The organism is Amycolatopsis sp. NBC_01488, from assembly GCF_036227105.1.
GTDB lineage: Bacteria > Actinomycetota > Actinomycetes > Mycobacteriales > Pseudonocardiaceae > Amycolatopsis.
Map to the genome: position 1 here is coordinate 572,466 of NZ_CP109434.1, position 114,201 is coordinate 686,666.

Annotated in this window: 103 protein-coding genes and 3 pseudogenes (2 of these 106 running past the window's edge); 46 read left to right on the top strand and 60 right to left on the bottom strand. The window is 70.8% G+C overall.

Annotated elements, in window-relative coordinates; all coding sequences use genetic code 11:
• On the top strand, positions 1-887 hold the 3' portion of the coding sequence (locus OG738_RS02760; RefSeq protein ID WP_329050940.1) for a neutral zinc metallopeptidase. It extends 538 nt beyond the left edge of the window; 887 of the gene's 1,425 nt are visible here — the last part of the coding sequence; its start codon lies off the left edge, out of view; the stop codon is at positions 885-887.
• 67 nt (positions 888-954) lie between these two features.
• On the opposite strand, the gene OG738_RS02765 is transcribed toward OG738_RS02760, so the two are convergent.
• The gene (locus OG738_RS02765; protein WP_329050941.1) at positions 955-1,935 is read right to left on the bottom strand and encodes a tetratricopeptide repeat protein; all 981 of its coding nucleotides are present in this window, start codon (positions 1,933-1,935) and stop codon (positions 955-957) included.
• Positions 1,936-2,027: 92 nt separating this feature from the next.
• Here OG738_RS02765 and OG738_RS02770 point away from each other — a divergent pair, with 92 nt between their 5' ends.
• Positions 2,028-2,435 carry a hypothetical protein gene (locus OG738_RS02770; protein WP_329056527.1) on the top strand — a complete coding sequence of 136 codons (408 nt, stop codon included), beginning with the start codon at positions 2,028-2,030 and terminating at the stop codon, positions 2,433-2,435.
• 53 nt (positions 2,436-2,488) lie between these two features.
• Here OG738_RS02770 and OG738_RS02775 read toward each other — a convergent pair whose 3' ends face one another.
• Positions 2,489-2,791: a thiamine-binding protein gene (locus tag OG738_RS02775; RefSeq protein WP_329050942.1), complete on the bottom strand. Its 303-nt coding sequence runs from the start codon at positions 2,789-2,791 to the stop codon at positions 2,489-2,491.
• A 77-nt stretch (positions 2,792-2,868) separates the two neighbouring features.
• On the opposite strand from OG738_RS02775, the gene OG738_RS02780 reads away from it, so the two are divergent.
• Positions 2,869-3,369, top strand: a complete 501-nt coding sequence (locus OG738_RS02780; protein WP_329050943.1) for a MarR family winged helix-turn-helix transcriptional regulator — start codon at positions 2,869-2,871, stop codon at positions 3,367-3,369.
• 46 nt (positions 3,370-3,415) lie between these two features.
• Here OG738_RS02780 and OG738_RS02785 read toward each other — a convergent pair whose 3' ends face one another.
• From OG738_RS02785 to OG738_RS02795, 3 genes are all read right to left on the bottom strand, one after another.
• Positions 3,416-3,781: a DUF3817 domain-containing protein gene (locus OG738_RS02785; protein WP_329050945.1), complete on the bottom strand. Its 366-nt coding sequence runs from the start codon at positions 3,779-3,781 to the stop codon at positions 3,416-3,418.
• Positions 3,782-4,009: 228 nt separating this feature from the next.
• On the bottom strand, positions 4,010-6,397 hold the full coding sequence (locus tag OG738_RS02790; RefSeq protein WP_329050946.1) for a GH92 family glycosyl hydrolase: 2,388 nt from the start codon (positions 6,395-6,397) through the stop codon (positions 4,010-4,012).
• Positions 6,398-6,480: 83 nt separating this feature from the next.
• Positions 6,481-9,711 (bottom strand): GH92 family glycosyl hydrolase, encoded by a 3,231-nt coding sequence (locus OG738_RS02795; protein ID WP_442875858.1) that lies wholly within the window; start codon positions 9,709-9,711, stop codon positions 6,481-6,483.
• A gap of 309 nt (positions 9,712-10,020) precedes the next feature.
• On the opposite strand from OG738_RS02795, the gene OG738_RS02800 reads away from it, so the two are divergent.
• The 12 genes from OG738_RS02800 (at position 10,021) to OG738_RS02855 (ending at position 21,986) form a co-directional block, all read left to right on the top strand.
• The gene (locus OG738_RS02800) at positions 10,021-11,004 is read left to right on the top strand and encodes a LacI family DNA-binding transcriptional regulator (RefSeq protein ID WP_329050948.1); all 984 of its coding nucleotides are present in this window, start codon (positions 10,021-10,023) and stop codon (positions 11,002-11,004) included.
• Entirely contained in the window at positions 11,001-12,038 is a 1,038-nt protein-coding gene (locus tag OG738_RS02805; RefSeq protein WP_329050949.1) for a class I mannose-6-phosphate isomerase, read from the top strand. Before OG738_RS02800 ends, OG738_RS02805 begins: the two co-directional genes overlap by 4 nt.
• Entirely contained in the window at positions 12,035-12,799 is a 765-nt protein-coding gene (locus tag OG738_RS02810; RefSeq protein WP_329050951.1) for an ATP-binding cassette domain-containing protein, read from the top strand. The genes OG738_RS02805 and OG738_RS02810 overlap by 4 nt, the downstream gene beginning before the upstream one ends.
• Positions 12,796-13,848, top strand: coding sequence for an ABC transporter permease (locus OG738_RS02815; protein WP_329050953.1), 1,053 nt, complete (start codon positions 12,796-12,798; stop codon positions 13,846-13,848). The genes OG738_RS02810 and OG738_RS02815 overlap by 4 nt, the downstream gene beginning before the upstream one ends.
• A 32-nt stretch (positions 13,849-13,880) precedes the next feature.
• The gene (locus tag OG738_RS02820; protein ID WP_329050955.1) at positions 13,881-14,876 is read left to right on the top strand and encodes an ABC transporter substrate-binding protein; all 996 of its coding nucleotides are present in this window, start codon (positions 13,881-13,883) and stop codon (positions 14,874-14,876) included.
• A 199-nt stretch (positions 14,877-15,075) separates the two neighbouring features.
• Positions 15,076-15,783, top strand: a complete 708-nt coding sequence (locus OG738_RS02825) for a hypothetical protein (RefSeq protein WP_329050957.1) — start codon at positions 15,076-15,078, stop codon at positions 15,781-15,783.
• Between the two features lie 45 nt (positions 15,784-15,828).
• Positions 15,829-16,881 (top strand): sensor histidine kinase, encoded by a 1,053-nt coding sequence (locus OG738_RS02830; protein WP_329050958.1) that lies wholly within the window; start codon positions 15,829-15,831, stop codon positions 16,879-16,881.
• The gene (locus OG738_RS02835) at positions 16,878-17,633 is read left to right on the top strand and encodes a LytR/AlgR family response regulator transcription factor (protein WP_329050959.1); all 756 of its coding nucleotides are present in this window, start codon (positions 16,878-16,880) and stop codon (positions 17,631-17,633) included. The genes OG738_RS02830 and OG738_RS02835 overlap by 4 nt, the downstream gene beginning before the upstream one ends.
• Positions 17,634-17,889: 256 nt before the next feature.
• Complete coding sequence (locus tag OG738_RS02840) at positions 17,890-18,240, top strand: hypothetical protein (protein WP_329050960.1); 351 nt, start codon at positions 17,890-17,892, stop codon at positions 18,238-18,240.
• Positions 18,240-19,964 (top strand): sodium/solute symporter, encoded by a 1,725-nt coding sequence (locus tag OG738_RS02845; RefSeq protein ID WP_329050961.1) that lies wholly within the window; start codon positions 18,240-18,242, stop codon positions 19,962-19,964. Before OG738_RS02840 ends, OG738_RS02845 begins: the two co-directional genes overlap by 1 nt.
• Before the next feature lie 70 nt (positions 19,965-20,034).
• Positions 20,035-20,382, top strand: a complete 348-nt coding sequence (locus OG738_RS02850) for a DUF485 domain-containing protein (RefSeq protein ID WP_329050963.1) — start codon at positions 20,035-20,037, stop codon at positions 20,380-20,382.
• Positions 20,379-21,986 carry a solute symporter family protein gene (locus tag OG738_RS02855; protein WP_329050965.1) on the top strand — a complete coding sequence of 536 codons (1,608 nt, stop codon included), beginning with the start codon at positions 20,379-20,381 and terminating at the stop codon, positions 21,984-21,986. Before OG738_RS02850 ends, OG738_RS02855 begins: the two co-directional genes overlap by 4 nt.
• A gap of 63 nt (positions 21,987-22,049) precedes the next feature.
• Here OG738_RS02855 and OG738_RS02860 read toward each other — a convergent pair whose 3' ends face one another.
• Positions 22,050-22,787 (bottom strand): isocitrate lyase/PEP mutase family protein, encoded by a 738-nt coding sequence (locus tag OG738_RS02860; protein ID WP_329050967.1) that lies wholly within the window; start codon positions 22,785-22,787, stop codon positions 22,050-22,052.
• Complete coding sequence (locus OG738_RS02865) at positions 22,784-23,245, bottom strand: carboxymuconolactone decarboxylase family protein (protein WP_196425493.1); 462 nt, start codon at positions 23,243-23,245, stop codon at positions 22,784-22,786. The genes OG738_RS02860 and OG738_RS02865 overlap by 4 nt, the downstream gene beginning before the upstream one ends.
• A gap of 46 nt (positions 23,246-23,291) precedes the next feature.
• Between OG738_RS02865 and pdxR the strand changes: the two genes are divergently transcribed.
• Positions 23,292-24,662 carry a MocR-like pyridoxine biosynthesis transcription factor PdxR gene (gene pdxR, locus OG738_RS02870; protein ID WP_329050973.1) on the top strand — a complete coding sequence of 457 codons (1,371 nt, stop codon included), beginning with the start codon at positions 23,292-23,294 and terminating at the stop codon, positions 24,660-24,662.
• A 281-nt stretch (positions 24,663-24,943) separates the two neighbouring features.
• Here pdxR and OG738_RS02875 read toward each other — a convergent pair whose 3' ends face one another.
• The 3 genes from OG738_RS02875 to OG738_RS02885 all read right to left on the bottom strand — a co-directional run bounded on the left by OG738_RS02875 (position 24,944) and on the right by OG738_RS02885 (position 28,095).
• Positions 24,944-25,669, bottom strand: a complete 726-nt coding sequence (locus OG738_RS02875) for a peptidylprolyl isomerase (protein ID WP_329050974.1) — start codon at positions 25,667-25,669, stop codon at positions 24,944-24,946.
• 272 nt (positions 25,670-25,941) lie between these two features.
• Entirely contained in the window at positions 25,942-26,907 is a 966-nt protein-coding gene (gene meaB, locus OG738_RS02880) for a methylmalonyl Co-A mutase-associated GTPase MeaB (protein ID WP_329050975.1), read from the bottom strand.
• Complete coding sequence (locus OG738_RS02885; RefSeq protein ID WP_329050978.1) at positions 26,908-28,095, bottom strand: acetyl-CoA C-acetyltransferase; 1,188 nt, start codon at positions 28,093-28,095, stop codon at positions 26,908-26,910.
• Positions 28,096-28,232: 137 nt separating this feature from the next.
• On the opposite strand from OG738_RS02885, the gene mce reads away from it, so the two are divergent.
• Positions 28,233-28,688 carry a methylmalonyl-CoA epimerase gene (gene mce, locus OG738_RS02890; RefSeq protein ID WP_329050979.1) on the top strand — a complete coding sequence of 152 codons (456 nt, stop codon included), beginning with the start codon at positions 28,233-28,235 and terminating at the stop codon, positions 28,686-28,688.
• Positions 28,689-29,016: 328 nt separating this feature from the next.
• On the opposite strand, the gene OG738_RS02895 is transcribed toward mce, so the two are convergent.
• Positions 29,017-29,589 carry a TetR/AcrR family transcriptional regulator gene (locus OG738_RS02895; protein ID WP_329050980.1) on the bottom strand — a complete coding sequence of 191 codons (573 nt, stop codon included), beginning with the start codon at positions 29,587-29,589 and terminating at the stop codon, positions 29,017-29,019.
• A gap of 19 nt (positions 29,590-29,608) precedes the next feature.
• Positions 29,609-29,977 carry an SPW repeat domain-containing protein gene (locus OG738_RS02900; protein WP_329050981.1) on the bottom strand — a complete coding sequence of 123 codons (369 nt, stop codon included), beginning with the start codon at positions 29,975-29,977 and terminating at the stop codon, positions 29,609-29,611.
• A 205-nt stretch (positions 29,978-30,182) separates the two neighbouring features.
• Here OG738_RS02900 and ccrA point away from each other — a divergent pair, with 205 nt between their 5' ends.
• From ccrA to OG738_RS02920, 4 genes are all read left to right on the top strand, one after another.
• Positions 30,183-31,523 carry a crotonyl-CoA carboxylase/reductase gene (gene ccrA / locus OG738_RS02905; protein ID WP_329050982.1) on the top strand — a complete coding sequence of 447 codons (1,341 nt, stop codon included), beginning with the start codon at positions 30,183-30,185 and terminating at the stop codon, positions 31,521-31,523.
• Positions 31,524-31,713: 190 nt separating this feature from the next.
• On the top strand, positions 31,714-32,895 hold the full coding sequence (locus OG738_RS02910; protein WP_329056530.1) for a chromosome segregation protein: 1,182 nt from the start codon (positions 31,714-31,716) through the stop codon (positions 32,893-32,895).
• Between the two features lie 93 nt (positions 32,896-32,988).
• Complete coding sequence (locus OG738_RS02915) at positions 32,989-33,441, top strand: universal stress protein (protein ID WP_329050983.1); 453 nt, start codon at positions 32,989-32,991, stop codon at positions 33,439-33,441.
• A gap of 4 nt (positions 33,442-33,445) precedes the next feature.
• Positions 33,446-34,543, top strand: a complete 1,098-nt coding sequence (locus tag OG738_RS02920; RefSeq protein ID WP_329050985.1) for an adenylate/guanylate cyclase domain-containing protein — start codon at positions 33,446-33,448, stop codon at positions 34,541-34,543.
• A gap of 176 nt (positions 34,544-34,719) precedes the next feature.
• On the opposite strand, the gene paaE is transcribed toward OG738_RS02920, so the two are convergent.
• Genes paaE through paaZ form a run of 6 tightly spaced genes read right to left on the bottom strand, consistent with a single transcriptional unit; the run spans position 34,720 to position 40,428 of the window.
• A complete protein-coding gene (paaE, locus tag OG738_RS02925; RefSeq protein ID WP_329050987.1) occupies positions 34,720-35,769 on the bottom strand; it encodes a 1,2-phenylacetyl-CoA epoxidase subunit PaaE in 1,050 nt (349 codons plus the stop codon).
• Position 35,770: 1 nt separating this feature from the next.
• The gene (paaD, locus tag OG738_RS02930; protein ID WP_329050988.1) at positions 35,771-36,259 is read right to left on the bottom strand and encodes a 1,2-phenylacetyl-CoA epoxidase subunit PaaD; all 489 of its coding nucleotides are present in this window, start codon (positions 36,257-36,259) and stop codon (positions 35,771-35,773) included.
• A complete protein-coding gene (paaC, locus tag OG738_RS02935; protein ID WP_329050989.1) occupies positions 36,253-37,110 on the bottom strand; it encodes a 1,2-phenylacetyl-CoA epoxidase subunit PaaC in 858 nt (285 codons plus the stop codon). The genes paaD and paaC overlap by 7 nt, the downstream gene beginning before the upstream one ends.
• Entirely contained in the window at positions 37,107-37,421 is a 315-nt protein-coding gene (paaB, locus tag OG738_RS02940) for a 1,2-phenylacetyl-CoA epoxidase subunit PaaB (RefSeq protein WP_286003483.1), read from the bottom strand. Before paaB ends, paaC begins: the two co-directional genes overlap by 4 nt.
• 38 nt (positions 37,422-37,459) lie before the next feature.
• Positions 37,460-38,401: a 1,2-phenylacetyl-CoA epoxidase subunit PaaA gene (gene paaA / locus OG738_RS02945; protein ID WP_329050990.1), complete on the bottom strand. Its 942-nt coding sequence runs from the start codon at positions 38,399-38,401 to the stop codon at positions 37,460-37,462.
• Positions 38,398-40,428, bottom strand: a complete 2,031-nt coding sequence (gene paaZ, locus OG738_RS02950; protein ID WP_329050991.1) for a phenylacetic acid degradation bifunctional protein PaaZ — start codon at positions 40,426-40,428, stop codon at positions 38,398-38,400. The genes paaA and paaZ overlap by 4 nt, the downstream gene beginning before the upstream one ends.
• A gap of 167 nt (positions 40,429-40,595) precedes the next feature.
• Here paaZ and paaI point away from each other — a divergent pair, with 167 nt between their 5' ends.
• The 3 genes from paaI to OG738_RS02965 are packed head-to-tail and all read left to right on the top strand — an operon-like array spanning position 40,596 to position 42,876.
• The gene (paaI, locus tag OG738_RS02955; RefSeq protein ID WP_329050992.1) at positions 40,596-41,012 is read left to right on the top strand and encodes a hydroxyphenylacetyl-CoA thioesterase PaaI; all 417 of its coding nucleotides are present in this window, start codon (positions 40,596-40,598) and stop codon (positions 41,010-41,012) included.
• The gene (paaK, locus tag OG738_RS02960; protein ID WP_329050995.1) at positions 41,009-42,286 is read left to right on the top strand and encodes a phenylacetate--CoA ligase PaaK; all 1,278 of its coding nucleotides are present in this window, start codon (positions 41,009-41,011) and stop codon (positions 42,284-42,286) included. The genes paaI and paaK overlap by 4 nt, the downstream gene beginning before the upstream one ends.
• Positions 42,283-42,876, top strand: a complete 594-nt coding sequence (locus OG738_RS02965; protein ID WP_329050996.1) for a TetR/AcrR family transcriptional regulator — start codon at positions 42,283-42,285, stop codon at positions 42,874-42,876. The genes paaK and OG738_RS02965 overlap by 4 nt, the downstream gene beginning before the upstream one ends.
• A gap of 42 nt (positions 42,877-42,918) precedes the next feature.
• On the opposite strand, the gene OG738_RS02970 is transcribed toward OG738_RS02965, so the two are convergent.
• Positions 42,919-43,230, bottom strand: coding sequence for a hypothetical protein (locus OG738_RS02970; protein ID WP_329050997.1), 312 nt, complete (start codon positions 43,228-43,230; stop codon positions 42,919-42,921).
• Between the two features lie 171 nt (positions 43,231-43,401).
• Between OG738_RS02970 and OG738_RS02975 the strand changes: the two genes are divergently transcribed.
• Positions 43,402-44,073 (top strand): TetR/AcrR family transcriptional regulator, encoded by a 672-nt coding sequence (locus OG738_RS02975; protein WP_329050998.1) that lies wholly within the window; start codon positions 43,402-43,404, stop codon positions 44,071-44,073.
• Here the strand turns inward: OG738_RS02975 and OG738_RS02980 are convergent.
• Positions 43,979-45,049, bottom strand: coding sequence for an AraC family transcriptional regulator (locus OG738_RS02980; protein WP_329051000.1), 1,071 nt, complete (start codon positions 45,047-45,049; stop codon positions 43,979-43,981). The two genes, OG738_RS02975 and OG738_RS02980, sit on opposite strands and share 95 nt — an antisense overlap.
• A 79-nt stretch (positions 45,050-45,128) precedes the next feature.
• Between OG738_RS02980 and OG738_RS02985 the strand changes: the two genes are divergently transcribed.
• Complete coding sequence (locus tag OG738_RS02985; protein WP_442875859.1) at positions 45,129-46,223, top strand: winged helix DNA-binding domain-containing protein; 1,095 nt, start codon at positions 45,129-45,131, stop codon at positions 46,221-46,223.
• 76 nt (positions 46,224-46,299) lie between these two features.
• Positions 46,300-47,763, top strand: a complete 1,464-nt coding sequence (locus OG738_RS02990; RefSeq protein ID WP_329051002.1) for a flavin-containing monooxygenase — start codon at positions 46,300-46,302, stop codon at positions 47,761-47,763.
• 158 nt (positions 47,764-47,921) lie between these two features.
• On the opposite strand, the gene OG738_RS02995 is transcribed toward OG738_RS02990, so the two are convergent.
• Complete coding sequence (locus OG738_RS02995; RefSeq protein ID WP_329051003.1) at positions 47,922-49,397, bottom strand: chitinase; 1,476 nt, start codon at positions 49,395-49,397, stop codon at positions 47,922-47,924.
• A gap of 146 nt (positions 49,398-49,543) precedes the next feature.
• Here OG738_RS02995 and OG738_RS03000 point away from each other — a divergent pair, with 146 nt between their 5' ends.
• Positions 49,544-51,952, top strand: coding sequence for a Tex family protein (locus tag OG738_RS03000; protein WP_329051004.1), 2,409 nt, complete (start codon positions 49,544-49,546; stop codon positions 51,950-51,952).
• A 130-nt stretch (positions 51,953-52,082) separates the two neighbouring features.
• On the opposite strand, the gene OG738_RS03005 is transcribed toward OG738_RS03000, so the two are convergent.
• Genes OG738_RS03005 through OG738_RS03020 form a run of 4 tightly spaced genes read right to left on the bottom strand, consistent with a single transcriptional unit; the run spans position 52,083 to position 55,663 of the window.
• Complete coding sequence (locus OG738_RS03005) at positions 52,083-52,490, bottom strand: hypothetical protein (protein WP_329051006.1); 408 nt, start codon at positions 52,488-52,490, stop codon at positions 52,083-52,085.
• Positions 52,491-52,499: 9 nt separating this feature from the next.
• Positions 52,500-53,114 carry a VOC family protein gene (locus OG738_RS03010; RefSeq protein WP_329051008.1) on the bottom strand — a complete coding sequence of 205 codons (615 nt, stop codon included), beginning with the start codon at positions 53,112-53,114 and terminating at the stop codon, positions 52,500-52,502.
• Positions 53,115-53,143: 29 nt separating this feature from the next.
• Positions 53,144-53,914: a 2-keto-4-pentenoate hydratase gene (locus OG738_RS03015; protein WP_329051011.1), complete on the bottom strand. Its 771-nt coding sequence runs from the start codon at positions 53,912-53,914 to the stop codon at positions 53,144-53,146.
• A gap of 42 nt (positions 53,915-53,956) precedes the next feature.
• Positions 53,957-55,663, bottom strand: coding sequence for an acyl-CoA dehydrogenase (locus OG738_RS03020; RefSeq protein WP_329051014.1), 1,707 nt, complete (start codon positions 55,661-55,663; stop codon positions 53,957-53,959).
• 235 nt (positions 55,664-55,898) lie between these two features.
• Between OG738_RS03020 and OG738_RS03025 the strand changes: the two genes are divergently transcribed.
• Both OG738_RS03025 and OG738_RS03030 read left to right on the top strand, forming a co-directional pair.
• The gene (locus OG738_RS03025) at positions 55,899-57,470 is read left to right on the top strand and encodes a DEAD/DEAH box helicase (protein WP_329051015.1); all 1,572 of its coding nucleotides are present in this window, start codon (positions 55,899-55,901) and stop codon (positions 57,468-57,470) included.
• A 215-nt stretch (positions 57,471-57,685) separates the two neighbouring features.
• Positions 57,686-58,054, top strand: a complete 369-nt coding sequence (locus OG738_RS03030; RefSeq protein WP_329051017.1) for a hypothetical protein — start codon at positions 57,686-57,688, stop codon at positions 58,052-58,054.
• A gap of 2 nt (positions 58,055-58,056) precedes the next feature.
• On the opposite strand, the gene OG738_RS03035 is transcribed toward OG738_RS03030, so the two are convergent.
• From OG738_RS03035 to OG738_RS03055, 5 genes are all read right to left on the bottom strand, one after another.
• The gene (locus OG738_RS03035; protein ID WP_329051019.1) at positions 58,057-58,875 is read right to left on the bottom strand and encodes an SMP-30/gluconolactonase/LRE family protein; all 819 of its coding nucleotides are present in this window, start codon (positions 58,873-58,875) and stop codon (positions 58,057-58,059) included.
• The gene (locus OG738_RS03040; RefSeq protein WP_329051021.1) at positions 58,872-59,237 is read right to left on the bottom strand and encodes a DUF1761 domain-containing protein; all 366 of its coding nucleotides are present in this window, start codon (positions 59,235-59,237) and stop codon (positions 58,872-58,874) included. The genes OG738_RS03035 and OG738_RS03040 overlap by 4 nt, the downstream gene beginning before the upstream one ends.
• 72 nt (positions 59,238-59,309) lie before the next feature.
• Positions 59,310-60,194, bottom strand: a complete 885-nt coding sequence (locus OG738_RS03045; protein WP_329051023.1) for an ABC transporter permease — start codon at positions 60,192-60,194, stop codon at positions 59,310-59,312.
• Complete coding sequence (locus tag OG738_RS03050; RefSeq protein ID WP_329051024.1) at positions 60,181-60,972, bottom strand: ABC transporter ATP-binding protein; 792 nt, start codon at positions 60,970-60,972, stop codon at positions 60,181-60,183. The genes OG738_RS03045 and OG738_RS03050 overlap by 14 nt, the downstream gene beginning before the upstream one ends.
• A 19-nt stretch (positions 60,973-60,991) precedes the next feature.
• Positions 60,992-62,050 (bottom strand): ABC transporter substrate-binding protein, encoded by a 1,059-nt coding sequence (locus OG738_RS03055; protein ID WP_329051026.1) that lies wholly within the window; start codon positions 62,048-62,050, stop codon positions 60,992-60,994.
• Positions 62,051-62,350: 300 nt separating this feature from the next.
• Between OG738_RS03055 and OG738_RS03060 the strand changes: the two genes are divergently transcribed.
• On the top strand, positions 62,351-62,737 hold the full coding sequence (locus tag OG738_RS03060; protein WP_329051027.1) for a hypothetical protein: 387 nt from the start codon (positions 62,351-62,353) through the stop codon (positions 62,735-62,737).
• A gap of 55 nt (positions 62,738-62,792) precedes the next feature.
• Here the strand turns inward: OG738_RS03060 and OG738_RS03065 are convergent, their stop codons facing one another.
• The 3 genes from OG738_RS03065 to OG738_RS03075 are packed head-to-tail and all read right to left on the bottom strand — an operon-like array spanning position 62,793 to position 65,898.
• Positions 62,793-63,803 carry an S-adenosylmethionine:tRNA ribosyltransferase-isomerase gene (locus tag OG738_RS03065; RefSeq protein ID WP_329051029.1) on the bottom strand — a complete coding sequence of 337 codons (1,011 nt, stop codon included), beginning with the start codon at positions 63,801-63,803 and terminating at the stop codon, positions 62,793-62,795.
• The gene (locus OG738_RS03070) at positions 63,800-64,492 is read right to left on the bottom strand and encodes an SDR family NAD(P)-dependent oxidoreductase (protein WP_329051031.1); all 693 of its coding nucleotides are present in this window, start codon (positions 64,490-64,492) and stop codon (positions 63,800-63,802) included. The genes OG738_RS03065 and OG738_RS03070 overlap by 4 nt, the downstream gene beginning before the upstream one ends.
• A 44-nt stretch (positions 64,493-64,536) precedes the next feature.
• Positions 64,537-65,898, bottom strand: coding sequence for a purine-cytosine permease family protein (locus OG738_RS03075; RefSeq protein WP_329051032.1), 1,362 nt, complete (start codon positions 65,896-65,898; stop codon positions 64,537-64,539).
• Between the two features lie 147 nt (positions 65,899-66,045).
• On the opposite strand from OG738_RS03075, the gene OG738_RS03080 reads away from it, so the two are divergent.
• Positions 66,046-67,575, top strand: coding sequence for a sensor histidine kinase (locus OG738_RS03080; RefSeq protein WP_329051033.1), 1,530 nt, complete (start codon positions 66,046-66,048; stop codon positions 67,573-67,575).
• Positions 67,576-67,638: 63 nt separating this feature from the next.
• On the opposite strand, the gene OG738_RS03085 is transcribed toward OG738_RS03080, so the two are convergent.
• Together OG738_RS03085 and OG738_RS03090 are read right to left on the bottom strand one after the other, a co-directional pair.
• On the bottom strand, positions 67,639-69,570 hold the full coding sequence (locus tag OG738_RS03085) for a S53 family peptidase (RefSeq protein WP_329051035.1): 1,932 nt from the start codon (positions 69,568-69,570) through the stop codon (positions 67,639-67,641).
• Between the two features lie 347 nt (positions 69,571-69,917).
• Positions 69,918-71,060, bottom strand: a complete 1,143-nt coding sequence (locus tag OG738_RS03090; protein ID WP_329051036.1) for an ROK family transcriptional regulator — start codon at positions 71,058-71,060, stop codon at positions 69,918-69,920.
• Positions 71,061-71,118: 58 nt separating this feature from the next.
• Here OG738_RS03090 and OG738_RS03095 point away from each other — a divergent pair, with 58 nt between their 5' ends.
• Positions 71,119-72,357, top strand: a complete 1,239-nt coding sequence (locus OG738_RS03095) for an amylo-alpha-1,6-glucosidase (protein WP_329051037.1) — start codon at positions 71,119-71,121, stop codon at positions 72,355-72,357.
• Here OG738_RS03095 and OG738_RS03100 read toward each other — a convergent pair.
• Positions 72,336-74,117, bottom strand: coding sequence for an alpha-L-fucosidase (locus OG738_RS03100; RefSeq protein ID WP_329051038.1), 1,782 nt, complete (start codon positions 74,115-74,117; stop codon positions 72,336-72,338). The genes OG738_RS03095 and OG738_RS03100 overlap by 22 nt on opposite strands.
• A 393-nt stretch (positions 74,118-74,510) precedes the next feature.
• On the opposite strand from OG738_RS03100, the gene OG738_RS03105 reads away from it, so the two are divergent.
• Entirely contained in the window at positions 74,511-75,698 is a 1,188-nt protein-coding gene (locus OG738_RS03105; protein ID WP_329051039.1) for a glycoside hydrolase family 88/105 protein, read from the top strand.
• A 173-nt stretch (positions 75,699-75,871) separates the two neighbouring features.
• Here OG738_RS03105 and OG738_RS03110 read toward each other — a convergent pair whose 3' ends face one another.
• From OG738_RS03110 to OG738_RS03125, 4 genes are all read right to left on the bottom strand, one after another.
• Positions 75,872-77,341, bottom strand: coding sequence for a glycoside hydrolase family 28 protein (locus OG738_RS03110; protein ID WP_329051041.1), 1,470 nt, complete (start codon positions 77,339-77,341; stop codon positions 75,872-75,874).
• Between the two features lie 323 nt (positions 77,342-77,664).
• Positions 77,665-78,291, bottom strand: a complete 627-nt coding sequence (locus tag OG738_RS03115) for a TetR family transcriptional regulator (protein WP_329051042.1) — start codon at positions 78,289-78,291, stop codon at positions 77,665-77,667.
• Between the two features lie 24 nt (positions 78,292-78,315).
• A complete protein-coding gene (locus tag OG738_RS03120; protein ID WP_329051044.1) occupies positions 78,316-79,887 on the bottom strand; it encodes an alkaline phosphatase D family protein in 1,572 nt (523 codons plus the stop codon).
• Positions 79,888-79,920: 33 nt separating this feature from the next.
• Positions 79,921-80,577 (bottom strand): SH3 domain-containing protein, encoded by a 657-nt coding sequence (locus OG738_RS03125; protein WP_329051045.1) that lies wholly within the window; start codon positions 80,575-80,577, stop codon positions 79,921-79,923.
• Positions 80,578-80,688: 111 nt separating this feature from the next.
• On the opposite strand from OG738_RS03125, the gene OG738_RS03130 reads away from it, so the two are divergent.
• The 3 genes from OG738_RS03130 to OG738_RS03140 all read left to right on the top strand — a co-directional run bounded on the left by OG738_RS03130 (position 80,689) and on the right by OG738_RS03140 (position 86,385).
• Positions 80,689-83,622 (top strand): AfsR/SARP family transcriptional regulator, encoded by a 2,934-nt coding sequence (locus OG738_RS03130; RefSeq protein ID WP_329051046.1) that lies wholly within the window; start codon positions 80,689-80,691, stop codon positions 83,620-83,622.
• A gap of 87 nt (positions 83,623-83,709) precedes the next feature.
• Entirely contained in the window at positions 83,710-84,927 is a 1,218-nt protein-coding gene (locus OG738_RS03135) for a hypothetical protein (protein WP_329051047.1), read from the top strand.
• Positions 84,928-85,149: 222 nt separating this feature from the next.
• Entirely contained in the window at positions 85,150-86,385 is a 1,236-nt protein-coding gene (locus tag OG738_RS03140; protein WP_329051049.1) for a glucuronyl hydrolase, read from the top strand.
• Positions 86,386-86,421: 36 nt separating this feature from the next.
• On the opposite strand, the gene OG738_RS03145 is transcribed toward OG738_RS03140, so the two are convergent.
• The 3 genes from OG738_RS03145 to OG738_RS03155 form a co-directional block, all read right to left on the bottom strand.
• Positions 86,422-86,877 carry a DUF4396 domain-containing protein gene (locus OG738_RS03145; RefSeq protein WP_329051051.1) on the bottom strand — a complete coding sequence of 152 codons (456 nt, stop codon included), beginning with the start codon at positions 86,875-86,877 and terminating at the stop codon, positions 86,422-86,424.
• Positions 86,878-86,968: 91 nt separating this feature from the next.
• Positions 86,969-87,490: a DUF305 domain-containing protein gene (locus tag OG738_RS03150; RefSeq protein ID WP_329051052.1), complete on the bottom strand. Its 522-nt coding sequence runs from the start codon at positions 87,488-87,490 to the stop codon at positions 86,969-86,971.
• Between the two features lie 65 nt (positions 87,491-87,555).
• Positions 87,556-88,188: a hypothetical protein gene (locus OG738_RS03155; RefSeq protein WP_329051054.1), complete on the bottom strand. Its 633-nt coding sequence runs from the start codon at positions 88,186-88,188 to the stop codon at positions 87,556-87,558.
• A gap of 180 nt (positions 88,189-88,368) precedes the next feature.
• Between OG738_RS03155 and OG738_RS03160 the strand changes: the two genes are divergently transcribed.
• Positions 88,369-89,385: an autoinducer 2 ABC transporter substrate-binding protein gene (locus tag OG738_RS03160; RefSeq protein WP_329051055.1), complete on the top strand. Its 1,017-nt coding sequence runs from the start codon at positions 88,369-88,371 to the stop codon at positions 89,383-89,385.
• On the opposite strand, the gene OG738_RS03165 is transcribed toward OG738_RS03160, so the two are convergent.
• From OG738_RS03165 to OG738_RS03175, 3 genes are all read right to left on the bottom strand, one after another.
• Positions 89,382-90,950, bottom strand: coding sequence for an esterase-like activity of phytase family protein (locus OG738_RS03165; RefSeq protein ID WP_329051057.1), 1,569 nt, complete (start codon positions 90,948-90,950; stop codon positions 89,382-89,384). The genes OG738_RS03160 and OG738_RS03165 overlap by 4 nt on opposite strands.
• A gap of 125 nt (positions 90,951-91,075) precedes the next feature.
• Positions 91,076-92,341, bottom strand: coding sequence for a DUF6923 family protein (locus OG738_RS03170; RefSeq protein WP_329051058.1), 1,266 nt, complete (start codon positions 92,339-92,341; stop codon positions 91,076-91,078).
• Positions 92,338-93,102, bottom strand: coding sequence for a bestrophin-like domain (locus OG738_RS03175; protein WP_329051060.1), 765 nt, complete (start codon positions 93,100-93,102; stop codon positions 92,338-92,340). The genes OG738_RS03170 and OG738_RS03175 overlap by 4 nt, the downstream gene beginning before the upstream one ends.
• A 410-nt stretch (positions 93,103-93,512) precedes the next feature.
• On the opposite strand from OG738_RS03175, the gene OG738_RS03180 reads away from it, so the two are divergent.
• On the top strand, positions 93,513-94,916 hold the full coding sequence (locus tag OG738_RS03180) for a family 2B encapsulin nanocompartment shell protein (RefSeq protein WP_329051062.1): 1,404 nt from the start codon (positions 93,513-93,515) through the stop codon (positions 94,914-94,916).
• A 46-nt stretch (positions 94,917-94,962) separates the two neighbouring features.
• Positions 94,963-95,979, top strand: coding sequence for a family 2 encapsulin nanocompartment cargo protein polyprenyl transferase (locus OG738_RS03185; RefSeq protein WP_329051064.1), 1,017 nt, complete (start codon positions 94,963-94,965; stop codon positions 95,977-95,979).
• 107 nt (positions 95,980-96,086) lie between these two features.
• Here the strand turns inward: OG738_RS03185 and OG738_RS03190 are convergent, their stop codons facing one another.
• Entirely contained in the window at positions 96,087-97,211 is a 1,125-nt protein-coding gene (locus tag OG738_RS03190) for a CapA family protein (RefSeq protein ID WP_329051065.1), read from the bottom strand.
• 370 nt (positions 97,212-97,581) lie between these two features.
• On the opposite strand from OG738_RS03190, the gene OG738_RS03195 reads away from it, so the two are divergent.
• The 6 genes and pseudogenes from OG738_RS03195 to OG738_RS03215 all read left to right on the top strand — a co-directional run bounded on the left by OG738_RS03195 (position 97,582) and on the right by OG738_RS03215 (position 103,056).
• The gene (locus tag OG738_RS03195) at positions 97,582-98,556 is read left to right on the top strand and encodes a substrate-binding domain-containing protein (protein WP_329051067.1); all 975 of its coding nucleotides are present in this window, start codon (positions 97,582-97,584) and stop codon (positions 98,554-98,556) included.
• Positions 98,557-98,674: 118 nt separating this feature from the next.
• Positions 98,675-99,145, top strand: a pseudogene (locus OG738_RS44585) (ATP-binding cassette domain-containing protein); the annotation flags it as partial.
• A gap of 318 nt (positions 99,146-99,463) precedes the next feature.
• Positions 99,464-100,165 (top strand): annotated as a pseudogene (locus OG738_RS44590) (ATP-binding cassette domain-containing protein); the annotation flags it as partial.
• Positions 100,162-101,196, top strand: a complete 1,035-nt coding sequence (locus tag OG738_RS03205; protein ID WP_329051071.1) for an ABC transporter permease — start codon at positions 100,162-100,164, stop codon at positions 101,194-101,196. The pseudogene OG738_RS44590 and the gene OG738_RS03205, both read left to right, overlap by 4 nt.
• 15 nt (positions 101,197-101,211) lie before the next feature.
• Positions 101,212-101,898: a FadR/GntR family transcriptional regulator gene (locus tag OG738_RS03210; protein WP_329051073.1), complete on the top strand. Its 687-nt coding sequence runs from the start codon at positions 101,212-101,214 to the stop codon at positions 101,896-101,898.
• A gap of 72 nt (positions 101,899-101,970) precedes the next feature.
• On the top strand, positions 101,971-103,056 hold the full coding sequence (locus OG738_RS03215; RefSeq protein ID WP_329051075.1) for a glycoside hydrolase family 88 protein: 1,086 nt from the start codon (positions 101,971-101,973) through the stop codon (positions 103,054-103,056).
• 11 nt (positions 103,057-103,067) lie between these two features.
• Here the strand turns inward: OG738_RS03215 and OG738_RS03220 are convergent, their stop codons facing one another.
• From OG738_RS03220 to OG738_RS03280, 13 genes and pseudogenes are all read right to left on the bottom strand, one after another.
• On the bottom strand, positions 103,068-104,378 hold the full coding sequence (locus OG738_RS03220; protein ID WP_329051077.1) for a DNA polymerase IV: 1,311 nt from the start codon (positions 104,376-104,378) through the stop codon (positions 103,068-103,070).
• 1 nt (position 104,379) lies between these two features.
• Positions 104,380-104,691, bottom strand: a complete 312-nt coding sequence (locus OG738_RS03225) for a transcriptional regulator (protein ID WP_329051078.1) — start codon at positions 104,689-104,691, stop codon at positions 104,380-104,382.
• A complete protein-coding gene (locus OG738_RS03230) occupies positions 104,688-105,311 on the bottom strand; it encodes a hypothetical protein (protein ID WP_329051080.1) in 624 nt (207 codons plus the stop codon). The genes OG738_RS03225 and OG738_RS03230 overlap by 4 nt, the downstream gene beginning before the upstream one ends.
• 54 nt (positions 105,312-105,365) lie before the next feature.
• Positions 105,366-106,097 carry an ABC transporter permease gene (locus OG738_RS03235; RefSeq protein WP_329051081.1) on the bottom strand — a complete coding sequence of 244 codons (732 nt, stop codon included), beginning with the start codon at positions 106,095-106,097 and terminating at the stop codon, positions 105,366-105,368.
• A pseudogene (locus OG738_RS03240) lies at positions 106,094-106,991 on the bottom strand (ABC transporter ATP-binding protein). The gene OG738_RS03235 and the pseudogene OG738_RS03240 overlap by 4 nt, the downstream one beginning before the upstream one ends.
• Positions 106,992-107,143: 152 nt before the next feature.
• Positions 107,144-108,682, bottom strand: coding sequence for an alpha/beta hydrolase (locus tag OG738_RS03245; RefSeq protein ID WP_329056536.1), 1,539 nt, complete (start codon positions 108,680-108,682; stop codon positions 107,144-107,146).
• Positions 108,683-108,855: 173 nt separating this feature from the next.
• Entirely contained in the window at positions 108,856-109,044 is a 189-nt protein-coding gene (locus OG738_RS03250; RefSeq protein ID WP_329051083.1) for a hypothetical protein, read from the bottom strand.
• Positions 108,993-109,856 (bottom strand): caspase family protein, encoded by an 864-nt coding sequence (locus tag OG738_RS03255; protein WP_329051084.1) that lies wholly within the window; start codon positions 109,854-109,856, stop codon positions 108,993-108,995. The genes OG738_RS03250 and OG738_RS03255 overlap by 52 nt, the downstream gene beginning before the upstream one ends.
• Positions 109,857-109,937: 81 nt before the next feature.
• Entirely contained in the window at positions 109,938-110,318 is a 381-nt protein-coding gene (locus tag OG738_RS03260; RefSeq protein ID WP_329051086.1) for an effector-associated constant component EACC1, read from the bottom strand.
• Between the two features lie 54 nt (positions 110,319-110,372).
• The gene (locus OG738_RS03265; RefSeq protein WP_329051088.1) at positions 110,373-112,091 is read right to left on the bottom strand and encodes an aminotransferase class V-fold PLP-dependent enzyme; all 1,719 of its coding nucleotides are present in this window, start codon (positions 112,089-112,091) and stop codon (positions 110,373-110,375) included.
• Positions 112,088-112,855 (bottom strand): amino acid ABC transporter ATP-binding protein, encoded by a 768-nt coding sequence (locus OG738_RS03270; protein WP_329051090.1) that lies wholly within the window; start codon positions 112,853-112,855, stop codon positions 112,088-112,090. Before OG738_RS03270 ends, OG738_RS03265 begins: the two co-directional genes overlap by 4 nt.
• The gene (locus tag OG738_RS03275; RefSeq protein ID WP_329051092.1) at positions 112,848-113,726 is read right to left on the bottom strand and encodes an amino acid ABC transporter permease; all 879 of its coding nucleotides are present in this window, start codon (positions 113,724-113,726) and stop codon (positions 112,848-112,850) included. The genes OG738_RS03270 and OG738_RS03275 overlap by 8 nt, the downstream gene beginning before the upstream one ends.
• Positions 113,713-114,201, bottom strand: the 3' portion of a protein-coding gene (locus OG738_RS03280) for an ABC transporter substrate-binding protein (protein ID WP_329051093.1). 459 nt of this gene lie beyond the right edge of the window; only the last 489 of its 948 coding nucleotides appear in the window; its start codon lies off the right edge, out of view — the gene reads right to left on this strand; it ends in the stop codon at positions 113,713-113,715. Before OG738_RS03280 ends, OG738_RS03275 begins: the two co-directional genes overlap by 14 nt.

Below are 114,201 nucleotides of genomic sequence, written 5' to 3' on the forward strand. Positions count from 1 at the left end.
AGGGCACCCCGACCGTCGTGAAGGAGCAGCAGGCCGACTGCTTCGCCGGCGGCTACTTCCGCTGGGTCGCCGAGGACAAGAGCAAGTACTACCGCGTGTCGACGTCCGAAGGCCTGAACCAGGTCATGGCGGCCATGTTCCTGATCCGCGACCAGGCGGGCACCAGCGGCACCGACCGCGGTGCGCACGGCACGGCGTTCGACCGCACCTTCGCGTTCCAGACCGGGTTCGAGAAGGGCCCGAAGGAATGCGCGGCGATGAACACCGAGAACGTCAAGGCCCGGCTCACCGAGCGCCCGTTCGACCCGGGTGACAAGGGCAAGGGCGACGCGAAGTTCACTGGCCAGGCCGTCGAGCTGCTGAAGAAGAGTCTCGACGAGGCCTTCAAGGGCGCCGGGGTCGCCGCGCCGGAGATCGCCGACGGCGGCAGCTGCCACACCACACCGCCCGCGTCGTACTGCCCGGCCGACAACACGGTGAGCATCGACCTGGCGAAGCTGTCGCAGCTGGCCCAGCCGATCGACCGCGACGCCGAGATGAAGGGCGACGACCCGGGCGGCATGGGCGACTTCGCGGCCTTCGCCGAGGTCGCTTCGCGGTACGCGATGGGCATCCAGAAGGGCGTCGGCGCCTCGATCGACAACGCGAACGCGGGCCTGCGCACGGCGTGCCTGGTGGGCGCGTGGGCGGCGTTCACGAACCGCCCGGGCACCCTGCGGCTTTCGGCGGGCGACCTCGACGAGGCGATCGCGGACCTGCTGCAGCCGGAGAGCCTGGTCTCGGCGGACGTCAACGGGAAGCGCCCGGACAGCGGTTTCGACCGCGTCGAGTCCCTGCGGCGCGGGTACCTCGAGGGCTCCGCGGTCTGCTCGAAGCAGTACGCCTAGCCGAATGTCATGAAGGGCACCTTCACGGCTCCAAGAGCCAGGAGGGTGCCCTTCATGACATCTCGGGTCAGAAGAGGGCGGAAGCCAGGTCGCGACGGGCCTTCATGACGCGGTCGTCGGCCGGGTCGAAGAGGTCGAACAGGGCCACCAGGTGCTCGCGGACCTTGTTGCGGTCGTCGCCCGCGGTGCGGCGGACCGTGTCGATCAGGCGCTTGAAGCCCGCCTCCACGTTGTTCTCCGCGATCTCCAGGTCGGCCGCGTCCAGCTGAGCCGCCAGGTCGGACGGGTCCGCGTCCGCCTTCGCGCGGGCCTCCGGGTCGGCGCGCTCCGCGCGGGCGGTGAACTTGACCTGGGCCAGGGCGTTCTTCGCCAGCTCGTTGGCCGGTTCGACGTCGAGGACGCGCTCGTACGCGGCCTGCGCGGCGGCGAAGTCGCCCCGCTCGAAGGCCTCCTCCGCCTCGGTGAAGCGCGGGTCCTCGGGCTCCTCGACGGGACCGCCGCCGTTGGCCTCGGCCTCGGCGATCGCCGGGAGCTTGTCGCGCAGGGCGTCGAGCAGTGCGTTGATCCACTTGCGGATCTCGGGCTCGGGCAGCGCGCCGGAGAAGGCGTCGACCGGCTGGCCGCCGGCGATGGCCACGATCGTCGGGATGGACTGCGCGCCGAACAGCTGCGCGATGCGCGGGTTCGCGTCGACGTCGACCTTCGCGACGACCCACGCGCCGCCGGACTCGCCGGCCAGCCGCTCCAGCACCGGCGACAGCTGCTTGCACGGGCCGCACCACTCGGCCCACAGGTCGACGATCACCAGCTGGCGCAGGGACCGCTCCACGACCTCGGCCTGGAAGGTGGCCTCGGTGACGTCGATCACGGCTTCGGACGAACCGGGGGCCGACGGCGGCGGGGCGTCGCCACCGGCCGGGCCGGCGGACGGGGCCGGCTGCCTCTGCGCCGATTCGGCGCGGGCCTTGAGCGCGGACAGGTCGACCGCGCCGGAGAGGGCGGCGGACAGGGCCGCTGACTTCGCTGCAGATCCGCGTGGTTGGGTCACGCTTCCATCCTGGCACGCGCGCCGGAGCGTTTCACCGGGTGCCCGGTCCGTCCGCTTGGCAGGACGGCGCCGCTTGGGGCAGGCTCGGCCGGGTGCACATCCGGCGTGACGTGAAGGTGGGCCTGTCGATCGTGGCCGCCGTCGCCTGGATCGGCGCCGTGGCGCTGCTCATCGGGCACGAGCCGGACCCGGGCGCCGCCTCGCCCGGCGAACTGCGCGACCGGCTCGCGGCGGCGCTGTCCGCGCACGACTCGGACGCCTTCGCCGGCCTCATCGACTACCCGGGCTCCGGCGGCGGCGACTTCGCGAAGGACTACGCCGCGGTGCTGGCCGACCACGGCGTCCACGACGTGCACGTCGAGCTGGGCCCGGACGCGGCGGCCCCGGCCCGCGCGACGGTGACGGGCGCGCTCGGCGACGGCAGGCCGTTCAGCTACGCGCTGAACGTGACGTCCGAAGACGGCCGCTGGACGGTCGCCTTCACCCCACCTCTCCCCTGACCCGGTCGTGAGTGAGAAACAGGGTTAGAACGCTGTTTCTCACTCACGACCGGTCAGGCGTCGCGGAGGTGGGCTTCGATCCGGTCCACCTTGGCCTCGAGCTGGCCTTCGAAGCCGGGGCGGATGTCGGCCTTCAGGACCAGGCCGACGCGCGCCGAGCCCTCCCCCGCGGCCTCGACCGCCCGCTTCACGACGTCCATCACTTCGTCCCACTCGCCCTCGATGTTCGTGAACATCGCGTTGGTCGAGTTGGGCAGCCCGGAGTCGCGGACCACCTTCACCGCGCGGGCGACGGCCTCGCTCACCCCGCCGTCGGGCTCCCCGCCGGACGGGCTCACGCTGAACGCGACGATCATGTCGGAAGTCCCTTCTTCGGTGTTCTTTCCGCCGGTCGTGCGACACCCGCCGGTACCCGCTGGTAACTTCGCGTGTCATGAACCGTCCGCTGCCGTTCGACCCGATCGCCCGTGCGGCACAGCTCTGGGAGGACCGGATCGGGCCCTCCGGCACCATGGCCGCGGTGACCGGCGTGATGCGGGTCCAGCAGATCATCCAGTCCGCGGTGGACGGCGCGCTCAAGCCGCACGGCCTGACCTTCGCCCGGTACGAAGCGCTGGTGCTGCTCACCTTCGCCCGCAGCGCCAGCCTGCCGATGCGGGTGATGGGCGAGCGGCTCCAGCTGCACCCCACCAGTGTCACCAACATAGTCGACCGGCTGGAGCGCGACGGGCTCGTCAAGCGCGTCCCGCACCCGACCGACCGGCGCACGACGCTCGTCGAGATCACCGACGAGGGCCGCAAGCGCCGGGAGAGCGCGACGGCGGCCGTGACGGAGATCGACTTCGGGCTCTCCGGGCTCACCGACCGGCAGACCGAGCAGCTGACCGACCTGCTGACGAAGGTGCGCCGCGCGGCAGGCGACTTCACCGAATGACGAAAAGGGCCCGCACCGGAGTGCGGGCCCTTCTCACGTGCTGGGATCAGGCGGCGACGGGTTCCTTCACCTGGAACAGGCCGACCCCGCCGTGGGACAGCCGCTGCGGGCCGTCGAGCTTGCCGTTGCGCAGCGCCCACTTCTCGAACAGCCACGTGAACAGCGGCGGGACGCTGGCGAGCAGGGCCAGGACCAGCGTCTTCGGACGCCAGCCGAGCGGCTTCGCGACGGACAGGGAGACGACCACGTAGAGGACGAAGATCACGCCGTGCACCATGCCGATGACGGGCACGCCGCCCTCACCGGAGGAGTGCACGACGTACTTGAGGAACATCCCGACAAGCAGCGCCGCCCAGGACAGGGCTTCGGCGACTGCGGCCACGCGGAAAACTAGAGCGGCCTTGCTGGACACTTCTTCCTCCTGTGGGGTCTCACCACGTTGGTCGTGACATCGACTGCGCTCATGAAAAAGCCGTCCGACGCACCGTCCAAGGCGGACTGCCTGTGGACGTCAACGGCGCTGTCGGACGTGCTGATACCAGTGTGAGGCGTGACGGCCCTCACCGGAACACCGGGTCCCGTGACGATGCTCACGGCCGTGGTCCACTGTGGTCTGAACCACGGCCGTGAGCGCCGGTGTCTACTCCGCGCAGGGCGAAGCCGGCGCGGAGGACGGTGACGTCCCCCACGTGGCCGTCGCCGCGTCGGCGGTCAGGCGGAAGTCGAGCGTCGTGCCACGCTTCAGCTGGTCCACGTTGACGTACACGCGATCACTCGGCTTGGAGCCGACCTCGATGCCCGACACGTACTGCAGCTTCGAGCCGTCCGCGCCCGGCGCCTTGATCGTGATGTCGCGCCCGTTCTCCAGGTGCAGCACGGACTTCGCGAACCGCGGCGCGTTCAGCACGAAGTTCCCAGTCCCTGGGACGGCGGGATAGAGACCAAGAGCGCTGAAGACGTACCAAGCGGACATCGTGCCGAGGTCGTCGTTGCCGGTGACGCCGTTGGGCGCGTTGGTGAACAGCGTGTGCGCCGCCCGCACGACCGTCGACGTCTTCGCCGGCTGTCCGGTGAGCGCGTACATCCACGGCGAGTGCAGGTCCGGCTCGTTGTTCGGGTTGTAGCGGAACTGGTCGTAGTAGTCGTACGGGCCGACGACCCAGTTCTCGCGGACCGCCGTCGCCGGGTCCTTCACCAACTCGTCATAGGCGAAGAAGTCGTCGAGGCGCTTCCCGGTGGCCGCCGGGCCGCCCATCCGCTGCACCAGGCCGGGGACGTCCTGCTGGACCAGCCACTGGTACTGCCAGGCCGTGCCCTCGTGGAAGCCGTCCTGGCTCTGCGGGCTGTACGGCTTGTCGGCGGGGGTGAACCAGGCGCCGCCGAGGACCTTCGGCCGGAAGAATCCGTCGAAGCCGCGGTCCGTCTGCGTGGAATCCCACAGCGTCCGGTAGGTCCGGCCCTTCTCCTTCAGCGCGGCGGCGTCGTCCTTCTTGCCGAGCGCGGCCGCCATGACCGACAGCGAACAGTCACCGAGCGCGTACTCCAGGGTGGCCGAAGCGCCGTGGTTCGGGTCGGTGTCCTGGCCCTTCTTCGGGAAGTCCGGGTCGTACTGGACGAACCCGTCCCGCTGGTAGCTCGCGTTGCCGGAGCGGCCCTGGAACGGCGACGACGCGGGCGGGATCTCCCGCGAGTTCTGCAGCAGCGCCCGGTAGGCGTGCGCCTCTTCGCCCGACAGCGCGCCGAACCGCCAGAGGTCGACCAGGAACGGCGTGACCGGGTCGCCGGTCATCGTGTTCGTCTCCTGGCTCGCGTACGCCCACCGCGGCAGCCAGCCGCCCTGGTCGTGGATGGCGAGGATGCTCTTGGCGATGTCCTTCGCCCGGCTGGGCCGCAGCAGCGCCAGGAGCTGGTTCTGCGACCGGTAGGTGTCCCACAGCGAGAAGAAGTCGTAGTAGGTCCAGCCGATCGCGCGGTGGATCTTCTTGTCGAAGCCGTAGTAGCGGCCGTCGGCGTCGTTGGCCGTCAGCGGCTGCAGCAGCGCGTGGTAGAGCGAGGTGTAGAACACCGTGCGGTCGTCGGTCGAGCCGCCCTTGATGTCCACAGTGGACAGCTCGCGGCGCCAGGTGCGCTGCACCGCGTCCTTGGCCGCGTCGAACGACCGGATCTTCTCCGACGCCAGGTTGCCGCGCGCGCCGGCCGCGTCCACCTGGGAGATCGCGGTGGTCGCGGTGACCTGCCCGCCGCCGGCGAAGGTCAGCCACGCGCCGCGGAGGCCGGCCGCGCCGCTCGACTCGCGGGATCCGGGGGTGCCGCCGGTCGGCGACCACGTCCCGAACGCCTTGAACGGCTTGTCGAACTTCGTCGTGAAGTACGTCGTGTAGGCCTTGCCGCCGCAGAACGCCTGCGACTCCACGGTTCCCTCGACGGTCCGGTCGTCGACGACGCGGATGCTGCTGCCCGTCACCGGTTCCTTGTCGTTGGCCTGCCCGACGTTGACGAAGACGTTGGCGTCCCCGGGCTTCGCGAACGTGTAGCGCTCGGCACCGGCACGGGTCGCTGCGGTCGTCTCGACGTCGACACCGCCGTAGCCGGTCAGGTGGACCTGGTAGTAGCCGGGCTTGCCGACCTCGCCGTCGTGGGTGAACGGCGCCGCGTACTGCTTCTGGTCAAAAGTGGCCGCCTTGGTCGTGTCGAACGCCTTGCCGGGGCCGATCTCGCCGGTGGTCGGCAGCGTCGAGACCAGGCCGCCCTGCTCCCAGCAGCCCGCGCCGGACAGGAAGAAGTGCCCGAAGCCGCGGATGGCCGTGTCGGTGTAGCGGTAGCCGGCGTAGTGCGAGGTGATCGGGCTGACCTGCGTCATCCCGAACGGCGCCGAGGCGCCCGGGAAGGTGTTGCCCTCGTCCTGCGTGCCGATGAACGTGGTGACGGCGTCGAGGGCGTCCCCGCCGGACGCTTCCGCGACCACGGGACTCACCCCCGTCGCCACCACGGCGAGCGTCAAGGCGCCCGCCAGGACCTTGCTCTTCACTGAGCTTCCTCCGTGGGTCAAAAGCCATGAGGGGCACCTTTCTGGACGTTATGTCCAGGAAGGTGCCCCTCATGGCAGAACGACTACGAACCGATGCCGATCGCGAACACGTGGAGCGCGCCGCCGCTGACGTTCGACGGCAGCGTCACGCTGGCCACCGTCTTGCCTGCGTCGAGCGTGATCGGGTTGGTCCCGAACACCATCGTGCGGATCTGCTGCGGGTCGCCGCCCGCAGCGTTGCGGTACGGCGTCGACAGGACGATCCGGTTGCCGAACGCCGGCTGCGCGCCGCCGCCACCGAGGGTCCAGTCGGAGAACCCGATGGTGGCCGTGGACTTGCTGCCGTCGGTGTAGGTGACGGTCAGCGTGCCGGACGCGTTGCCGTTGGACGCCGAGCCGAGCAGCGCGAGCCGTCCCGAGCCCGTGACGTTCACCGTCTGGCCCGACGCGATCACGTTGTCCGGGTCGCCCGCCGGGAACGCCGGCCAGGTGAACTTCAGCCCGTCACTGGTGACCGTGCTACCCGGGGTGGCGCCGGCCGCGGCCAGCGCGTCGGCCGAGTAGCTCCAGCCGCCGCCGTCGAAGTTCGCCGCGCCGGAGTTCGCGTCCGGGGAGATGCCGGCGTTGTTCACCGTGGCCAGCCAGCTGTTCGGCTGGGCCACGAGCACCGTCAGCACCGCCTGCGTGCTCGCCACGCCCGGCGACGAGAACGTCACCGGGATGCGGCGGGCGCCGTCGGCCAGCCCGGCCGGGACGCTCACCGTCAGGTCGGCCTTCGCCTTGCCACCGGCCGGAACCGCGATGCTGCCCGACGCCGGGCTCAGCGTGATCCCGTCGACGCTGCCGGCGCTGTAGGTCCAGGTCCGGGCGGTGCCGGAGAGGTCCTGGACGCCGACCGACGCCTGCGACGTCGACCCCGCGGGCGTCACCGCGCGCGCCGGATCCACAAAGGACAGACTGGGCTTCTCCTGCTCGCGGAACGACGGCGGCGCGTCGGCCGCGGCGCTGCCCCACGCGGTCGCCGTGGCGGACCGCGTGTAGTCGAGCGTGCCGCCGCTGGAGATCAGCGCCTCCGGCAGCCACGCCTTCGAAGCCGCGCCGCCGTTGACCTTCAGGCTGCCCACGTAGTCGCCGGTGCCCGGCGCGTTGATCGTGATCTTCTTGCCAGCGCCGGTGGTGAGCACGGCGTGCTCGAAGCGCGGGGTGACGAGCAGCGTCTCGGCGCGGCCCGGGATCTCCGGGTAGACGCCGAGCGCCGACCAGACGTACCAGGCCGACATCTGGCCGAGGTCGTCGTTGCCGATCAGGCCCTCGGGACGCGGGTTGTACAGCTCGTCCATCGAGCGGTGCACGATCGCCTGGGTCTTGGCCGGGGCGCCCGCGTAGGAGTAGACGTAGGGCGCGTTGGAGTTCGGCTCGTTGCCCATGAACGCGTACGGGAGCTGCGTGCCCGCGTTCAGCTGGGTGAAGAAGGTGTCCAGCCGGGACTGCGTCGCGGTGTTCCCGCCGAACGCCGTCACGACGCCGCCGAGGTCGTAGGGCACCATCCACTCGTACTGCGCGCCGTTGCCCTCGACCCAGCCCTGCGAGCTGGCGGGGTCGTAGGTGCCGGAGAACGAGCCGTCCGCGTTGCGCGGCTGCAGATGCCCGGTACCCGGGTTGTAGAGGTTCTGCCAGTTCTGCGCGCGCTTCATGAACGTCGTGTACGTCGCGCTGTCGCCGAGCCGCTTCGCGAACTCGGCGATGGAGAAGTCGGCGCTGGTGTACTCGAGCGTGTCCGCGCCGGCGCCCGGCACGTAGCCCAGCTTCTGGTAGTCCTCGAGGCCCGGCCGCTCGGTGTAGCCCTGCGTCGGCTGGGTCGCGCCCTTGATCATGAGCAGCAACGCCTTCTGGGCGTCGAAGTCACGAGCCCCGAACGCGTACGCGCTGGACACGATGATGTGGTACGGGTCGCCGTTCATGACGCCGGTGTAGTCGTTGGCCACCGTCCAGCGGTCCCACGACCCACCCTGCTCGGCGTAGGCCATCATCGACCGGACGATGTCCGAGGTCTCCTTCGGGTCGATCGTCGCCAGGAGCGGGGCCTCCGACCGGTAGATGTCCCAGCCGGAGAAGTTGGTGTACATCGCGTGGCCCTTGTCGGCCGTGTGGACCCGGCCGTCGAAGCCGATGTACTGCCCGTTGGCGTCGGAGAACACGTTCGGCTGGATCAGCGAGTGGTACAGCGACGTGTAGAACGTCGTCAGGTCGGCGTCGGAGCCACCGGTGACGGCGATCTTGCCGAGCTGGTCGTTCCACGACTTGCGCGCGGCCGCGGCCACCTTGTCGAACGACTTGCCGGTGTTCTCGGCCTTCAGGTTGGCCTTCGCGCCGTCGACGGACACGAAGGACAGTCCGACCTGGACGTTCACCTGCGCGCCGTTGAGGTTGGCGAAGGTGACGTACCCGCCGCTGCCCGGGCCGGACACGGTGGTGTCCTGCTGCTTGGCCTTGGCCGGGCGCGCGATCGACGCGTTGACGCCGTTGGGTTGCGCGACCTTCGACTTCGCCCCACCGGTCTCGGCGGCCTTGTTCGGCGTCACGGCCCCGTTCTTCCAGGTGCCGATGGACGCGAACGGCGTGTCGAACTTCGCCGAGAAGTAGACGCGGTAGCTGTTCTGGGCGCCGCAGAAGCGGCCGCTCGTGGCCCAGCCGCTGATGGTGTCCTTGCCGATGGTGATCGACGCGTCGTCCGTGCCGTTGACCGAGCCCGAGGTGTTGACCAGCAGCGTCGAGGACGCGCCGGCCGGGTAGGTCAGCCGCGCCGAGCCGGTGCGCTGGGTCGCGCTCAGCTCGACCTTCGCCCCGCTGTCGAGGGTGACGTCGTAGGCGCCTGCGGTCGCGTGTTCGTTCGCGTGCGAGAACTTCGACGTGTAGTGCCCCGGGTCGGTCGCCGGAGACGACGAGACCTCACCGACATAAGGGATGAACGGGATGTCCTCGTAGGTCGAGCAGCCCGCGCCGGAAAGGTGCGTCAGGCTGAACCCGGTCAGGGCGTTGTCGTCGTAGAAGTACCCGCCGGGCTGGGACTTCACGGTGTCGGGACTCCACTGGACCATGCCGAACGGCACGACCGCACCCGGGAACGTGTTGCCGGCACCGCCCCCGGTGCCGTGGTCGGCGCCGCCGGGACGGGTGCCGACGAAGGGGTTGACCCACTTCGCGAAATCCGTGGCCGGGGCCGCCGCGGCGGGGACAGCGGGAGCCACCGCTGCGGTCACCGCCAATGTCAGGAAAGCTAAACCGGCTCTGAAGCGCACACGCGCCATTGCCATCGCCTCTCCACCTCATCAGCGCGACCCGGAAACGGTGCAATGACAACCTTGTCGCGCGGTCGGTCGAACCGGGCCACCTTGGGCAGCGGCTCACCAGGCAGTCAAGAGTCCCGTCAAGACCTGTCCACTTCCGGACAGCATGATCAGCCGTCTGTCCTACGACGTCGGTAGCCGAATCGGCACAATCCGCGCCCAGACCGTTGACAACCGACGTGAGATTGGCGTTCAATCCCGGTCACTATGACAACGTTGTCTCCTCCGGGCCGGGACTCCGGCGGCGCACCGCGCACCGCGAGCAGGCGGGCCACGATGAGCGACGTGGCCCGGCTCGCCGGCGTGAGCATCAAGACCGTCTCGCGCGTGGTCAACGACGAACCCGCGGTGCACCCGGACACCGCCGAGCGGGTCATGGCGGCCATCGAGCAGCTCGGGTTCCGGCGCAACCTGGGCGCCCGCAACCTGCGCCGCGGGTCGACGACCGGCACCATCGGGCTGATCGTCGAGGACGTCGGCAACCCCTTCTACTCCGAGCTGAACCGCGCGGTCGAGCGCATCGCGACGTCGTTCGGGCGCCAGGTGCTGACCGGCTCGTCCGAGGAGAACTCCGACCGCGAGCGCGAGCTCGTGCTGGAGTTCTGCGCGCGGCGAGTGGACGGCATCCTCGTCGTCCCGGCCGGCCTGCAGCACGGCTACCTGGTGCCGGAGATGCGCGCGGGCACGCCGGTGGTGTTCATCGACCGGCCGGCCGGCGACATCGTGGCCGACACCGTGCTGGTCGACAACCTCGGCGGCACCATCGAGGCGGTCACGCACCTGGCGAAGCACGGCCACCGCCGGATCGCGTTCCTCGGCGACAGCCCGGACATCTTCACCGCGGCCGAGCGCCTGCGCGGGTTCCGCGAGGGCTGCGTCCGCAACGGCATCTCCTACGACGAGTCCCTGGTCGCCATGCGGACGCCGACGCAGGAGGGCATCGGCGACGCGGTGAAGCGGCTGCTGCACGGCCCGGACGCGGCCACCGCCGTGATCGCGGGCAACAACCGGGTCGCCGTGCACCTGCTGCGCGCGCTGGCCCACGCCGAGTACCGCCCGGCGATGGTCGGCTTCGACGACTTCGAGCTGGCGGACCTGCTCGACCCGCCGGTCACCGTCGTCGCGCACGACGTGAGCGCGCTCGGCCACGCCGCGGCCGAGCTGCTCTTCGCGCGCGTCCAAGGAGATCAGTCCCCGCCCAGAAAGGTCGTCCTGCCCGTGCAACTCGTCGCCCGCGGTTCCGGTGAGGTCGCCCCGTGACCCTCGAACCCATCCGGCTCCCGGCCAACCAGCCGCCGCAGTTCTACCGCGGGGGCGACGCCATCGCGGCGCTGCGCGGAGCCTCGCCGGACAAGAAGTTCGGCCCGGAGGACTGGGTCGCCTCGGCGACCACCATGTTCGGCCAGGACACCAACGGCCTGACCCGCCTGCCCGACGGCGGCTGGCTGCGCGACGCCGTCGTCGCGAACCCGAACGGCTGGCTCGGCGCCAAGCACGTCGAGGCGCTCGGCACGTCGACCGGGCTGCTGGTCAAGCTGCTCGACGCGGGCCAGCGGCTGCCCGTGCACTTCCACCCGGACGACTCGTTCGCCAAGCAGCACTTCGACTCGCACTTCGGCAAGACCGAGGCGTGGATCGTGGTCGGCACCTACGGCGACGACCCGCGCGTCTACCCGGGCTTCAAGGAGACGCTGTCGAAGGCGACGGTGTCCGAGTGGACGCGGGAGCAGGACGTGCCGTCGATGCTGGGCGCGCTGAACAGCGTCCCGGTGACCGCGGGCGACACCGTGTACATCCCGGCCGGGCTGCCGCACGCGATCGGCGAGGGCGTGTTCGTCGTCGAACTGCAGCAGCCGACGGACTTCTCGCTGACCATCGAGTGGCGCGACTTCCTCGCGTCGCCGGAGAAGGGCCACCTCGGCCTCGGCTTCGACACCGCGATCGAAGCGCTGGACACCTCCGGGTGGGACACCGAGCGGCTGGACACCATCATCAAGCGCACCGCGGGCGAGCGTGCGTCCACTGTGGACCTGCTGGCCGGCGGATCGGAGCGGTTCTTCCGAGCCGAGCAGCTGCGCACGGACAACCTGACAACGTTGTCACTCGACCCGTCGTTCGCGGTGCTCGTCGTCCTCGACGGCGAAGGCTGCCTGCGCACCGAGCACGGCGGCGAGCACGCGCTGGCGAAGGGCGACACCTACGTCGTGCCGTTCGACGCCGGCCAGACCGAGCTGTCCGGCACGGCGACGGTGATCCGCTGCCGTCCGCCGGCGCCGGAGGAGAGGCACGGATGAGCGAAATCCTGCTGGAAGCGATCGACCTGACGAAGCACTACGGGTCGGTCGAAGCCCTGCGCGGTGCGGCTTTCCAGGCCCGCGCGGGCGAGGTGACGGCGCTGATCGGCGACAACGGCGCCGGCAAGTCCACGCTGGTCAAGTGCCTCTCCGGCGCGGAGCAGCCGACGTCGGGGAAGATCCTCCTCGACGGCGACGAGGTGCACTTCGACTCCCCCACCACGGCCCGGCGCCTGGGCATCGAGACCGTGTACCAGGACCTGGCCGTCGCCCCCGAACTGGATCCGGCCGCGAACCTGTTCCTGGGCCGGGAAATCCACCGCAAGGGCATCCTCGGCAAGCTCGGCATGCTCGACAAGGCCGAGATGCGGCGCCGGGCCGTCGAAGAGTTCCAGCGCCTCGGCGTGACGCTGCAGAGCACCGACGTCCCGATCGGCTCCCTGTCCGGCGGGCAGCGCCAGAGCGTCGCCGTCGCGCGTTCGGTCGTCTGGGCGTCGAAAGTCGTGTTCATGGACGAGCCGACCGCGGCGCTCGGGGTCGTGCAGCGCGAGCGCGTGCTCGACGTCATCAAGAAGGTGCGCGACAAGGGCATCGCCGTCGTGCTGATCAGCCACAACATGCCCGAGGTGCTGTCGGTCGCCGACCGCGTCGAGGTGCTGCGGCTCGGCAAGCGCGTCGCCCGGTTCACCGGCCCGGACACGAAGCTCGAAGACCTCGTCGCCGCGATGACCGGCGCCCTCGTGCAGGAGGAGGCGGCATGAGCGTCTCGACGCCCGAGCAGAAGGACATCCAGGAAGCGCCGGACGCTGCGTTCGGCAAGCGGCCGCTGGGCAAGCGCCTGGTCGAGGCCAACACGTTCTGGATCGGGCTGGTCCTGGTCGCCCTGGTCATCCTGTTCAGCGTGATCGCGCCGGACAGCTTCCCGACGCTGTTCACCTTCCAGACCCTGTTCATCGAGTCCTCGGTCCTGCTGATCCTTTCGGTCGGCATGACGTTCGTGATCATCACCGCGGGCATCGACCTCTCGGTCGGCTCGGTGCTGATCCTCGCGGGCATGGCCGGCGGCAAGACGATGGAGGCGATGTCCGGCGGCGACGCGTCGAAGGCCGGCTGGGGCGTGATCGTCGTCGGGCTCGTGGTCGCGGTGGTCACCGGCACGATCTGGGGCCTGATCAACGGCGCCCTCGTCGCGCTGGCGAAGCTTCCGCCGCTGATCGTCACGCTCGGCACGATGGGGGCCGCGCTGGCCACCGCCTACCTGTTCAACGGCGGTTCGGACCTGCGCACCGTGCCGGCCGTGCTCACCCAGACGCTGGGCTACGGCACTTCGTTCGGCGTGGTGCCGAACCTGGTGATCGTGGCGATCGTGATCACCGTCATCGGCGCCTGGTTGCTGCGGACGACGAAGTTCGGCCGGTACACCTTCGCCGTCGGCTCGAACGCCGAAGGCGCGCGCCGGGTGGGTATCGGCGTCACCGCCCACCTGCTGAAGGTGTACACGCTCACCGGCTTCCTGGCCGGGCTCGCCGGCTTCCTTTCGCTGGCCTACTACAACTCGACGACCATCTCCGGGCACACCACCGACAACCTCAACGCCATCACCGCGGTCGTGATGGGCGGCACCAGCCTCTTCGGTGGTGTCGGCACGATCCTGGGCACGGTGATCGGGGTGTTCATCCCCGCCGTGCTGCGCAAGGGCTTCACCATCATCCACGTCCAGGACTTCTGGCAGCTGTTCATCGTCAGCTGGGTCCTGATCGCCGCGGTCTGGTTCGACCAGCGCCGCCGCCGTCGCCGCAACTCCCGCTGAGTTCCCCCCGAGTACAAAGAGGTGCTTGTGTCATGAACCTTTCCCAGACTCTCCTGGCCGTCGGCGCACTGGCGTCGGCCGCCGCCCTGCTCACCGCGTGCAGCTCCGGCACGGTCGGGCAGACCGGGTCCGGTACCTCCGCCCAGCCGGTGGGCGGCAAGAAGCTGGCGCTGATCCCGGGTGTGCAGGCCGAGCCGTTCTACATCTCGCTGCAGTGCGGCGCGCAAGCCGAGGCGAAGAAGCTCGGCTACGAGCTGACCACGCAGGCGCCGCAGAAGTTCGACGCTCCCCTGCAGACCCAGCTGGTCAACGCCCTCGGCTCCAACCCGCCGGCGGCGCTGCTCATCGCGCCGACCGACGACACGGCGATGCTCGCGCCGATCCAGCAGGTGAAGTCGCGCGGCTCGAAGATCGTCGAAGTCGACACCGCGCTCAAGGACACGAGCGTGGCGGTGTCGTCGGTCTCGTCGGACAACGCCGCGGGCGGGAAGCTCGCCGCCCAGACGATGGCGAAGCTCGCGAACGGCAAGTCCGGCTCGGTGCTGGTGCTCGACACGATCGCCGGCACGTCCACGACGGCCGCGCGCGCCAAGGGCTTCGAGGACGAGCTGAAGAACACGCCGAACCTGAAGTCGGCCGGCATCCAGTTCACGCAGAACGAGCCGGAGCAGGCCGCGGCCAAGGTGACGGCGGCGCTGTCCTCGACCCCGGACCTCATCGGCGTCTTCGCGACCAACCTCAACACCGGTGAAGGCGCGGCGACCGGCCTGCGCAACAGCGGCAAGGTCGGCACGGTCAACCTGATCGGCTTCGACGCCAGCCCGGCCGAGGTCGAAGGCCTCAAGAACGGTCAGTACCAGGCCCTGATCGCGCAGGACCCGGCGTCGATCGGCACCCAGGGCGTCGACCAGGCCGTGGCCGCGATCGAAGGCAAGCCGGTGACGCGGAACCTGACCGCGCAGCTGCACTCCATCACCAAGGCGGACATGGACGCCAACTCGCAGTATTTCTACAAGCAGTCCTGCTGACCCGTCCGTCAGAGCCCTGCGGGGAGTGCGCGCACTCCCCGCAGAGTTCTGACCAGCTGTTTCACCTCCGGTGAACGGACGCTGCCGGTCACCGCGGTGGGAGAACCGCTCACCGCACGAGCCGTTCCCCCGGCCGGGTGGTCGGCGTCACACTCATCTGCACATGCATTTACACATGCATGATCGCAGGGAGGGTGCGATGAACTACGAACGATCGGCCGTGCACCGGACGATCTTCGCCGTGGACGTCGAGGGCTACGGCGATCAGCGCAGGACCACACCGAACCGCTTGGCGTTGCGCGACGGGCTGTACCGCTCGCTCTGCCGGGCGTTCGACGACGCGGGCGTTCCCTGGACGGCCTGCCGGAGGGAGGACTGTGGCGACGGCGTCTTCGTCCTCGCCCCGCCGGAGATCCCGAAGGGGCCCTTCGTCGAGTTCCTGCCCAACGCGCTCGCCGTGGCGCTGCACCGGCACAACCTGACCCACCACGCCGGGGCCCGCATCCGGCTCCGGATGGCGCTGCACGCGGGTGAAGTCGCCTACGACGACCACGGCGTCACCGCGCCGGCGATCAACCACGCGTTCCGGCTCCTGGACGCGGCGCCGCTGAAGGAGGCGCTCAAGGCGTCGCCCGGCGTGCTCGGGCTGATCACGTCGGCGTGGTTCTTCGACGAGGTCGTCCGGCACAGCGAGGGCCTCGACCCCACGACGTTCCGGCCGGTCCCGGTGGCGGTCAAGGAGACCCGCACGACCGGCTGGATCTCGCTGCCGGACCGGCCGTACCCCGCCGACGCGAGCCTGCTGGTCCCGGACCGCGTCCCGGTCACGGCGATCGACGACTACCGCGCCTGGCGCCGGTTCCGCCGCCACGCCCAGGTGCTGGCCGACCGGGAGGACCCCGCGTAGCCGTAGGATCTGGTGCCCTGGACACCGTCGCCGAGGGGAGGCCCGATGACCGTGCACCTGCGCCCGGCGTCCCGCGCCGACCCGCTGCCGGTGCTCGCCGCCGCCCGCCGGATCACCGACGACCTGCGCGACGGCCTGTCGGGCACCCGCGCCCGCCGCGCCGCGCACGGCCTGCGGCGGCTCTTCGGCTTCCCGGGCCTCGGCCTCACCGACCTGTCCGGTTCGCTGCTGTGGTCGGGGCGGCCGGGGCCGGACGCGGTCGTCGCCACGGTGCTCGACGGCGTCCTCCACACCGAGGAACCCGGCTCCGCGCCGGACGTCCTGGCGCTGCCGCTGCACGTCCGCGACGAGCTGGCCGGGGCGCTGCTGGTCGTCGGCGACGTCCGGGACGCGATCGCGGCCCAGGCCGCGGACCTCGTCGTGCAGGCACTGGAACGCTGGCGCCTCGAGGCGTCGGCGGAACAGGCGGCGCAGGCCGAGCTGCGGGCGCTGCGGGCGGAGATGTCGCCGCACTTCGTCTACAACGCGCTGACCGTCATCGCGTCGCTGGTGCGCTCGGATCCCGATCGCGCCCGCGACCTGATGCTCGACTTCGCCGACTACACGCGCTACAGCCTCGCGCGGCACGGCGAGTACACGGTGGTCGCCGAGGAGTTCCGCGCGATCGAGACGTACCTGGCGCTGCAGCGCGCGGTGCTCGGCGAACGGCTGCGCGTCCAGGTGCGGGTCGCGCCGGAGATCCTCGCCGTCGCCGTGCCGTACCTGGTGCTGGAACCGTTGGTGGAGAACGCGATCCGGCACGGCATCGAGCCGCGGTCGGGCACCGGGCTGGTCCAGGTGCACGGCCAGGCGGAAGGGAACGACTGCGTGATCTTCGTCGAGGACGACGGGGTCGGCATGGACCCGAAGCGCGCGGCGGACCTCCTGGCCGGACGCACCGGCGAGGACGACCCGGCCGGGCTCGGACTGGCCAATGTGGACAGACGGCTCCGGGACGTCTACGGCGCCTGGTACGGGCTGACCGTCGAGACCGAGGTCGGCGCCGGGACCCGCGTGGTCGTGCGGGTGCCGCGGTTCCAGCCGGGGGTGCTGCCGTGACCGGGCTGCGCGTCCTGGCCGTCGACGACCTCGCGCCCGCGTTGGACGAGCTGTGCCGCATGCTGCGCGAAGCGCCCGAAGTCGGCGAAGTCGTCGGCGCGGCTGATGCGCTGAAGGCGTTGAGGCTGCTTCAGGCCGACCGCTTCGACGCGGTGTTCTTGGATATTTCGATGCCCGGCCTCGACGGTCTCGAACTGGCGTCGCTGCTGGCGAAGCTGAGCGAGCCGCCGGTGATCGTGTTCGTCACGGCACACGACGGCCACGCGGTGACGGCGTACGGCATCGGCGCGGTGGACTACCTGCTCAAGCCGGTGCGTGCCGAACGGCTTTCGGCCGCCTTGGCGAAGGTGACCCGGATGGCGACGCCCTCGTCACGCTCGACGCCGGACGCGATGGCCGCCCTCCCGGTCGAGTCGGGCGGCCGCACCAGGTACGTCCGCCGCGACGACGTGTTGTTCGTCGAAGCCCACGGCGACTACGTCCGCCTGCACACGCGCGGCGGCGTACACCTGGTGCGGATGCCGATCTCGCGGCTCGAGGAGTACTGGGAGGGCACCGGGTTCAGCCGGGTGCACCGCGGGTTCCTGCTGGCGGTGGGAGCGGTACTGGAGCTGCGCAGCGACAGCGCGGGCGGCCTCCTGGCCCACACCGAGGCGGGCGACGTCCCGGTCAGCCGTCGCCACGCACGCGACCTCCGCGACCGGCTGCTGGAAGCCGCCCAGCGCGGTCAGCTCGGGCCAGGCGCGCGATGAACCGCGTCGAGCCGCCTGCCCCCGTCGGCAAGGCCTCGCGACGGGACGTCCGGCCCGGCACGTCGATCACCTGCACCCAACCTGGCCAAGCCACCCACCTCCGGCCAGGCCCGCCGGTTCGCCGCACCCAACCAGCCCAGGCTGGCCGCCCCGGCGCGTCGATCACTCGCACTCAACCTCGCCAAGCCACCCCGCCCCGGCCGCCGATCACGCGCACCGCGCCTCGCCAAGCCACCCACCCCGGGCCGGACCGGCGATGAGCAAGATCCGCCGCGTCGCCGTGACCAGCCCGCAAACCCGGCTCGCCCACGCCCGGCGGCGGTCCCGCCACCGCTGGCGCCAGCCGCGCCTTCCCGCGGGCGACACCCAGCGCGCCACCGCCCTCTACCGCGCGCAGCGCCGTCACGGCATTCCCGCCCTCGTCCTGATGTTCGCGCTCCTCCTCGGCCTGCCCGGCGTCTTCGCGCTCTTCCCCGGCCTGGACAGCGTGCGGCTGCTGGGCATCCCGGTGTCCTGGCTGATGATCGCGGTCCTCCCCTACCCGGCGATGGCGCTGCTCGCCCGCTGGCAGCTGCGCCGCGCCGAACGCCTCGAGGACGACGACTGATGGGCGTCGCGCTCGCCGTCGCGCCGGTCGTGCTCGTGACGCTGCTGATCGGCGTCCGCGGGGTCGCCGCGATGCGGACGACGTCGGACTTCCTGGTGGCGTCCCGGCGGATCTCGCCGCTGGTGAACTCGGCCGCCGTCTCGGGCGAATACCTGTCGGCGGCGTCGTTCCTCGGCGTGGCCGGGCTCGTCGTCAAGGACGGCATCGGGGCGCTCTGGTACCCGGTCGGCTTCACCGCCGGCTACATCGCGATGCTCGTGCTCGTCGCCGCCCCGATGCGGCGCTCGGGCGCGCTGACCGTCCCCGACTTCGCCGAAGCCCGGCTCAACTCCCCCGCGCTGCGCCGCCTGGCCGCGGTGGTCGTCCTGGTGATCGGCACGATCTACGTCGTCCCGCAGTTCCGCACCGCCGGTCTCGTGCTCACCGCGGTGGGCCACACGCCGTACTGGGTCGGCGTGGTGCTGGCCGGCGCCGCGGTCAGCGTCACCCTCGCACTCGGCGGGATGCGCGCCGCGACGTACGTGCAGGCGTTCCAGTTCGTGCTGAAGCTGCTCTTGTTCCTGGTCCCCGCGATCTGGCTCGTCCTGCAAGCGGGCGCGGTCAACCGGACCGACGCGCTCAACCCGGTCGAGTTCACCCACTTCGACCGCGAGACGCCGGTGCGGTTCGAAGTCGAGGTCACGATGGAGATCCGCGAGCCGACGCCGGTGCGCGTCAACGGCGTCGCGGAAACCCTGCCACCGGGCGAGTTCACCGCGCGCAGCCAGGACGACGTCGTGTTCGGTGCGGGCACGGCGGTCCCGGCGGTCCGCGGCGGCGCCCCGCTCGGCGGCGCCGACTGGCAGCGGCCGCTGCTCGACCTCGGCGACCAGGGCTACCCGCTGCTCGGCACCTGGTCCGTGCTCATCGCGACCATGCTCGGCACGATGGGCCTGCCGCACGTGCTCATGCGCTTCCACACCAGCCCCGACGGCCGCGCCGCGCGCCGCACCGCCGCGATCACCGTCACGCTGCTCGGCGTCTTCTACCTCTTCCCCGGGGTCTACGGCGTCCTCGGCCGCGTCCTCGTGCCGGGGCTCTACCTTTCCGGTGCGACGGACACGGTCGTCGTCGCGCTGCCGTACCAAGTGGACAGTGGCTGGGCCGGCGGCCTGTTCACGGCGTTGCTGACCGCGGGCGCGTTCGCCGCGTTCCTGGCGACGTCGCTCGGCCTGCTGCTGGTGATGTCCGGCGCGATCGCGCACGACCTCGTGCCCGGCGGACTGCGGCGGCTGCGGTTCGCCGTGTTCGGCGTCGCCGGGATCATGGTGCTGCTCGCGCTGCGTTCGGCCGAACTGGACGCCGGGGTGCTCGTCACGTGGGGTTTCACCGTGGCCGCGTCGACGTTCTGCCCACTGCTCGTGCTCGGCATCTGGTGGCCGCGGCTGACCGCGGCCGGCGGGATCGCCGGGGTGCTGACCGGGCTCGTCGCGTCGTCCGGCTCGATCCTGTTCGCCCTCGCCGGGCCGCCGCTGCACGGCTGGGTGGCGATCTTGGTGGAGCAACCGGCACCCTGGTCGGTACCGCTGGCGTTCGGCGCAATGGCGCTGGTCTCGCTGCGGGGCAGGCCGCCCGCCTGGTCGGCGTCGGCGATGCTGCGCCTGCACCTCGACGAGCCCCGTTCGACCGGACCCCGCGACCGTTCGTCAACCGTTCGTCGTCTGGCCCGGCTGTTGAGCCGCTGAATCTTCACGCGGGACTCACACCTCCCTACGGTGGCGCAGGTCACTTTCCGCAACGTCGCAGGGAGCAGCGATGAGCACGACGGAGACCGGCGGCCCCCCGGACACGTCCGAGACCATCTGGGATCGCGCGCACGAAAGCACCGAGTTCCGTGAGCTGCGCAGCCGCCTGCGCCGGTTCGTCTTCCCGATGACGGCGGTGTTCCTCCTCTGGTACCTGCTCTACGTGCTCCTCGCGGACTACGCGCACGGCTTCATGAGCACGAAGGTGTTCGGCAACATCAACGTCGGCCTGATCTTCGGCCTGCTGCAGTTCGTCTCGACGTTCGTGATCACCGGCCTCTACGTCCGGTACGCCAACCGGAAGCTCGACCCGGTCGCGGAGAAGATCCGTGACGACATCGAGAAGGAGCAGGCATGAAGACTCTCGCTGCGGGGGTGGAGGGCAGCAACCCGCTCCTCAACATCCTGATCTTCGCCGCCTTCGTGGTCATCACGCTGGTGATCGTGTTCCGGGCCAGTCGCAACACGAAGACGGCGTCCGACTACTACGCCGCCGGCCGCGCGTTCACCGGTCCCCAGAACGGCATCGCGATCTCGGGCGACTACCTGTCGGCGGCGTCGTTCCTCGGCATCGCCGGCGCGATCGCCATCAACGGCTACGACGGCTTCCTGTATTCGATCGGCTTCCTGGTGGCGTGGCTCGTCGCGCTGCTGCTGGTCGCGGAACTGCTCCGCAACACGGGCAAGTTCACGATGGGCGACGTTCTCGCGTTCCGCATGAAGCAGCGCCCGGTGCGGGCCGCGGCCGCGACGTCGACGCTGATCGTGTCCTTCTTCTACCTGCTGGCGCAGATGGCCGGCGCCGGCGGTCTCGTGGCGCTGCTGCTCGGCATCGAAGGCAGTGGCGCGCAGGCACTGGTGATCGCCGTGGTCGGCGTGATCATGATCGCCTACGTCCTGATCGGCGGCATGAAGGGCACCACCTGGGTGCAGATCATCAAGGCCGCGCTCCTGATCATCGGCGCGCTCGTGATCACGCTGTGGGTGCTCGGGAAGTACAACTTCAACTTCTCCAGCCTGCTGCAGGCCGCGGTCGACAAGGCGGGCAAGACGGGTGAGGCGCTGCTCGGGCCGGGCAAGCAGTACGGCGCCACCGGGACGTCCAAGCTGGACTTCTTCTCCCTCGGCATCGCGCTGGTGCTGGGCACCGCGGGCCTGCCGCACGTCCTGATGCGCTTCTACACGGTGCCGACGGCTCGCGACGCTCGTCGCTCGGTGGTCTGGGCGATCGTGCTGATCGGCGTGTTCTACCTGTTCACGCTGGTCCTGGGTTACGGCGCGGGCGCGCTGGTCGGGCCGGAGGCGATCAAGAAGGCACCGGGCGGGGTCAACTCGGCCGCGCCGCTGCTCGCGCTCGAACTGGGCGGCCCGGTGCTGCTGGGCCTGATCTCCGCGGTCGCGTTCGCGACGATCCTCGCGGTGGTCGCCGGCTTGACCATCACGGCGTCGGCGTCCTTCGCCCACGACGTCTACGCCAACGTCGTGAAGAAGGGCAAGGCGTCCCCGGACTCCGAGGTCAAGGTCGCCCGGCTGACCGCGGTGGTGATCGGCGCCCTCGCGATCGGCGGCGGCATCCTGGCCAACGGGCAGAACGTCGCGTTCCTGGTGGCGCTGGCCTTCGCGGTGGCGGCGTCGGCGAACCTGCCGACGATCCTGTATTCGCTGTTCTGGAAGCGGTTCAACACCCAGGGCGCGCTGTGGTCGATCTACGGCGGCCTGGCGATCACGATCGTGCTGATCGTGTTCTCGCCCGCGGTGTCCGGCAAGAGCACGTCGATGATCAAGACCGCCGATTTCGCGTGGTTCCCGCTGAGCAACCCGGGCCTCGTCTCGATCCCGGCGGCGTTCATCCTGGGCTGGCTGGGCACCATCCTGTCCAAGGAGCACAACGAGAAGAAGTACGCCGAGATGGAGGTCCGCTCCCTGACCGGCGCGGGCGCCGAAAAAGCCGTCGTCCACTGAGGACGCCGACACCGAAGGCCGCCGCGAGGGTGTTCCCGATCCCCTCGCGGCGGCCTTCGGCCATCAGTAAGGCAGTTTCCCCTCGGCGACGCCCGCGACAACCGCTTCGAACTGCTTCCGGACGTACTGCCACAGCCCGCCGCCGAGCGAGATCCTCGCCACCCCCAGTTCGGCGAGGCCGCCCAGGCCCGGGCTGCCCGGCCACGCGGGCGCGTTGACGGCGCCGCCGACCTCCTGCACGAACGCCGCGAGCACCTCGGGCGTGCGCAGGTGGATCGGGTAGACGCAGTCGGCGCCCGCCTCGAGGTACGCCCTCGCCCGGACGATGCCGTCGGCGAGGTGGTCCTTCGGGTCGACGCCGCGGAAGGAGTCGACCCGCGCGTTGATCACCAGGCCGTCGCCCGCCGCCTGGCGCAGGGCGGCGATCCGCTCCGCCTGCTCGGCCACCGGCCGCACGTCGCCGGTGGCGTGGTCGGTGTCCTCGAAGTTGCAGCCGACGGCACCCGCGTCGAGCAGCCGGCCCGCCAGCTCGGCGCCGGACAGGCCGTAGCCCGACTCGGCGTCGACGGTCACCGGGACACCGACGGCCTTGGCGATCCGCGCGGCGGCGGCGAACATCTCGTCGGCCGGGGCCCGCTCGCCGTCGGGGAAGCCGAGCGCGGACGCCACGGCGACCGAGCTGGTCGCCACGACCGGGAACCCCGCGGCCTCGACGAGCTTCGCGGTGTCGGCGTCCCACACGTTCGGCAGCACCAGCGGCTTGCCGGGGACGTGCAGCGCCTTGAGCGCGGCGGCGCTCACGCGTCGCGCTTCGGGAGCGGACTGTGGCTGGTCACGGCCATGCGGTTCCAGCTGTTGATCGCGATGACCTCCCAGGCGATCGCGCGGTACTGGTCCTCGGTCAGCACCTTCGTCGCCTGCTCGTAGACGTCGTCGGGCACGCTCTGCGTCGCCGACAGCTTGGTCATCGCCTCGGTGAGGACGAGCGCGGCCTCTTCCTCTTCGGTGAACAGGTCGGTCTCGCGCCAGCCGTCGAGCACGAACAGCCGGCGGGCCGACTCGCCCAGCTCGAGGGCGTCGCGGCTGTGCATGTCGAGGCAGTACGCGCAGCCGTTGAGCTGGGAGGCCCGCATCTTCACCAGCTCGAGCAGCTTCGGGTCGACGCCCGCGTTCGCGGCGGCCTTGTTCACCTCGGCCTGCAGGTTGGCCATCGCCTGGTAGATCTCGGGCGCGCGCCCGAGTCCGATTCGCTTCGTCATGACATCCACGCTAGTCCGAACTGGTCCACGGGTATGGTCCAGTCGTATGACGGATTCGTGGTCCAGTTCCGGGCTCGACGTCCACCTCGGCTGGCAGCCTTCGACCGGCCGGAGCGGTCTCGCGGCGGCGATCCGCGCGGCCATCCGCGAGGGCCGGTGGCAGGCGGGCGCGGCGGTGCCCTCGACCCGGTCCCTGGCGCACGACCTGGGCGTCGCGCGCGGCACGGTCACGCGGGTGTACGCCGACCTGGCCGCCGAGGGGTACCTGCGCACGGCCCAGGGCGCGCCGACCCGCGTGGCGACCGCGGGATCCCTGCCGCAGTCCGCGCCGCGACAGGCGCCCCGCGAGCCGGCGCCGCGCTGGGACCTGCGGCCGGGACGCCCGGACCTGACGGCGTTCCCGCGCCAGGCGTGGATCACCGCGACCCGGCGTGCCCTGCTGCGGACCCCGGCGGCGGCGTTCGGCTACGAGTCCGAGTTGGGCGCGCCCGAGCTGCGGGACACCCTCGCCGGCTACCTCGCCCGCGCCCGCGGGGTGGTCGCCGACCCGGCGCGGATCGTGGTGTGCCAGGGGTATTCGCACGCCATCGCGGTGCTGTCCCGGGCCCTCGCCGGGCTGGGCGTCGGCGAAATGGCGTTCGAAAACCCGTCGCAGGCGATGTACCGCTCGATCGCGGCGGCCCAGGGCCAGCGGGTCACCGGCGTCCCGGTCGACGAGCACGGCCTCGACGTGTCCGCTTTGGACAGTCCGGCGGTGGTCGTGACGGCGGCACACCAGTTCCCCACGGGCGTCACGCTGGCCCCGCACCGCCGCGCGGCACTGACCCGCTCGGGCGCGATCATCCTGGAAGACGACTACGACGGCGAGTTCCGCTTCGACCGCCAGCAGGTCGGGGCACTGCAGGCGCTGGCTCCGGAGCGGGTGGTGTACGCGGGCACGGCGAGCAAGGCCCTGGCGCCGTCCCTGCGGCTGGCGTGGCTGGTGCTGCCGCGGACGCTGGTGGAGCCGGTCCGCGCGGCGATGGCCGACAGCGGCACCCGCCCGGCGGTGCCGGACCAGCTGGCCCTGGCCGAGCTGATCGACTCGGGTGCGTACGACCAGCACGTCCGCCGCAGCCGGGCGGAGTACCGCTCCCGCCGCGCCCGGCTCTTGGCGGCCCTGCCGGACTCGGTGCGCCCGCAGGGCATCGCGGCGGGCCTGCACCTGCTGCTGCGCCTGCCCCCGGACGGCCCCTCGGAGGCAACGGCCCTGGCGGCCTGCCGCCGCCGCGCGATCGGCATCGAGGGCCTGGCGGGCTACTGGATGGACGCCAACCGCCCCGGCGGCCTGATAGTCGGCTACGCGGCAACCCCGAAACACGCGTTCGCCGGCGCAGTCCAAACCCTGACCGAGGCCCTCTGGGAAATAACCGCCTGACCTCCCCACTCCCGCCCCCAATCACGCGAGATCCGGCTCAGCTCACGCGACTCCCGCCCCCAACCACGCGAGATCCGGCTCAGCTAACGCGACTCCCGCCCCCAACCACGCGAGTCGTCCACCCAGGCACGCGAGTCGACCCTTCAATCACGCGAGTCGACCTTCCCATCACACGTGATGCCCCTCCAATCACGCGAGATGCCCTCTCAATCACACGTGATGCCTTCCCAATCACGCGAGATGCCGCGGGCCGCCCCACCCGGAACGGCCCGCGGTCGCCGTCAGAACCAGCAGTCGGGCCGAACGCGGAGCAGTTCCGTCCGCAGCACCGGCGTCCCGTCGACCGGGGCCGGGTCGTCCGCCGTCGGCTGGATCCCGCCGGCTGCCACCTTGTCGAGCGTCTTCAGCCCCTCGGCTCCGACCGTGCCGAACACCGTGTAGTTCGGCCGCAGCGCGGAATCGCCGTACACGACGAAGAACTGCGAACCATTCGTGTTCGGTCCCGCGTTGGCCATCGCCAGCAGCCCGCGCGCGTAGACCTTGCGCGCCCCGGTCGGGTCGGTCGGCGACGGCGGCAGGTTCACCGGCAGCTCGTCCTTGTACTGGTAGCCCGGCCCGCCCTCGCCGGTCGCCGTCGGGTCACCGCACTGCAGGACCTTCAACGTCGGGTACGCGGTGAGCCGGTGGCACACGGTGTGGTCGTAGAACCGGTGCCGCGCGAGGTGCAGGAAGCTCTGCACGGTGCACGGTGCCTCCGCGCGGTCGAGCCGCAGCGGCAGCGCGCCCTGGCTGGTCGGGATCGCGACGTCGACCTTGCCGTGGCTCGGCGTGTGCCGCGGGTCGGGCGGCAGCGGCACCGGCCGCGCCGGCGGTTCGTCCGGTGTCTCGGTGTACTGGCACGGCCCGTGCGTCGCCTTCGGCGGTGGCGCGTCGGCCGCGGTGGCGACGCCGTTGCCCGCCACGAACAACGCGCCCGCCGCAAGCGCGGTGACCAGTGTCTTCCTCATGCTGCACGCCCTCCCAGTGATCGCCCGGTTCCGGAGCGCTCCGCAGTCTAGGGCGCGGCCCCGACAACAAGAACCGGCGAAAGTCGCCCGTGTCACGCGGACGGGTGAACCTCGACGCCGGAACCCCGAAATTGTCGGACCCCCTCCGCACGATGGTCAGCACGCGGCAAACCCGCCGCACCCGAAGGGAGAGCATCATGGAAATCCGGCGAAGACCCGTTGCCGTGGCAAGGTTTCTGCTCACGCGGCTCGCGGCAGTGGCCCGGACCGCCCTACTCCCGCAGGTCCGCGATCAGCTCGTCGGCGGCGGCGAACGGATCGATCTCCCGCGCGACGACACGCTCGGCCACTCCGGCCAGCCGTCCCCCGCCGCGGAGATCGGCCAGCTCGGCCCGCAGCCTCCGCACGGCGATGGCCTCGACCTCGTCGCGTGCCCGCGCCACCCGGCGCCGGGCCAGCTCGTCGTGCTCCACCAGCCAGTCGTGGTGCGCCGCCAGCGCCCGCACGACCTCGCCGACGCCCTCGCCCTTCGCCGCGACCGTCCGCACGATCGGCTGGCGCCAGCTCGCGCCCCGGATCTCGCGGCGCGCCAGCGAAATCATCTGCTTGAGGTCGTGCACCGTCGCGTCCGCGCCCTCGCGGTCGGCCTTGTTCACGACGAAGACGTCGGCGATCTCCAGCACCCCGGCCTTCGCGGCCTGGATCCCGTCGCCCATCCCCGGCGCGAGCAGCACCACGGTGGTGTCGGCCAGCTTCACGACGTCCACTTCGGACTGTCCGACGCCGACGGTTTCGATCAGCACCACGTCGAAGCCGGCGGCGTCGAGCACGCGCACCGCCTGCGGGGTCGCCCACGACAGCCCGCCGAGGTGGCCACGGGTGGCCATCGAGCGGATGAACACGCCCGGGTCGGTGGCGTGCTCGGTCATCCGGATCCGGTCGCCGAGCAGCGCCCCGCCCGAAAACGGCGAAGACGGGTCGATCGCGAGCACCCCGACCCGCTTGCCCTCCGCGCGCAACGCGGTGAGCAGCGCCGAGGTCGAGGTCGACTTACCGACGCCGGGCGGACCGGTGAGCCCGACGACCCGCGCCCGCCCGGTGTGCGGGGTCAGCGCCCGCGCGATCTCGGCGACGCGGGGGTGGGCGTCCTCGACGAGCGAGAGCAGCCGCGCGACGGCACGGGGCTGCCCGTCCCGCGCGCGGCCGACCAGGTCGTCGAGGTCGAGTGTTCCGGCCACCTACGCGGACGGCACCCGCAGCAGGAGGGCATCGCCCTGACCGCCGCCACCGCACAGCGCGGCCGCGCCGAGGCCGCCACCGCGGCGGCGCAGCTCATGGATCAGGTGCACGGCCAGGCGAGCCCCGGAGGCGCCGATCGGGTGGCCGAGCGCGATGGCCCCGCCGTTGACGTTGACCTTCTCCGGGTCGAGGCCGAGCTTCTCGGTGGAGACGAGCCCGACCGCGGCGAAGGCCTCGTTGATCTCGACGAGGTCGAGCGCGTCGGCGCCCAGGTTCGCCTTGGCCAGCGCGGCGAGGATGGCGTTCGACGGCTGCTCGTGCAGGCTCGCGTCCGGCCCGGAGACGACGCCGTGTGCGCCGATCTCGGCAAGGGGCGTGAGGCCGAGTTCCTCGGCCTTCGCCTTGCTGGCCACGACGACTGCGGCGGCACCGTCGGAGATCTGCGAGGCCGAGCCCGCGGTGATCGTGCCGTCGGAGGCGAAGGCGGGGCGCAGCTTGGCGAGGCCTTCGGCGGTGGTGTCGGCGCGGACGCCCTCGTCGGTGTCGAAGACGACCGGGTCGCCCTTGCGCTGCGGGATGGCGACCGGCGCGATTTCGTCGGCGAAGTAGCCGTTCTTGATCGCCTCGGCGGCGCGCTGGTGGGAGCTGGCGGAGAACGCGTCCTGCTGCTCGCGGGTGAGGCCGTAGCGGGAGTTGTACTTCTCCGTCGAGGCACCCATGGCGACCTGGTCGAAGGCGCAGAAGAGCCCGTCGTAGGCCATGTGATCGACGAGCGTCGTGTCGCCGTACTTGAAGCCGGAGCGCGACTTGGGCAGCAGGTGCGGCGCCTGGGTCATCGACTCCTGGCCGCCCGCGACGACGAGGTCGAACTCGCCGGCCCGGATGAGCTGGTCGGCGAGCGCGATGGCGTCGAGGCCGGAGAGGCAGACCTTGTTGATCGTCAGGGCGGGCACGCTCATCGGGATGCCCGCGGCGACCGCGGCCTGGCGGGCCGGGATCTGGCCGGCGCCCGCGGTGAGCACCTGGCCCATGATCGTGTACTGCACCGCGTCCGGGGCGACCCCGGCGCGTTCGAGGGCCGCCTTGATCGCGACCCCGCCGAGCTGCGCCCCCGTGAAGTCCTTGAGGGATCCGAGCAAGCGCCCGATCGGCGTACGGGCGGCACCCAGGATCACGGAACCGGACACGGCGTCCTCCAAGCTTCGGCGCATGGGCAGTTTTTCCGACCATACCCGGAGGGCGGGCTTCTTGATGGAGCCAGTGTGAGGCGGGGCACGCGACGATTCGGGGTCGACGCCAGTCGGGAGCGCCCTATCCTGCCCCCATGAATGACGCCCTGCGGCCGTTCGTGACGGCCATCGACCACGTCGGCATCGCGGTCCCGGACCTGGACGCGGCCATCGAGTTCCACCGCGCGCACTTCGGCCTGGAAGTGGCGCACGAGGAGGTGAACGAGGAGCAGGGAGTGCGCGAGGCGATGCTGCGCGCGCCCGGCACGGCGGGCACGGAGACGCAGATCCAGCTGCTGGCCCCGCTGCGCGACGACTCGGCGATCGGCAAGTTCCTGGCCAAGAGCGGCCCGGGGCTGCAGCAGCTGGCGTACCGCGTGTCCGATGTGGACGCAGCGGCGGCGGCCCTGCGCGAACAGGGTCTGCGCCTGCTGTACGAGGCGGCGAAGCGCGGAACGTCGAACAGCCGGGTGAACTTCGTCCACCCGAAGGACGCGGGCGGCGTCCTGGTGGAGCTGGTCGAGCCGGCCAAGGACGGCGCGGCGCACTGACCGCCGAACCCGTTCCGGCGCACCAACTCCGGCGCGAGGAACTGCACGCCCGTGACAAACGGCGGGGCGGGGCGGGGCGGGGCGGGGCGGGGCGGGGCGGGGCGGGGCGGGGCGGGGCGGGGCGGGGCGGGGCGGGGCGGGGCGGGGAAGTATGTCCCGAACCGCCGACAGCCGCCACGACACCGGGCTCGCCACCACAGCGAGCGCGCCACCACAGCGAGCTCGACGATGCCGAGGCTCGTCGGCGCACGTTCCCTGCAATACGCCGGCGAAGTCAGGCCGCGCCAGCCGCGGCCGATCGGCAGCACCAGGCCGACCCCCTACGCCCCTAAGCGGGCGCGGCCTTGGCGGCGAGCGATTCGGCGATGAACGTCAGCTCGCCGTCGAACTCAGCGGGGAGGTCGTCGTCCGAGTGGCGGGCTGTCGCGTGGCGGTGGCTGACCGCGCGGGCCAGCAGGCCGGACGCGCGGTCGACGTCGGCCGCCGGCAGGCCGCCGCCCGTGGCTGCCTGGATCACCGCGCGGACCTGGCGCACGAGCACCTGGAAGCGCTCGTGGAGGGCGTCGCGGACGACGTGGTGGGTGTCGGCTTCGCGCCACAACAGGTGCGAGAGCCCCAGCGACCGGCTGAAGCGGTGGTCGAGTTCGCGGACCAGGCGCCGCAGGCTGCCCGCCAGGTCGCCGGGGACGACGACCACGGCCGGCTCGATGCGCTCGTCGGGCAGCCGCTCGACGAGCGCGGTGAGCAGGTCCGCCTTGTGCCGGAAGTAGTAGTGCACCAGCCCCTTCGGCACCCCGGCGCGCTCGGCGATGCGAGACGTCGGGGTGGCGTCGAAGCCGGACTCGGCGAAGAGCGCCTCGGCGGCGCAGAGGATGCGCTCCTTCGCCGAATCCTCGGTCATGCGGGTGCCTCCTGGTCCGTCAGTGCTGTCCTGCCGTGCGGTGCGCGGCGGTCGCGACCGGCATCGCTGCCGCGCCGGCGACGACCACGAGCACCCCGGCGATCCAGGACGTCCAGGAAGCGCCGTTGAACTCGGTGTACCCCATCACCCACGGCGCGATGAACAGCAGCACGCCGAGCGCGATCTGGATGCCTTCGCCGTAGACCATGCCCGGCATGGCCAGCGAGACCAGGCCGTCGAGTGCGATCAGGGCGCCCAGGACGACCATCGTCCACATCGCGGTCGAGTCCGTGCTCAGCCAAAGGGGTGAAAGAGCGGCGACGACCCCGATGACGACCTCGGCCCAATCGTGTGGGCGGGCCCATGCGCGCGTAGAGACTTCACTCATTCGTGCTCACCTCCGTCGATGAAACTACTGGTCGGGTGGGTGTTCCCACCGCCGATGATCCGCTTGACTGGCCAGCCGGTCAAGACTGATCGGTCACAGTTCGACGTGTAATCGTGCTGTCCGTCTCGTACAGTTGTGGGCGCGTGTTACCGGCGAGTAATTTCGGCCGCCAACGCCGTTGACCCCCATCTCCGCGGAGGAACCGATGACGCAGCTCGGCGAGATCCAGCAGGCCATCCTGAACGGCGAGTCCGCCGCGGTCGGGTCCTTGCCCGTGCCCGAGAGCTACCGCGGGGTGACCGTGCACGCCGACGAGGTCGACATGTTCGAGGGCCTCGAGAGCCGGGACAAGGACCCGCGCAAGTCGCTGCACGTCGACGACGTGCCCGTCCCGGAGCTCGGCCCGGGCGAGGCCCTGGTCGCCGTGATGGCCAGCGCCATCAACTACAACACCGTGTGGACGTCGATCTTCGAGCCGATCCCCACCTTCAAGTTCCTCAAGAAGTACGGGAAGCTCTCCCCGCTGGCCAAGCGGCACGACCTGCCCTACCACGTCGTCGGCTCGGACCTGTCCGGCGTGGTGCTGCGCACCGGCGTCGGCGTGCACAACTGGAAGCCGGGCGACGAGGTCGTCGCGCACTGCCTCAACGTCGAGCTCGAGGGCCCGGACGGGCACAACGACACGATGCTCGACACCGAGCAGCGGATCTGGGGCTTCGAGACGAACTTCGGCGGGCTCGCCGAGGTCGCGCTGGTCAAGGCCAACCAGCTGATGCCGAAGCCGGACCACCTGACCTGGGAGGAAGCCGCCTCCCCCGGCCTGGTCAACTCCACCGCCTACCGCCAGCTCGTCTCGCGCAACGGCGCGGACATGAAGCAGGGCGACGTCGTCCTGATCTGGGGCGCTTCGGGCGGCCTCGGCTCCTACGCGACGCAGTACGCGCTGAACGGCGGCGCGATCCCGGTCTGCGTCGTCTCCAGCCCGGAGAAGGCAGCGATCTGCCGCAAGCTCGGCGCCGAGCTGATCATCGATCGCAGTGCCGAGGACTACAAGTTCTGGAAGTCGGAGACCGAGCAGGACCCGAAGGAGTGGCAGCGCTTCGGCGCGAAGATCCGCGAGCTGACCGGCGGCGACGACCCGGACATCGTCTTCGAGCACCCGGGCCGGGAGACCTTCGGCGCGTCCGTCTACGCCGCGCGCAAGGGCGGCACGATCGTCACGTGCGCCTCGACCTCGGGGTACCTGCACCAGTACGACAACCGCTACCTGTGGATGAACCTGAAGCGGATCATCGGCTCCCACTTCGCGAACTACCGCGAGTCCTGGGAGGCGAACCGGCTGATCTCGAAGGGCCTGATCCACCCGACGCTGTCGAAGACCTACTCGCTCGAAGACACCGGGCAGGCCGCGCTCGACGTGCACCGCAACGCCCACCAGGGCAAAGTCGGCGTGCTCGCGCTCGCTCCGCAGGAGGGCCTCGGCGTCCGGGACGAGGAGAAGCGCGCGAAGCACATCGAGGGGATCAACGCGTTCCGCGGCGCCTGATCACAGTGCCTGACGACGACGCCGGGGGCGGCCGCTCCCGGCGTCGGATTCTGCCGGAACAGGGCCGGATCCGGCCAGTTCCCTTCGCCGCATCACGCGGCACGTTCGGCGCACCGCACGGGTGCTCACCCTTCCGTGACCCGCCTGCGACTACGGTAGGCGCATGAGCCTTGGCGATGAACGGGAGCTTGTGCCGCTGGGAGCCGGCTTCGACGTGGCGAAGCGGGGATACAGCCGAGCGCAGGTCGACGAGCACCTCGAACGGCTGGACGCCGACCTGAAGATGCTCACGGCCGATCGGGACGCCGCCATCGCGCAGGCCGGCGACCTGGCGCGGCAGCTGGAGATCGCGCGCGGCGAGATCGCGGACCTGCGCGGGCAGGTCGACCGGCTCGCCCAGCCGCCGACGAGCGTCGAAGGCCTCTCGGAGCGTCTTCAGCGGATGCTGCGCCTCGCACAGGACGAATCCGCCGACACGCGCGCTCGCGCCGAAGCCGAGGCCGGGCACATCCGGGCGAAGGCCGAGACGGACGCGAGTGCCATGCGCGCCCGCTACGAGCAGCTGCTCACCGAGCTCGACCTGCGCCGCAAGGAGATGGAGGCGGAGCACCGCAAGGTGCTCGAGGACGCCCGCGCGCAGGCCAAGGAGATCACCGACAAGGCCGAAGCCGAGCGCACGAAGCTCGACACCGAGTCGTCGGACCGCCGCACGAAGGTCGAAGAAGACTTCGAGATCGCGATGGCCGCGCGCCGCACCGAGGCGATGCGCGTGCTGGCCGAGCAGGAGGCGGCGAGCAAGGCCGAGGCCGCCCGCCGCGTCCAGGAGGCGACGCAGGACGCCGCCGACATCCGCGCGAAGGTCCTCGAAGAGGAGAAGGCCGCGAAGGCGGACATCGAACGCCGTCAGCGCGAGTCGATCGCGGAAGCGAACAAGCGCCGTCAGGACTCGATCACCGAGGCGAACGCCCGGCTCGCGGAGGCCGCCGACGAAGCGCGGCGCCGCGTGACGACGGCGACCGAGGAGTCGAACCGGCGGATCACCCAGGCCAACGAGCGCGTCGACAGTCTGCGCAAGGTGCGCGGCGGGCTGGCCGAGCAGGTCCGCGCGGCGCGGGCGGTGCTGGCCGAAGCGCACACCGTCCTCGGCGACGAGATCAAGGTGCCCGCGGACGTCACGGCCGACCTCAAGGCCGAGGACCTGAAGGCGGACGACAGCACCGGGAAGACGAAGCCGGTGAGCGACGTCGAGGAGACCATCCGGATCAAGGCGTCCGACGTCCCGAAGCCGCAGCCGGCCCGCAAGCAAGCGCCCAAGCCGACTCCGAAGCCGGCTCCCCGGCCAAGCGGAGCGCAGAAAGCGACTGGCGAGTAACCTTCCACCCGACACGAGCGCGGACGAGCCTGCACGGCCGGTACGGACCGGCTATCGTCCCTGCTCACGCGGGATCACCTGGAGGTTTTGCGCATGGGTGCGGCATATCGGACCGTGGTGGTGGGCACGGACGGCTCGGAGTCCTCGTTCGCGGCGGTGGACCGCGCGGCGGCGGTGGCCGGCGACGCGGGCGCCACGCTCGTCATCGCGTGTGCCTACTACCCGGCCAGCAAGACCGACGTCGACAAGGCCCAGGACGTCCTCGGCGACGAGGCGTACCAGGTCGTCGGCTCGGCCCCGGCCGAGGACACCCTGCAGTCGGCGCGGGACCGGGCGACCAAGGCGGGCGCGGCGAAGATCGACACGATCGCCGTCAAGGGCGACCCGGTCGACTCGCTGCGCAAGGTCGTCCATGAGCGCGAGGCCGACCTGCTGGTGGTCGGCAACCGGGGGCTGAACACGATCGCCGGCCGGATCCTGGGCTCGGTGCCGTCGGAGGTGGCGCGCAAGTCCGGCGTGGACGTGCTGATCGTCCACACGACCTGAGCTCGTGACCGATTCGAGCGAAGAGCTCCAGCAGCGGCTCGAACGCGTCCTGCTCGGCGGCAGGCGGAAGTACACCCGGCTGGAAGTGGCCGAGAAAGCCGGCGTGCCCGACGATCGGTCACGCCGGCTTTGGCGCGCCCTGGGATTCGCAACCGTCCGCGACGACGAGGTCGTCTTCACCGACGCGGACGTCGAGGCGATGCGGACGGCGGACCAGCTGGTCCAGTCGGGGCTGATCGACCCGAGCATCGAGGTGTCGGTGACGCGCGCGCTCGGCCAGCACCTGTCGCGGCTGGCCGAGTGGCAGGTCGACATGCTGTGGGAGCTGATCAGGGAGCAGCCGGAGCTGGGCCGCAGCGAGCGCCAGGTGGCCCGGTTGGTCGACCGGCTGCTGCCGGAGCTGGAGCAGGTGCAGAACTTCGTCTGGCGCCGGCACCTGGCGGCGTACGCGGGCCGGGCGTTCGCGGCCGCGGGCGACAACGTCGAAGCGCGCACTGAGGTGGTCGGGTTCGTCGACATGGTCGGCTACACGCGCCTGACGCGCCAGATCGACGAAGAGGAGCTCAGCCGGGTGCTCGACGCGTTCGAGATGCTCGCGACCGAGGTGATCGCGGAGCACCACGGCCGCGTGGTCAAGATGATCGGCGACGAGGTCCTGTTCGTGGCGGACGCGGCGGTCGACGCGGCGGAGATCGCGTTGACGCTGACCGAGCGAACGTCCGCGGACGAGAGCTTGCCGGCGGTCCGCGCGGGAATGGCTTCGGGCCGCATCCTGTCGCGGTTCGGCGACGTGTACGGATCGGTGGTCAACCTGGCGGCCCGCCTGACATCGGTCGCTCGCCCGGGCACGATCCTGGTGGACCGCGAGCTGGCTTCGGAACTCGCGGAGGAGAAGGCGTACGAGCTGAAGATGCGCAGGCCGGTGACGGTCCGCGGGTACAACCGCCTCCGTCCAGCGGCGCTGCGGCGAGCCACCGAGGCGCCGACGGGGATGTTCGCGAGTTCGCAGCAGCTGGCGGCGGAGATGCTGGGGTTGACCGACCCGGCCACTGAGCCGGAGTCCGAGACACGCCCCCGCCGCCGACGGCGGCGCACCCGCTGACCCCGCACCCGCTGACCCCGCACCCGCTGACCGCGCGGCCGGCCGCCCGGCAGACAGCCCCCGCCACTCCCAGGGGGGCGTCCCCAGGCCAATTCTATCGGCGCCGGCCGACGGAAGCCGCCGGAAAGCTGTTTGGCGGCCTGGTTGTCCACAAACGGTCGCTCCTGTGGACAACCTCAGGCGTCGAAGTCGACCGTCAGCTCCTCTGAGACCGGGTAGGACTGGCACGTCAGGACGAAGCCCGCCTCCACCTCGGCCTCTTCCAGCGCGAAGTTGCGGCGCAGGTCCACCTTGCCGTCCGTCACGCGGGCGCGGCACGTGCCGCACACGCCGCCCTTGCAGGCGAACGGGAGGTCCGGGCGGAAGCGCTGGGCGCCGTCCAGGACCGACGATGTGCGCGGCAACGTCATTGTCGACGAGCGGCCGTCCAGAACCACGCGGACTTCCGAGGACTCCCCCGCCACCGAGGGGTCCTCGTGCGTCACCGGCTCAGGTGGGGTGTCGACGTAGAACAGCTCCTGGTGGATTCGCGCGCGGGGCACGTCCAGGGACGTCAGCAGCTCCTGCGCGCCCGTCACCATCTCGAACGGACCGCACAGCCACCAATGGTCCACAGAGGACACCGGAATCAGGGAAGAAAACAACGAACGCAGCTTCGGCACGTCCAAGCGCCCCGTGAACAGCTCCGCCTCGCGCGGCTCGCGCGACAGCACGTGGATCAGCTCCAGGCGGGAGGGCGCGCGGTCCTTCAGGTCGGCCAGCTCGTCCGCGAACATCACCGTGTCCGTGCGGCGGTTGCCGTACAGCACCGTCACCGTCGCGTCCGGGGTGGCCAGCAGCGACGACACGATCGACAGCACCGGGGTGATGCCCGAGCCCGCCGCGATCAGGACGTGGTGGCCGCCTTCCGACAGGTCGGGGGTGAAGGAACCCGTGGGCGTGGCCACCTCGATCGTGTCGCCCGGGCGGACCTCGTTCACCAGCCAGGACGAGAACAGGCCGTCCGGCACCAGGCGGACGCCCACCCGGGGCGCCGCGCCCGCCGCCGCGCAGATCGAATACGACCGGCGCTCGTCGCGGCCGTCGACCGAACGCCGCAAAGTCAGCGACTGACCCGGTTTGAAGGCGTATTCGGCAGCCAGGGAAGCAGGCACGTCGAACGTCACGGCGACCGCGTCGTCGCACAACCGCGTGACGCCCGCGACCTTCAAGGGATGGAACGCCACCTCAGATCTCCTTGACCTGCTCGAACGGCTCGGCGCACGCGCGGCAGCGCCGCAGCGCCTTGCACGCCGTCGCGCCGAAACGGGACTGCTCCTCGGTATCCGCGGACCCGCAGTGCGGACAGCGAACGCGCGACACCGGAGCCGACAGCGTCAGCGGGATCGGGCCCGACCGCCGCGGGGCCGCGCCCGGGGGCGCGATACCGGCCGCGGAGAGCTTTTCCCGGCCCGCAGCCGAAATCCAGTCCGACGACCATGCCGGGGACAGCTGCGTCCGGATCTCGACGTCCGCGAAGCCCGCCGAAACCAGCGCGTGCTCCAGGTCGTCGCGCATCGTGTCCATCGCCGGGCAGCCCGTGTACGTCGGGGTGATCGCCACGACGACGCGGCCGTCCGACTCGGACACCGAACGCAGCACGCCCAGGTCCGCCAGGGTCAGCATCGGCAGCTCGGGGTCGGTGACCGTGGCCGCGACGGCCGCCGCCGTCACCATTTCGCGTCCGGCATCGCCCGGGCGACGCTCTGCAGCTCCGCCAGCAGGAAGCCCATCTGCTCGGTGTGGACGCCGTCGCGGCCCGTCCGGCCCGAGACGCCGGCCAGCTCGCCCGAAGACGGCCGCACCAACGTCGCCGCGGAAAGGGCCTCGTCCAGGACGAGATCGAACTCGGGCCGCAGCGTCGCCGCGTCGACGAACTCGACCTCGTGCGTGTGGAACAGCTCGCCGACGTACGGCCAGACCGCGTCGAGCCCTTCCTGCATCCGTTCGTGCGACAACGGCGTCCCGTCGCCGAGGCGGACCAGCCACTGCGCCGCGTAGTCGCGGTGGTAGGTCACCTCCTTGACGCCCTTGACCGCGATCGCCGCCAGCACCGGATCCACCGACGACACCAGCCGCTGCAGCAGCGCGAGGCGCCACGTCGAGAACACGAACAGCCGCGCGATCAGGTGCCCGAAGTGGCCGCCGCCCAGCTCCGCGAGCCGGACGTTGCGGAACTCGTTTTCCATGCGCGAGAACGCGAACGAATCCTCCGTGCGCGAAGAGCCGTCGGCCTTGCCCGCCCGCGCGAGCAGCAGCCGCGCCTGGCCGAGCAGGTCGAGGCCGATGTTCGCGATCGCGACCTCGTCCTCCAGCTCGGGCGCGTTGGTGCACCACTCCTGCAGCCGATGGGAGAAGATCAGCGCGTCGTCGCCCAGCATCAGGCAGTACGCGGCCAGCCGGTCACCGTCCACACCGGACGGCACCGAAGTGTCCACTCCGGACAGCGGATCCTCGAAGCCGGTGCCGAACGCCCAGCGGGCGTCGTTCTCCTCGGTCAGCGACTCGTACACGTTGTCGAAACTCATATGTGCGGCACCTCCTCGGGGATGTCGTAGAACGTCGGGTGGCGGTAGACCTTGTCGCCGCTCGGCGCGAAGAACGGGTCCTTCTCGTCCGGCGACGACGCCGTGATGTCCGACGCCCGCACGACCCAGATCGACACGCCCTCGTTGCGGCGGGTGTAGAGGTCCCGCGCGTGGTGCAGGGCCATCTGGTCGTCAGCCGCGTGCAGCGACCCGACGTGCACGTGGTTCAGCCCGCGCTTGCCGCGGACGAACACCTCGTACAGCGGCCAGTCGTGCTTGACTGGGCCGGGCGCGGCCGGGACGCCCTCCAGCGGGACGGCTCCGTGGCCGCCTTCGGCAGTAAGGTCGCTCACTTGCGCTCCTTCTTCGCGGCGTGCGCCACGGCGGCTTCCCGCACCCAGGCACCGTCTTCGTGCGCGCGGCGCCGGTGGGCGATGCGCGACGCGTTGCACGGGCCGTTGCCCTTCAACACGTTCTTGAACTCGTCCCAGTCGACCGCGCCGAAGTCGTAGTGCTCCCGCTCGGCATTCCACTTGAGCGAAGGGTCGGGGAACGTGACCCCCAGCGCGGCAGCCTGCGGCACCGACATGTCGACGAAGCGCTGCCGCAGCTCGTCGTTCGTGTGGCGCTTGACCTTCCACGCCATCGACTGCGCGGTGTTCGGCGAGTCGGCGTCCGGCGGGCCGAACATCATCAGCGACGGCCACCACCAGCGGTTCACGGCCTCCTGGACCATGTCCCGCTGCTGCTGGGTGCCCTTCATCATCGTCATCAGCAGCTCGTAGCCCTGCCGCTGGTGGAAGGACTCCTCCTTGCAGATCCGGATCATCGCCCGCGCGTACGGCCCGTACGACGACCGGCACAGCGGCACCTGGTTGCAGATCGCGGCGCCGTCGACCAGCCAGCCGATCACGCCGACGTCGGCGAAGGTCAGCGTCGGGTAGTTGAAGATCGACGAGTACTTCTGCTTGCCCGTGATCAGCTTGTCGGTCAGGTCCGCGCGGTCGGCGCCCAGCGTCGCCGCCGCCGAGTACAGGTAGAGGCCGTGGCCGGCTTCGTCCTGGACCTTGGCCAGCAGGATCGCCTTGCGCCGCAGCGACGGTGCCCGCGTGATCCAGTTCCCCTCGGGCTGCATGCCGATGATCTCCGAGTGCGCGTGCTGCGCGATCTGCCGGATCATCGTCTTGCGGTAGCCCTCGGGCAGCCAGTCACGCGGCTCGATGCGCTGGTCGCGCTCGATGGTGTGCTCGAAGAGCGCTTCGAGTTCGGTCTCGGGCAAAGTGGCGGTCACGGCTGCTCCTTCGACACGAGAGTCAGGACGTCGTACTTGGCCACGGACTCGCCGTCGGCGTTGGTGACGTCGGCGTCCCAGCGGACCTCGCCGTACTCCTGGTCGATCCGCGGGGTGATCTGCTTGGCGGTGAGCGTCACGGTCAGCGAGTCGCCGACCTTGACCGGGGTGAGGAACCGCAGGTTCTCCAGGCCGTAGTTGGCCAGCACCGGGCCCGGCTCGGGCGAGACGAACAACCCTGCCGCAAACGAGACGACCAGGTAGCCGTGCGCGACGATCCCGCCGAACAGCGGGTTCGCGGCCGCGGCCTCGGGATCGGTGTGGGCGTAGAACGTGTCGCCGGTGAACTCGGCGAAGTGGTCGACGTCCTCCTGGCTGACCGTCCGCGGCCCGGCGACGACGGAGTCGCCGATGCGCAGCTCAGCCAGGGATTTCCGGAACGGGTGGACGTCGCCTTCGGTGCGCGGCGCGCCGGTGACCCAGCGGCCGGTGACCGCCGACAGGACGGCCGGGGAACCCTGGACCGCCGTGCGCTGCATGTGGTGCAGCACGCCGCGGATGCCGCCCATCTCCTCGCCGCCACCGGCGCGCCCCGGGCCGCCGTGGACCAGCTGCGGCATCGGCGAGCCGTGGCCGGTCGACTCCTTCGCGTCGTCGGCGTCCAGCACCAGCAGCCGGCCGTGGTAGGGCGCCGCGCCGAGGACGACCTCGCGCACGAACTCCTTGTCGGCGCTGACGATCGACCCGGCGAGGCTGCCGCCACCGCGAGCGGCGAAGTCGACGACCTGCTCGGTGGACGTATAGGGCATGAGCGTCGAGACCGGGCCGAACGCCTCGACCTCGTGCGGCTCCGAACGTTCCGGGTCCGCCTTGAGCAGGACTGGCGAGATGAACGCACCCCGCTCGGCGTCCGCGTCGACCACGTCGACCTGCTCGGGGTCGCCGAACACGACGCTCCCGGCGTCCAGCAGCGCCTTGAGCGACCGCCGGACCTCCTCGCGCTGCTCCAGGCTGGCCAGCGCACCCATGCGGACGCCTTCCGCCGTCGGGTTCCCGACCGTCACCTTCGCGAGCCGCTCGGACGCGGCGGAAGCGACGTCGTCCAGCAGCGCGGCCGGGACGAACGCGCGGCGGATCGCGGTGCACTTCTGGCCCGCCTTGACCGTCATCTCGGTGGTCAGCTGCTTGACGAACAGGTCGAACTCGGTGGTGCCCTTGACCGCGTCCGGGCCCAGGATCGAGCAGTTCAGCGAGTCGGCCTCGGCGGTGAACCGGACGGCGTTGCGGATGATCGCCGGGTGCGCCCGCAGCTTCTGGGCGGTCGACGCCGAGCCGGTGAACGACACCAGGTCCTGCGCGGTCACGTGGTCGAGCAGGTCGCCGACGCTGCCGGCGACGAACTGCAGCGAGCCCTCCGGCAGGATCCCGGACTCGACGATCAGCTCGATCAGGCGCGCGGTCAGGTAGGCCGTCTGGCTCGCGGGCTTGACCAGGCTCGGGACGCCGGCGAGGAACGCGGGGGCGAACTTCTCCAGCGGACCCCACACCGGGAAGTTGAACGCGTTGATCTGGACGGCGACGCCCCGCAGCGGCGTCGCGATGTGCTGGGCGACGAACGTGCCCCCGCGCGAAAGCGGCTCGACGGCGCCCTCGACGTAGACGGTGTCGTTCGGCAGCTCGCGTTTGCCCTTCGAGCCGTAGCTGAACAGGACGCCGATGCCGCCGTCAATGTCGAACTTCGAGTCACCCAGCGTGGCGCCGGTGCGCGCGGAGAGTGCGTACAGCTCTTCGCGGTGCTCGCGCAGGTGCGAGGCCAGCGCCTTCAGCAGGGCCGCGCGCTGGTGGAACGTCAGCTCGCGCAGCGCCGGGCCGCCGACGCGGCGGCCGTACTCCAGCGCGCCCGCGAAGTCGACGCCCGCCGACGAGATCCGGGCGACCTCCTCGCCCGTGGCCGCGTCGTGCAGCGGGACGCCCTCGCCGGTCGCCGTGTGCCACTCACCCGAGACGTAGCTGCGCAGCAATGCCATCAGTGTCCGACCTCCACCGAATTACCTACCGGACGTTCAGTAATCGCCATGGTAGCCGCCTGCCCCGGAGATCGGAAGGGGCGGTGCTTGACACGACCCCGAGCACTGCCTTTACTGAGCGACACCGCGAGGTGACCGTCCATTCGGTCAGTCTGGAGAGGCAGCGCATGACCAACGCCGCGCACACCATGTTCGCCGCCGACGAGGCTTCGCGCGCGCTGGGCATCGCGCTGGTCGAAGCGGGTGACGGCCGCGCCGTGGCGACCATGACGATCACCCCCGCGATGGTCAACGGCCACGACATCGCGCACGGCGGGTACGTCTTCCTGCTGGCCGACACCGCCTTCGCCTGCGCCTGCAACACCCACGGGCCGGTGACGGTCGCCGCGGGCGCCGAAATCTCCTTCGTCGCGGCCGGCCGGCTCGGGGACCACCTCGTCGCCACCGCCACCGAGCGCACCCGCTACGGCCGCAACGGCATCTACGACGTCACCGTGCACCGGGAAACCCCCGGCGGCCCCGAGGTCGTCGCCGAATTCCGCGGCCGCAGCCGCGTCCTCTCCGCGAAACGAGACGAAGCATGATCGAGGCGAACCTCTCCGCCGACGAGCTGGCCGCGCTGCAGCTCGAGCGTCTGCAATGGACACTCAGACACGCCTACGCGAACGTGCCCGCGTACACGAAGAAGTTCGACGCGGCCGGCATCCACCCGGACGACTGCAAGGAGCTCGCCGACCTGGCGAAGTTCCCCTTCACGACCAAGCAGGACCTGCGCGAGAACTACCCCTTCGGGATGTTTGCCGTACCGCAGGACCAGGTCCGGCGCATCCACGCCTCCAGCGGCACGACCGGCAAGGCCACCGTCGTCGGGTACACCGAGCAGGACCTCGACACCTGGGCGACGGTGATGGCCCGGTCGATCCACGCCGCCGGCGGCCGGCCGGGCCACAAGGTGCACGTCGCCTACGGCTACGGCCTGTTCACCGGCGGTCTCGGCGCGCACTACGGCGCCGAGAAGCTGGGCTGCACGGTGATTCCCGCGTCGGGCGGGATGACGGCGCGCCAGGTGCAGCTGATCACCGACTTCGAGCCCGAGGTCATCATGGTCACGCCGTCGTACATGCTGACGCTGCTCGACGAGTTCGAGCGGCAAGGCGTGGATCCGCGCGGGAGTTCGCTGAAGGTGGGCATCTTCGGCGCCGAGCCGTGGACCGAGCAGATGCGCGCCGAGATCGAAGAGCGGTTCGCGATCGACGCCGTCGACATCTACGGGCTGTCGGAGGTGATGGGTCCGGGCGTCGCGCAGGAGTGCGTCGAGACGAAGGACGGCCTGCACATCTGGGAAGACCACTTCTACCCCGAGGTGATCGACCCCTTCGACGAGCACGTGCTGGGCGGCGGCGAGACCGGCGAGCTGGTGTTCACGTCGCTGACCAAGCAGGCGCTGCCGATCATCCGCTACCGCACCCGCGACCTCACGGCGCTGTCGCCGGGGACCGCGCGCCCGGCGTTCCGGCGAATGGCCAAGGTCACCGGCCGCACCGACGACCTGATCATCCTGCGCGGGGTCAACGTCTTCCCGACGCAGATCGAGGAGATCGTGCTGCGGACGGACGGCCTGAGCCCGCACTTCCAGCTCGTCCGGTCCACGCGCGGGCGGCTCGACCACCTGACCGTGCTGGTCGAGGCGCGGCACGACGCTTCGGGTGCGGTGCGGGACGCGGCCGCGTCGTCGCTGGTCGCCGGGGTCAAGGACGGCGTCGGCGTGACCGTGTCGGTGGACGTCGTCGACCCGGACACGCTCGAGCGGTCCATGGGCAAGATGCGGCGGATCATCGACCAGCGGGACAAGCCGTGACGACCCCGCGCCGCGGGCGTCCGGGCTACGACCTCGAATCGCTGCTGCAGGTGGCGGTCCGGCTGTTCAACGAGCGCGGCTACGACGGCACGAGCATGGAGGACCTCTCCCGCAAGCTCGGCATCACGAAGTCGGCGATCTACCACCACGTGCCCAGCAAGGAGGAGCTGCTGCGGCTGGCGGTCGACCGGGCGCTGGACGGGCTGTTCGAAGTGGCGGCCTCGACGTCACAGCTCGACGGGCGCGCGATCGACCGGCTGGAGCACCTGGTGCGCGGCAGTGTGCTGGTGCTCGCCGACCGGCTGCCGTTCGTGACGCTGCTGTTGCGCGTGCGCGGCAACACGAAGGTGGAGCGGGCGGCATTGACCCGCCGTCGCGAGTTCGACCTGCTGGTGACGGACCTGGTGAAGCAGGCGGAAGCGGAGGGCGACATCCGTCCGGACGTCGATCCGGCGGTGACCGCGCGGCTGATCTTCGGCATGGTGAACTCGCTGATCGAGTGGTACAAGCCGCGGCGCGGCTCGTCGGCGACCGAAGTGGCGGACGCGGTGTGCAAGGTCGCTTTCGAAGGCCTGCGCACCGGGTCGTGAGTGGGAAACGGTGTTCTAACCCCGTTCCCCACTCACGACCGGTTACTCCTGCGCGGTCTGGGGCGGGCGCCCCGCTTGCCAAAGCAGGGCTTCGCGCAGCTGCTCGATCAGGCGCTCGTCGTCCGCTTCGGACGGGTCGACGCCCAGCGGGATCCAGCGCTCGGAGACTTTCGACCCCTCGTCGTAGCCCGTGATCACGATTCCGGAGTACGACAGGGATTCTTCGTCCGCGCAATCGCCGTCGGGCGACGGCTCGTCCGCTTCGAAGCCCTCGTCGAAGCTGACGTGACGATGCTGCAGGCGGACGCTCACCCAGCGTCCGGCCTGGCGGATCGGCGCGCCTTCTTCGGTCATCTGGCACCTACCCCGGTCGCTGGCCTCTGCCGTCTCGTCGCATCCGGACGCCGGGAAGTTACCGGCGGGTTGTTCCGGTTGCGTAACGACAAGGCCAGGCGCGAAACGACTCTCTTGACGAAGAGTCAATTACTTGTTGACAGCGTGCCGATCCCCCGCGAGGCTGAGTGGATGACCAGTGGGACCCGGCCGCGGCGACGCCGGCTCGAGCCGGCCGAACGGCGGGCGGAGATCCTCGCCGCCGCGCGGCACCTGTTCGGCGCGGGCAGCTACGCGTCGGTGTCCACTTCGGACATCGCCGAGGCGGCCGGGGTGGCGCGCCCCCTCATCAACCACTACTTCGGCGGCAAGCGCGAGCTGTACCTGGAAGTGGTGCGGCAGCTGATGATCGTGCCGGCGCCGGTCACCGAAGCGCTGCCGGACACCACGATGGAGGAGCGGCTGACGATCGGCGTCGACCGGTGGATCGACGTCGTGGACCGCAACCGCGACGCCTGGCTGACCGTGATCGGCCCGGAGTCCGCGGGCCGCGACCCCGAGATCGAGCGGATCATGCTGGAGGCCGACGAGGTCGCCGCCGACCGCGTGCTGGAAGCCGCGCTGATGTCCGACGTCACCGAAGGCCGCGAAGAGCTGCGCGCAATGATCCGGTCGTTCGGCGGGCTGCTGCGGGCCGCGTCGCGCGAGTGGCTGATCCGCGGCACGCTCGACCGCGCGGCGCTGCGCACCTTTCTCACCGATTCGATCCTCAACCTGCTGAAGGTGACCTACCCGGCGGTGCTAGCCGAGCGGCCCGGTAGCGGCGCGCGAACGCCGCCGGCGTCATCCCGGTCCAGCGCTTGAACGCGTAGATGAAGCTCGACGCCTCCGCGTACCCGAGCCGGTACGCGACGTCCTCGACCGACAGGACGCCGGTGTCGAGCAGCTCCTCGGCCAGCGTCTGGCGGACTTCGTCGACCAGCGCGCGGTAGCTCGTCCCCGCTTCGGTCAGGCGACGGCGCAAGGTCCGCGTGCTGAGCGTCAGCCGGCGCGCGATCTCGTCCATCCCGGCGTCGACGCCGCCGAGCCGCACCAGGCGTTCGCGGACCTGCTGCGAAATACCCGAACGACGGCGTTTGCGCGCGACGATCGCTTCGCACTGCGCGGCGCACAGGGCGACGGTCTGGTCGTTCGCCTGCGGTAGCGGCAGCGACAGCAACGCCGGGTCGAGCGTGGCGCGGCAGGCGTCGGCGCCGAACCGCGGTACCAGGCCGAAGGTCTGCTCGTAACCGTCCACTGTGGACGTCTCGTGCCGGAAGGTCAGGTCCTCCAGCGTGATCTCCGGCAGCAGGTCGCGCATGACCGAGAAGATCGCGGCCAGGTCGCGCAGCACGAGGAAGCGCGCGACGTCGGCGGGCACGCGGCTGTCGTCCAGCTCCAGCGTCAGGCCCCCGCCGTCCAGCTCGACGTGCGGGATGCAGAAGGCGAAGCTGAGGTCGAAGTAGCGCAGGGCGAACAGCATCGCGTCGCGCAACGTCGGGCTGCTGATGCAGGCGAACCCGAAGATGCCGAAAGTCGTGACGCGGTACCGGCGCCCGATCGCCAGCGCCGTCGCGTCCGAGCCGTCCAGTTCGGTCAGGGCGCGCACGACGGCCAGCTCCTGGCGCGCGTCGACCTGCACCGAGGGGTCGGCGAGCAGGTCCGGCGAGAGCGTCGTCGCCTCCAGGAGCTGCCCGGCGGGCAGGCCGCGGTCGGCGGCGAACCGGGTCATCAGCTCGATGCTGGCGGTGCCGCGCGGGAAGTCCCAGTCCCCGACGGCGGGCGCGGCGAGCTCGGCCATGGCCGGAAGTATGGATGACGGCCGTGCGCGCGTCGAATCGAGGACCGGAACTGTCCGGGGTGATCGTTAGGGTGACGGCGTGGAGACCTTGAGCAGGCGGGCCATGAACCGCGCGACGCTGGAGCGCCAGCTGCTGCTGCGCCGCGCGAAGATGTCCGCCCACGACGCCGTGGCGCACCTGGCCGGGCTCCAGGCGCAGGCACCGTTCCCGCCGTACTACGCGTTGTGGTCGCGCCTGCACGGGTTCCAGCCTTCAGAGCTGGCGTCCCTGTTGGAGGAACGCCAGGTGGTCCGGATCGCGCTGATGCGCGGCACAGTCCACCTCGTGACCGCGGCGGACGCGCTGGCGTGGCGGCCGGTCCTGCAGGTGCTCTACGACCGCGACCTGAAGACGAACACCCAGCACGCCCGCGAGCTGGCCGGCCTGGACCACTCCGAAGTAGCCTCGGCGGCGCGCGAGCTGCTGACCGCTTCGGCGCTGACCAGCACGGCGCTCGGTGCCGAGCTGGCGAAACGCTGGAACGTCCCCGCGGCGTCCCTCACCCACCTGGCTCGCGGCCGGTTGCCGCTGGTGCAGACACCACCGCGGGCGATCTGGGGCAAGGCCGGTCAGACGACGTACGCGTGTCTCGACGAGTGGGTGGGTGCGCCGCTTCCCCCGCCTTCGCCCGCTTCGCTCATCGAGCGCTACCTGCGCGCGTTCGGCCCGGCGTCGGTGGCGGACGTGCAGGCGTGGGCGGGCATCACGCGGCTGGGCGAAGTGGCTTCGTCGATGGACCTCCGGCGCTACCGCGACCCGGACGGCCGAGAGCTGCTGGACCTGCCGGAGCTGACGGTGCCGGACGAGGACGTCCCGGCGCCGCCGCGGCTGCTCGGGCCGTTCGACCAGACGATCCTCTCGTTCGCGGACCGGACGCGGGTGATCTCGGACGCCTACCGCAAGCGCGTCATCACCCAGAACGGCCTGGTCAAGGGCACCCTGCTGGTCGACGGGCAGGTGCGCGGCTTCTGGGAGATCACGAAGGCGAAGAAGGCGGCGGCCATCGAGCTGTCGCCGTTCGAGAAGCTGCCGAAGCGCGACCTGGCGGCGTTGGAGAGCGCGGCCGGACGGCTGGTGACGTGGGCGGAGCCGGCGGCCGAGACCCAGGAGGTGCGTGTCCACCCGGCGGCGTGACGACTGGCCGGAATTCTCGATCGAGTGACCGTTCGTGGCCTGTTGTCACAGGCGTCGGCTGCGTAGCTTTTTCGGCATGAGTAGTTCGGCGAAGGGGCCGTCGGTGCTGATCGTGGGCACCGGCTTCGGCGGCATCGGGACGGCGATCGAGCTGAAGCGCGCCGGGTTCACCGACTTCACGATCCTGGAGAGCGCGGCCGAGCCCGGCGGCGTCTGGCGGGACAACACCTATCCCGGCGCGGCGTGCGACATCCCGTCGCCGCTCTACTCGTTCTCCTTCGAGCCGAACCCGCGCTGGCCGAAGCGGTTCTCGCGCCAGCCGGACATCCTGGCCTACCTGCGGCGCGTCATCGCCAAGTACGGGCTCGAGCCGCACATCCACTACCGGACCGAGGTCACCGGGGCCGCGTTCGACGCCGACCGCGGCCTTTGGCGCGTCGAGACTCGGACCGGCGAGACGTACGAGGCAAACGTTTTCGTCCCCGCGGTCGGCCAGCTGTCGCGGCCGGTGCTGCCCGACATCCCGGGCCGGGAGAGCTTCGCCGGCGACGCGTTCCACTCGGCGCGCTGGGACCACGGCGTCGAGCTGACCGGCAAGCGCGTCGCCGTCATCGGGACCGGGGCCAGCGCCGTCCAGTTCGTGCCGGAACTGCGCAAGCACGCGAAGCACGTCACGGTCTTCCAGCGCACGCCGCCGTACGTCCTGGCGAAGTCCGACCCGGCCTACCGGCGCTGGCAGCACTGGCTGTTCGAGCACCTGCCGCCCACGCAGCTGCTCGGCCGGCTGCGGATCTTCCTGCTCGCCGAGTACGCGACGTACGCGATGACGAAGCACCCCGTGCTGGCGAAGATGTTCGAGCTGCGGACGGCGCAGCTGCGGCGCCGGCACATCAAGGACCCGGAGCTGCGCGCGAAGCTGAAGCCGGCCTATCCCCTGGGCTGCAAGCGGATCCTCTTCACCAACGACTACCTGCCCGCGCTGGCCCAGCCGGACGTCGACGTCGAGGCGCGGCGGATCTCTTCGATCACGCCGCGCGGCGTGCGGGTCGAGGACGGGACCGAGATCGCCGCGGACGTCATCGTGTACGGCACCGGGTTCGCCGCGACGGAGTTCCTCGGCCGGATGGAGGTGCGCGGACTCGGCGGCCGGTCGCTGCGGGAGGCCTGGGCCGGCGGCGCGCGAGCGTACCTGGGCATCGCCGTTCCCGGGTTCCCGAACCTGTTCTGCGTCTACGGCCCCAACACGAACCTCGGCGCGGGGTCGATCATCTACATGATCGAGCGCCAGGCACGGTACATCCGCCAAGCCGTGGAACAGCTCGCGCGGCCCGGCGTGTCCTATATGGACGTCCGTTCCGAGGTCGAAGAACGGTACGACCGGGAAGTCCAGAAGCGGCTGGGCCACAGCGTGTGGAGCGCGTGCACCAGCTGGTACCGCCAGGCCGACGGCCGGGTGACGACCAACTGGCCGGGCCTGGTCACCGAGTACGACCGCCGGACCCGCCGGCTCGACCCCGCGGACTACCGGGCGGTGGCGTGATGGACTACGACGTGCTGGTGATCGCTCGGGGTTCGATCGGAGCGTCACGGCGCTGCGGCTGACCGGGAAGGGCTACCGCGTCGGCGTGCCGGAGACCGGCTCAGGACCGGGAAAGGCCCTCCCGGACCGCGCTTCCGGGAGGGCCTTTCAGCGCACGGTTACGGCAGGCCCGCGAGCCCGGCCGAGACCGTGTTGGCGAACGCGTACCCCTGCGACGCGTCCCAGTTGATCGACCACGTCATCGCGCCGCGGATCGTCGGGTACGTCGTCGACGGCTTGAACGAGCCGCAGGACGTTCCGCGGGCCAGGCAGTTCAGGGCTGACACCGTGTTCGACGGCGCCTGGTAACCACCGCCCGCCGCGGAAGACGACGCCGGGAGGCCCAGGCCGACCTGGTCCGCGCGCAAGCCGCCCTGGAGCTGGATGCAGGCCAGCGCCGTCAGGAAGTCGACCGTGCCCTGCGCGTACACGCTGCCGTTGCAGCCGAGCATCGTGCCGGAGTTGTAGTACTGCATGTTGACGACCGTCAGGATGTCCTTGATGTTCAGCGCGAGCTGGAAGTAGCCGCCGGACGTGGACTGCATGTCGATCGTCTGGGGCGCCATCGTGAGGACCTTGCCGCCGCCGTTGTAGATGCTGCGCAGCGCTTGGCCCATGTAGGTGGCGTTGATGCCGTTCTCGAGGTCGATGTCGACGCCGTCGAAGCCGTAGGTCGAGATCAGCGACTTGACGCTGTTCGCGAAGTTGTTCGCCGACGACGAGTCGCTGACGCTGATCGTGCCGTTCTGTCCGCCGACCGAGATGATGACCCGCTGGCCGCGCGCCTGGACCGTCTTGATGTCCGCCCTGAACTGCGCGTCCGTGTAGCCGCCGAGCTGCGACGACAGGCCCGAGTCGAGCGTGAAGCTCACCGCGCCCGGCGTGCCCGTGGCGTCCGCGAACGACACCGCGATGATGTTGTACTTCGTCGGGACGTCGGCCAGCTTCAGCGCCTTGGCGCCGTTGTAGAAGTTCTGCCAGTAGCCGGTCAGGACGTGCTTCGGCAGGTCACCCTGCGTGGGCGGCGGCGTGGTCGTCGTCGGCGGGGTCGTGGTGGTCGGCGGGGTGGTGGGGGTCGTGGGCGTGGTCGGCGTCGTCGGCGGCGGGGTGCCCGGGCCGTCGAGGCTGACGTCGTCGGCGTAGTACGTCGGCTGGGCGTACCAGCCGTGCAGGTACACCGTCAGCGACGTGCTCGAACCGGTCGTGAAGCTCAGCGACAGCTGCTGGTAACCGCTCGTGCCCGGCGTCCACGTGCTGGTCGTCGCCGAGCCGGAAACGCCCAGGTAGACGTAGCTGCCCTGGACCCACGCCGACAGCTGGTACGCCGTGTTCGCCGAGACGGTGAGCGTCTGCGAGCACTGCGCGTTGTCCGACGACGTCGGGGTCGCGCTCAGCGCGTGGCTCCCGCTGTGGACCGGGGTGCTCACCGCGGTCGGCGTGGCGGTGCAGGTCCAGCCCGAGGTGCCGGCTTCGAAGCCCGGGTTGGCCAGGATGTTCGCCGCCGCGGCGTTGCCGGCGAGGACGAACGTCACGCCGAGACTCAGCGCGACCACGGAAAGTAACGAAATCAGGGCTAGCCGGACCTTGGGGACCACGGGCGACCTCCACGACGGTAGTGAGGCGGGTCACCACAAAATGGACTGGACCAATCTGATTGTCAAGGAGCCCCATCCGAAAGTCGGGGTGGCGGAAACGGCAGAATGAGACGATCGGAAGCCAGGCGAAGCAGGAGCGTGTAGCAGTGAGCGTGTCGGTCGAGCAGAAGATCGCCGAAGAACTGGGCGTGCGCGAAGGACAGGTCAAGGCCGCCGTCGAGCTGCTCGACGGCGGTTCGACCGTCCCGTTCATCGCGCGGTACCGCAAGGAGGTGACCGGCATGCTCGACGACGCGCAGCTGCGCACGCTCGAAGAGCGGCTGCGCTACCTGCGCGAACTCGACGAGCGGCGGCTCGCCGTGCTCGAGTCCATCCGGAGCCAGGGCAAGCTGGACGACGCCCTCGAGGCCTCGATCCTCGCCGCGGACACGAAGTCGCGGCTCGAGGACATCTACCTCCCGTACAAGCCGAAGCGCCGCACGAAGGCCATGATCGCGCGCGAAGCGGGGCTCGAGCCGCTGGCCGACGGCCTGCTCAACGACCCGACGACCGACCCGCAGGCGGCGGCCGCGGTGTTCGTCGACGCGGACAAGGGCGTCGCGGACGCGCAGGCGGCGCTCGACGGCGCCCGCGCGATCCTCGTCGAGCGCTTCGCCGAGGACGCCGATCTGATCGGCGAACTGCGCGAGAAGATGTGGGGTCAGGGCCACCTGGTCGCCAAGGTCCGCGCGGGCAAGGAGGAAGAGGGCGCGAAGTTCTCCGACTACTTCGACTTCTCCGAGCCCTACACGAAGCTCCCCTCGCACCGGAGCCTCGCGATGCTGCGCGGCGAGAAAGAGGAGGTCCTCGACCTCACGATGTCGCCGGACGAGCCCACCGATGAGCCGCAGGTCGGCCCGACGGACTACGAGACGCGCATCGCCGCGAAGTTCGGCATCACGCAGCAGGGCCGGCCGGGCGACAAGTGGCTCGGCGACACCGTGCGCTGGGCGTGGCGCACCAAGATCCTCCTGCACCTGGGCATCGACCTGCGGATGCGGCTGCGCCAGGCGGCCGAGGACGACGCCGTGCGCGTGTTCGCGGCCAACCTGCGCGACCTGCTGCTCGCCGCGCCCGCCGGCACGCGCGCCACGATGGGCCTCGACCCGGGCTTCCGGACCGGCGTCAAGGTGGCCGTCGTGGACGCGACCGGCAAGGTCGTCGACACCCACGTCATCTACCCGCACCAGCCCGCGAACAAGTGGGACCAGTCGATCGCGGAGCTGGCGGCGCTGGCGGCGCGGCACAAGGTCGACCTGATCTCGATCGGCAATGGCACGGCGTCGCGCGAGACGGACAAGCTCGCGCAGGAGCTGATCAAGAAGCATCCGGAACTGAAGCTGACGAAGGCTGTCGTGTCCGAGGCGGGCGCGTCGGTGTACTCGGCGTCGGCGTTCGCTTCGGCCGAGCTGCCCGGCATGGACGTCTCACTGCGCGGCGCGGTCTCGATCGCGCGGCGGCTGCAGGACCCGCTGGCCGAGCTGGTGAAGATCGACCCGAAGTCGATCGGCGTCGGGCAGTACCAGCACGACCTGTCCGAGGTGTCGCTGTCGCGCTCGCTCGACGCGGTGGTCGAGGACTGCGTGAACGCGGTCGGCGTCGACGTGAACACGGCGTCCGCGCCGCTGCTGACCCGGGTTTCGGGCATCACGACGGGGCTGGCGGAGAACATCGTTTCGCACCGCGACACGAACGGCCCGTTCCGCTCCCGGACGGCGCTGAAGGAAGTCGCGCGGCTGGGCCCGAAGGCGTTCGAGCAGTGCGCGGGCTTCCTGCGGATCCCGGACGGCGACGACCCGCTCGACTCGTCGTCGGTGCACCCGGAGGCGTACCCGGTGGTCCGGCGCATCCTGTCGAAGACGGGCACGGACCTGCGCTCGCTGATCGGCAACACGCGGACGCTGTCTTCCCTGCGCCCCGGGGACTTCGTCGACGACACGTTCGGCCTCCCGACGGTGACGGACATCCTGGCCGAGCTGGACAAGCCGGGCCGCGACCCGCGCCCAGCCTTCAAGACGGCGACGTTCGCCGAAGGCGTGGACAAGATCGGCGACCTCAAGCCGGGCATGCGCCTGGAGGGCGTCGTGACGAACGTGGCGGCGTTCGGGGCGTTCATCGACGTCGGGGTGCACCAGGACGGGCTCGCGCACGTTTCGGCGCTGTCGAAGAACTTCGTGAAGGACCCGCGGGAGGTCGTGAAGCCCGGGGACATCGTGAAGGTGAAGGTGCTCGACGTCGACGTGCCGCGGAAGCGGATTTCGCTCACGCTGCGGCTGGACGACGAGCCGGGTGCCGCGTCGTCGCGTGGCGGCGGTGGCGGTCGGGATCGCGGCCAGCAGGGTGGCGGCGGTGGCGGCGGACAGCGCCGCGGCGGCTCGGGTGGTGGCGACCGACGCGGTGGCGGCGGTGGTCGGGGCGGCAACTCCGGCGGCAACTCGGGCTCCGGCGGCAACTCGGGCTCGGGCGGCAGCGGCTCGATGGCGGACGCGCTGCGGCGGGCCGGGTTCGGCAAGTAGGACTTGCCCACAGGCCGGCGGAGTTGTGGACAACTCCGCCGGCTTTTGGCTTTTCCGGCAGTTTCGTCAGTGAGCGCCGATAGACTGGTGCAGGGCACGCCCCCCTGGGAGTGGCGGGGGACCCCCGGGGTCAGCGCAAGGCGGATACCCCCACCGCGAACAGCGCCGCCGGTACCACCGCCGCCGCCGCGCTGATCAGCCAGGTCCCGCCGCGCCAGCCCGCCGGGGACGCGTCGAGCACCAGCCGCCGCACCAGCGCCGCCTCGACTACCGCCGTCAGCAGGAATCCGAAGCCCACGCTGAAGATCGCCATGGCGCCGACGAAGAACAGGCCCGATGTCGAAGCCGCGCCGAGCGGGGCCGCGACCTCCCAGCGCACCACCCCCGCGGCCGCGGCGAGCAGCGCGAGGAGCAGCACGAACGCCAGGATGAAGCCGATCCGGGCGTTCGTCCGGGGCTGGGTGAACCACCAGAACCCGGCGTCGAGCACCAGGACGACCGCGGCGAGCACCACGAAACCGGCACGGAACGTCAGCACCCGATGACCCTAGCGAGGCGAGACCTGGCTCATGATCGCGGTCGTGTGGCCGTCGGGGTCGGCGAAGAACGCCATCCACTCCTCGACGCCCGACTCGTGCCGGAAGATCAGGTGCGGTGCGCCGAGGAACTCGACACCCCGGCCGCGCAGCGCGTCGTACGCCGCGTCGATGTCCGGGACGCGGAAGTAGAGCACCGACTCCGTGCCCTTCGGCTCGCCCGCGGTCAGGAACAACCGGACGCCGTCGCAGTCGAAGAACGCCAAGTCGCCGAACGTGTACAGATGCGCGAGGCCGAGCACGTCGCCGTAGAACGCCTTCGCCCGGCCGAGATCCGCGACGGTCCGCGACACCTGTCCGATCGGTCCCAGCACCGCCGCCTCCTCACCCGTCCGGCCGGCGAGCGCGCTGTCCGCCGGGGCGCCGCGCCACGCGCGCAGCTCGGCCCGCCCGGCCAGGCCGAGCTTGCGGACGGCGTTGCCGACGTGGAACTTGACGGCGTCCCGGCTGGTGCCGCGCCGCCGGGCGATCTCGCCGTTGGTCAGGCCGTGGCGGACCGCGTCGACCACCCGCCACTCGGCGGGGGTCAGCCGGTCGGGGTGCCGTGGCCTGCCGCGCTCGCCCACGCGCCGACGATAGCCCCGGATCCGCCGAATTACCCTCCCCCGCCGAACCGCGCCTCGACGCTGCCGAGCGCGCCGAAGTCCGCGACGACGTGGCCGCCGGCGTGGATCGGGCACGGCGGGGTCGCCGTCCCGGTCGTCACGACGTCGCCGGGGCGCAGCGAGCGGCCGTGGCGGGGCAGCTCCATGGCCAGCCAGTGCAGGGCCAGCCGCGGGTCGCCGAGCACCAGGCTGCCGCTGCCGCGCGAGAACTCCTGGCCGTCGGCGTGCAGGACGACCGGCCGGCGCGGCAGGTCCAGGTCGCGCCAGCCCGGTACCGGGCGCCCCTCGACGAACCGGCCGGCGCACGCGACGTCGGCCAGCAGCTGCGGGCCGCCCGCGTGCCGGTGGTCGGCGTAGCGGCTGTCGGGCATCTCCAGCGCGAGGAACATCGTGTCGACGGCGTCGAGCACCGCGGTCAGCGACGGCGACAGCCCGGGGTCGGCCTTGAGCCGGAAGGCGAACTCGGGCTCGGCGACGCCCATGGTCATGGTGTCGGCCGGCACCGGCTCGCCCTCGGCGTGGCGGAACCGCTCGAACATCACGCCCGGCAACGGGCCCGGGACGTCGAGGTACTGCCGGGCGTACGCGGTGGTGGCGGCGATCTTCCAGCCGGACACCGGCCCGGCCAGCTCGGCGAGCGCCGCCTGCGCGGCCATCCCTTCGGCGAGGTCGCGCGGGCGGGCGTCGGCCGGAAGACCGTCGAGGCGCTTCCCGGTCCGCCACGCGTCCCAGATGAGTTCTGCCGCCCGCTCTCGGTTCACGCTCCCGATCTTGCCAACTCCGAGGATCGGGTGTCGATCGGCTTACGGGTTCATCGCGTAGGCCCCGGAGAGCGCCCGAACCCGTACCCAGACGTTCTCGAAGCGTTCGGCGTCCACCACCGGCTTGCGCACGGCGGCCAGTGCGATCGCCTGCTGGGCTTCGGTGGAACTCGCCTTGCCGTTGAGGTCGATCGCCGCGGCGCTGAAGTCCTGCACCAGCACCGCGAAGATCTGGTCGACGACCTCGTCGTCCAGGCCGGTGATCCGGGCCTGCTCGAGGACCAGCTGGCCGTACACGATGAGCGTGAACAGCTCGGTGAGCGCGAGCCCGAAGTCGAGGTCGGCCTGCTGGGCCTCGTCCGGCGCGGCCTCCGTCAGCAGCTTGACCAGGTAGCCGGCCTGCTCGGTGAACCGCGCGACGTTCGGGATGCCCGCGGCCTCGGCGTAGGCGGTCTTCCAGTCGTGGAAGCGGATCTTCGACAGCCCGCGCGCCGGGCCCTGGCGGAAGAGGAACTCGTCGTCGGCCGCGTCGGTGCGGGTCGGGACTGGCGCGTACTCCTGCGGCGCGAAGAGGTACGCGGGCATGAACTTCGCGATCAGCGCGAGGTTCACCGCCACCGTGCCTTCGAGCTTGGGCAGGCCGTCGATGTCGTTCTTGGACATCGCGAGGTACGTGTCGGCTTCGAAGCCCTTGGCCGCGACGACGTCGGCGACCAGCCCGATCACCTTCTGCGCCTCGGTCGTCACCTTCATCTTGGTGATCGGGTTGAAGAGCAGGTAGCGGCGATCTTCGGCGTGAGCGCTGCGGAAGTAGTCGACGGCACGGTCGGAGAACAGCTTCATCGCGGTCAGTCGCGCGTAGGCCTCGACGAACTCGCGGCGCACGTGCGGGAAGTTCGTGACGGGCTTGCCGTACAGGACCCGGTTGTGCGCGTGGGTGATGGCCTCGTACAGCGAGTGCGTCGCCATGCCGATGCCGCCGAAGCAGAGGTTGAACTTGCCGATGTTGACGGTGTTCAGCGCGGCGCTGAAGGCCTCGGCGCCGACGTGCAGGATGTCGTCGGCGTGCACCGGGTAGTCCTCGAGCCGGAACTCGGCGACGTACATCTGCGACGGCACGACGTTCTTCACCACGTGGTAGTTCGGGTGCTCGGAGTCGGCGTAGAAGAAGACGTACTGGTCGGGACCCTCGACGCCGTCGATGCGGCCGAAGACCGACACCGTGCGCGCGCAGTTGCCGTTGCCGATGTAGTACTTCGAGCCGGTGGCGCGGTAGCCGTCGCCGTCCTTCGTGAGCACCAGGTCGGAGGAGTAGATGTCGGCGCCGTGGTCCTTTTCGGACAGTCCGAACGCGCCGACGCCGCCCGCGTCGAGTGCGGCGGCCGCGCGCTCGCGTGCCGCGGCGTTGGCGCTCTGCCACACCGGGCCGAGGCCGAGGATGGTGACCTGCCAGGGATACCAGTAATTCAGGCCGTAGAAGCCGAGGATTTCCGACAGCGCGGCGACGCGGGCGGTGTCCCAGCGCTTGTCGGGGTTGCCACCGGCGTTCGCGGACGGCGTCAGGAAGGTCGAGAACAGGCCTTCCTTGCCCGCGAACTCGAGGAAGTCCGCGTAGAAGGTGCGGGCGTGGTAGTCCTCGGTCAGCTTCCCCTTGCCGCGCTGCTCGAACCAGTCGATGGTCGCCCGGAGCAGCCGGCGCGTCTCCGCGTCGAAGTGGGCCGGGTCGTACTCGTGCGGGTTCAGCAGCATGGGTGAGCCTCCTCGATTACCGACCGGTAACTTAGCAAGCCCCCCGAGTGCGGGCAATCTCACTAGGGGTACGTCACTCGCGTTCGGTACACTGATCATGCGGGCCGCTCAGTTCTGCCTCGGCCCGCTGCTGTTGTCGACTACCACGCGCCGCGGCCGTTGACCGGTCTGCGCCGGGCAGGACAACCCTTCTCAGGTAATGGAGACCAGGGCGCTCGCACGCCCGCATGCACTTATGAGCACTTTCGCTGAACTCGGCCTGCCCACGACCCTGGTGACCGCGCTGGCCACCCAGGGCGTCACCGAGCCGTTCCCCATCCAGGCGGCGACCCTGCCGCACACCCTCGCCGGGCGTGACGTGCTCGGCCGCGGCCGGACCGGCTCCGGCAAGACCTACGGCTTCGTCCTGCCCGTACTCGCTCGCCTGTCGGCAGGACCGACGCGGCGCAAGCCGGGCCGTCCCCGCGCGCTGATCCTGGCGCCGACGCGTGAGCTCGCGACGCAGATCGAGGCGTCGATCCTGCCGCTGGCGAAGCCGCTGGGCCTCAAGACGACCACGATCTTCGGCGGCGTCAGCGCGAACCCGCAGATCACGAAGCTGCGTGACGGCGTCGACATCGTCGTCGCCTGCCCCGGCCGGCTCGCCGACCACATGCGCTCCGGGCACGTGAAGCTCGACGCCATCGAGATCACCGTCCTCGACGAGGCCGACCACATGGCGGACCTGGGCTTCCTGCCCGAGGTGCGCCGGATCATGGACCAGACGCCGTCGCGCGGGCAGCGGATGCTGTTCTCCGCGACCCTGGACAACGGCGTCGACGTGCTGGTCAAGCGCTTCATGAACGACCCGATCACGCACAGCGTCGACTCGGCGCAGTCGCCGGTGTCGACGATGGAGCACCATGTCCTGCACCTCGAGGAGACCCACCGGTTGCCGGTGCTGGTCGACCTGACCGCGGCGCCGGGCCGCACGCTGGTCTTCACCCGGACGAAGAGCCGCGCGAAGGCGCTGACGCGCAAGCTCGTGGCGTCCGGCGTCCCGGCGGTGGAGCTGCACGGCAACCTCGGCCAGAACGCGCGGACACGCAACCTCGAGGCGTTCTCTTCCGGCGCCGCGAAGACGCTGGTCGCGACGGACATCGCGGCCCGCGGCATCCACGTCGACGACGTCCGGCTGGTCATCCACGCCGACCCGCCGGTCGAGCACAAGGCGTACCTGCACCGCTCGGGCCGCACGGCGCGCGCGGGCGCGTCGGGCACGGTGGTCACGCTGATGACGGACGCGCAGGTCCGCGACGTGCGCGACCTGACCCGCAAGGCGGGCATCAAGCCGACGACGACCCAGCTCGGCCCGGGTCACCCGCTGCTGGCGGAGCTGGCCCCGGGCGAGCGGTCCTTCACGGCGTCGCCGAAGAAGCCGCCGGTGGACAACCGTCCGAAGAAGGTCACGGCGACCGGCGCGGCCCCGGGCGGCGGCCGTGGCCGTCGTGGCGCGCCTGCCACTCCGAAGGAGAACCGAGGCGGCCAGCGTGCGCGCGCGAACGGCCAGGAGCAGGCCTGGGCGGCCGCCCAGGAGAAGTCCGGTGGCCGCCGGTCGGGGGCCGCTTCGGGTGGCTCGCGACGCTCCGGCGCACCGGCCGCTTCGGGCGGTGCGCGCCGGTCGGGGGCCGCTTCCGGCGGTGCCCGTCGATCCGGCGCGCCCGCCGCTTCGGGCGGCTCGTCCCGGTCGGGCGCACCGGCCACCGGCAACCGCGGCGCGGCGGCCTTCTCGTCCGGCACCCGCGCGGGCTCCCGCCGGGGCCGCTGACCCCACCTGCACCGCACGCGGCCCCGGACCTGCCGTCCGGGGTCGCGTCGTCTCCGGAAGGCGGCGAAGCGTGCGCGCGCCAGTCGGGGCCACCCCGACGGTTGCCGACACTCCGGCCGCCTTGAGCGGACCCCCTCCCAGCCGGGCAAGCGCGGCGCCGCCGCACCCGACCCCGGAAAGCGGCGCGGCGGCGAGGCGCGTGCGATGCTCTCGGCATGGAGGACACGGACCTGGTGCAGACCGGCATCGGCCTGCTGGCGTCGGTTTACCGGCTTCGCCAGAACCTGCTCGCCGGCGGTGGCGAGGCCGGGTCGAGTGGCTATCCCGAGCTGCTCGAGGGGGCCCTCGACTTCACCATGACCGCGGACTCCGCCGTCCCGCCGGAGTACGCCGCCGAGGTCCAGGATGTCGTCAAGCAGGCCGTCGACGAACTGGCCCGGCGTCAGGAGGCGGTCCTGCGGGGGCTGCTGATGGGGTTCGTCAAGATCGTCGAAGCCTACGAGGACCACCACCCCGGGACCGACGTCCTGCAGCTGCTCCAGCAGCTCTCCCTCGAGGTCGCCACCGAGCCGCCGGAGGAGTGACCTCACGCACGGCCGACGCCGACCGGGTGCGCCAGGAGCTGCCCCGTCCGGTCCGCCGCCGTGCCCACCCCCTCGATGCCACGCCACTCCTGCGTCACCACGTACAACGTGTCCTCGCTCAGCGCGCACGCGAAACACCCGTGGTCGAAAGCCAGCCGCTCCAGCACCTCGCCACCCGCACGGACGCGGGTGCACGAACGTCCCGGCACGTCGGACACCCACACCGCGCCCGAGGCGTCGAGGGCGATCCCGTCCGGGACCCCCTTGCCGAGGTCCGCCCACACCCGGCGGCCCGACAACCCGCCGTCCGGTAGCACCGAGAACGCCGTCAGCCGGTTCGCGTACGACTCCGCCACGATCAGCGTCGCGCCGTCCGGGGTCAGCGCCATGCCGTTGCCGAACGCGATGTCCGAGGCCACTTCGCGCACCGAGCCCGCCCGGCTGACGTGCAGGATCGCCCCCGGCCGGTACTCCTCCCCCGCCATCAGGTCGAAGCCGCCGCCGTTGACGTAGCAGCCGCCGTCGCGCGCCACCACGATCTCGTTGAAGCCGGTGCCGCCCAGCTCGGCGTGGGTCGCCGGTCCGGACGGCGTGAGCCGCAGCAGCAAGCCGTCCGACGAGGACACGACCAGGGGCTGCCCGTCCAGGAAGTCGAAGCACATCGGCATCGTCGGGAAGTCCGCGCGGAACACGACCTCGCGCTGTCCTGACGGCGTGACCGCGACGATCTCGTGCGCGAGCCAGTCGGCGAACCACAGTCGCCCGTCGTGCCAGCGCGGGGACTCCCCGAACGCGATGCCCGCCAGCACCACCGCCGTCATCGCCACACCCCCAGCACCGTCGCCACGACCACGATCTTCACCAGCCAGTCGCCCGCGTGCAACGCGGCCAAGCACACCGGGACGCGCTCGTGCAGCACCGAGCCCGCCAGGATGGTCAGCGGGAAGCCCGCCCAGACCAGCGCCGCCAGGCTCCAGGCCGGCCAGGACGTGCCCGCGGCCAGCACCACGAAGACCACCACCAGGACCAGCGTCCGCCCGAACTCCGCGCCCAGCCGCCACGGAGACGGCCGCGCGGCCGCACCCGCCGGGCTCAGCTCCGCCCAGACCCGTCCGAACGCCGTGTACCAGACCGCGCTCACCACGAACGCCGCCACCGAGGCCACCAGCACCGGGATCACCATCGCCCGCTCCCTTCGTCGACTTGCGAAGGGGACGTCGAGGCCGGGAACCCGGCTTCGACATCAACCGGCGAACTAAAGCGAAGAAGTCAGCCCGCGGGCTCGCAGCACCGCGCGCTCCAGCGGGCGGAACACCAGCAGCTCGATCCCGATGCCGACCAGCAGGATCAGGAAGATCGCCGCGATCACCGTCTCGATGCTGTTCAGCGACGACCCCTGGTTGAGGTACGCGCCGAGCCCGACGCCCAGCTGCGGCGACAGCGCGATCAGCTCCGCGGCCATCAGCGAGCGCCACGAGAACGCCCAGCCCTGCTTCAGTCCGGCCAGGTATCCCGGCAGTGCGGCCGGCAGCAGGATGTGCCGGGCCGACGAGAGCCGGTTGGCGCCCATCACCTGGCCGACGCGCGGCAGGATCGGCGGGATCTGGTCGATCCCGGACACCAGGCCGTTCGCGATCGACGGCACCGAACCGAGCAGGACGACGAAGTAGATCGCGCCGTCGTTGATGCCGAACCACAGGATCGCGGCGGGCACCCACGCCACCGACGGCAGGCTCTGCAGCCCGGTCAGCAGCGGCCCGATCGCCGCCCGCACCACGCGGACCTTGGCCACGACCAGGCCCAGCGGCGTGCCGAGGACCACGCCGGCGAGGAAGCCGAGCGCGGCGCGGTGGACCGACGTCCAGACGAAGCCGAACACCTCGCCGGTGACGACGCGGCTCCAGAACTCGTCCCACACCGCGATCGGCGCGGGCAGCTGGGCCTCCGACCAGAACGCGGCCGCCCAGAGGATCTGCCAGACGACGATCAGCAGGACGAGCGCGAGCACCGGCGGCAGGAACCCCCAGGCGAAGCGCTTCCAGAAGCTCGGACGGCGTTCACCGACCGGAGCGTCGAGCGAGTCCAGTCCGGCGCCGACCGCGTCGAGGTTCTCTTCGGCAGCCGAGTCAAGCTGCGGCATGGGTGCTGATCACCTCTCGCAGGTGCCCGGTGATCTCCTCGGTCAGCTCCTCGGCGTCGGCGAGCGGCACGTCCGTCCACTCGCGCACGACCTTGCCCGGCCGCGACGACAGGAGCACGACGCGCTGTCCGAGCCGGACGGCCTCGCGCACGTCGTGCGTCACGAACAGCACCGACGTGCCCGTGCTGCGGTAGACGCGCAGCAGCTCGCCCTGCAGGACGTCGCGCGTGATGGCGTCGAGCGCGGCGAACGGCTCGTCCATCAGCAGCAGCGCCTGCTCCGGGTCGCCGCCGACGCGCAGGGTCGCGGCGAGCGCGCGGGCCAGCGCGACCCGCTGGCGCATCCCGCCGGACAGCTCGTGCGGCCGCTTGCCGCCCGCGCCGTTCAGCCGGACGAGGTCCAGCAGCTCGGCGGCCTTTTCGCGACGCTCGGCGCGCCCGAACCCGGCCAGCCGCAGCGGCAGCTCCACGTTGCGGGCCGCGGTCAGCCACGGCATCAGCGCGGCCTCCTGGAACATGACCGCGGGCCGCGACGTGTTCAGCGTGATCTCCCCCGCCGACGGCGCGTCCAGCCCCGCGACCAGGTTCAGCAGCGTGCTCTTGCCGCAGCCGGACGCGCCGAGCAGGCAGACGAACTCGCCGGGCGCGACCGTGAGGTCCACGCCGTCGAGCGCGACGACCGCGCGGCCGGCCGGGCCGAACGCCTTGCGGACGCCGTCGAGCCGGACCGCGGTCGCGCCGGTGAAGCTGCTCCGGCCGGTCGGGAGGGTCGTGGTCATCGCTGGCTGCCTCTCGGGATCACTTGGCGAGTTCGGGCGCGTTCACGGCGGGCTGGTTCTTCTCCTTGAGGACCTCGTTCAGCGGACCGAAGTCGGCGAAGCCCTTCAACGCTACCGCCGACTTCACCACGCCTGCCGTGACCGAGTCCTGCGCGAGCTGCGGGAACTCGGCCGGGATCGGGTCGGTGGTCAGTTCGATGCCGGAGAACGCGCGGTCGATCACGCCCTGGCTCAGGCTGCTGCCGGCCAGTTCCTTGAGGGCGCCGTTCACGACGGTCTTCGCGTCCGCGGGGTTGGCCTTCGCCCACTCGATCGCGTCGAGCTGGCCCTTCAGGACCGCCTTCACGGTGTCCGGGTGCTGCTGCAGGAACTCGCTGCGCACGATGACGACGGTGGTCGGGAAGCGGCCGCCGGGCCACAGGTCCTTCTCGTCGACCAGGACCTTCGCACCGGCGTCGAGGACCAGCCGGGACGCCCACGGCTCGGGCAGCCAGCCGCCGTCGAGCTCACCCTTCTTGAAGGCGTCGAGCGTCTTGGAGTTGTCCAGGTTGGTGATCTTGACCTGGCCGGTCAGCTGCTTGCCGGCCAGGAACTTCTTGAGCGCGACGTCCTGGGTGTTGGCCAGCTGCGGCGTGGCGATGGTCTTGCCCTTGAGCCCCTCGACGCTGGTGATGTCCGGCTTGACGACCAGCTGCGCGCCGCCCGAGACGGCGCCCGACACCAGCTGGATGGCGCCCTTGGACTTGGTGAAGGCGTTGATCGCCGGGCCGGAGCCGATGTAGGCGATGTCGAGCGAGCCGCCGAGCAGCGCGTTGACCTCGTCGGGGCCGGCGTTGAACGTCTGGGTGGTGAGCTTGGTCGAGCCCAGTTCCTGTTTGAAGAAGTCCTTCTTGACGCCGATCAGCGCGGGCGCGTGCGTGACGTTCGGGAAGAACCCGAGCCGCACCTCGGTGGCCGCACCGGCGTTGGCGGCCGGAGCGGCGGTGTTCTCGGCCCGGGAACAGCCCGCGAGCACGCCCACGACGGTCAGTGCGGCCAGCGCCGAGGCCAGGAAGCGGGTTCTGTGGTGGGTGCGCACGTCGGCGTCGCCTTTCGGGGTCGGTGTCGGGGCGAGGTTCGCACGGTCACCCACTGGGGCGCATAGCCATCCGCATCTCGGGAAATCCGGTGAGATTCCTTGACACGGGTGCCGAGCTGCGCCTATGGGGCTTCGTCCTCGTCCTGCGGTGCCGGACGAGCATGCGGGCTCGACGAGGCCGGCGCGAGACCCGGCCGGATGTTCCCGGCATCTGGACGGTCTGCCCGATTTCTCACCCGCGCGGGCAACCTCCCGCGTCACCCGAACGTGGTAGGAGTGACGACGTATTCGGGAGGGAACATGACGAGCCGACGGGGCCAGGGAGCCACCGGCGTCCGCGTGGCGCTGGTCGTGCTGTTCATCGGGATGGGCCAGGCGACGTTCGAGTGGTTCAGGTCACTCGGCATGGACGCGGTGACGAGCCTGGTGGTCTGGGCGATCCCGGTCTTCACGGCGGCGGCGGTGACGCTGGTGCTGTGGCTGGCGTCCGACCGCGCGTTTTCGCTGCGGAACTGGCTGCCGGTGGCGGTGAGCATCCCGGTCTACCTGGGCGGGGCGTTCGGCTTGCTCACGGGCGAGGCGAGCCTGGTGGCTTCGATCGTCACCGGCGTCGGGCTCGGGATCGCGGTGGTGTCCCTCGCCGGGCTGCTGCGCGCCCGGCGGCGCGAGGAACCGGCTCGGCGCTGACGCCGCCGTGGCGTCCGGCGCGGCCGGACGCCACTGCGAGGATGTGGGGACGAGGTCATCGGCGTAGCAGCAGCGACACGTCGCCGAACTCGTGCCAGAGGTACCGGCGCTCCACCGCCGCGTCGTAGGCGCGCTGGACCAGCTCCCGGCCCGCCACCGCCGCCAGCAAGAGCAGGTGCGACGCCTCGGGTGCGTGCAGGCCCGTGAGGATGCCGTCCAGCACCCGGGCCGGCCGGTCCGGGCCCAGGACCAGGTCCGTCCAGCCCTCGGCCACGCCGCCGGGCAGCGACGACTCCACCGCCCGTGCCGCCGTCGTGCCCACCGCGATCACGCGGCCGCCGCGCGAACGGACCCACGAAACCAGCGCCGCGGTCGTCGGCGGGACGCGGAAGCGCTCCGCCTGGGGTGGCTCGCCCGCCTCCGGGGAGGACACCCCCGTGTGCAGCACCAGCGGCGCGAACAGCACGCCGTCGGTGACCAGGCGCGTCACCAACGAGTCCGAGAACGGCCGGGCCGCCGAGGGCATCTCCGCGCTGCCCGGTTCGCGGGCGAACACCGTCTGGTAGTCCGCGAGCGGCCACGCCCGCGGCACGTACCCGTAGCGGATCGGACGGCCCGCCGCGGCCAGCAAACCGATGACCCCGCCGTCCACCGCCACCGCCGCCCGCCACAGCCGCGTCGAGCCCGGTGCGGCAGGAGCGAGCAGCGTCAGCGACGCGCCACCGGGCAGCTCCACCCGCTCCCCCGCCCGGCCGTCGAGCAACGGCCCGGCGGGCGCCCGCAGCTCGACGACCCAGGTGCCGTCGTCGAGCGCCGTCGAGAAGTGGACGACGACCGGACGGCCGCCGCGCACGGCGTCGACCGCCGCGGGCAGCGTCCCGGAGGTGTTGACCACCAGCAGATCCCCGGGGCGAAGGTGCGAACCCAGCGACGAGAACACCGTGTGGTGCACACCCGAAGGCGACGCGACCAGCAGGCGGACCTCGTCCCGTGCCAAGCCGCGCGCCTCCGGTGGGGTCGAGGCCGACAGCTCGTCGGGCAGGTCGAACCGGATGTTCGTGTTCATGGGAGGGCGACGGTGGGAGCAAGGGCGGACAAGAGGTCCGCGGCCCGGTAGCGGCCGCTCGGCGGACGCTCGTCCAGCAGGCGCAGGAACGCCGGGACGGCCGTCTCCGGCAGGGGCCGGTCCGAGATGTCCTCGCCCGGGAACGCGCGCTGGTGCATCGCGGTGCGCAGGTCGCCCGGGTCGACCGCGTACACCGCCAGGTCCGGGTTCTCCGCGCCGAGCACGGCCGTGACCTGGTCGAGCGCGGCCTTCGCGGAGCCGTAGCCGCCCCAGCCTTCGTACGCTTCGACGGCGGCGTCCGAGCTGACGTCGATGATCGTGCCGCGGGCCGCCGTCAACGCGGGCAGCAGCAGCTGCGTCAACGCGAGCGGGGCGAAGACGTTCACGCGGTAGATGTTTTCCAGCTCCGCCAAGGGATAGCTCGCCAACGGCGGCAGCGGGCTGACGCCCAGGGAACTGGCGTTGTTGACGAGCAGGTCGAGGGACGGACAGGCGTCGGCCAGCGAGGCGCGGTGGGCCGGGTCGGCGACGTCGCCGGGGACGGCCGTGAAGCCGATCTCCCGGGCGGCCGAAGCCAACGCGGCCGCGTCCCGGCCGTCGCCGACGACCGTCCACTTGCGACTCACCAGTGCGGCGGCGAGGGCACGGCCCAGGCCCGCGGAAGCACCGGTGACGAGTGCGGTTGGCATGGTTGCTCCTTCGAGGGGTACCACACCATCGTCAAACCTCTATATTACTCGAGGTCAAGACGGCGCCGCAGCAGGAAGTACGCTGCCAGCGAAACGACGAGCCCGACGTAGTACGCGAGGTCCGCGCCGTGCAGCGCCGACGCGACCGGTCCGGTGTAGAGCGACGTGTTCATGAACGGCACTGCCGCCCCGAACCCGACGACGAACGCCACGAGCGCCGCCCAAGGACGCACGGAAACCGAAGAAAGGACGTCCACGCGCCGCCCACCGCGGGTCCGGGCGAGCCAGTCCGGGACGACGACGCCGAGGAACGGCGGGATCCAGTAGCTGACGAACAGCAGCACGTTCTGGAACTTCGCCGACAGGTCGCCGCTGTGCATCCAGAGGATCAGCGCGAACGCGAGGACCGTGACGATCACGGCGGACACCGGGCGCCGCAGCCGGACGCCGACGGTCTGCAGGGCCAGCGAGCCGCTGTAGTCGTTCATCGCGTTCGACGACACCGCCGCGAGCGCGATCACCGCCAGCGCGAGCGCGCCGAGGAAGCCGCCGCCCAGCAGCTTCGCGACACCCGTCGCCGTCTGGTCGCCCAGCGACGATCCCAGCGCGAGCCCCAGGGTCTCGCCGATCGTGTACGAAACGACGAGACCGAGCAGCGTCGCCCAGAAGACGCTGCGCGAGGACGTCGAAGCGGGCAGGTAGCGGCTGAAGTCCGACGCGTAGGGCGCCCAGGAGATCGCCAGCGACAGCGTGATCGTCGTGAACAGGACGACGCCGCCCGCCAGGTCGGCGCCCGAAGCGGTGTCCGCGGTGGCGATCGGGTGTCCGGAAAGGACCTTCACGGCGAGCGCGGCGAACGCGAGCACCAGCAGCACGCTCATCACCGCCTGGACGCGGTGGATCAGCGCGTAGCCGAACACGCCGAGCGCGCACTGCAGCACCAGCACGATGAGCACCGCGGCCCAGAACGGCAGCCCGGTCAGCTCGGCGAGCGCCTCGCCGCCGAACAGGCCGACCAGCGCGTCCCAGGCGATCGAGCCGAGCCACTGGACCAGGCCCGGCAGCACGACGCCGCCGCCGAAGGGCAGCCGGGCCAGGGGCAGCTGGCCGGTGCCGGTGCGCGGGCCCCAGGTGGACAGGTACGCCACCGGCAGCGACCCGAGCACGGTGCCGGCGAGCATCGCCGCCAGGCCCGTCCAGAACCCCAGACCGAGCGACGCGGCGAGCGTGCCGGTGAACACCGCCGTCATCGTCAGGTTCGGCGCGAACCACACGCTGAACAGCCGCCACGGCCGCCCGAACCGGTTGTCCTCCGGGACCGGCGTGATGCCGTGGGTTTCGATCGCCAGGTCACGGCCTCCGGTGGGCATCCGCCCGCCGAAGACCTCCGCACCCAGTCCGCTCATGTGCCGCCTCCTGTCCCGGATCACCCTAAGGCGCGCCCGCGTGGTGTAACGCGACGGCCCGAACGGGCGAATCACGGTTAGCCGTTGCCGGACTGCTTCACACACCCGCCAGGATTGCCCGGCGACGCTCACCGGGAGGGTCGCGTGGTGCAGCATCCGCGAACGGTCGCGATGACCGGCCTGCTGGCCGCCGGTTTCGCGCTCGGCGTCACCGCTCTGGCGCTCAAGACGGCCGACGGCGGCCACGCCCCGCTCGACACGGCGCTCAGCACCACCACCGGGTTCCTGTTCCTCGTCGCGGGCGCGGTCGCGCACGTGCGGCGCCCGGCCAACCCGATCGGCGTGCTCATCGCGCTCGCCGGCGTCGCGCTGTTCCTCGAAGACCTGCAGTTCACGCGGAACCCCGTGCTCTACACGATCGCCGTGCCGCTGCGCGCCGCGTCCAGCCCGGTGATCGCGCACCTCGTGCTCGCCTTCCCGCACGGGAGGCTCCGCTCGCGGTGGGAACGGCTGCTGGTGACCGCGTCCTACGTGGTGGTGCTCGGGCTGGGGGCGCTCGGGCTGCTGTTCAGCGACGACCCGCGCGACCTGCTGGCGATCTCCGCGGACCACGAAGGCACCGGTGTCCCCGACCGCGTGCTGGGGCTCGCCGCGACGGTGATCAGCGCCGGCGTGATCGTCGTGCTGCTCTACCGCTGGCTGACCGGCCGGCTGCCGCAACGGCGGCTGCTTTCGCCGGTGATCGCGATCGCGCTGTTCGGCGCGCTCGCCTCCGGCATCGGGACGGCGCTCGGCGACGGTCACCCGCTGTCGGAGCCGATGCTGCAGGTCTACCGGATCCTCTCCTGCCTGTGGCCGCTGGCGTTCCTGGCCGGCGTGCTGCGCGCCCGCGTCGGCAACGCCGAGATGATCCGGCTGCTGCTGGAGCGCGACGGCACCGGGCTGGCGGCGCTGGTCCAGGACGACGAGGTGTGGAAGGACAGCCGCTCGATCGACGCGCTGAACGCGGCGGCCGGGCTGGTGCTCGACAACCAGCGGCTGACCGCGGAGCTGGAGCAGCGGCTGGCCGAGGTCCGGGCGTCGCGGGCCCGGCTCGTCGCGGCCGGCGACGAGGAGCGCCGCCGCCTGGAGCGCGACCTGCACGACGGCGCCCAGCAGCGGCTGGTCAGCGTGGTGCTCCTGCTGCGGATGGCCGACCGGCGCCACGAGCTGCCACCGGACGTCCGCGCGCTGCTGAAGGGCACGGTCGACGAGCTGCAGACGGCGATCACCGAGCTGCGCGAGCTGGCCCGCGGCATCCGCCCGGCGATCCTGACGGAGGCGGGGCTGCCCGCGGCGGTCCGGTCGCTGGCCGACCGCATCCCGATGGAGGTGGCCCTGACGGCCGGCGAGGTGCCCCGCCTGGACTCGGCGGTCGAGGCGACGGCGTACTTCGTGACGTCGGAGGCGCTGACGAACGCGTTGAAGCACGCGCAGACGGATTCCGTGGCCGTGCGGATCGCGGTGGCGGGCACCGAGCTGCGGGTGGAGGTGACCGACCACGGCGTCGGCGGCGCGTCCCTGGACCGCGGGACCGGGTTGGCCGGCCTGCGCGACCGCGTCGAGGCCCTCGGTGGCGAGCTGACCGTGACCAGCGACCACGGGACCACGGTCTCGGCCGTCATCCCGCTCACCTGAAACGCCGTGAAGGGCACCCTCATGGGCTGGGAAGCCATGAGGGTGCCCTTCACGCACTGCGTACTAGACGAGCAGCAGGAACAGCAGCCCGTTGGGGGAGCCGAGACCCGTCACGTCGTCGTAACCCGGGGTCGTGTGGATGGTCAGACCCTGGTAGTCGAGCGTGCGCACCGAAGTGAGCAGGCCGTTCGAAGCGTCGGTCGAGTTCGCGTAGTCGACGCGCTCCACCGCGGCGTTCACGTGCTTCACGTCGCTGATCGCCGAGGTGCGGGAGGTCAGCTTGTAGATCACGGGGTTGATGAAGCCGTGGTGGAAGTGGTCGAAGCTGTCGGCCACCGCCATGATGCCGGCGAACACCGGCGACGCGAGGCTCGTGCCGCCGATCCGGTACTGGTCGTAGTAGACGCCGTCCGGGAAGGTCTGCGTCTGGCCGACCAGGAAGCCGGTGTTCGGGTCACCGACCGCGGAGATGTCGGGGACGACCCGGCCCTTGGTGTTGCCGGTCTGGTTCTTCTTCGCCAGCGCGTCCGGGACGACACCCTTCTGGTAGAAGGGCTGCGCGAACAGCCGGCTCGTGCCGCCACCGGAACCGCTGGTGTAGTTGGCCGGGCCGTAGACGCCGTTGGTCAGCACCGACTTGCTGGTCTCCCAGCCGGTCTCGAAGATCCGCTTGCCGTCCTTGCCGATCGCGATCGACGTGCCGCCGACCGCGGTGATCCACGGCGCGGAGGCGGAGTAGTCCGGCGACGGCGTGCCGAGGCGCGCGACCTCGTCGCCGTTGTCACCCGAGGAGAAGTAGACGCCGATGCCCTCGAGCACCGCCTGCAGCGAGATCTGGTTGAACACCTTGACCTCGTCGGCCGGGATGTCCTCGCCGGTGTCGCCGTAGGAGTTCGACACGATGTCGGCCTTGTGGCCGGCGATCACGTAGTTCAGCGCCTCGTCGAGCGAGTTGTCCTGGCAGTCGGACCCGCCGACGTACAGGATGTTCGCGCCCGGCGCGAGACCGTGGGCGGCCTCGACGTCGAGGGTCTCCTCGCCGTACCAGCCCGCCGCGTCGCACTGGTCCGGCGGCTCGAGGACCGGGTTCACCGGGAAGACGTGCTGCGAGAACTGGCTCTGCTTCAGCGGGTGCTGCGGGTCGTTCTTCTTCGCGTAGGTGCTCGCGTCGGAGTAGATGGTCGGCGAGGCGAACGCGTCCACGATGGCGATCGTGGTGCCCTTGCCGTCCGCGCCGACCTGGTCGACGCCGTAGGCCGAACGCAGCTGCGCCGGGGTGTAGCCGCAGGGGGCGTACGGCAGGTGCTGGCCGTTGTAGGCGGGATCGGTGGTGTCGATCTTCTCGCCGTAGTAGGCGCTGCACGGCCGCGCGTTGCGGAACCCGGGACCGGGGGCGACGTCGGACGGCGTCCCGGAACCGGTGGCGTGGTCCGGCTTGAACAGGTTGGTCGCCTGGTCGACACCGACGACGCCGAGGACGTCGGCCGCCAGGTTCGCCGGCACCGACAGGTTCTTGTCGGCGGCGCGCAGGGTCTGGCCCTTGACCCGGTACTTGCCCAGCTTGACGCCGAACGCGTTCTGCGTCTGGTCGGCGGTGCCGGTGGCCTCGACGTACGCGCGGTTCGACGGCACGTCGCCGATGCTGAACCCGCTGCCGGCCAGCCACGCCTTGACGGCGTTCACCGTCGCGTCGCTCGCGGCGAACCGGTCACGCACCTGGTCGGTGCTGAGGTACTGGCGGTAGGTCTTGCTGTCCGGGTCGGACACGGCCTGCGCCAGCGCCTCGGCGCCGGCGTTGTCGCGCTGGTTCAGGTAGACCCGGAAGCTCAGCTTGGACGCGGGCGCCGTGTCGGCGACCTTCGCCTGCGCGTTCGCCCACAACGGGTGCGACTGCGGAATGTCCTGACGCCCCTGCGCGGACGCCGTCGCCGGCAGGGTGCCGGTCAGGCCACCCACCACCGCGAGCGAAAGGAGCAGGGTGGAGCTTCTTCGCACAGAAATCTCCCTCTTCGAAAGCGGCCCCCAGGAAATGGGCCTGGAACACCGGACGAGACTAGATCGGTGTTCCGCTCGCGGGGAAGTACTTGCGGAACCGTTATCTGGTCGCGAATTCACGTGGTCCGGCGCGCGGTACGGAAATCCGATTTGTCACACGAAAAACGCGAGGATTGATCCCTGATGTGAGGTAAGTCCGGTTCGTGGGCGTATTGTGGAACACGCGGAGCGGGTGCCCACCACCTACGAAAGTCGGTCGCTCCGTCCACTCGGGACAGTCCGCGGGTGACGGCAGTTCGGCCGTCACGCCGGTGCCGGGAGCGGTTTGTACCACGGCGGCCCGGCTGTCACGCTCGCGCTTCGAGCCGCCGGTCCACCGCGGACGGCGCGAACACGGCCTCGACCACCATCGCGACCGCGCCGCCGAGTGCCTCGCCGCGGCCGCCGATCTCGACGCGCAGGTTCTGCGTCGAACGCGGCAACGCCCGCCGGTAGAGCACTTCGCGGACCCCCGCCACGAAATGCGGCTCGGCGAGGTCGCCGGCGATCACCAGGACGCCCGGGTTCACCACGCAGACCAGCGTCGCCAGCACCTCGCCCACCTGGCGACCAGCGGCCTCGGCGAGCCGGATCGCGGCCGGCTCGCCGGCCAGGATCCGCTCGCGGACGCCCGACCCCGACGCCGTCGGCAAGCCCAGCTCGGTCAGCCGTGCGGCCAGCGCGCCGCCGCCGGCGACCGCCGCGAGGCAGCCGAGGGAACCGCACAGGCAGCGGGCGTCCGGATACCCGGGCAGCCGGACGTGTCCGATGTCGCCCGCGCCGCCGTCGACGCCGCGGTACACCTCGCCGCCGATCACCAGGCCGGCGCCGATCCCGGTGGACGCCTTGACCACCACCAGCGCGGCCGAGTCCGGGTAGCGGGCGCGGTGTTCGCCCAGCGCCATCAGGTTCGCGTCGTTGTCGACCAGCACCGGAGCGCCGAAGCGGGCGCCGAGGTGGGTGTCGATCGGGTAGCCGTCCCAGCCCGGCATGATCGGCGGCTGCGTCACGCGGCCGCGCCCGGGTTCGACCGGGCCCGGCACCGAAACGCCCACCCCGCACACCGGCCGGTCGACCCGGGCCAGCATCTCCTCGAACCACTCCGCGATCCGGCCGAGCACCGGCTCCGGGCCGTCGGCGACGCGCAGGTCGCCCGCGCGGTGGGCCAGCCGCCGTCCGGCCAGGTCCGTGACCGCGGCCTCGGCGTGCATCGTGTCGACGCTCGCGGCCAGGACGACCGCGTGCCGGTCGTCGAACCGCAGCTGCCGGGCCGGGCGGCCGCCGGTCGAGTCCTCGTGGCCGCCCTCGGTCAGCAGGCCGGCCGCCTGGAGCCGGTCCAGGCGCGCGGTGAGCGTCGTGCGGGACAGCCCGCTGTGCGTGAGCAGGGCTTTTCGCGTGGCCGCCTGCCCGGTCCTGACCAGCTGCAACAGCTCGCCGGCGCTGGTCGTCATCGCCCTCCCTCGGACTTCTGTCCATTGACAATACACAAGTCGGAGATAGATTGGACATATGGACGTAACATGGGGGCTTGCCGCGGCCGTGCTGGCGGACAACTGGATCGGGTCGTCGACCGTGCCCTCGCGCTCGCTCTACCCGCACCAGTGGAGCTGGGACTCGGCGTTCATCGCGATCGGCCTGCGGCACCTCTCGCCCGCGCGGGCGAGGCGCGAGCTGCTGACGCTGTTCTCCGCGCAGTGGCGCGACGGCCGCGTCCCGCACATCCTCTTCAACCCCGACACCCCGCCCGAGGCGTACTTCCCTGGCCCGTCGTTCTGGACCGCGGGACGGACGTCGGGGCTGGTCCAGCCGCCGGTGCACGCGCGCGCGGTGCTGGCGGTGCACGAGGCCCAGCCCGATCGCACGTTCCTCGCCACGCTGTACCCGAAGCTGCGGGCGTGGCACGAGTACCTGCGGGTTTCGCGGGACGCCGGCGGGCGCGGGCTCGCGGCGATCGTGCACCCGTGGGAGTCCGGGATGGACAACAGCCCGGCCTGGGACGGCCCGCTCGCGCGCGTCACGCCGTCGGCCGGCTTCGTCCGCCGCGACCTGCAGCACGGCGCCGCGGCCGACCGGCCGAGCGACGAGGACTACGGCCGCTACGTCCGGCTCGCCGCGGACTACCGGGACGGAGGCTACCAGGACTTCGGCGATTTCGTCGTGGAAGACCCCGGCTTCAACGCGATCCTGGCCGACGCCGAGCTGGCGCTGGCCGAGATCGCCGAGCTGCTGGGCCTGCCCGCGGCCGCCGCCACCCACCGCGAGTCCGCCGCGCGAGTCGCGAAGGCAATGCAGGAAACCTTGTGGGACAACGGTTTCTTCTTCGCCCGGGACGTCCGGACCGGCTCGCTGGCCCGCGCACACACATGCGCGGGCCTGCTCCCGCTGCTGCTGCCGGACCTCGCCGTCGCCCCGGCCCTGCTGGCGACGGCCACCGGGCCGCGGTTCCGGCTCGGGCGCGTCCACGGCGTCCCGAGCCACGACCTGACGGCGCCGGACTTCGACGCGGGCCGCTACTGGCGCGGCCCGTCGTGGGCCAATGTCGGCTGGCTGGTCCGGCAGGGCCTGCTGCGCCACGGCGAGCACGTCCTGGCCGCGCGGCTGCGGGACGACCTCGTCGCCGCAGCCTCGCGGACGGACTTCGCCGAGTACGTGGACCCGCTGACCGGCGCCGGGCACGGCGCCCGTTCGTTCGGCTGGACCGCGGCGCTGACCCTGGACCTGCTGGCTCAGCCCGCCGACGTCGCGTAGTCCGAGCCCAGCCAGGTCTCGTCGATGCGCAGCCGCTTGTAGCGCGTGCTGTCGCTGGACGCCGCGTACGTGCTCGTCACCTGCAGGCGGACGTACCTCGCCGTCACCGCCGAGAGGTCGACGAACTGGACGCCGCGGTGGCTCGGGAGCGTGCCGGACTTCACCGCGCTGCCCCAGTTCTTGCCGTCGCTCGAGACGAACACCTGGTACGCCTTGATCCGCGCGGACTGCTCGCTGGCCGACCGCGCGTAGCTGACCGAATCCTCCCGCTGGTTGATGCCGAGGTACTGCACCTTCTTCGCCGACCCGAGGTCGTAGTCCAGGTTGACCGGCAGGGTCTTGTTGTTGTCGAAGTACGTCAGGTAGTCGCCGTCGCTCGCGGACTGTCCACTGTGGCCGCTGGCGGATGCGCTCGCCTTGAGCGTCACGGTCTTCGGGTCGTACGTCCCGGTGCGCCCGGCCGTCTCGACCTTGAACACCGTGTCGTAGGTGTCCCAGCCGGAGAGTCCGGTCAGTGTCAGGCTGCCGCCGCCCTGGCTGAAGGAGATCGCCGCGCCGGTGCGGAGGTTCGTGACGCGCCGGACGCGGTAGCCGTTGTCGCGGATCTTCAGCGTCGACGTCGACGGCTTGGTCAGGACGTGCACGTACTGCAGGTCCGGATCGCTCTTGCTGATCGTGATGACGCCGTGCGCGCCGTCGTTCCAGAAGCCGGGCTGCATGCCGCCGTACATGTACCCGGCGCCTTCGGTGCCGCCGAGCGATTCCCAGATCGCGCTCAGGTACGTGTTCGCGAAGTCGTTGAACGATTCCTGGTTCGACGGGAACTTGCCGTTCACCATCGCCGTCTCGGCCATCAGCGACTTGATCGACGAGCCCGAGTTCGTCACCAGACGTCCGATGTTCAGTGCCTTGTTCACCGCCGAGTTGGTGCCGCCGTACCACCACGAGCCGGTGTCGGGCAGCTTGAAGCACGCCTCGGTCAGCCGCGGCATCGCCGTGTACGTCGCCTGCGGGTAGTCGTACGCCGGCGTCATGCCGGTCTTCTGCTCGTTGCTGATCGTGTCCATGATCGGCGTGTCTTCGTTGTTGTTGCTCAGCAGGTAGTCCGGCCGCTGCTGGTAGATCTGGCCGTACAGGTTGTGGGACTCCCAGTAGGCGTTGTCGTTGTCGATCCAGAACCCGCCGAGGTCGGGGTAGTTCTTCATGACCTCGAAGAAGTTGTCGTAGCTGAACTGGCCGAAGCCGTCCTGGGTGTCGAGGTCGACGGTCTTGCCCTTGTACTTCGAGTAGCCGGCGGAGTCGAGCCACTCGTGGCCGCCCTCGTCGTGCCACTGGGCGTCGTTGGTCATGTACAGGATGACCTTGAGCCCCTGCGGTTTCGCCGCCGCGATCAGCTCGCCGAGGAAGTCCCGCTTGGTGCTGCAGCTGCCCGGGATCTTCGACGGCCAGGCCCGCGAGTAGCCCAGCCGGCTGTGGAACGACGCGAGCACGAGGTACGACGCGTGCAGCTTCTTGGCCTCGGTGACCCAGTAGGCGGGATTCCACCCGCCGTCGGTGACCGCCTTTTCCCAGGCGCTGCAACTGGTGTAGCCGGGCGACGTGCGCATGCCCCAGTGCAGGAACAGGCCCGCCTGGCTGTCGCGCAGCCACTGCTGGGACGGCTTCTGCAGATCGGCCGACGCCGGCGCGGCGAGCAGCCCGCCCACCACCAGCATCGAGGCACACGCGGTGAGGACCCGGCGCAGGAACTTGGCTGACATGAGCGACCTCCAGTGGTCTGGTCCACTCGGTGGTGTACTCCTGGCGTCGGCGGCTGGTCAAGACTGAGATCCGACCTTTTCGCGACGTCCCAGCGGCCGGTACATCGGGACTGCGGCCGATCGGGTTAAATATCTGATATATGACACGAGAGATCCGATCTCTCTTGACTCGGGCTCCCGGAAGCGGGTAGATGTTCTCCCCAGAGAGCGCTTTCGCTCCCCCCACCGCTCCGGCGACACGGGCAGCACGCCGCGCCCCCAGAGCTGGTCGGGATGCCGACGGACGGCGGATCGGCATCCCGGCCACCCCTTCCGGGGCGGGGCACAGTCCCCGACCGTGCCCCGCCCCGGAACTGCCCGCTCCACCGGGGCCAGTGCACGAAAGGACAACGAATGTCCGAGCACCCCCTTCGCCCGACCCGGCGCGCGGTACTGGCCGGCACCCTGGGCGCGTTGGGCGCCCTGGCCGCGGCGGGTCCCGTCGCGCGGGCAGCCGACCGGCTCCCCCCGATCGGCGGCGCGGCGCCGCCGGCGGACTGGTCCCGCGCCGTCATCGACTCGACGATGAAGCGCTACACGCCGGCGTCGATCGGCGGCTGGGGCTACACCCTCGGCCTGTACCTCTACGGCCAGTACCTCTTCTACAAGCGCACCGGCGAGAAGAAGTACCTCGACTACATCGTCGCGTGGTACGACCGCTTCATCACCGACAGCGGGATCTCGAACAGCTTCACGAACCTCGACTCGATGCGCTCGTGCCAGATGCTGCCGCTGCTGTTCGCGGAGACGGGCCGCAAGAAGTACAAGACGGCGGCCGACCAGCTGCGCAAGCGGTTCCCGGCCTACCCGCGCACGTCCGACGGCGGCATGTTCCACGCAACCAGCAAGGTCGGCCAGCTCTGGGGCGACGGTGCCTACATGGCCCAGCCGTTCCTCGCGCTGTACGGCGCGGCGTTCGACGACGGCGGCTACTGCTTCGAGGAGTCGGCGAAGAACCTGGTCGTCTACTTCAGCCACCTGCGCGAGCCGGCGAAGGGCCTGCTGTACCACGCGTACGACGAGGACGGCTCGGAGTCGTGGGCGTCCGGGCCCGGGCACCACTCGAAGTACCACTGGGCGCGCGCGATCGGCTGGTTCGGCATGGCGGCCATCGACATCCTCGAGGTCCTCCCGGCCGACCACCCGCGCCGCGCGGCGCTGATCGACATCGTCCGGTTCCTCGCGGCGGGTTACCAGCGCTACCAGGACGCGGCGACCGGCCGCTGGTACCAGGTAGTCGACCGCGGCGGCGACGCGAAGAACTGGCTGGAGACGTCGGCGTCGTCGATGTACACGTTCACGATGGCCCGGGGCGTGCAGCGCGGCTACCTGCCGGCGTCGTACCAGGCGGTGGCGGACCGCGGGTACGCCGGCGTGCTGCGCAAGGTCTCCGTCGGCTCCGACGGCCTGACGAACATCACGGACATCTGCGAAGGCACGAACGTCGGCGACCTGTCGTACTACTACGGCCGGGGCCGCAAGACGAACGACTTCCACGGCCTGGGCTCGTTCCTGATCATGAACGAGCAGTACGCGCACTGACCTCTAGGCGCGCCGCAGAAGGGCCCCGGCTCACCAGCCGGGGCCCTTCGTCCGTGACGGAGGCCGGAACTCGCGTGCTGGAGCACGGAACTCGCGTGATTGAAGCCGGAACTCGCGAGTTACGGCTCTGATCACGCGAGTTCCGGCTTCAATCACGTCAACTACGGGTTACGTCAGCAGGTCGAGGTGGAACCCGAGGCGTTCACGCGCAGGGCGGAACCCGAGGTGGTCGCCGAGTTCTTGACGCAGTAGCCCGTCACCGTCTGGAAGCCGATGTCGTACGGGCTCTTCGCGCCCTTTTCGGCCGTGAAGTGGTCGAACGTGATGTCCGAGCTGTTGTTCACGATGCTCGCCGGGCGGCCGTCGTCCTTGCCGAACTCGACCGAGCTGTCGACGAACTTGATGCCCGACGCGTAGTGCAGGTACCAGCCGTAGGACGGCCGGGTGCCGATGCTCTTCGGGTTGTAGTCCGACGCGTCGTTGCTCGGCACGCCGGTGCCCATCGTGCCGTTGCCACCGGGGACGGTCAGCTTCACCCCGGTGAACGTGACGTCGGAGACGCGGTGGGTGCTGTCCGCACCCCAGAGCGTCGGGCTGAAGTTCGTGCCCGTGTGCGTCCCGGTGACGTTGTCGAACGTGATGCCGCTGATCGACCCCACCCCGGGCTTGTTGCCGCACCGCTTGCGCGTGCCGATCTTCATCATGATCGGCGAGTACGTGCCCGACATCGTGATGTTGCGGTAATGGACGTCCGAGATCTTCGCGCCGTCCATCGAAACGATCCCGATGCCCGATTTGTGCGCGCCGGTGATCGTGATGTCCGAGAACTGGTAACCGGTGAAGTCACCGCACGTCTCGGAACCGAACATCAGCGCGTTGCAGCAGACCGCCGACAGTTTCGCGTTGTTCACGGTGACGTTCCCGTTCGGCAGTTTCGCGCCGAGTGCGTAGTCGCTCTTGAACACGAGTGCGTCGTCATTGGCCGCGATGGTCACATTCGTGATCGTGATGTTCGTCGTGCTGATGATGTTCCAGCCGTCGCGGTCGCTCGCCGTGTCGATCGTCAGGTGGTCCGAGACGACGTTCGTGCAGCCGTTGATCAGCGCCCCGAAGTGCCCGCCGCGGCGCAGCTTGATCCCGGACAGCGTGAGCCCGTCACAGCGGGTGAGCGAAAGGATCTTGTCGGCCTGGCCGGACTTCGGGTTGCCGGTGATGAGGTTTCCGCCGCCGTCGATCGTGCCGGCGCCGGTGAAGCCGATGTTCGTGAGCTTGTCGCCGTAGAACATCGCGTCGTGGAAGTGGCTGTGGCCGTAGTCCTGGTAGGCGTCCCACGGGTTCGACTCGGCCTTGTCGTAACTGTCCGCGCTCGACCCGATGATCGTGGCACCCGCGTCGAGCTGGATCGTCACGTTGCTCTTCAGGTGGACGGTGTTGGCCGACTTGTAGTTCCCCGAAGTGAACCGGACGGTACCGCCGCCCGCCGCGTTGGCCGCCGTGATCGCCTTGTCGATGGCGCCGGAATCGTTGGCGGACCCGTTTCCCTTGGCGCCGTAGTCCTTGACGTCGTAAACGCCGCCGGGCGCGGCGACGGCGACGCCGGCACCGGCCACCACCAGACCCGCGACCGCGAAGGAAATCAGCAAGAACCTTTTCACCCTGAACCGCCTTGTCATGGAATCGAGAAAAGCTCGGCATGACGGCGGAGCACTCAGCCTACGAGTGCCGCGAGCGCAGTGTCAAGATCGCCGGGATAGGACGAGGAAAACGATTCCGTGCGGCCCGGGGAACCCGCGCCACCCCCAGTCGGACGCGGGTCCCCCGGTGTTCTGGTCGCCGGAAACGCGGTACCGCCGCGGCGGGGCGGCTCCGGCGTCCGTTCAGGATTTCCGCAGTCTACCTTCGAGGAGCCCGGGGAAACCGTGCATCCGTCATGGTCCGGACCATGAATCCGTCACGAACCGGGCACTCAGGCGAACCCCACTCCGGAGGTCAGCAGGTGGAACGCCCGTTCGGCCGCCGCGACGGCCTCCGGGTACCGCCGGGCCGCGGGGACGCCCGCCGCGACCGCCTCCATGTTGGCCGTCGCGAGCGTCCGGCGGACGGCCGCGATCTGCGCGGCGGCCAGTTCGGCGTCGGGCGAGGCGACGCCGGGCTCGGCGAGGGCCTCCGCCAGCGCCGCCTCCCCCGCCGACGTGAACTCCGCCAGCCGCGCGACCAGCGCCGGCGTGCCGGTGACCAACCGGAACACCGCGAGCACCGCGGGCTCGTCGCACAGGCCCGTCACCGGCGAACGCTCTTCGAGCCCGTTCAGGAACGCCTCGCGCAGGGCCGCCAGCGCGCCCTGCCCCGGCCGGCGCGCGCGGACGACGTCCGCCGCGTCGGTCTCGTGGTCGGCGAACCGGTGCAGCACCAGGTCCTCCTTGGACGGGAAGTAGGCGAAGAGGGTCCGCTTGGACACCTCGGCCGCCCGCGCCACCTCGGCGACCCCGACGGCGTCGAACCCGCGCTCGAGGAAGAGCCCGATCGCCGCCGTCGAGATCGCCGCCCGCGTGCGGAGCTTCTTGCGCTCCCGCAGGCCCAGTTCATCGTTCACGTCACGCAGCGTAGCGCCCAGGGCTCAGACCTGCTGCAAGCCGGGGCGGCCCGCTTGCACTACGTAGCTGCGGTCGTTCTTGATCACCACCGACGCCGGGTCGTAGACGCTGGTGTCGGAGGTCGTCATGAAATCCGCCCGCAGCTGCGACGCCGTGGTCGTGACGCGGACGTAGCCGCGCTCGCCCTTGCAGTACTTGATGTGCGGGTTGTTCGCGAGCCAGGCCGCGGTGGGCGGGGCCGCGTCGTCGCTGTTGCTCGTCACCGACGTCGTGACCAGCTCCGAGCCGATGAGCGGGTCGCTGTGGTCGAAGTAGTCCTGCCGCAGGTCGGCGGCCCAGTGCCGGTGGACGTCACCGGTGAGCACGACCGGGTTGGCGACCTTCCGGTCGACCCAGCCCTTCGCGATCCGGTCGCGCGAGGCCTCGTAGCCCTGCCAGGAGTCCGGGCTCTCGCAGGTGGCCTTGTTGCCGTCGCCGTCCCGGGTGGCGAAGAAGACCTGCTGGCCGAGGAAGTCCCAGGTGGCCGGGTGCGACTCGAACTGCTTGAGCAGCCACGCCTCCTCGGTGCTGCCCAGGATGCTGCGCGAGGTGTTGCGCATGTCGGTGCAGGCCGGACCGGCCGAGCCGGCCGGGTCGGCCACCTGGGCGTTGCGGTACTGGCGGGTGTCGAGCATGTGGAACCGGGCCAGGTTGCCCCAGAGGAACTGCCGGTACAGCTGGATCGACGAGCCGTTCGGCTTCGCGGTGGAGCGGATCGGGGTGTGCTCGTAGAACGCCTGGAACCCGGCGGCCTTGCGCGCGGCCGAAGCCGGCGACGTGGTGCCGTTCCAGTTGTTCATCACTTCATGATCGTCGAATACTACGACCCAGGGCGCGATCGCGTGTGCGGCCTGCAGGTCGGCGTCGGTCTTGTGCTGACCGTGACAAGCGCGGTAGAGCGCGAGCGTGGTCGCTTCGTCGGCGACGGCGAGGCTGCGCGGGTTGCGCTCCTGCGCGGCGCGGCCCGACTTCTTCTCGTAGATGTAGTCGCCGAGGAACAGCACCAGGTCCGGGTCGTCGGCCACGACGCCCTTGTACGCGTGGTAGTAGCCCTCCTCCCAGTGCTGGCAGGACGTGAAGCAGTACTTGAGCTGGTTGACCGCGGCCCCCGCGGCGGGCGCGGTGCGCGTCCGGCCGACCGGCGAAAGGTAACCCGCGCTCTTGAAGCGGTAGAAGTACTCCCGTGCGGGCTGCAGGCCGACGGGTTCGATGTGGACGCTGTGCGCGGACGCGCGGACCGCGCTCACCGAGCCGCTCTGCACGATCGAGCTGAACGCCTCGTCGTCCGCGATCTCCCAGTCGACCGCGTAGGTGGCGTCCGGCATGCCCCCTAAGCCGTCGGCGTTGAGCGGCGCCGGCGCGAGTCTCGTCCACAGCACCACGCTGTCGGGGAGTGGATCACCGGAGGCGACGCCGAGCTGGAAGGGGTCGTGGATCGTGGGGGCGGCCACCGTCGTGCGGGCGTTCGCCCAGGACGGCAGCGCGGCCGACGCCGCGGTGGCGGTGACCGCGGCGAGCCCGCCGAGGAGCACCTTGCGCCGGTTGACCTGAACCATGTCGGAAAGCCTTTCGGGGAAGGGGAGCCGCGGTCAGGCCGCGAAGTCGGTGAGGCCGTCGCTGCAGGACTTCAGGTCCGGCTTGGCGGTCGTGTAGTCGGCGACGCAGACCTTGTAGAACACCCAGCCGCCGTGCGGGATCGAGACGGCCTTGTCGACCTTCGTGCCCTCGCCGCCGGAGTTCCAGACGTAGAACGGCCCGGCGCCGCCCTTGAGCCAGTACGCGACGACGGCGGAGTAGCCGTCGGCGTTCGTGTCGTAGACCAGGAAGTGCGAGTCGGACGAGCGGTACTGGCCCTCCCCCGCGCAGGCGTCGGCGCACCGACCGCTGCCGGAGCCGACGCCGCAGTCGGGTGCGATCCGCTGGTCGGAACCCGTGTAGACGTAGGTGTCCGAGATGTACCCGCCGAGCGCGGGCACGTAGTCCCACAACGTGCCCGTGCCGTAGGTCCCGGTCACCGACGAGCCGGTGATCTGGCAGTCGATGGTCACGGACGCGCCGTTCGCGACGGTCTTGACGGCCGTGGCGCTCGCGGTGGGCGCCCGGCGGACGTTGAGGGGGTCGCCCGCGGTCTTGACGGTGCCGGTCGCGGCGGCCGATGCCTCGAGCGCGCCGCCCACCGCCAGCGCGCCCACCGTCGCGAGCACGACCCCTAGACCGGCGATACGCCGGAGGTTCGAACGCTTCATGGCGGGAGCGTGACCGGGGCTCGTACAGGAGTCGTACAAAGCGCCCACGGCGTGCGCAGACACTCCGAATGGATCTAGCCCGTGGGGTCGAACGGGCCATAGCATCCGGCTATGGGGGAACTCATCGGGCAGGTTGAGGCCACCTCGCTTACCATCCGCGTCCTCGGTCCGCTGGAGGTCACCGCCGCCGGGCGGGTGATCGCGCTCGGCGGGCCGAAGCCCCGGCTGCTGCTGGCCGCGCTGGCGCTGCAGCCGAACGTCGTCGTGTCCGCGGACGTGCTGGTCGAGGTGCTGTGGCCGGAATCGGCGCCGCGGTCGGCCGCGGCGAACATCCGGACGTACGTCCATTCGCTCCGAAGACGGTTCGCCGAGATCGACCCCGACCTGGGCGAACGGATCAGCAGCCGGGCCTCCGGCTACCTGCTGACCGCGTCGCCGGAAGAACTGGACCACCTCGCCTTCACGGCGTTGGCCGGCGAAGCGCAGGAAGCGCTCGACGGCGCCGACGCGGAGAGCGCTCTCAAACTCCTCGACCGGGCGGACGCGCTGTGGCGCGGCGAAGTCCTCGAAGGACTCCCGCACGACCACAGCTGGGGTGCGACCGTCGCCCGGCTCACCGAACTGCGCCTGTCGGTGCAGGAACAGCGCCTGCGGGCGCGGATCGACCTCGGCCGGTGCGGCGAAGCCGTCGCCGAGCTGCGCGGGCTGGTCACCGAGCACCCGCTTCGGGAAGAGCTGTGGGCGCAGCTGATCGTCGCGTTGCGCGCCGCCGGCCGGACCGCGGACGCCGTCGAGGCGTACGAGTCCGCCGAGCGCGTCCTGCGGGAAGAGCTCGACGCCGAACCGGGCGCGCGGCTGCGCGAGCTGCGCGCGACGCTGGTGCTCGAAAGCGGGCCCGCCGTGCGCCCGGCGGACTTCGTCCCGGTCTGCCAGCTGCCGCTCGACCTGCCGGACTTCACCGGCCGCGACGACGTGATCCGCGAGGTCACCGGCCTGCTGCGCGAGCGCGCGGACTCGGGCACGCCCGCCGTCGTCGTGCTCTCCGGTGCCCCCGGCGTCGGGAAGTCGGCGGTCGCCGTCCGGGTCGCGCACGCGGTCCGCGGCGACTTCCCCGACGGCCAGCTGCACGTCGACCTGGCCGGCACGTCGTCGTCGCCGCGCGCGCCGATGGGCGTGCTCGCCGAACTGCTGCGCGCGCTCGGCATCCCGGACGCCGGCCTGCCGCGGGAGCCGGCCGAACGCTCGGCGCTGCTGCGCTCGCGGCTGGCCGGGCGGCGGATGTGCGTCGTGCTCGACGACGCCGGGAGCGCCGCCCAGGTGCGGCCGCTGCTGCCCGGTGCCGGCGCGTGCGCGGTGCTGGTGACGAGCCGCGTCCGGCTGCCCGGCCTGCCCGGGGCGAAGCCGGTGGACGTCGACCTGCTGCCGGAAGCCGAAGGCGCGCGGCTGCTGGAGGGCATCGTCGGCGCCGACCGGGTGGCCGCCGAACCGGAGAGCGCCGCGGCGATCCTGCGCCAGTGCGGGCACCTGCCGCTGGCGATCCGGGTGGCCGGCGCGAAGCTGACGAACCGGCCGGGCTGGACGCTGCGGCTGCTGGCCGACCGGCTGCGCGACGAGCACAAGCGGCTCGACGAGCTGCGCGTCGGCGACCTCGCCGTCCGCGCGAGCGTGACGCTGTCCTACGACCTGCTGCCGATGTCGGCGGCGACGGCGTTCCGCGGGCTCGGCCTGCTCGGGCCGGTGCAGTTCCCGGCGTGGGCGGTCGCGGCCGTGCTGGGCCGCCGCGACGCCGAAGACGTCCTCGACGTGCTCGTCGACGGCCACCTCGTCGAGCTGGTCGGCTCCGATTCGGCGGGACAGCCGCGTTACCGGCTTCACGACTTGTTGCGCGTGTACGCGGTGGAGCTGGCGGAGCAGAGTGACGCGGCGAAGACGCGCGCTGCCCTTCACCGGGTCCTTTCCGGCTACCTCGCGCTGGCGCTGGAAGCCGCGCGACGGATGCCGCTGCACTTCTTCGGCATGTACTACGACGACGAGCTGCCGCGTCCGGCGGTGCCCGCCGACGTGCTGCCCGACGACCCGGCGGCGTGGTTCGCGACCGAGCGGCACACGAGCGTCGCGGCGGTCTCGCTGGCCGCTTCGCACGGCTTCGACGACCTGGCGTGGCAGCTGGCGTCGGCGCTGACGCCGTACTTCGACCTGCGCGGGCACCAGGACGACTGGCACAGCACGCACACGATCGCGCTGGCCGCGGCTCGCCGCACCGGTTCGCTGCGCGCCGAAGCGATCGTGCAGCGCAACCTCGGCCAGTACCTGCTCTATCAAGATGAGTACGCCGGTTCGCGGGTGGCGTTCGCGGAGTCGAAGGCCCTGTTCGAGCGGATCGGCGACGCCCAGGGCGTGGCCATCGCGCTGACCGGGCTGGCCACGATCCTGCGCATCGACGGCGAAGACGACCTGGCGCTCGACCACTGCCACGAAGCGCTGAAGCTGTTCGCGGAGGAAGGCGACCCGAACGGTGAGGCGGTGGCCCGGCTGGGCGCGGGCGCGGTCTGGATGTCGCGCGGCTGCTACGCGGCGGCGAAGCGCTGGTTCACCGACGCCCTGGAGCTGTCGGCGGCGATCGGCGACCGCCACCGCGAGGCCCACGCGTTCAAGCGGCTGGGCCTGCTGTTCCAGCACCAGGGCAACCTGGCGGCGGCCCGCGAGCACGTCGACCGCGCGATCGCGATCTTCACCGACCTGGGCGACGACCACTGCGTGGGGTACGCGAACCAGAACCTCGGCGAGCTGTGCTTGCACAGCGGCGACTTCGCGCACGCCCAGCTGCTGCTGGTGAACTCCCTTTCGGTGCACCGCCGCAACGGCGACCGGCGGTCGGAGGCCGAGGTGTCGCAGCTGCTCGGTGAGCTGCACCGGGCGTTGGCCCAGCCGGAGCGGTCGCGGGACTATTCGGAGCGCGCGCTGGCGATCTGGCGCGAGCTTTCGTCGCGGCCGACGGAACCCGTGACCTCGATGGAGGAGCCGCCGCACATCGTTTCGGCCTGACGTCCGCTCTGCTTGTACGGATCATGTACGCCACCCGGTCAGTCTTTCGCCACGTTCGAGTGAACGAGTGCGAGAGGAGAACCGGGGATGATCCGGATCGAGAAAGCCGGCCGCGTGATCGCGGCGGTCCTGGCCGCCGGGGCGGTGACGGCGCTGGCCGGAGCCCCCGCCCAGGCCGCGACCACCACTGCCGCCTGGACCGCCGACGTGTCCACTGTGGACTACGACGACGTCAACGTCACCGGGGCCGGCGGAACGCTGACCCTGGCCGACGCCGCGTGGCACAGAACCGCGCAGGTGTTCGCGGGCAGTGAAGGCACCTTCATCACGACCGAGCACGCGCTGGGCGCCCCGGCGAACCGCGTCAGCGCGCAGCTGTCCGCCGACACCCCGAAGGGCACCGCGGTCGACGTCGAGGTCCGGGGCCGCACCGGGGTGAACGACTGGACCGAGTGGACGCCCGCCGGCACCGCGTTCAAGACCGCCGTCAGCTCCGTGCAGGCGCGGATCAGCCTGCACAGCGACACCGACGGCCTCCGCCCGGCCGTCAGGAGCCTCGGGCTCAGCGCCGACCGCGTCCCGCAGGTGAACGCGCTGGCCGCCACGGCCGCGCTGACCTACAAGGTCTACGCCACTCGCGAAGGTCTCGTCGGCGAAAAGACCGCCAACGGCCACATCATCGCCAGCCGCGACCACTTCGTCGCGCTGCCCTCCGGCCGCGGGCTGGCCCCCAAGGGCACCGGCGACTACAGCGTCCGCGTCTGCAAGACCGACAACAGCCGGTGCGAGTACGCGCCCGTGTGGGACGTCGGCCCGTGGAACACCAAGGACGACTACTGGAACCCGGCGTCGGTGCGCGCCGAGTACAAGGACCTCCCGCAGGGCCAGCCCGAGGCGTATGCCGCGTACCACAACGGCTACAACGGCGGTAAGGACGACCTCGGCTACAAGGTCGGCAACCCGGCGGGCATCGACCTCGGCGACGGCGTCTTCTACGACGGGCTCGCCATGTCCGACAACGGCAACGTGAACGTCACCTACCTGTGGACCGGCTCCGGCCCGACCGGCGTGGTGAGCACCGCGGGCGACCCGATGAACGTCCGGGCCACCGCCAGCACGACGGCCGCGGTCAAGGGGCTCGCGGCGAACTACGCCAAGGTGAACATCGAGTGCTACGTCGAGGGCGACACCGTCACCGGCAAGTTCGGCACCGGCAACATCTGGGACCGCATCGGCCCGGACAACTACGTGTCGGACACCTACCTGCAGACGGGCTCGGACTCCCCGGTCGCGCCGCACTGCTGAACCGCGGCTCGAGCGAGCCACGAGTTTCGCGTGGTTGACTGCCCTCACCCCCGCGGAAGAAGCGAAGGCCCGGCATTCCCCGCCGGGCCTTCGCCCTTTCCCGGTCACCGGAACATAAATTCACAACCGTGAACGACTATCCGTCGGGTGTACAAGCGCCAGTCCGTTGTGGAAAGCTTCCGGGCACCTGGAGCATTTCCCCACACGGAATGGCGGGCACCTGTGAGCGTTACCCGGAGAACCCTGCTGACCACCGCGGCCGGTGCCGCGGTGGCGGCGAGCGCCAGCACTTCGACGGCCGCTGCCGCGGCCACCCTCGATGCCTCCGACCAGGCATCGGTCACCCGGACGCTCCGCCAAGCGGCCGACTACGCGGTAGCCAAGCTCCGCGCGGTGGCCCCGGGTGTCACCGCGTTTCCGGTCGGCACGAAGTTCGAGAAATGGACCTATTCGCAGAATGGCGACTGGGTCGGCGGATTCTGGCCGGGGCAGTTGTGGCTGGCCTGGCTCCACAGCGGTGAAGAACAATTCAAGACGCTCGCGCTGGCGTCCGCGGAGAAACTCGCGCCGCGCCAGAACGACACGAGCACGCACGACCTCGGCTTCCTCTTCTACCCGTCGTGGGTGACCGCGTGGCGGCTCACCGGCGACGACAAGTGGCGGGCCGGCGCGATCCAGGCCGCGTCGTCGCTGATCAAGCGGTACAACCCGGCCGGGAGGTTCATCCGTGCCTGGGGCGCGCTCACCGACCCGAAGGACGCGGGCCGCGCCATCATGGACACGATCATGAACCTCGACCTGCTGGCGTTCGCGAGCAAGCAGACCGGCGACCCGCAGTACCTCGACATCGCCGTCGCGCACGCGAAGACCGCGCAGCGGAACTTCGTCCGCCCGGACGGCTCGACCCCGCACGTCTTCGACTTCGACCCCGTCACCGGCGCGCCGATCGGCCCGAACACGGTCCAGGGCTACAGCCCGGCGTCGTGCTGGTCGCGCGGGCAGTCGTGGGGCGTCTACGGCTTCACGACCATCTACCGGCGCACCGGCGACCAGGAGTTCCTGACCACGGCCCGGCGCCTGGCCGACTACGCGCTTTCGAAGCTGACGCCCGACCACGTGCCGGTGTGGGACTACCTGGCCCCGCAGGCGCCCGACGACGTCAAGGACGCCTCGGCCGGCGTGGTCATGGCGTGCGGCCTGCTCGATCTCGCCGAGCTCACGCACCGCCCGCAGTACCGCGACAGCGCCGTGCGGATCCTGTCGGCGGTTTCGCAGACGTGCTTGACGACGAAGTCCACCCGGGCGGAGGCGAGCGTGGCGCGCTGCACCCGCAACCGGCCGGCCGAGGACGGCATCGAGGTGTCGCTCCCCTACGCCGACTACTACCTGCTCGAGGGCATCCTGCGGGTGCTCGACCGGCGCAAGGTCGACCGCGCCGTGGACCTCTCCAGCGTCTGACCCGCGACCGGGGAGGCCGCCACCTCCCTGGCCGCGTCAGTGCTGGTGGTGGGCGTGCACCTTCGCGTGGCCGAGGCCGCGCCCGATCATCCACCGGTTCACCGGCACCGTGACCACGAACGCGATGGCCAGCGAAAGCACCAGCGACAGCCAGAAGAGGAAGCTGGTCAAGCCGGCGTTCATCGCCCCCGGGATCGCCACGACGACCGTGTTGTCGATCACCTCCATGACGGCGATCGACACGGTGTCCGCGGCCAGCGCGACCTTGAACGCCGCCGCCGGGCTCAGCCCCGACTTCAGCACGCCCCGCATGGTCAGGCCGTAGCCGAAGACGAACGCGAGGACGATCGACAGGACGACGGTGGCCGCGTTGTGCAGGCCGAACGCCGTACCGAGGACCATCCCGAGCACCTCACCGATCGCGCATCCGGTCAGGCAGTGCAGGGTCGCCTGGATCGCTGTCGCCCACGAAACTCCGTGCTGTTCGTTCATGCCGATGACTATACCCCCTGGGGGTATTTATTGCGGCTGTCTTCCGCGCCACAGCGTGGTCCCCGGCGATCGCACCGGGGACCACGCCGGTTCAGGCGGCGAGGAGGGCGGTCATCCGGTCCACCTCGGCCTGCTGGGTGTCGACGATCCGCTGGGCCATCGCCTTGGCGTCGGTGTTCGCACCCTGGGACAGCTCGGTGCGAGCCATGTCGATCGCGCCGCGGTGGTGCTCGACCATCAGCGTCAGCCACTTCCGGTCGTAGGCGGCGTCGCGGAGGGTGTCGAGGTCACCGGTGTCGACCATGCCGTGGTGCATGCCCGCCATGTCCGGCGCACCCCACTGCTTCAGCCAGGTCGTGAGCTGGTCGATCTCCGGCTGCTGGGCCTTCGCGATCCCGCCGGACAGGGCGAGCACCTGCGGGTTCTTCGTGTGCTGCGGCGCGGGCACCGACATTTCGACGGCCTGCCGGTGGTGCGGCACCATCTGCTGCGCGAAGGTGACGTCGGCTTCGTTGTGGTCGGCTTTGTTCTGATCGGCTTCGGTCGAGCAGGCGCTCAGGGCGAGCGCGGTGACGGCGGGCAGCACGAAGGCCGCCAGGAACTTCCTGGACATGGTTCTTCCTCACTGGAGTTCTTGCGGATGAGTTCTTGTGGATGGGCGCGGCGGAACCGCGCCGATCAGATCCGCAGAACGCAGTGAGCGACGAGCAGAAGACGCCCGGCAGGCGCCGACGGCGGCGGCCGCGCGGCTCGCCGGAGGATGGGGCGCCGAAGCGGGCCGGGGCTCGCAGTCGTGCGGAACGCGAGCAGGGCGGCGGCTGCCAGCAGGATCATCGCGGCGAGGATGGCCAGGCAGAGGTGGAGCGGATCGTGGCCGCCGCCGTGGTCCGGCGCGGGAGAAGTGACGTGACCGGCTGCCGCAAGCGACCCGGCGGCCGCAGGTGCCGCGCCTTGCGCTGCTTCCGCGCGCAGCCCGACCGCCGCCGCGGACGCCTCGCCTCGCACCGCTTCCGCAAGCGGCCCGGCGGCCGCGGATGCCTCACCTTGCGGCACTTCCGCGCGTAGCCCGGCGACCGCGGATGCCTCGCCTCGCACCGCTTCCGCAAGCGACCTGGCCGCCGCGAGCGCCTCGCTCTGCGGCACTTCCGCGCGCGCCCCACCTTGCGCGGGTGCCGCGCCACCGTCGAGTTCCGCTGCCATCGAGGCCATTTCGACCGGTCCGGGCCCGGCGGGCGCGTGGTGCATCGCCACCACGGCGAGCGCCAGTGCGCACAGCAGGAGCCAGCGGGCGGGCACGGAACAGCGGGTCATCGTCGCCCAGCGTAGCCGACCGCGCCAACCAGGCGCAGCGCCGCCAGAAATCCACGAGGTAGAACTCACTTCCGTAACCCTTTGCGCACATCCCGTTGACCACAGTTACGCGGGGCCCTACCTTCCCCCTTGGTCTCCACCGCGCGCAGACCGTTCGAAAGTCCTGAGGAATGGGTGGGGATGCGAGGGCCGACAAAGACGTTCCGGCTGGTCGCGGCGCTGCTGCTGGGCGGGGCGCTCGCGCTCGGAGGCTGCTCGGACGAGCTGGCCAACGCCCCCGCGCCGGCGCCGACGCGGATCGCGTTCGTGCCCAAGGTCGCCGACATCCCGTACTTCCAGGCGATGAACACCGGGGGCCTCGAAGCGGCGAAGCAGCTGGGCGTGCAGTGGTCCACGATCGGCCCGAAGACCGTCGACCCCGCCGCGCAGGTGACCATCCTGCGTCAGCTCATCGCGCAGAAGGTCGACGTCATCGTGGTCGCGCCGAACGACCCGGCCGCGCTCGCACCGGTGATCGCCGAGGCGCGCGCGAAGGGCATCCACGTGCTCACGTCGGACACCGACGCGCCGGGCACGCAGCGCGAGGCGTTCGTCAACCAGGCCAGCGCCGAGGGCATCGGCATGGCGCTCACCGACGCGCTGATGCAACGGACCGGCGGCGGCGGCAAGTACGCGATCGTCTCGTGCGGCCCGGCCGCGGCGAACCTCAACACGTGGATCTCGATCCAGAAGGCGTACACGGCTTCGCACTACCCGAAGGCCCAGGTCGTCGAGACCGTGTACGCGGGCGAAGACCAGGACAACGCGACGAACCTGGCCAAGGAGCTGATGGCCCGCCACCCGGACCTCACCGGCATGGTCGGCGAGTGCACGACGTCCGCGCCCGGGGTCGCGAACGCCGTGCGCGAGGAGCAGAAGATCGGCCAGGTGTTCACCGTCGGCGTCGGGACGCCGCAGTCGATCAAGCCGTTCCTGCTCGACGGCTCGTGCTCCGAGTCGGTGCTGTGGAACGTCGAGTCGCTGGGCTGGCTGACCGCGTGGACGGCGAAGCAGGTCGCCGACGGCAAGCCGCTCCAGGCGGTCAACAAGGTGAGCCTGGAGTTGCCGGCGGTGAAGTACGACACGGCGTCGAAGACCGTCCTGCTGGGCGATCCGCTGCTCATCACCGCCGACAACGTCGACCAGTTCAAGTACTAACGGACGTCGATCGTCACCGTCGCGGTGCTGGTCGCCGCCGGGAGTTTGGTCGTGTCGACCGCGAGGTACTCGCCGTCGTCCTGGCGGCCGTCCGGCAGCGTCTTCGGGTGCAGCGCGTACGGCGGCGCCGCGTTGGTGATGCCGTCGACGCCGAAGTCGTTGTCGTTGTCGTTGCTGAGCACGACGGTCCGGCCGCCGTCGGTCGTCGCGACACCCTCGACCTTGTCGTGCCCGAAGAAACCGCCGCTCGGGTCCAGGCCGGTGACGAGCGCGCCGACGTCGAGGAACAGCTTCTTGCGCACCGGCGTGATTCCGGCGGCGGCGAGGTCCTTCGTCGCGTCGGCCGTGGTGTCCTTGCCGACGTAGGCGTCGATGCTCTTGCCTCCGACGAGCACGCCGCCCTTGCCGGCGTCGTAGCCCGCGGCCTGCGGCCCGACGTCGGTGGCGCCGGTCAGGTCGATCTCGAACAGCTTCTTGTCGGCGCCCGGCTCCGGCTTGCCGTCGCGTTCGTCGACGAGGAAGCGCGTCGCCGACAGGGCGGTGATCTCGCTGACCGCGGTGCTCGTCGTGGCGGGGTCGTCGAGCAGGTAGAGGTACTCGTGGGTGGCGCGGGTGCGCAGGTCGACGGTGACGATCCGCAGCGTGGTGACGTTGCCGGGCTTCTTCGTCAGGTCCGGCTGCTGCAGCGCCGACTGCATGGCGCCGACGAGCGTCCGGCCGTCCGGCGTCAGCGCGAGGCCTTCCATGCCCTTGTTCGGCACGCGGTACTTCAGCTCGGCGGGCAGCGAGCCGTCGAACGGGGAGAGGCGCTCGATCGCGCGGCCGTCCCGGCCGAAGTGGGTGATGAAGGGGCCGTACTCGTCGGACACCCAGAAGGTGCCGTCCTTCGGCGCGACCAGACCTTCGGAGTCGTAGCCGTTCGCCGACTCCGGCAGGACGTTCCCGTTCAGGTCGACGATCTTCTCGCCGGTGTCGGCGAGCGGGCTGACCTGGCCGTTGTAGGGCGTGCCGTCCGCGGCGCGCAACGGGATGACCTGCTCCAGCACGGCTTTCCCGTCGCGGAGCCGGAACTTCCCGATCGCGGGGGTGAACTGCGGCAGTGGTTCGATCTTGCCGCCGTCCGGCGCGCCGACGTTGGGGCCGCGGTCGGTGAGGCCGTAGAACTCGTCCTTCCGGCCGGGCACGGGGGTGAGCGCCGAGCCGTACGCGCCGCCCGTGATCCGGACGCCGCCGATGGTGGCGAGCGGCGGGAGGTGGGTCGGGTAGAGCTTCACCGCGTCGGAAACGGTGTAGGTGAAGGAATCCCGGCCGGTGAAGCCGGGCTCGGGGGTGTAGCGGAGGGTGCCGTCGGCGGCGATGTCGACACTCCCGTGCGCGGCCGCGGTGTGCCGGACGACGGCGGTGCCGCGGTCGTTGCCGAGCACGTCGGCGGTCAGGGTCCGCCCGGCCCTGGTCCGCAGGTGGTCGTCGTGGGCCCGCGGCCCGTGGTCGTGCGCTTCCGCCGGACCGGCGGCCAGCGGAAGGGCCAGCACCCCGGCGACCAGGGCGATTGTTACCCGCTTCATCCCGTTCTCCTCCTCCGGCGCGTGAACCGCGCCGGAGGAGGAGTCTTCGTGACCGAAGTGGACATCGGCCGGCTTCGAGACGACCAGGGCGTTAACGGTGCGGCCGGCCAGTCTGCCGCGGCTGGTCAGCGGTGCCGGCGGGCGTGGGCCGCTGCCGCGCCGCCGCCCAGGACCAGGATCAGCGCCGTCAAGCCCCAGCGGCGTTGCTTCTGGATTCTCGTCGCCGTGTCCTGGACCACCGGCTTCGGCTTCTCCGTCGGCTGCGCGTGCCGCTTCGACGGCGGCGGGGCCGGGGGCGGCGGCTCCGCCCTCGGCGCCGGTGCGACCACCGGGGCCGGAGCCGGGGTGGGCGTCGGAGTCGGCGTCGCGGCCACCGGCTGCTCCACCGGTGGTGACTGCGACGGCGGCGGAGGCTCCGGCGTCGTCGAAGCAGGCGTGGGAGTCGGTGGAGGAGAACGAGGTTCAGGTGATTCCGCGATGGCCGTCGGCGGAGGTGTAGGCGGAGGTGGAGCGGCTTCCGTCAAGCACCCGGCCGCGTCTCCGCTCACCAGCGCCGGGCCGGTCGAGACCTCGACCGCCGGGCCCGAGCCGTCCCGGGGCAGCCGGTACGTCACGCTCCGGCGCCCGTCGCGGTTGGCCGTCGCGTAGATCGACCCCGGCCCCAGCACCACCGATCCGTACGCACCCCCGCGGGGGAACCGCAGCCCCGGCACCACCTCGACCTGCCCCGTCGCCGGGTCCAGGGTCACCACCGAGCTGTCGCCGCGCGAAGTCGTCGAGACCCCGTACAGCAGGCCGGACGACGAGTCGTACGCGAAGTCGTCCACGCCCACCGCGAGCGACACCGGGCGCAACGCCGTCCGGTGCACCACTCGGGCGTAGTCCGAAGAGGACAGATCCACGTCCACTGTGTACAGATCACTGTCCTGCCTTACGTACCAGCGGTTCCCGTCGATCGCGCCCGCCGTCGCGCCGGTCACCTGGCTCCACACCGGACTCGCCGCACCCGCCCGGCCGACCACGCCGAGGTCCGTCACCGTCCCCGACGCGTCGATCCGCACCGCGTGCGAACCGTGGTCGTACCGCCCGCGCCGCGTCCCGTCGGCGATGCCGTAGACCACGTCCTGCGCGGCCGAGTAGCCCATCGCGTTGATCCAGTACCCCGCCTGGGTCAGGCGTTTCGTCGTCCCGTCGGGCAGGGACAGCAGCCGCAGCGTCGTCGGCGCGCCGTCGCGTTCGTTCTCCGCCTGGAGGATTGTGCAGCCGTCCGGGTACTGGGCCGCCGGGCGTCGCGACGACGCGGGCGCGAGCCAGCCGGTCGCCGCCAGCAACGCCGACACCGCCGCGGCCACGCCGAGCATCGCCGCCCAACGGGCCTTCGTGCCGGTCAAGCCAGCCTGTCCAGCGCTCCGGTGAACGCCTCCGCCGGGATCTTCGCACCGCCGCTGAACGGGTTCTGCAGCTGGTAGATCGCGAACAGCAGCAACGTGATCGTGCCCGCGAGCGTGGACACGATGATGATGTGCGCGGCCAGCCGCGTGCCGCCGAACAGGTTCGGCAGCAGGATCGCGGTGATCAGGCTGCCGAGGATCAGCGCGAACCAGACGACCGCCCCGACCCCGCCACCGGCGGCGTTGTTCAGCCGTTGCGTGCGGGCCTGGTAGACCGCCCAGAGCTGGTTGCTCGCCTCGGTCTTGCGGTCGATCTGCCAGTCGCCGTCGACGTCGGCGGCCGCGACGGCCTGGCGCATCTGGTCCAGCTGCGTCCAGCCCGTGGCCGGGATTTCCCCGCCGTCGCCCAGCCGCGGCCACTCCTGCTGCTCGACGGTCTGCGCGTACGCGACGGCGAGCTGGTGCACGCGGTCCTTCGTCTCGGCGGGCAGCGCGTCGGCCGCCCAGGTCGCCGCGACCAGGCTGTCGGCCTCGGTCTGCGCGTCCTGGCTCGCGCCGCCGACCGAGTCGAACAGCGAGATCAGCACGAACGCGACCAGCACCGCGTGCAGCCCGCCCACGATGGTGAACACCTGGCCCGCGGCGTCGTTGTTGTCGGGCCGCCCCTCGTCCCAGCCGAACCGGCGGACCAGGTACGCGATCACGCCTCCGACGAGCGCCGCGCCGGCCACCCACAGACCGCCGGCCACGAAGATGTTCATCCACGTCCTTTCTCGCAGGCGGATCGACCGCCGGGTCGCTCAAGTTAGCCACCCATTTCCCCACGGACAACCGAGCATTGTTCGATTCATCCGAGTGGCCTCACCCAGGCCGCGACGATAGCCGGTTCGGCGCAGTTCCCCGGCGCCGGGGTGGCCGGTGCCGCTCCCCACCGCGACGACGGATTCCCCTTATGGACAGGGATCTTCCCGACCGGGTGACGACCATGAGCGGCGGGTGATGACCGGCGGACGTCCCGGTGCAGAAAGTGCCCGAAATGGCCGAAAGGCAACCAGGTGATTATCGCGCGGACCCGATCGTGTCATTGTGCGGCTGCACGCCGTTGCTATGTTGATTCTTCGTTGCCGGCTCGAGGCAATCCCGGCTCCCGAATGATTGGGTGGTTTTTGCTGTGACTGTCACCGACCCGGTGGACACCGACCAGGCACCGCTGAGCCTGGGCCGGGCCGCCGCCCGCACCCTGGCCACGACGACCAAATCGGTCCCGCAGATGCAGGGCATCTCCACCCGCTGGCTGCTCAAGCTGCTGCCCTGGGTCGAAGTCGCGGCCGGGTCCTACCGCGTCAACCGCCGCCTGTCCTACGCCGTCGGAGACGGCCGGGTCACCTTCACCGCCACCGGCGCCGACGTCCGCGTCATCCCCCCCGAACTCGGCGAACTCGCCCCCCTGCGCGGCTACGACGACGACGACGTCCTCACCGAACTCGCCTCGAGGTTCACCCAGCACGAATACCAGCCCGGCGACGTGCTGGTCGAATTCGGGTCCCCCGCCGAGCAGGTGTTCCTCATCGCCCACGGCAAGATCACCAAAGTCGGCACCGGCGCCTACGGCGACCAGACCATCCTGGGCACCCTCGCCGACGGCGACCACTTCGGCGAATCCACCCTCATCCAGCCCGACGGGATCTGGGAATTCACCGCCAAAGCCGTCACCACCTGCACCGTCCTCACCCTCCCCCGCTCTGCGTTCCACGACGTGCTGTCCCGCTCCGACACCCTCCAAACCCACCTGAACACCCTCACCGCCGCCGACTCAAGCGCCCGCAACGATCACGGCGAAGCCGAGATCTCCCTCGCCGCCGGCCACGACGGCGAACCCACCCTGCCCGGCACCTTCGTCGACTACGACGCCCACCCCCGCGAATACGAACTCTCCCTCGCCCAGACCGTCCTGCGCGTCCACTCCCGCGTCGCCGACCTCTACAACCAGCCCATGAACCAAATCGAACAACAACTCCGCCTCACCGTCGAAGCACTCCGGGAACGCCAAGAACACGAACTGATCAACAACACCGACTTCGGGCTCCTGCACAACGCCGACTTCGCCCAGCGCATCCCCACCCGCACCGGCCCACCCACCCCCGACGACCTCGACCACCTCCTCACCCTCGTCTGGAAAGACCCCAGCTTCTTCCTCGCCCACCCCACCACCATCGCCGCATTCGGCCGCGAATGCACCAAAGCCGGCATCTACCCCGACCCCGTCGACCTCGGCGGCCACCACGTCCCCGCCTGGCGCGGAATACCGATCCTGCCCTGCAACAAAATCCCCGTCACCGACACCCGCACCAGCTCCATCCTGCTCATGCGCACCGGCGAACACACCCAAGGCGTCATCGGGCTCCACCAAACCGGCCTACCCGACGAATACCAACCCGGCCTCAACGTCCGATTCATGGGCATCTCCGAACAAGCCATCATCTCCTACCTCGTCTCCACCTACTACTCCGCAGCCGTCCTCGTACCCGACGCACTGGCCATACTGGAAAACACCGAACTCGGCCGTGAGGCATGATGCCGGACGCCCTCGGCGTGCTCGACGACGTCGAAACGGGCCGCTCATGACGACCATGGATTCCCGGACCGCCGCGCGTCCCCTCGCCGACGTCCTCGCGTGGAGCAAGCGCCTGGTCGACCCGGCGCTGCGCACCGCGGCCGAGCGGCTGCCCGACGCGATGCGGCGGATCGCCGGCTACCACTTCGGCTGGGAAAACGCCCATGGCGCACCGACTTCCGCGGACGGCGGCAAGGCGTTGCGGCCCGCGTTGGTGCTGCTGTGCACGGCAGCCGCCGGCGGCGAGCCCGCCGACGCCGTGCCCGCCGCCGTCGCGGTCGAACTCGTGCACAACTTCTCGCTGCTGCACGACGACGTCATGGACGGCGACACCACCCGGCGGCACCGGCCGACGGCGTGGACGGTCTTCGGCACCGGGCCCGCGGTGCTCGCCGGGGACGCGTTGCTGAGCGTGGCGTTCGAACAGCTGTCGCCCGAAGGCGCGAAGCTGCTGTCCCAGGGCGTGCTCGAACTGCTGGAAGGCCAGGCGGCCGACGTGGACTTCGAGCAGCGCGACGACGTCACGCCGGCGGAGTGCGTCCGGATGGCGGGTGGCAAGACGGCGGCCCTGATCGGCGCGTGCTGCGAGCTGGGCGCGCTGCTCGCCGGCCGGGCGGACGCGGTGCCGCGGTTCGGCGAGTTCGGCCGGTCGGTCGGGCTGGCGTTCCAGCACGTCGACGACCTGCTCGGCATCTGGGGCGACCCCACCGAGACGGGCAAGCCGGTGTACTCGGACCTCCAGAACCGCAAGAAGTCGCTGCCGGTGGTCACGGCGCTGTCGTCCGGCACAGCGGCGGGCGCGGAGCTGGCGGCCCTGTACTCCGGCACCGACCCGCTCGACGACGCCGAGCTGGCCCGCGCGGCCGAGCTGGTCGACGAGGCCGGCGGCCGCCAGTGGAGCCAGGCCCAAGCGTCGGCGCTGGTGGCGAAGGGCCTCCGCGACCTGGCATCGGTGAACCCGGTCCCCCGCCCGGCCGCCGAACTGGCCTCCCTGGCCCGCCTGATCACCACCCGCACCCACTGAACCCGTAACTCGCGTGATCAGGAACGGAACTCGCGTGATTGAAGCCGTAACTCACGAGATCCGGCTTCAATCACGCGAGTTCCGGCTCCGATCACGCGAGTTACGGGTTACTTGCCGGGGCGGGCGAGGCCGTCTTTGTCCGCGTGCAGGCTGAGGATGTTCTTGTCCGTGTCGGACAGGGCCTTCGTGACCTGGGCGGACGGCGGGGATGTCGACAAGTCGATCAGGCGGATCGGGGCGTCCAGCTTGATGTACGTCGGGATGTACTCCGCCTTGTCGACCTTCCAGCGGTCGCCGTCGCGGACGAAGCGGAAGCGGGCCGCCGCGCCCTCCTCCGTGTCGCCGCGCGGGTCGGAGTGGCGGGCGATGCTGTTGCCGAGCCCGTAGGCCACCCACTTTTCGCCGATCTTCTCGAACGGCTGGACGACGTGCGCGTGGTGGCCGACGATCAGGTCGATGTCGTCCGACGCCAGGAGTTTCCTGGCCTGCGACTGCTGCTCGGCCGTCGGGTCGTGCTGGTACTCGACGCCCCAGTGCAGGCTCGCGATCACGACCTGCGCGCCCGCCTCGCGCGCGCGACGAGCCGCCGCCAGGACGTCGTCGACGTCGATCTGGTTGGCCAGCCACGGCTTTCCGGCCGGCACCTTGATGCCGTTGAACCCGAAGGCGTACGACACCTGCGCGACCTTGACGCCGTGGACGTCGAGGACCAGCGGTTTCGCCGCTTCCGCGGCCGAGCGCGCCGAACCGGTGTGCTTCAGGCCGACGTCGTCGAGCTTGTCCAGAGTCCGCTTCACGCCGTCGGCGCCCTGGTCGATCGTGTGGTTGGACGCGGTCGAGCAGGTGTCGTAGCCGGTGTCCTTGAGCGCGTCCGCGATCTCCGGCGGCGCGCTGAACGACGGGTAGCCGCTGTACGGGCCGCCTTCCGGGGCCAGCGGCGTCTCGAGGTGGCAGATCGCGAGGTCGGCGCCGGAGATCAGCGGCTTGATCCCGGCCAGCAGCGGCCGGTAGTCGAGCTTGCCGCCGCCGTCGGCCTCGGCCTGCTCGGTCAGCGCCGGGTGGATCAGGACGTCGCCGGTCGCGACGACGCTGAACGAACCGTCCGGAGCCGCGGCCGAAGAAGTGGCCGTCTCCGGGAACGGCGTCGGCGCCGGACCGGACTGCGGCGGGCTGCTGCACGCGGCCACCAGGACGGCGACCCCGGCGAGCGCGGCGACGCGAAGCTTCGTCATCAGTCCCCCTGCTGCTGTGGTCCGGCCCATCCTGCCATCCGGACGAACCCGACACGTGCCGCCTCCCGATCACCGAAAACTTCCACCACAGTCGACAACACCGATCAGAACATTCGCACAGGACAAAACTGGACAACGCGCAGGACAGCCCCGAAAAAATACGATAATTGCCCCGGGCGCGTGCCACGATGCAACTACGGACAGTAGGTATCGCTCCGCTAACTGCGGCTTGACGCTCCACGAACGGGTGTTTTGTAATACGAGTCACCCACCGGCGCGCCCACGCGCCACTCGAACCTCGGCCTCTTTGGGAGCAACGATGTCCCCACACTCGCACAGGCTGCGCACCTGGAGCGTTGTTGGTTGTTGTTTGATTTCCGGCGTCCTGATGGCTTCCTGCTCCTCCGGAAAAGACACCGCCGCACCCCAGCAGCAGGCGCCCGCCACCGGCAAGATCACCCTCTACTACCTGCAGAAACAGGGTGACCAGCAGTACTTCGTCGAGCAGGCGCAGGGGGCGCAGGAGAAGGCGAAGGAACTCGGCGTCGAGCTCAAGGTCGTCAACCTCGGCCAGGACGCCAACAAGGCGATCACCGAACTGGACGCCGCGGTCGCGCAGGGCGCGAACGGCGTCGCCATCGTCGTGCCCGACCAGGCCATCGGCCCGCAGGTGATCGACAAGGCCAAGAGCGCGGGCATCCCGCTGATCGCCTCCGACGACGTCATCAAGGACGGCACCGGCGCGAAGGCCCCGTTCGTCGGCTTCAACGGCAGCCAGATGGGCGACTCGGTCGGCACCGAGGCCGGGAAGCTGTTCAAGGCCGCCGGCTGGACCGCCGCCGACACCAAGATCATCAGCGCCTACAAGCAGGACCTCACCGTCTGCACCGATCGCGTCAACGCCGCCAAGTCGGCGTTCGCCAAGTCGGCGGGCGCGGACGTCCAGGTGATCGACGTCGGCACCGACAACTCCCCCGTCGACGCGCAGAACCGCTCCGGCGCGGTGATCGGCTCCAACCCGGGCGTCAAGCACTGGGTCGTCTGGGGCTGCAACGACGAGAACGAGACCGGGGTCGTCACCGCACTCGCCAACTCCGGCGTGCAGGCGAACAACATCATCGGCGTCGGGCTCGGCGCCTACCTGGACTGCAAGGACTGGGCGGCCGGCAAGGACACCGGCAACAAGGCCGCGCTCTACATCTCCGGCGCCGAGGTCGGCCGCTCGGCGATCCAGGTGCTGGTGGACAAGGTGAAGAACGGCAAGGCGCTGCCCGCGGAGACGATCGCGAAGACCACGATCGTCACCAAGGACAACTACAAGCAGGCCGGCGTCAACTGCACCTGACCGATCCCGTCGTGAGTGAGAAACAGTGTTAGAACGCTGTTTCTCACTCACGACCGCCGTACGGAAGGCGACCATGTCCTCCTCTTCACCCGCGCTCGCCGTCGAGGGCATCGGCAAGCGCTTCTCCGGCGTCACCGCCCTCGACGACGTCTCGCTGGAGATCCGCTCCGGCGAGGTCCTCGCGCTGATGGGCGAGAACGGCGCCGGGAAGTCGACGCTGCTGCGCGTCCTCTCCGGTGACCAGGGCCCCGACGAGGGGCGCCTGCTGCTCGACGGCACCGAGGTCGCGTTCGACACCCCGCGCGCGGCGATGGCCGCCGGGGTCCGCGTGATCTACCAGGAACCCGAGATCATCCCGCACGTTTCGGTCGCGGAGAACGTCTTCGTCGGCGAACTCCCGGCCAAGGCGCGCGTGTTCAACCGCCGCACGCTGCTGAAGGCGACGCAGGACGCGCTCGCCGAGTACGGCTTCGAAGGCGTGCTCAACCCGGCGACGCTCGGCGTCGCGCTGTCGGCCGCCCAGCGGCAGATCGTCGAGATCCTGCGCGTGCTCACCGCGGCCACGCCGCCGACGGTGATCGCCTTCGACGAGCCGACGTCGTCGCTGTCCGAGCACGAGGTCGAGGCGCTGTTCCGGCTGATCGGGCGGCTGCGCGACAGCGGCGTCGCGGTCGTCTACGTCTCGCACCGGATGAAGGAGATCTTCCAGCTCGCGGATCGCGTCGCGGTGCTGCGCGACGGCAAGCTCGTCGGCGTCCAGCAGGTCGCGGAGACCGACGAGCCCGGCCTGGTCCGGATGATGATCGGCCGCGACCTCTCCGCCCTGGAACGCCGCGTCACCCAGGACACCGGCAACGTCGTCCTGAAGCTGGACGACGTCACGACCGACGACGTCACCGGCATCTCGCTGCAGGTCCGCGCGGGCGAGGTCGTTTGCCTGGCCGGGCTGGTCGGCGCCGGCCGCTCCGAGCTGGCCCGCGCGATCGTCGGCGACCTGCCGATCCGGTCGGGCACCGTCGAACTCGACGGCAAGCGGCTGCGCGCGCACAACCCCGGCGACGCCGTCAAAGCGGGCATCGGTTTCGCACCCGAAGAGCGCAAGACGGACGCGTTGCTCATGCAGCGGTCCGTCCGCGACAACATCTCCATCTCGGTGCTCGACCGCCTTCGCCGCTTCCGCGTCGTGAAGCGCGCGAAGGAACGCGCGCTCGTCGAGGAGTACGTACGCGAGCTTCGCGTGCGGACGCCGTCGATGGAGCAGGAAGTCCGCAAGCTGTCGGGCGGCAACCAGCAGAAGGCCGTCCTGGCGCGCTGGCTCGCGCGGCGGCCGAAGCTGCTGATCCTCGACGAGCCGACGCGCGGCGTCGACGTCGGCGCGAAGGCCGAGATCTACCGGATCATCGACGGCCTCGCCGCGGAGGGCATCGCGCTGCTGGTCATCTCCTCCGACCTGCCCGAGGTGCTGACGCTGGCCGACCGCATCCTCGTCATGCGGGCCGGGCGCCTGGCCGGCGAGATCGGCCGCGAAGACGCAACCGAGGAAGCCGTGCTGACCCTCGCCATCCCCGAAACCGAACCAGCCGTGGAAGAAGCCCAGGAGATCGCATGACCACCCCCACCCAGGAGAAAGCGATGTCCTCGGAACCCGCCGCGCCGCAGCAGCCGTCGGTGCTGCGCCGGGTGCTGACCGGCATCGGCGTGCAGAACTCCAGCCTGATCATCACGCTGATCGCGTTGATCGTCCTGCTGAGCATCCTGAACGACAACTTCCTGCGCACCAACAACCTGCTGCTGATCGGCAGCGCGATCACCATCATGGGGCTGCTCGCCCTGGTCCAGACGCTGGTGATCATCCTGGGCGCGCTGGACATCTCGGTCGGCTCGATGGCCGGACTCGCGTCGGTCATCTCCGCGATGGTGTTCACCTCGACCGGCAGCGCCGGGGTCGGCATCCTCGCCGCGATCGGCGTCGGCATCGTCTGCGGCCTGATCAACGGCATGATCATCATCTTCGGCCGGGTCAACCCCGTCGTCGCGACGCTGGCCATGCTGGCCACCTACAAGGGTGTCGCGCAGGTCATCTCGGACGGCAAGTCGCAGGGCTACACCGGCGGCGACGACCTGTTCATCTTCCTGGCCAAGGGATCCGTGCTCGGGCTGCCGTCGCTGGTGTGGGTGTTCCTGATCGTCGCGGCGCTGCTGCACTTCCTGCTGAAGTACACCGACATCGGCCGCAACGTCTACGCCATCGGCGGCAACGACACCGCGGCGCGACTGGCCGGCATCAACATCAACCGGTACATCATCGGCGTCTACGCGCTGGCCGGCGTGGTCGCGGCGGTCGCGGGGATCCTGATCACCGCGCGCACCGGCTCCGGCCAGCCGGTGTCCGGGTCCGAGGGCCTGGAGCTGCAGGCCGTCACCGGCGCCGCGCTCGGCGGCACGATGCTCAAGGGCGGCCGCGGGTCGATCATCTCCACCGTGCTCGCGGTGATCATCCTGGGCGTGCTCGACAACGGCATGTCCGGCCTGGGCATCAACCCGTTCTGGCAGAACGTCGCCCACGGCGCCCTGCTGGTGATCGCGGTCGTGCTGCAGCAGCTGCGCAGCGGAGAGCGCCGCGTCGGCTTGCCCGAGTAGCGCGGGCGCCCGGCGATGAGCGCATCCCGCTCCCTGCACGCCCGCATCGTCGACGAACTGGGCAGGCTCATCGTCGAAGGAGTCCTCGGGGACGGGCAGCCGCTCGTCCCCGAGGAGCTCGGCCGGCGGTTTTCCGCGTCCCGCACCGTGGTCCGCGAAGCGCTGCGCGTGCTGGAGTCCAAGGGCATGGTCACCGCGCGGCCGCGGGTCGGGACGTGGACGCTGCCGCCGGAGGCGTGGGACGCGATCGACCCGGACGTCATCGCCTGGCGCGTCAACGGGCCCGACGGCCGCGAGCACCTGCGCGAGCTGCTGGAACTGCGGTTGACGATCGAGCCGCAGGCGGCCCGGATGGCCGCGCGGCACCGGCGTCCCGACGAGCTTTCGGCGATGGCCGCGGCCTACGAGCTGATGGCGGACGCGGTCGAGCGGTCCGACACCGCGGCGTTCCGGCAGGCCGATTCCCAGTTCCACGCGGCGTTGATCCGCGCGTCCGGGAACGCGTTGATCGCGCAGCTGCAGGTGCCCGTGGTGGCCGCGCTGACCGCACACGGCGAGCCGATGGAACTGCCCGAGGGCAACACCTTGGTCGCGCACTCCCGCGTCCTCACGCTGGTGCTGGCGAAGAACGCCGACGGCGCGGAAACCGCTTCCCGCCGGCTGCTGGAAACCGTTGCGCCGTACCGCTCACCGGCACCTTGACACGTCCACCGGGAACCCTGAACACTCGCTGCGACCCACCCGCCGCCATGACGTGCTGAGGAGGACGCTTCCATGCGTTTCCCGGGTATTCGTGGCTTCGGCGTGCTCGCGGCCGCGGTGGTGGCCGGCGGGCTGTTCTCGGCCCCGGCGGCCACCGCGGAAGCCGCTCCCGCCTGCCCGATCACCGGCCAGATGGTCGCCGCGGGCAACTACTGGGTGACCAACGGGACGAACCTCGCCGCCCCGGACTGGCAGAACGCGACGTTCCACGTCGGCAACCTCGCGCTGGTCCGGACCACCGGCCAGTCGAACCACAAGACGCTGCCGTGGGCGCAGGCCAACGACTACCAGCTGCCACTGGACCCGAAGCGGCCGTTCTTCCCCGACAACCAAGCCGCCGGCGAGGCGTACCTGGACCTGTACACCTACTTCCACCCGGAGATCTCGCTCGACGCGATCCGCACCCGGATCCGCGACGAGGTCGCTTCGGTGCAGGCGGGGCACCGCGACTACTGGAACTACGTCGACGCACTGAACATGGCGATGCCGTCGTTCGCGCGGATGAGCCTCATCGATCACGATCCGTCCTATCTGGACGCGATGGACCAGCTGTTCCGGTCGTCGGAACACAAGCTGTACAACGAGTTCACCGGCCTGTGGTACCGCGACGCGCGGTTCACGGGCTCGGGCGTGTTCTGGTCGCGCGGCAACGGCTGGGCGCTGGCGGCGCTGACGAAGGTGCTGCAGGTCCTTCCGGCGGACGACCCGCGGCGGCCGGAGTACCTGCGGGTGTTCAAGAAGATGGCGTCGACGCTGGCCTTGACGCAGCGGCGTGACGGCTTCTGGAACGCCGACCTGCTGAACCCGTGGGACCACGGCGGCCCGGAGACGAGCGGCACGGCGTTCTTCACCTTCGGCATCGGCTGGGGCGTCAGCGCGGGCATCCTCGACGCGAAGCGGTTCCGGCCGGTCGTCGACAAGGCGTGGGCGGCGCTCTCGACGAAGTCGTTGCAGGCCAACGGCTTGGTCGGCTACGTCCAGCCGGTGGGCGACCGCCCGGCGACGGCGACGGCCACGGACACCTCGGCGTTCGGCGTCGGCGCGTTCCTGATCGCCGGCCAGGAAGTCGCCAAGCTCCAAGGCTGCTCGGCCGAGTAGGCCCGCGGGGGTCAGCGCAGGCAGTCGCCGGGGTCGCCGCGCGTCAGGGCCGGGTCGTCCTGGGGGAAGGTGCGGGCCACGCCGGGGCCGGTGGTGCGGGTCTCGAAGCGGACGGTCACCCGGCCGTGGCCGGCACCCTGCACCCAGCCCGTGCCGAACTCCTCGTGCACGACGTCGTCGCCCTGCCGCCACTCCGACGGCGGGGCGGCGACCGGCGCGGGTGCCGCCGAAACCACCGTCGACGCCGGGGTTTCCGGGGCCGACAACGTGAACAGGGCGTCCTGGTGCGGGACCGACAGCCCGCTGAACGCCACCCCCGCCAAGCGGATGCCACCGAACTCCGCCGGGTCTAGCAGGAGCCGCTCGGCCGTCGCCGACAGCTCCGCCAGGTCGTCGGTCGGGGCCGAGATCGTCTCCGAGCGGGTCACCGTGTGCATGTCCGTGTGCCGCAGCTTGATCACCACCGTGCGGGCCACCCGCTCGGCCTTGACCAGCCGCTGGTGCGCGCCCACCGCGATCCGCCGCACCTCGGCGCGCAAAGTCGTCAGGTCGATGATGTCCGTGTCGAACGTCGTCTCCGCGCTGACCTGCTTCGTCTCGCCGCGGTCGGCCACCGGCCGGTCGTCGAAGCCGGTGGCCAGCCGGCGCAGGTCGCGGCCGACCACGCCGCCCAGCGTGGCCACCGCGTCCTGTTCGGACAGTGCCGCGAGCTGCCCGAGCGTCTGGACGCCGATGAACCGCAGCTTTCCCTCGGCCACCGGCCCGATCCCCCACAGCGCGCGCACCGGCAGCGGCGCGAGGAACTCCCGTTCGGTGCCCTGCGGCACCACCAAGAGCCCATCGGGCTTGGCCTCGTCCGAGGCGATCTTGGCGATCTGCTTGCCGTTGCCCGCGCCGATCGACGCGACCAGCCCGGTCTCCGCCCGGATGCGGGCCCGCAGCGAGGCGCAGAACGACGTCACCTCTTCGAGCGACGCGCCGGCCAGCGCCGGTGGTTCGGCGAAAGCTTCGTCGAGGGAGATCTTTTCCAGCAGTGGCGCCACCGACGTGACGACGGCGAAGACTTCCTGGCTGAGCCGCTCGTACACGCGGAACCGCGGCGGCACGATCACGCCGTTGGCCGGGAGCAGCCGTCGTGCCTGCGCCATCGGCATCGCCGACTTGATGCCGAACGCGCGGGACTCGTAGCTCGCGCCCGCGACGACGCCGCGTGGCCCGAGCCCGCCGACGAGCACCGGACGCCCGGCCAGCGTCGGGCGGGTGAGCTGCTCGGCCGACGCGTAGAAGGCGTCCAGGTCGAGGTGGATCACCCAGCGGGCCACGTCAGTCCCCGCCGGTGGCGTCCAGCAGCTGGTGCAGCGCCTTGGTGTAGCTCTCGAACGCCGCGCGCCCGGCCGCGGTCAGCCGGACCAGGGTGACCGGCGTGCGGTGCTCGTAGGCCTTGGTGATCTCGACGTACTCGGCGTCCTCGAGCTTGCGCAGGTGCGTCGAGAGGTTGCCGGCGGTCATGTCGAGGAGCTGCTGCAGCCGCGGGAAGGTGATCTGGTCGCCGGCGTGCAGCCCGGCGAGCGCGACCGTGACCCGCAGCCGCGCCTGGGCGTGGATGACCGGGTCGAGCTGCGGCAGCTCGTTCATCGGCGTCCGGACTTCTCGCGCACGAAGTAGACGATCGCGCCGAGCAGGAACCCGCCGCCGCCGCAGATCGCCAGCACGAGGAAGTTCGCCGGGTAGCCGACCAGGACGCTCAACGCCGAGGAAACGATCATCCACGCGCCGAGCCCGTACATCAGCTTGTCCTGCCAGAGCATGCCGCCGGCCAGGTACATCACGCCGGTCAGCAGCAGCCAGGTGCCCGACCACAGCAGGGACACCTGATCGGGCGACAGCGCTTGGAAGCTCGTGATCCGGACGTCGACGACCATCAGCCCGATCGACCCGAGGAACCAGCCCCATCCGTACATCGCGCCGGCGATCCGGGACGGCCCGCGGATGCCGCGCCCGGCCCGCACGCTGACGACGGCGGTGTAGACCATGGCGCCGAGGAACAGCACCGGGACGACGACGCCACCCATCCAGACGGGCACGGTGCCGTCGGACTGCGTGGTGAAGAAGGTGAAGCCCCAGCCGACCAGCCAGGCGAGGGCCCACGCCGCGAGCATCCGCGCGGGGCCCCCGCCGAGTTCCCGGCGGGTTCGCCGGTTCTGCTGGGTGATCAGGTTCAGCGACTCCTCCGCCGACATCGGCTCGTCGTCCACCTTGCTCACCCTCCCGCGCAGACCCCTCAGTACTGCACGGAAGTTAACACGCATTCACAGCCTGGCCGTGTCCAGCCGGAACCGGCGCACAACGACCAGGGCGGGCACGACCAGCCAGCCCGCCAGCACGAGCACCGCGACCCAGGTCCCGGAAGCGTGGGTCAGCGGGTCGATGCCGACCCGGCGCAGCCAGTAGGTCGGCACGAAGTGCGCCAGCGTCGTCATCCAGCCGGGCAGGAACTCGAGCGGGATCCACAGCCCGCCGAGCATGCCGAGCGGCATCATCAGCGCACCGGTCACCGCGCCGACCGTGTCGCCCTTGCCGAACAGGCCGATCGCCAGGCCGAGCACGGCGAACGGCAGTGTGGCCGCCCACAGGAAGACCAGCAGCCGGCCCCAGTCGGCCAGGCCGAGCTGCTCGCCGCGCAGGAAGCCGACGAGGAAGATCACCACGAGCACCGGCAGGGCGACAGCCATCGCCGAGGCCACCTTCACCGCCAGGTAGCCGGGGCTGCGCATCGGCGTCAGACGGATCTGCCGCTGCCAGCCGTCGGTGCGTTCCTGGGCGACGCGGGTGCCGGTGAACAGGGAACCCCCGCTGGCGCCGTACGCCGCCATGGTGATCATCGTCTGGGTGCTCGAGTGCAGGCCGTTGTCCAGGAGGGTGTCGCCGAAGATGGACCCGAACAGCAGGTACATCGCCGTCGGCATGCCGATGGTGAAGATCGTGAACTGGGGACTGCGGACGATCCGCTTGATCTCCAGGCTCAGGTAGGTGGTGTTCACGCGGCTGCCTCCTCGGCGGTCAGCGCCAGGAAGGCTTCTTCGAGGCCCAGTGCGGTGATTTCGATGTCGGACGCCTGCGGGTACTTCGCCAGCACCGCGCGGATCGCCGCGTCGGAGTCGGCGCAGGCCAGCTCGGCGCGGCCGGCGCGCAGCTGCACGCTCGTGACCCCCGGCAGGTCCGCGAGCCCGGTTTCGGTGGCGCCCGGCACGACGGCCTTGAGCACCCGCCCGGAGACCGCGGCCCGCACCTCGGCGACCGGGCCGTCGGCGACGACGGCGCCGTGACGCATCAGCACGACGCGGTCGGCGTAGTCCTCGGCCTCGGCGAGGTAGTGCGTCGCGAACAGAACGGTCCGGCCGGTGGCGGCGAACTCGCGGATGGACGCCCAGAACGCCCGCCTGCCGTCGACGTCCATCGCGGCGGTGGGCTCGTCGAGCACGAGCAGGTCCGGGTTGCCCGCCAAGGCGAGCGCGAAGCGGACGCGCTGCCGTTCGCCGCCGGACAGCTTGCCGCAGCGGCGTTTCACGAGGCTCTGCAACCCCGCCCGGGCGATGACCTCGTCGGCGGGCAGCGGGCGGGCGTGCGTCGAGACGACGGTCGACGATCTCGCCGACGGTGACGTCCCCCAGCAGCGCGCCGTTCTGCATCATGGCGCCGACGAGCCCCCGGTCGACGGCCTCGCGCGGACTGCCCCCGGCGACGGTGACGTCGCCCGCGTCCGGCTTGGTCAGGCCGAGCAGCAGGTCGACGGTGGTCGACTTGCCCGCGCCGTTCGGTCCGAGCAGCGCGACGACCTCGCCGCGCGCGACTTCGACGGACACGCCGCCGACCGCCGTCACCTGCCCGAATCGCTTGGTCAGGCCGTGGAGCGCGAACGCCGGTCCCCCGGTCATGGCGCTCTCCCTTCGTGGACTTTGCGTTTCAAACTCGACGTGCACTTTGTAACACAAAGTCCGCGCAAGTTCAAAGCCCGCGGTGCGGGAAAGCGAGAAAGCGGGGTGCCGGGCACTGGGCCCAACACCCCGCTTCTCAAGGTTTGTGCAGGTCAGCCGGTGAACCGGCCCGACACGAGACCCTGCGTCGCACTCACGTCGGCCTTCGCCGCGGTCGGCGCCGGGGGCGTCGGCTGGGGCAGCGGGGCACACTCGACGTCGGCCGTGCGGCCCGGCTTGCGGGCCGGGAGCGCGCCCGTCGCGAGGTAGTCCGCGATCTTGTTGTCGACGCACGCGTTGCCGCGCGGGGTGATCGCGTGGCTCGTGCCACCCGGCTCCGCGATCAGCGACGCGCCCGGGAAGCGGCTGCGGATCTCGAGGCTGCCCGGGAACGGCGTTGCCGCGTCGAGCGTCTCGTCGATCATCAGCACGCTCTGCACTCCGCGACCATCGACCTTGGTCGGCTTGCCCGCCTTCGCCGGCCAGTACAGGCACGGCGCGTTGAACCAGGCGTTCTGCCAGGTGAAGTACGGCGCCTTGGCGAAGGTCTTCCAGTTGTCGATCTTCCACTGGTTCCAGCTCTGCGGCCACTGGACGTCCGAGCACTGGACGGCGAGGTAGACCGCGTAGCCGTTGTCGTCGCCGCGGCCGCCGAAGGCCTCGAACAGCGACTTCCAGTTCTGCCAGTCACCCTTGTTGACGAACCGCGAAAGCGCGTCGCCCAGGAGCGTCCACCGCAGCTGGTAGTACGACGCCTGCTGGATGACGTCGAGGATCTCGTCCGGGCCGATCACGCCGCCGGCCGGGGCGAAGGACGTCTTGAGGAGCTGCTCGTTGACCACGCGCTGCACCGCGGCCTGAGTCTTGCCGAGGTGGTAGACGTCGTCGTGCTGGGCGACCCAGCCGAACCAGATGAGGATGTTCTTGTCGAACGCGACGTCCTGGTTCAGGTTGTCGCCGTACCAGATGCCCCGCGGGTCGACGGTCGAGTCGAGCACCATCCGGCGGACGTTCTGCGGGAACAGCGTGCCGTAGACCTGGCCGAGGTAGGTGCCGTAGGAGTAGCCGTAGAAGTTCAGCTGCTGCTGGCCGAGCGCCTGGCGGATGGAGTCCATGTCCTTGACCGTGTCGGTCGTCTTCATGTTCTCCAGCAGGGCCTTCGAGTTGTTCTTCGCGCACGCTTCGGCGTAGCCCTTGGATCGGTCGAGCCAGGTCCGCTCGAGCTGCGGCGTGAACGGCGCGTACTCCGGCCGGTCGTAGTCCATGTAGTTCGGGTCGCAGCTGAGCGCGGGCTTGCTGGCGCCGACCCCGCGCGGGTCGAAGCCGATCCAGTCGTAGGCGTCACCGGCGTGGTTGGGCACGCGCGGGCCACGGGTGGCCAGCAGCAGGCCGGAGCCGCCGGGCCCGCCTGGATTGGTCAGCATGACGCCCTGGTACTGCGCGTCCGGGACCTTGTGCTTGACGCGGTCGACGGCGAGCTGGATGTGCTCGCCGTGGGGCTTCGAGTAGTCGAGCGGCACGCTCAGGTACCCGCATTCGGCACCGGCGGCGACGAGCGTGGGATCGGTACACGGCCCCCAGGCGATCGTCCCGGCTGCCGGTGGTGCGGGTGCGGCGGTTGCGACCGGCGCGGCCACTAGCGCGGACGCCATCGCGGCGGCGGCGACCGCGGCGGCAGTGCCCACTCCAAAAAAGGCACGTCTCACTGTTTTCTCCCTTTTCGGCTTCGGCTTCGAGCGGCTGAACCCTAAACCGCCGCGGGTCGTGGAGGGACGGCAAACGGGCGCGTAGCCGCGAATGCCCTACGAAAGGTGGAAATCGGGTCCTATCCGGACCGGCGGCGCAGGCGGAAGAGAGCCTTGCCGAGGAAGAACCAGCAGAGCAGGGCGAGGACCATGACCCCGGCCGGCGTGATGCCACTCAGCGCGAGGACGCCCACGAGGACGAACAGCACTCCGGCGATCAGGAAGTCGAACTTCGCGGTCTGGCCGAACGACCGCTGCTCGTCGGCCACGGACCGCGACTGAGACGCGGCTCGCTTCGATGGAGGCGGGAGGAAGGGCTGGTTCGGCATCGAGGACGGCTGGGCCCGAGACGGGCCGGCGCGGACCGCCGGGGGCTTCGGCGCGGATGGCCGGTGCGGCGGCGGCCTCCCGGCCTCCCTGCCCGGCTCGGGTACGACCGGCGGCACAGCCGTACTCGACGCCGCCCCGATCCCCGCCGCCCGCGCGACTGGCGCTTCGGGCGCTGCCGCGGCATTTCCGCCACCACCCGCTCGTGGACGTAGCTGTACAGCTCGTCCACCGTGACGTCGCCGTCGCCGTCGAGGTCGGCGCTGCCGTCGCGCAGGCCCGCCACCAAGTGGCGGGTGAAGACCGACCGCGCCGCCGATCCGACCACCGCATCGCCTTCGAACGAGTACTGCGTCGCGTCGGACGCCGTCAGCACCGCTCGGCCACGGCCCTGGAACCGCTCGAGCGTGTGCACGTCCGTGCCCGCCTTCGCCAGCTTGCCCGCCGGGAACGCGCCGCTGTAACAACAATCCAGCACCAGGACCTTCTGCCGCGACAGGCAGCCCGCCATCGCGCGGTCGACCAGCTCCGCCGCCAGCGCCGTGAACATCAGGCTGTCCCGGCGCGTGTTGGCCATCGCCAGGTACAGACTGCCGTCGTCGTCCTTCACGCCGTGACCCGTGAAGTACAGCAGCGTCAGCTCGTCGCGACGGCGGCCGCGGTAGAACTCGCCGATCGCCTCCCCCACCACGTGGTGTGGCTCGTCGATCAGCGTCGTCACCTCGAACCCCGCCACCGACGGGTCGCTCAGCACCGCGGCCAGCTCGCGCGCGTCGGCAGGCGGCGCAGCGCCGGGTCGGCGTACGACTCCGTCGCGATCAGCAGGGCGTGCCGGCTAGCCATGGCGCTGGACGAAGGCGTCGATCAGCTGCTGCCGCTCGGCCGACGTCGCCCGCTCCAGCTCCACCGTGTCACCGTCGATCGTCATCGTGATCTTGTGCTTGCCCGCCTGGCGGCCCAGCCACTCGCGCAGCGTCGCGACCAGGCCGGGGAACACGCCGCCCGCCGCGCTGAACGCCACCATGAGCGAGCCCATCGTCACCGGGTCGACGGCCTTCGCGCCCGGCGGTGCCTCGCCCGGCACCGCCCGCAGGTCGACGTCCAGCTCGCCCAGCTCCGCGCGCAGCCGCCTGGCGAGCCGGTCGAACTCCTCGGCGTCGGCCTCGTCGCCGGGCTCCAGCCGAAGCAGCGCCTCGCGCGTGTCCGGTTCGGTCATGCGCGCCATGGTGCGCTCCCGGTACGACCACCGGCAAGGCCCGATCGGGCAGCGTCAAGCGCGGATTTCGTTGAGGTAGTTGTAGATCGTGTAGCGCGTGACGTCGAGGCGCCCGGCCAGGTGGTCGACCGCGTCCTTGATCAGGAAATAACCGGCTTCGTCGAGTTCCCGGACCACCGCCGCCTTGTGCCGCTTCTTCATGAGGTCCACCGGGATTCCGGCCTTGGTCACCGCGCGGTCGACGAGGAACCGTTGCAGGCTGTCGACGTCCGGTGGGAAAGTCTCCGGCTCGCCGTTGCCACCGGCCGAAGCGGACGCGTCGACGCTGTTGACGCACAGGCAGCCGACCGCGACCCCGTCGGCGTCGCGCAGGAACAGCGTCGACGAGCGGATCGCGCGGCCGTCCGGGCCGTGGGTGCGGTAGTTCGTCAGGTCCTGCGTGGTGCCGCGGCGGACCAGGCCCAGCAGCAGGTCGGTCATCGGCCCGCCGACGCTGCGGCCGGTCAGGTCGCCCGCGATCGCGACGATCGAGTCCGGCAGCCTGCTCAGGTCGTGCAGCAGCACCTCGTTGCCGGGCCCGAGCATCGCGGCGAGGCCCGGGATCGCGGGGACCAGCGCCGTCAGCACCTCGTGCGTCGTCGCGCCCGCGGCCGGGACGACCAGCGGTTCACGGGGCTTGGTCAACGTCTCCAACGCCTCGCGGAGCAGGTCCGCCGCGGCGGCCGGCGTGGACGCGTGCGGCGACAGCCGGACGTGCTCGGGCCGCACGGTGGCGGCGATCCCCGCGGTGGCCAATGCCGCGCCGACCTGCTCGGCGGGGTGGCCGGGCAGGGTGAACGCCAGGATTCCCGCTCGCTGTTCGCGAGCCGAAACGACTTCGGCGCCGCAGGACGCCAGCACTTCTTCGAAGGCCCCGATCCGCTCGGCGATCCGCGCCGCGATGGCGCCGACCCCGGCGTCCTCGACCAGCTCGAGAGCTTCGGCGAACGCGCTGGACGTGATCGGACTGAGGTTCGAGATCGACCAGGCCTGCGCAGTGCCGTCCGGCGGGTGGATCTCGTCGTCGAACAGGCCGGGGTCGCGCGCGCCGGTCCAGCCCGACAGGACGGGGTCCATGCGCTCCAGGGCCGTGTCGCTGAGCACTGCGAACCCGGTGCCCCAGCCCGCGCGCAGCCACTTCTGGCCGCCGACGACCAGGACGTCGGCGACCTCCCACGGCGCCTCGACGACCCCGAAGCCCTGGATGCCGTCGACGACCAGCAGCCGGTCGCCGACGACGTCGCGCAGCGCCGCGAGGTCGGCGCGGAAGCCGGTGCGGAAGTCGACCGCGCTGACGCTGACCGTCGTGATCTCCGGCGTCAACGCTTCGGCGACCCGCTCAGGCGTCACATAACCGCCGGTCAGCCGACGGACGCGAAGCCGTCCGGCCTGCTCGGCGCGGGCCCACGGGTAGGTGTTGGCCGGGAACTCCGCGGCCGACACCAGCACCTCGCCGGAGCTGTGGAACGCCGCCTGGAACAGCCCGAGGCTGGTGTTCGGCAGCAGGACCGTGTGGTCGGTGTCCGAACCGGACAGCCGCGCGGCGGCGGCCTTGGCCCGGACCTCCTGCCGCATCAGCTCGTCCACAGTGGACGGACCGGCCGTGGTGGCCTGGTCGAGCAGGGCGGCCGTGGTGTCGAGCACCGCGTGCGACGGCGGCCCGAACCGGGCGAAGTCGAGGTAGCCGGCGGGCTCGTCGAACTGGAGCAGGTACCGGGGCGAAATCCGCGTCACGCGAGGATCCTCGCCAGGAACTGCCGGGTCCGCTCGTGCTTCGGCGCGCTCAGCACCTCCGACGGCGGTCCGGTCTCGACGACCGCGCCGTCGGCCAGGAACACCACCTCGTCGGCGGCCTCCGCGGCGAAGCTCATCTCGTGCGTCACGACGACCATCGTCATCCCCTCCCCCGCCAACGTACTCATCACTTCCAGCACCTCCCCGACCAGCTCCGGGTCCAGCGCCGACGTCGGCTCGTCGAACAGCATCAGCTTCGGTTTCATCGCCAGCGACCGCGCGATCGCGACGCGTTGCTGCTGCCCGCCGGACAGCTGCGCCGGGTAGGCGTCGGCGCGGTGCGCGAGCCCGACGCGGTCGAGCAGCTCGAGGCCCTGCTTGCGGGCGTCTTCGGAGCGCAGGCCGAGCACCCGGATCGGGCCCTCGACGACGTTCTCGATCGCGGTTCGGTGCGCGAACAGGTTGAACCGCTGGAACACCATGCCGATGTCACGGCGCTGGCGGGCGACGTCGCGTTCGCGCAGTTCGTACAGCTTCCCGCCGCGTTGCCGGAAGCCGATCGGCTCGCCGTCGACCCAGATCTGGCCGGCGTCGATCGTCTCGAGCTGGTTGATGCAGCGCAGGAACGTGCTCTTCCCGGCGCCGGACGGGCCGAGCAGGCAGACGACCTGTCCCTTGTGGACTTCGAGGTCGATGCCGCCGAGGACTTCGGTGTGCCCGTAGGACTTCTTGACGCCGACGGCACGCAGCAAGGGCTCAGACACGGGCACTCCTCACCAGCGGCACGCCGCGCAACGCCTTGCCGGCGCGGGCGAGCGGCCCGCGGTCGGCCTGCCCGAACGAGCGTTCCAGGTAGTGCTGGCCGACCCCGGCGACGGTCACCACGACCATGTACCAGACGGCCGCGGCCAGCAGCGTCTCCATCACCAGCAGGTTGTTGGACGAGATGTTGTTGGCCGCGTGGATCAGCTCGGTCACGCCGATCACCGACGCCATCGACGTGCCCTTGAGCATGTTGATGAAGTCGTTGCCGGTCGGCGGGATGATCACGCGCATCGCCTGGGGCAGCACGACCCGGCGCAGCGTCGCGGCCGGCGTCATGCCGATCGACTTCGCCGCCTCGGTCTGGCCGCTGTCGACGCTGTTCAGCCCGGCGCGGACGATCTCGGCCATGTACGCGCTTTCGTTGAGCGCCAAGCCGAGGAACGCGGCGGTGAACGCGCTGATCAGCACGTTCGTCTGCTCGTGGACCAGGAACGGGATGTCGATCACGGGGAAGACGAGCGCCAGGTTGTACCAAAGAAGGATCTGGAGCAGCACGGGCAGGCCGCGGAAGATCCAGATGTACCCGGCGGCGAACCACCGGGCAACCGGGTTGGCGCTGCGGCGCAGCAGCGCGATGACGATGCCCAGCACGATCGCGACGGCCTGGGACAGCACCGCCAGGACGACGGTGTTGAGCAGGCCGGTCGCCATGATGCGGTAGAAGACGAAGTCCGGGACCTGGCTCCACTCGATCTGCGCGTTGCCGAGGGCGATGCCCAGCAGCACGAGCAGGGCCAGGATGACGACGGCGGCGACCCAGCGTCCCCAGTGCCTCAGCCGGACGATCGGAAGTGGCTCAGGAGCCGCCATTGATGACCGCCTTTTCGATGGCGCCCTGCTCGACACCCCAGGCCCGCAGGATCTTGCCGTAGGTGCCGTCGGTGATCAGCGCCTGCAGGGCCTTCTGCACGGAGTCGCGCAGCGCCGTGTTGGTCTTGTTGACGCCGATGCCGTACGGCCCGCCTTCGATCGGCTCGCCGGGGACGACCTCGAAGAACTTGCCGTCGCCCGCCGTCCGCGAGATGTAGACGGCGCTGGGGAGGTCGTTGAGGATCGCGGCGACGCGGCCGGTGCGCAGCTGGTTCTGGTTCTGGTTGTCGCTGTCGGTCGCGGTGACGTTGACCGCGGGCTTGCCGGCCTGCGTGCACTTGGTGCTCTGCTCGGCGGCGAACTTCTGGTGGCTGGTGCCCTGCACGACGGCGACGTTCTTGCCGCACAACGTGTCCGGGCCGGTGATGCCGTCCGGGTTGCCCTTGCGGGTCATGATCGTGATGCCCGAGGTGAA

Excerpts from the sequence above, each read along its gene's own strand:
- paaC (WP_329050989.1), bottom strand. The coding sequence starts at position 37,110 with ATGAGTTTCGACAACGTGTACGAGTCGCTGACCGAGGAGAACGACGCC.
- OG738_RS03065 (WP_329051029.1), bottom strand. The coding sequence starts at position 63,803 with ATGAACACGAACATCCGGTTCGACCTGCCCGACGAGCTGTCGGCCTCG.
- OG738_RS02800 (WP_329050948.1), top strand. The coding sequence starts at position 10,021 with ATGAGCGACGTGGCCCGGCTCGCCGGCGTGAGCATCAAGACCGTCTCG.
- OG738_RS03155 (WP_329051054.1), bottom strand. The coding sequence starts at position 88,188 with ATGACCCGCTGTTCCGTGCCCGCCCGCTGGCTCCTGCTGTGCGCACTG.
- OG738_RS03205 (WP_329051071.1), top strand. The coding sequence starts at position 100,162 with ATGACCACCCCCACCCAGGAGAAAGCGATGTCCTCGGAACCCGCCGCG.
- OG738_RS02780 (WP_329050943.1), top strand. The coding sequence starts at position 2,869 with ATGAACCGTCCGCTGCCGTTCGACCCGATCGCCCGTGCGGCACAGCTC.
- paaD (WP_329050988.1), bottom strand. The coding sequence starts at position 36,259 with ATGGTGACGGCGGCGGCCGTCGCGGCCACGGTCACCGACCCCGAGCTG.
- OG738_RS02970 (WP_329050997.1), bottom strand. The coding sequence starts at position 43,230 with ATGACCGAAGAAGGCGCGCCGATCCGCCAGGCCGGACGCTGGGTGAGC.
- OG738_RS03165 (WP_329051057.1), bottom strand. The coding sequence starts at position 90,950 with ATGAAGCGGGTAACAATCGCCCTGGTCGCCGGGGTGCTGGCCCTTCCG.
- OG738_RS02815 (WP_329050953.1), top strand. The coding sequence starts at position 12,796 with ATGAGCGTCTCGACGCCCGAGCAGAAGGACATCCAGGAAGCGCCGGAC.
- paaK (WP_329050995.1), top strand. The coding sequence starts at position 41,009 with ATGATCGAGGCGAACCTCTCCGCCGACGAGCTGGCCGCGCTGCAGCTC.
- OG738_RS03150 (WP_329051052.1), bottom strand. The coding sequence starts at position 87,490 with ATGTCCAGGAAGTTCCTGGCGGCCTTCGTGCTGCCCGCCGTCACCGCG.
- OG738_RS02875 (WP_329050974.1), bottom strand. The coding sequence starts at position 25,669 with ATGAGGAAGACACTGGTCACCGCGCTTGCGGCGGGCGCGTTGTTCGTG.
- OG738_RS03045 (WP_329051023.1), bottom strand. The coding sequence starts at position 60,194 with ATGCCGCAGCTTGACTCGGCTGCCGAAGAGAACCTCGACGCGGTCGGC.
- OG738_RS03075 (WP_329051032.1), bottom strand. The coding sequence starts at position 65,898 with ATGAGCGGACTGGGTGCGGAGGTCTTCGGCGGGCGGATGCCCACCGGA.
- OG738_RS03095 (WP_329051037.1), top strand. The coding sequence starts at position 71,119 with ATGGACGTAACATGGGGGCTTGCCGCGGCCGTGCTGGCGGACAACTGG.
- OG738_RS03050 (WP_329051024.1), bottom strand. The coding sequence starts at position 60,972 with ATGACCACGACCCTCCCGACCGGCCGGAGCAGCTTCACCGGCGCGACC.
- OG738_RS02850 (WP_329050963.1), top strand. The coding sequence starts at position 20,035 with ATGAGCACGACGGAGACCGGCGGCCCCCCGGACACGTCCGAGACCATC.
- OG738_RS03260 (WP_329051086.1), bottom strand. The coding sequence starts at position 110,318 with ATGACCGAACCGGACACGCGCGAGGCGCTGCTTCGGCTGGAGCCCGGC.
- mce (WP_329050979.1), top strand. The coding sequence starts at position 28,233 with ATGAATGACGCCCTGCGGCCGTTCGTGACGGCCATCGACCACGTCGGC.
- OG738_RS03160 (WP_329051055.1), top strand. The coding sequence starts at position 88,369 with ATGCGAGGGCCGACAAAGACGTTCCGGCTGGTCGCGGCGCTGCTGCTG.
- OG738_RS02775 (WP_329050942.1), bottom strand. The coding sequence starts at position 2,791 with ATGATCGTCGCGTTCAGCGTGAGCCCGTCCGGCGGGGAGCCCGACGGC.
- OG738_RS02915 (WP_329050983.1), top strand. The coding sequence starts at position 32,989 with ATGGGTGCGGCATATCGGACCGTGGTGGTGGGCACGGACGGCTCGGAG.
- OG738_RS03120 (WP_329051044.1), bottom strand. The coding sequence starts at position 79,887 with ATGGTTCAGGTCAACCGGCGCAAGGTGCTCCTCGGCGGGCTCGCCGCG.
- OG738_RS02820 (WP_329050955.1), top strand. The coding sequence starts at position 13,881 with ATGAACCTTTCCCAGACTCTCCTGGCCGTCGGCGCACTGGCGTCGGCC.
- OG738_RS03035 (WP_329051019.1), bottom strand. The coding sequence starts at position 58,875 with ATGACGGCGGTGGTGCTGGCGGGCATCGCGTTCGGGGAGTCCCCGCGC.
- OG738_RS03040 (WP_329051021.1), bottom strand. The coding sequence starts at position 59,237 with ATGGTGATCCCGGTGCTGGTGGCCTCGGTGGCGGCGTTCGTGGTGAGC.
- OG738_RS03185 (WP_329051064.1), top strand. The coding sequence starts at position 94,963 with ATGACGACCATGGATTCCCGGACCGCCGCGCGTCCCCTCGCCGACGTC.
- OG738_RS03125 (WP_329051045.1), bottom strand. The coding sequence starts at position 80,577 with ATGAAGCGTTCGAACCTCCGGCGTATCGCCGGTCTAGGGGTCGTGCTC.
- OG738_RS03070 (WP_329051031.1), bottom strand. The coding sequence starts at position 64,492 with ATGCCAACCGCACTCGTCACCGGTGCTTCCGCGGGCCTGGGCCGTGCC.
- OG738_RS02980 (WP_329051000.1), bottom strand. The coding sequence starts at position 45,049 with ATGGCCGAGCTCGCCGCGCCCGCCGTCGGGGACTGGGACTTCCCGCGC.
- pdxR (WP_329050973.1), top strand. The coding sequence starts at position 23,292 with ATGACGGATTCGTGGTCCAGTTCCGGGCTCGACGTCCACCTCGGCTGG.
- OG738_RS03145 (WP_329051051.1), bottom strand. The coding sequence starts at position 86,877 with ATGAACGAACAGCACGGAGTTTCGTGGGCGACAGCGATCCAGGCGACC.
- OG738_RS03060 (WP_329051027.1), top strand. The coding sequence starts at position 62,351 with ATGACGAGCCGACGGGGCCAGGGAGCCACCGGCGTCCGCGTGGCGCTG.
- OG738_RS02895 (WP_329050980.1), bottom strand. The coding sequence starts at position 29,589 with ATGACCGAGGATTCGGCGAAGGAGCGCATCCTCTGCGCCGCCGAGGCG.
- OG738_RS03175 (WP_329051060.1), bottom strand. The coding sequence starts at position 93,102 with ATGAACATCTTCGTGGCCGGCGGTCTGTGGGTGGCCGGCGCGGCGCTC.
- ccrA (WP_329050982.1), top strand. The coding sequence starts at position 30,183 with ATGACGCAGCTCGGCGAGATCCAGCAGGCCATCCTGAACGGCGAGTCC.
- OG738_RS02810 (WP_329050951.1), top strand. The coding sequence starts at position 12,035 with ATGAGCGAAATCCTGCTGGAAGCGATCGACCTGACGAAGCACTACGGG.
- OG738_RS03135 (WP_329051047.1), top strand. The coding sequence starts at position 83,710 with ATGATCCGGATCGAGAAAGCCGGCCGCGTGATCGCGGCGGTCCTGGCC.
- OG738_RS02855 (WP_329050965.1), top strand. The coding sequence starts at position 20,379 with ATGAAGACTCTCGCTGCGGGGGTGGAGGGCAGCAACCCGCTCCTCAAC.
- OG738_RS03105 (WP_329051039.1), top strand. The coding sequence starts at position 74,511 with ATGTCCGAGCACCCCCTTCGCCCGACCCGGCGCGCGGTACTGGCCGGC.
- OG738_RS03245 (WP_329056536.1), bottom strand. The coding sequence starts at position 108,682 with ATGGCGTCCGCGCTAGTGGCCGCGCCGGTCGCAACCGCCGCACCCGCA.
- OG738_RS02830 (WP_329050958.1), top strand. The coding sequence starts at position 15,829 with ATGACCGTGCACCTGCGCCCGGCGTCCCGCGCCGACCCGCTGCCGGTG.
- OG738_RS02840 (WP_329050960.1), top strand. The coding sequence starts at position 17,890 with ATGAGCAAGATCCGCCGCGTCGCCGTGACCAGCCCGCAAACCCGGCTC.
- OG738_RS03210 (WP_329051073.1), top strand. The coding sequence starts at position 101,212 with ATGAGCGCATCCCGCTCCCTGCACGCCCGCATCGTCGACGAACTGGGC.
- OG738_RS03215 (WP_329051075.1), top strand. The coding sequence starts at position 101,971 with ATGCGTTTCCCGGGTATTCGTGGCTTCGGCGTGCTCGCGGCCGCGGTG.
- paaI (WP_329050992.1), top strand. The coding sequence starts at position 40,596 with ATGACCAACGCCGCGCACACCATGTTCGCCGCCGACGAGGCTTCGCGC.
- OG738_RS03130 (WP_329051046.1), top strand. The coding sequence starts at position 80,689 with ATGGGGGAACTCATCGGGCAGGTTGAGGCCACCTCGCTTACCATCCGC.
- OG738_RS03030 (WP_329051017.1), top strand. The coding sequence starts at position 57,686 with ATGGAGGACACGGACCTGGTGCAGACCGGCATCGGCCTGCTGGCGTCG.
- OG738_RS03020 (WP_329051014.1), bottom strand. The coding sequence starts at position 55,663 with ATGCTGCTGAACCCGCACGAGTACGACCCGGCCCACTTCGACGCGGAG.
- OG738_RS03025 (WP_329051015.1), top strand. The coding sequence starts at position 55,899 with ATGAGCACTTTCGCTGAACTCGGCCTGCCCACGACCCTGGTGACCGCG.
- OG738_RS03225 (WP_329051078.1), bottom strand. The coding sequence starts at position 104,691 with ATGAACGAGCTGCCGCAGCTCGACCCGGTCATCCACGCCCAGGCGCGG.
- OG738_RS02845 (WP_329050961.1), top strand. The coding sequence starts at position 18,240 with ATGGGCGTCGCGCTCGCCGTCGCGCCGGTCGTGCTCGTGACGCTGCTG.
- OG738_RS03090 (WP_329051036.1), bottom strand. The coding sequence starts at position 71,060 with ATGACGACCAGCGCCGGCGAGCTGTTGCAGCTGGTCAGGACCGGGCAG.
- OG738_RS02825 (WP_329050957.1), top strand. The coding sequence starts at position 15,076 with ATGAACTACGAACGATCGGCCGTGCACCGGACGATCTTCGCCGTGGAC.
- paaZ (WP_329050991.1), bottom strand. The coding sequence starts at position 40,428 with ATGGCATTGCTGCGCAGCTACGTCTCGGGTGAGTGGCACACGGCGACC.
- OG738_RS02975 (WP_329050998.1), top strand. The coding sequence starts at position 43,402 with ATGACCAGTGGGACCCGGCCGCGGCGACGCCGGCTCGAGCCGGCCGAA.
- OG738_RS03190 (WP_329051065.1), bottom strand. The coding sequence starts at position 97,211 with ATGACGAAGCTTCGCGTCGCCGCGCTCGCCGGGGTCGCCGTCCTGGTG.
- OG738_RS02900 (WP_329050981.1), bottom strand. The coding sequence starts at position 29,977 with ATGAGTGAAGTCTCTACGCGCGCATGGGCCCGCCCACACGATTGGGCC.
- OG738_RS02795 (WP_442875858.1), bottom strand. The coding sequence starts at position 9,711 with ATGGCAATGGCGCGTGTGCGCTTCAGAGCCGGTTTAGCTTTCCTGACA.
- OG738_RS03275 (WP_329051092.1), bottom strand. The coding sequence starts at position 113,726 with ATGGCGGCTCCTGAGCCACTTCCGATCGTCCGGCTGAGGCACTGGGGA.
- OG738_RS03100 (WP_329051038.1), bottom strand. The coding sequence starts at position 74,117 with ATGTCAGCCAAGTTCCTGCGCCGGGTCCTCACCGCGTGTGCCTCGATG.
- OG738_RS02990 (WP_329051002.1), top strand. The coding sequence starts at position 46,300 with ATGAGTAGTTCGGCGAAGGGGCCGTCGGTGCTGATCGTGGGCACCGGC.
- OG738_RS02865 (WP_196425493.1), bottom strand. The coding sequence starts at position 23,245 with ATGACGAAGCGAATCGGACTCGGGCGCGCGCCCGAGATCTACCAGGCG.